Here is a 113631-nt window from a genome sequence, read left to right as displayed (position 1 = left end):
CGCTGGTGACCGAGATCCACGACGCGGAGAACGCCGAGACGCGGTTCGTGCTGGTGGGCCGGCCGGCCCGTCCGTCGGCCCCGACGGGCGCGGACAAGACGTCCGTGGTGCTGTGGCTGGGTGACGATCATCCTGGTGCCCTCCTCGAACTTCTTCAGGAATTCGCGGTGCGCGGGGTGAACCTGATGCTGATCCAGTCCCGGCCGACGGGGGCGGGGATCGGGAACTACTGCTTCGCCGTGGACGCCGAGGGACATATCTCGGACCGCCGCGTGGGCGAGGCGCTGATGGGGCTCAAGCGGATCTGCCCGAAGGTCCGATTCCTGGGCTCGTACCCGCGGGCGGGTGTCAGGCCCGAGGACGTGGCGGCGCTGCGGCGCGGTACGTCGGACGATGAGTTCACGGCGGCCTCCGACTGGTTGGCGAGGGCCCAGGACGGTCGGGCCTGAGCCCGATACTGGCCGATCTCCGCGACCGTCGTCGGCGGTCGTCCACAGGTACGAATAACTAGTTCTACTAGTCCTACCTGCGTACTTTTCTTTACCCACAGAGGTTATCCACAGGATTTCGCGCACCCCTGGGGACAAGTCGACATCGCGAACCGACACCCCTGCCGACCTCCCCTTTCCCGGCTTCTATCCGACATGGTCGACAAATCACCCCACTCCCTCTCGGTTGTCCACCCAAACGAGAAGAGCGCAGACGTTTGGTCGCGGAATTGCCGGATTCGCGTGCCACCGCACCCCGCTCACTCCTTTCACCCTCGACCCGCACCGGTGCGCGTAGTCCACAGAACTTCCGCACAGCCTGTGGATAACTGAGCCAACACGCGCGGCCCCATCCGGTGGGGCCGGGCGCGCAAGCGGGCACCGGTAGCCTGGTGGGGTGATTGACCTTCGTCTGCTCCGTGAGGACCCCGACCGTGTTCGCGCCTCCCAGCGCGCCCGTGGAGAGGACGTCGCGCTCGTCGACGCCCTGCTCTCCGCCGATGAACGGCGCAGGTCGTCCGGCGTCCGCTTCGACGAGCTCCGCTCCGAGCAGAAGGCGCTCGGCAAGCTGATCCCCAAGGCCACCCCCGAGGAGCGCGCCGAGCTCCTCCAGAAGGCCGAGCAGCTCAAGACGGACGTCAAGGCCGCCGAGGCCGAGCAGAACGAGGCCGACGAGACCGCCAAGCGCCTGCTCCTCCAGCTGGGGAACATCGTCCACAGCGACGTGCCCGTCGGCGGCGAGGAGGACTTCGTCGTCCTCGAGACGCACGGCACCATCCGCGACTTCGCCGCCGAGGGCTTCGAGCCCAAGGACCACCTGGAGCTCGGCGAGGCCCTCGGCGCCATCGACGTCGAGCGCGGCGCCAAGGTCTCCGGCTCGCGCTTCTACTACCTGACCGGCGTGGGCGCCCTCCTGGAGCTCGCCCTCGTCAACGCGGCGATCGCCCAGGCCACCGAGGCCGGCTTCATCCCGATGCTGACCCCGGCACTGGTCCGTCCGCGCGCCATGGAGGGCACCGGCTTCCTCGGCCAGGCCGCGGAGAACGTGTACCACCTGGAGAAGGACGACTACTACCTCGTCGGCACCTCCGAGGTCCCGCTCGCCGCGTACCACATGGACGAGATCATCGACGCCGACAAGCTGCCCCTGCGGTACGCCGGCTTCTCGCCCTGCTTCCGCCGCGAGGCCGGCACGTACGGCAAGGACACCCGCGGCATCTTCCGCGTCCACCAGTTCGACAAGGTCGAGATGTTCTCGTACGTCGCGCCCGAGGACGCGGAGAACGAGCACAAGCGGCTCCTGGAGTGGGAGAAGCAGTGGCTGACCTCCCTGGAGCTGCCGTTCCAGGTGATCGACGTCGCCACCGGTGACCTGGGCTCCTCCGCCTCCCGCAAGTTCGACTGCGAGGCGTGGATCCCGACCCAGGGCAAGTACCGCGAGCTGACCTCCGCCTCCAACTGCGACGGCTTCCAGGCCCGCCGCCTCTCCGTCCGCATGCGCGACGAGCAGAACGGCAAGAAGACGGTCCAGCCCCTGGCCACCCTGAACGGCACGCTGTGCGCCGTACCGCGCACGATCGTGGCGATCCTGGAGAACCACCAGCTGCCCGACGGTTCGGTCCGGGTGCCGGAGGTCCTGCGGCCGTACCTGGGCGGCCGCGAAGTCCTGGAGCCGATCGCCAAGTGACCTCCTTCCCCTACCGCCTGGTGGCGACGGACCTCGACGGCACGCTGCTGCGCCCCGACGAGACCATCTCCACCCGCACGCGTGAAGCGCTCGCCGCCGCGACCGAGGCGGGCGCCGTGCACATCGTCGTCACCGGCCGGGGGGCGCCCTGGACCCGGCACATCCTCGACGACCTCGGATACGAGGGCATCGCGGTGTGCGGGCAGGGCGCGCAGGTCTACCACGCGGGTGAGCACCGGCTGCTGACCTCACTCACCCTGGACCGGCAGCTCGCGGGGCTCGCCCTCTCCAAGATCGAGGCGGAGATCGGCCCGCTCGCGCTGGCCGCCAGCCGCGACGGCCTGGAGGGCGAGGTCCTGATGGGCCCCGGCTACCGGGTTCTCGAGGGCGCCCTGCCGTACGTTCCGTACGAGGACCCGGCCGAGCTGTGGGCGGCGCCGCTGACCAAGGTCTACATCCAGCACCCGGAGCTGAGCGACGACGAGCTGACGCGGGTCGCCCGCGAGACGGTCGGCGGGCTCGTGGACGTCGTCATGGCGGGCGAGGGTGTCGTCGAGATCCTGCCGCTCGGCCTGAGCAAGGCGACGGGCCTGTCCCTGGCCGCGCGCCGGCTCGGCGTGAAGGCCGCGGAGACGATCGCCTTCGGCGACATGCCGAACGACATCCCGATGTTCGCGTGGGCGGCTCACGGGGTGGCGATGGGCAACGCGCACGAGGAACTGCGCGCGGTGGCGGACGAGGTGACGGCGTCGAACGAGGACGACGGCATCGCGGTCGTCCTGGAGCGCCTGCTCGGCGCCTGAGCCGGCTCCGTACGAAGAGAAGGCCCGCTCCCTTACCCGGAGCGGGCCTTCGCGGTTCGCGGCCTCGCGCGTACCGGTACGTGGGCAGGTACACGTACACGCACAGGTGCGCGCGCTCGAAGCGGCCGCGTCGGGAGATCCCCCGTCTCCCCCGCACAACTAGTGTGCGCCGGAGCCGTGTTCGGGAGCGACTGGTTTTCCGCGGCCCGGGTTCCCGCGGGTCAGCGGGTAGCAGGCGAGGCCGATGGCCAGGGAGATCGCGTGCCCGAGGTCGGTGTACGTGTGCCCGGCGAGGAGCGGCACGAGGAAGAAGGCGACCGCTCCGACGAGGTAGAACCAGCGCCAGGGGCGGGGGATCCGGTAGGTCAGGATGCCCACGGAGGCGGCGAGTCCGTAGCTGACGCCGATGTCGACGACGTGCGCCATGCTGCGCGGCACGTCGTGGTCCTGGATGGCGTCGAGGACCACCTGCTGGCTGATGAGGGTGGCCGCGATGTGTGCGGTGGCCACGGTGAACAGCCATTTCGGTGTGCCGAGCCACCGTTCGACGGGGGCGTGGAAGAGCTCGAAGAGGACCGCGTACAGCAGCAGGTCGGTCGGGTTCTCGATCCAGAACGCGCTGCCGAGCAAGGCCCGGGCCGGGTGGTGCGCGAGTTGGTAGAGGTTGCTGCTGTTGCGGTGGAGGAAGTACGTCTCCAGAGCGTCGGGCGAGAGCGCGATGACGAGGCTGGTGATCGCGATGATCAGCAGCCAGACATGCGTACCGGGTGACGACCGCACCCACGACCTGATCGGTCGGGACGGTTCGCCACCCGGGGACGCATGGCTCTGAGGTTCCCCACCCGGAGAGATGTTGTTCGGCACGGACCGTGCCTATCACCCCGGGTGGGCCCGAATCGGGAGAAACCTCAGAAATTGATCATGTGTCCGGCGATGCCGTGGATCGCTTCCTTCACGGCCTCGCCCAGCGTCGGGTGCGCGTGGACGTTCCGCGCGACCTCGTGGACGGTGAGGTCCCACTGCTGGGCCAGGGTCAGCTCGGGCAGCAGCTCGGTGACGTCGGGGCCGATGAGGTGGGCACCGATGATCTCGCCGTGCGTGCCGTCGGCGATGATCTTGACGAAGCCGGTGGCGTCGCCGAGGCCGTGCGCCTTGCCGTTCGCCATGAAGGGGAACTTGGCGACCTTGACGTCGTACCCCTTCTCGCGGGCCTGCGCCTCGGTCCAGCCGAAGCTGGCGATCTGCGGCTGGCAGTAGGTCGCGCGCGGGATCATCGGGTAGTCGAGCTCCATCGTCTCGGCGTCCGCGATGGTCTCGGCGGCGATGACGCCCATGGCCTCGGCGGTGTGCGCGAGCATGAGCTTCGCGGTGACGTCGCCGATGGCGTAGATGTGCGGCACGGAGGTGCGGCAGCGGCCGTCGACGTCGATCGCGCCGCGCTCGGTGAGGGCGACACCGGCCGCCTCCAGGCCGTAGCCCGTGACGTTCGGGGCGAAGCCGATGGCCTGCAGGACCTTGTCGGCCTCCAGGACCTTCTGCGCGCCGTCCTTGCCGGTGACGGTGACGCGGACCTGCGGGCCGGTCTCGTCGATGGACTCGACGCGGGTGGAGGTCAGGACGTCGATGCCGAGCTTGCGGTACTGCTTCGCCAGCTCCTTCGACACCTCCTCGTCCTCCAGCGGGGCGATGCGGTCGAGGAACTCGACGATCGTGACCTTGGTGCCGTAGTTGTTCAGCACGTACGCGAACTCGATGCCGATCGCGCCGGCGCCGGCGATGACGATCGACTGCGGGGCGTTCTCGGCGAGGATCTGCTGCTCGTACGAGACGACGCGGTCGCTCAGCGCGGTGCCCGGGAGCAGGCGCGGGCTGGCGCCGGTCGCGATGATGCAGTTGTCGAAGGTGATCGTCTCCGAGGTGCCGTCGGACTTGGCGACCTGGAGGGTGTTCGCGTCGAGGAAGGTGCCCCGGCCGTCGAACTCGGTGATCCCGTTCTTCTTCATCAGGAAGTGGACGCCCTTGACGCGGCCGTCCGCGACCGTGCGGCTGCGCGCGAAGGCGTCGCCGTAGTCGAAGGTCACCGTGCCGTCGACCTTGATGCCGAAGGTCTTGGCCTCGTGGTTGAAGATGTGGGCGAGCTCGGCGTTGCGCAGCAGCGCCTTGGTGGGGATGCAGCCGACGTTCAGGCAGACACCGCCCCAGTACTTCTCCTCGACGACCGCGACCCGCTTGCCCAGCTGGGCGGCGCGGATGGCGGCGACGTAGCCGCCGGGGCCAGCTCCGAGTACGACGACGTCGAAGCGGTCTGACATGACTGACTCCCGAGGGTGGTGAGGGTGTTCGGTCCGCGTACGGCCCCACAGTAGTCCCGTGGTCCACCCACGGGTCAGTTGTAGGATGACCGGGCAACCGGGCGAATCGACTGGTCACAGGGTCACAGGGGTGGAGCGGCATGGCGGCGTTGAAGGCGGCGGGGCGGACCTCGCTGGTGGACTCGGTGGTGGAGCAGCTGCGCGGGCAACTCGCCGGCGGGGAGTGGGCGGTCGGGGACCGCATCCCGACCGAGCACGAGCTCGCCCAGGAGCTCGGGGTCGGCCGCAACACCGTGCGCGAGGCGATCCGGGTGCTCGTCCACGCCGGGCTCCTGGAGTCGAGGCAGGGCAACGGCACCTTCGTCCGGTCGACCGCGGACCCGGCGGCGGTGCTGCGCGGGGTGCGGCACGCGGGCGCGGTGGACGTCCTGGAGGTCCGGGTCGCCCTGGAGGCGGAGGCCGCCCGGCTCGCGGCCGCGCGCCGGGACGCCGACGACCTGGTGCGGCTGCGGGCGGCCCTGGCGACGCTGCGGGAGGAGGGCGACCGGGACGCGGACGCCGACCTCGCCTTCCACCTCGCGGTGGTGGGCGCGACGCGCAACGCGGCCTTCGTCGAGGTCTACCGCTTCTTCTCGGCCCAGGTGCACGAGGTGCTCGTGGAGGCGCTCGGCGACCGGGAGATGCCGCCGGTCGACATCGACGCCCACGAGGCGCTGGTGGCGGCGGTCGAGGCGGGCGACCCGGAGGCGGCGGAACGCCAGGCGCGGGAGCTGCTGCGGGTGCCCCTGGACACGATCGCCGCGCTGACGAACGGCCCGGAGGGGACCCGATGAGCGGCTCGATACGTACGCGTACGGGCACGAGCGCGGGTACGGGCAGGGGCACGGGAACGGGTACGGGTACGGGTACGAGTACGGGCGCGGGCGCGGCGATACCGGTCGGCGCGGCGCCGACCGTGCTGGTCGACGCCGAGGCCGACGTCCGACCCTCGGCCGAGGGCACGGCGGCCCGGCGGGCACTGCTCGCGCACCCGGTCGTGCTCCTGGTAGGGATCGTGCTGGCCTCGCTGAACATGCGGGCCGCGCTCGCGAGCGTGGCGCCGCTGGTGGGCGAGATCTCCGCGTCCCTGGGGCTGTCGGCGACGGCGAGCTCGCTCGTCACCTCGGTCCCGGTGCTGTTCCTGGGGCTCGGCGCGCTGGTCGCTCCCTGGCTGGGGCGCCGCTTCGGCGCCGAGCGGGTGCTGTTCGCCGCGCTGGTCCTGCTGTGCGTCGGCATCCTGGCGCGCGTGCTGCCGTCCTCGTACGCGCTGTACGTCGGCGGGGTCCTCGTCGGCACGGCGATCGCTCTGCTGAACGTCCTGATGCCGGGCCTGATCAAGCGTGACTTCCCGGACCGGGCCGCGGCGATGACCTCGGTCTACACGGGCGCGATGATCGCCGGCGCGACGGTCGCCGCGGCCGCCGCGGTACCGCTGGAGGAGGCCCTCGGCGGCTGGAGGGCGTCACTCGGCTTCTGGTCGGTGCTCGCCGGTGTGGCGGCCGTGGCCTGGCTGCCGCAGGTCCTGATCGCCCGGGGGCGCCTGGGGCACGAGGTGCGGGCCGTCCCGGCCGCGGGCACCCGGCGGGCGAACGTCTGGCGGTCGTCGCTGGCCTGGCAGGTGACCCTGTTCATGGCCTGCCAGTCGCTCTGGTCGTACGTCCTGATCGCCTGGATGCCGACGATCTTCACCGATCACGGGCTGAGCCGCTCCACGGCGGGGGTGATCTTCGCCTTCAACACGCTGACGCAGATCGTGGGCGCCTTCGCGGTGCCGGTCCTGGCCGGCCGGACGCGGACCCAGCGTCCGTTGATCGTGCTGGTCACGTCGCTGGTCGCGGCCGGTTACGCCGGTCTGCTGGTCGCGCCCGCCGAGGGCGCCTGGCTGTGGGCCGGGCTCCTCGGCGTCGGTCAGGGCGGTGCGCTCGGCCTCGCCCTGACCCTGATCGTGCTCCGCTCGGGGGACGCGCTGACCGCCTCCCGGCTGTCCGGGATGGCCCAGACGGTCGGCTATCTGGTCGCCGCCGTCGGCCCGCTGGCGGCCGGTGCCCTGCACCAGGCCACCGGCTCCTGGAGCCTGCCGATCTCGCTGGTCCTCGGCGTCTGCGCGGCCGCCCTCGCGGTGGGCCTCCTCGCGGCCCGGGACCGCACGGTCTGAGCGGGGCCCTGGGTCGGTCCCGGCCGGGACCGACCCAGGACCGGCCGGTCCTGGTGTCCTACTCCTCGCCCGCCAGGGTCAGCGTCCGCAGCTTGTGCCCGGCGAACCAGGTCGCCGCGGCCGTCACCGCCGCGAGCAGCACCACCGCGGTGGTGAGGCCCACCTCGGAGTCGATCAGGCCGTCTCCGGTGACCTTCTCCGCGAGGGCCAGCGCCCACTGCTGGACGCTCAGCGTCCGTGCGCCGGAGATCAGGGAGCCGAAGAGGGTCTCCCAGACCAGGGCGTAGACGAGGCCGATGACCACCGCGTGCCGGCTGACCGTGCCGAGCAGCAGGAACAGCGCGCTGTAGGCGATGGAGGCGACGAGCGCCGCGACCGTGTACGCGACGGCGACCTGCTGGCCGTTGCCGTTGAGGATGAACCCGGCGATGAGCGTCGGGAGGGCGGAGAAGACCATCGTGACGGCGATCGCGACGATCAGCTTGGTGAAGATGATCGTGGGCCGCTTCACCGGCTTGGAGAGCAGGTAGACGATCGAGCCGTCGTCGATCTCGGGGCCGATCGCGCCCGTCCCGGCGATGACGCCGATCAGGGGGACCATCGTGGCCAGCGCGAAGCCGCCCAGGACGTCGGCGGCGACCTGGTCGTCCGCGCCGTTGAAGCCGCGGACCGCTATCGCGATGAGGACCAGCAGCGCGGGCAGCACGAAGAGGATCATCGCCCGCCGGCGGCCGAGCAGGGCCCGGTAGGTGAGCCGGGCGACTGTGGGGTTGTACATCGGTCAGGCTCCTTTCAGGCCGCGACGAGGTACGAGAAGACCGATTCGAGGGACTCGTCCGAGGGCGAGACCGTCAGGAGGCGGATGCCCCGCTCCTTGGCGACCTTCGGCAGGAGCTCCGTGAACCGCCCGAAGTCGACCGCCTGGATCCGCAGTCCGCCCTCGACGTGGTCGACCTCGATGCCGGACGTGGACGGGTCGGCGATGAGCGCGGCGGCCAGGGCACGGTCGTCGCTGGAGCGGACGAGGTAGCGGTGCGGCCGGTCCGTCATGAGGCGGCGGATCTTGCGGAAGTCGCCGGAGGCGGCGTGGCGGCCGGCCACGATCACCTCGATGTGGGAGGCGAGCTGCTCGACCTCCTCCAGGATGTGCGAGGAGAAGAGGACGGTGCGGCCCTCCGCGCCCATGCGGCGCAGCAGGTCCATCAGCTGCATGCGCTGGCGCGGGTCCATGCCGTTGAACGGCTCGTCGAGGAGGAGGACGGACGGCTGGTGCACGAGGGCCGAGGCCATCTTCACGCGCTGCCGCATGCCCTTGCTGTACGTGGAGACCTTGCGGTCCTGCGCGTACTCCATCTCGACCGTGGCCAGGGCCTCCTGGGCCTCCTTCTCGCCGAGGCCCTGGAGCTCGGCGTTGGCCACGACGAACTCGCGGCCGGTGAGGAAGTCGTACATCGCCTCCCGCTCGGGGACGACACCGATCTGGCGGTAGACGGACTCGTTGCCCCAGATCTTCTGCCCGTCGAGCGTGACGCTGCCCGTGGAGGGGTCGAGGAAGCCTCCCATCATGTTGATGAGGGTGGACTTGCCCGCGCCGTTCGGGCCGAGGAGACCGGTGACGCCGGGGCCCACCGTCATCGTGATGTCGTTGACGGCGACGACGTTTCCGAACCAGCGGGAGACGTGGTCGATGTGCAGCGTGGTCACAGCCCGACCTTTCGGTAGCGGCGCATCAGGATGCCGTACGAGCCGGCGATGAGCGCGAGGACGACCACCAGGTAGATCACGCCGACTCCCGTGCCCGGGGCCCCCGTGCCGTCGGGGAAGAGGGAGGGCGCGCCGAGGAAGGCGGTCTGGACGCCGATGAAGAGGGTCATCGGGGAGAACAGGCCGAGCCACTGCATGGCTCCGGCGTTGTCCGTGGCGAGGGAGATGCCCATGAGGGTGGTGACCGCCCCGTACGAGACGGTGAGGACGCCGATCACGGCGGCGACGCCGAAGCCGCGGCGCGGGGTCAGTGCCGCCATGACGAGGCCTATGCCGCCGAAGAGCAGCGACAGCAGCGCCACGGAGACGAGGCCCTGGGCGAACATCTTGGTCTGCTCGGCGAAGTCCATCTTGGCGAGCATCGAGCCGATCCAGAGGATCAGCAGCGGCGCGGCGGTGAGGACGAAGAGCGCCGAGGCCATCGCGCCGTACTTGGCGAGGACGTAGTCCGCGCGCTCGATCGGGCGGGAGAAGTACAGCGGCACCGTCCGGAAGCGGAGGTCCCGGGAGACGGACTGGGGTGCCTGCGAGGCCAGGTAGATGCTGATGACGAGCTGGAGGATGACCGCGTACTCCGTGTACTCGATCGACAGCTTGGACTGCTTGGTGACGACGGCGACGGCGACGATGACCAGGGCCGGGATGCACATCACGGCGAAGAGGATCATCGGCAGCACCTTCGACTTGGCGCTGCGGCCGAGGCCGTAGGCGCCGCGGAGGGACTGCGAGAACAGCGAGCGGCGCGCGTAGGCCCGGCCGAGGCGGGGGCCGTCGTACGACCGGTAGCCGATGTTGTGGATCTGGGTGTCGGGGGTGGCCTGGTTCGGCTGGGGCGACTGGGTGCTCATCGGGTCGGCACCTCCTCCTGCCGCGGGGGCGTCTCGGGCCGGAAGACCTCGGCGATGTGGTGGCGGCGCTGCTCCATGCGGACGAGTCCGAGGCCGAGGCCGGCGACGGTGTCGCGCACGAGGTCGTACGTCTCCTCGCCGGAGGCCTCCAGGAGGAGGATGTGGCCGGCGCCGGGCAGCCCGTCCTCGACGCCGTCGTGGAGGGTGACTCCGGCGGCGGTGAGGGCCGAGCGGAGCGCCTCCGTGCCGTCGGGGTGCGTGTCGGAGTCGGTGACCTCGACGGCGAGCGTCGTGGTGGTCCGGGTGAAGTCGCTCGTGGAGCTGGAGCGGAGCAGTCGTCCGCCGTCGATGACGACGACGTGGTCGCAGGTGCGCTCCAGTTCGCCGAGGAGGTGCGAGGTGACGAGGACGGAGATGCCGAAGTCGGTCCAGACGCGGCGGATCAGTCCGAGCATCTCGTCGCGGCCGACCGGGTCGAGGCCGTTGGTCGGCTCGTCGAGGAGGACCAGCTTCGGGTCGTGGACGAGGGCCTGCGCGAGCTTCACCCGCTGCTTCATGCCCGTCGAGTAGCCGCCGATGGGGCGGTAGCGCTCCTCGTACAGGCCGACGTGACGGAGGGTGTCGGCGGTCCGCTCCCGGGCGGCGGTCGCGGGCAGGCCCGACATCCGCGCCATGTGGACGACGAACTCGGTGGCCGAGACGTCCGGGGGCAGGCAGTCGTGCTCCGGCATGTAGCCGACGCGCTCGCGGATCTCGGCGCCGGAGGTGCTGACGTCGAGGCCGAGCACCTCGGCGCGTCCCTCCGTGGCGGGGGCGAGGCCGAGCAGGATTTTGATCATGGTGGACTTGCCGGCTCCGTTGGCACCCACGAGGCCGGTCACACCAGGCCCGATGTCCAGGGAGAGCCGGTCAAGCGCGGTCACCCGGGGGAACCGCTTGCTGAGGCTTTCGGTCGCGATGACAGTCACGGGTACGACGGTAGTGGCGTGCGCCACAGCAGTCGTCAGACCAACGGCTCGATTCGTCTCCGACCAGAGGAGTACAAGCCGGTGGGGGCGTCGAGACGAAAGTCGTCGCGGGCGGGCGGGGACCCCGAGCTTTCCCCGAGTCCGCGTCCGACCCCTTGACTCAGCCGTCGGTCATTGTCACATTCATCGGTGTCAAGTTACGGACGCGTAGGGCGATCGGACGCTCACAGGAGACGGCGGTTGGCATGGCCTCAGCAGTGACAGGCGAACTCACCGCGGAGCTGCGGGGGTTCAGGGAAGTGCAGCGGCTCGCGTACGAGTGCGCGGAAGCCGTCGCGGCCCAGCTCAAGCCGGGCGTGACCGAGCGCGAGGCCGCCCGCATGCAGCGGGAGTGGCTGTACGAGCGAGGGGTGCGGGACTGGTTCCACCGGCCGTTCGCCTGGTTCGGGGACCGCACGGCCTTCGTCGACTTCAGGATCCCCCTCCAGTTCTTCCCGACCAACCGCCGCCTGGAGGCGGGGATGCCGTTCATCCTCGACATGGCACCGGTCTACAAGGGGCACACGGCCGACATCGGCTACAGCGGCTGCCTGGGCCTCAACCCGCTGCACGACAAGCTGCTCGCGGACCTCCGCGAGCACCGCGAACTGATCCTGCGCGAGGTGCGCGAGCGCCGTACGCTGCGCGAGATATACGAGGACGTGGACCGGCTCATGGTCCGCCAGGGATACGCGAACCGGCACCGGGCCTACCCCTTCGGCGTCATCGCCCACAAGATCGACCGGGTGAGGGAGCGCCGCTGGTCCCCGACGCTCTTCGGCTTCGGCAGCCAGGCGCTCAAGGGTCTGGCGAGCGACGCGCTGCACGGCCACCGGGACGGCTGGTCGCCGCTCTGGTCGCCGTACACGTTCTCCGACCACCCGCCCGTGCCGGGGATGTGGGCGGTCGAACCGCACCTCGGATTCCGGGGGACGGGCGCGAAGTTCGAGGAGATCCTGGTCGTCACCGACTCCCGGGACCCCGAGCAGAGCGCTTTCTGGCTGGACGACGATCTGCCGCACGTGCGGCGCTGGAACGAGGGAGCGGTCTGATGGCGGCAATCGCCGGACTGGGGAGCGCGCGGGAGCGCCGGGTCCGTACGGGCGGGATCGACCTGTGTGTCGTCGAGCTCGGCGACCCGGACCGGCCGACGGTGATGCTCGTGCACGGCTACCCGGACTCCAAGGAGGTCTGGTCGGAGGTCGCGACCCGGCTGGCCGAGGAGTTCCACGTGGTGCTGTACGACGTCCGGGGCCACGGCCGGTCGACGGCGCCGGCCCCGCTGCGCGGCGGCTTCACCCTGGAGAAGCTGACGGACGACTTCCTCGCGGTCGCCGACGCCGTCAGCCCGGACCGCCCGGTCCACCTCGTGGGCCACGACTGGGGTTCGGTGCAGTCCTGGGAGTTCGCGACCGTCGCCCGTACCGAGGGACGGATCGCGTCCTTCACCTCGATGTCGGGCCCGAGCCTCGACCACTTCGGGCACTGGATCAAGCAGCGGATGACCCGGCCCACCCCGCGCCGGGTCGGTCAGCTCCTCGGCCAGGGCGCCAAGTCCTGGTACGTGTACATGCTGCACACGCCCGTGCTGCCGGAGCTCGCCTGGCGCGGGCCGCTGGGCAAGCGCTGGCCGAAGCTCCTGGAGCGGGCCGAGAAGGTCCCGGCCGGCGACTACCCGACGCCGTCCCTGCCGAACGACGCGGCGCACGGCGCCTGGCTCTACCGGGACAACGTCCGCTCCCGGCTCGGCAGGCCGCGCCCCGACGCGTACGCGCACGTGCCCGTCCAGCTGATCACGCCGACCGGTGACGCCTTCCTCTCCGAGCGGCTCTACGACGACCTGGCCACCTGGGTGCCGGACCTGACGCGGCGCAGCCTGCCGGCCAAGCACTGGGTGCCGCGCACCCGGCCCGACCAGCTGTCCGCCTGGATCACCGAGTTCGTCCGGGCCAACGAGGACGCGTCGACCAAGGCGCCCAAGCCGGTGGCGACGACAGCCGCCAGAAGCCAGGTGAAGCCGGCGTACGCGGAGCGGTTCGGCGGGCAGCTGGTCCTGGTGACCGGCGCGGCCAGCGGCATCGGCCGGGCGACCGCCTTCGCCTTCGCCGAGGCCGGCGCCCGGGTCGTGGCCGTGGACCGGGACGTCGAGGGCGCGGCCAGGACGGCCGAGATGGCCCGTCTCATCGGCGCCCCGGACGCCTGGGGCGAGGCCGTCGACGTGGCGGACGAGCAGGCGATGGAGAAGCTGGCCGCGAAGGTGGCGAGCGAGTACGGCGTCGTCGACGTCCTGGTCAACAACGCGGGCATCGGGCTCAGCGGCTCCTTCTTCGAGACGACGAGCGAGGAGTGGAAGCGGGTCCTCGACGTCAATCTGTGGGGCGTGATCCACGGGTGCCGGATCTTCGGCGCGCAGATGACCGCGCGCGGCCAGGGCGGCCACATCGTGAACACCGCCTCGGCGGCGGCCTTCCAGCCCTCCCGGGCCCTGCCCGCGTACAGCACGTCGAAGGCGGCGGTGCTGATGCTCAGCGAGTGCCTGCGCGCCGAGCTGGCCGGCCAGGACATCGGCGTGTCCGCGATCTGCCCGGGCATCGTCAACACCAACATCACGGCGACCACGCGGTTCGCGGGCGTCGCGGACGAGGCGGAGGAGAAGAGGAGACAGCGCAAGGCCTCCCGGCTCTACGGCCTGCGGAACTACCCGCCGGAGAAGGTCGCGGACGCGATCCTCGACGCCGTCCTGCACGACCGCGCCGTGGTCCCGGTCACCCCCGAGGCGCGGGGCATCCACGCCCTGTCCCGGCTCAGCCCGGGCGTCCTGCGGGCCTTCGCCCGCTGGCAGCCGCCCGCGTAACCGGGTGCCCCCGGCCGCACGGGAGGGAACGGGAGGGGCCGGCGGTCGTACGATCCCTCCCAGGAGGGGCACCGCGGCGACGGGGTGCGGTGAGCGGTCGGTGGGAGCGGGTTTGTCCGAGCAGTCAGCACAGCCGGAGTACCGGATCGAGGACCTCGCGCATCACAGCGGGGCCACGGTCCGGACGATCCGCGCCTACCAGGACCGCGGTCTGCTGCCCCGACCCGAGCGGCGCGGCCGGTCGAACGTGTACGGGGACGCGCACCTCGCCCGGCTGCGGCAGATCGCGGACCTCCTCGACCGCGGCTACACCCTGGCCTCCATCAAGGAGCTCCTGGAGGCCTGGGACACCGGCCGGGGCCTCGGCGGAGTACTCGGCCTGGTCGCCGAGGTCCACGGCCCGTGGACGGACGAGGAGGCCGACCGGATCTCGCGCGCCGACCTGGACGCGCGCTTCGGCGGCACGCCGGACGAGGACGCCATCCGGGACGCCATCGAGCTCGGCGTACTGGAACGGCTCCCGGACCGGGAGGCGGAGGAGTACCTCGTACCGAGCCCGCAGGAGCTCGCCGTGGCCGTCGAGCTGTACGCGGCCGGGGTGCCGCTCGCCGCCATCACCGGGCACCTGCGGGAGCTGCGCGACCAGGTCGAGCACATCGCCTCGCGCTTCCTGGAGTTCACCACCGAGCACGTCTTCGCCCGCTACCTGGAGCACCGGCCGCCGACGGACGCGGACGCGGCCGAGGCGGCGACGATGGTGCGGCGGCTCCGGCCACTCGCCCAGCAGACGGTCGACGCCGAACTCGCCCGGGCCATGCGCCTCCTGGCGACCCGGCACCTCCAGATCCACCTGTCCCCCGAACCGCCGCCGTCCCGCGACGACGAGCCGCGGCCCATAGCGCTCCCGGCCGACACCGTCCGGGCGGTGCAGGAGCTCGTCGGCCCGGACGGCGTGGCGGCGTTCGTCGCGGCCGCCGCCGAACGCGAGCTGGGGAAAAGGACCTTGGACGCCCTTGCCGGGCGCCACTCCCCGCAAAAATGAGGTCGTTGTCCACAGAACAGCCAACTAGCCTGTGGATAAATCGCTTTGGCTGTGGACCAAACGCCGACGAACGGGGGAACTCATGGACGAACGACGCACGGTGAAGGTGTCGAAGTACCTGTCCAAGCACCTGCGTCACCAGCCCGAGCGGATCGGCCTCACCCTCGACGCGCACGGCTGGACCGAGATCGACACCCTCCTCCGTGCCGCCGCCGACCACGGCTTCCGGATCAGCCGCGAGGAGCTCGACCACGTCGTCGCGACCAACGACAAGAAGCGCTTCGCGATCGAGGGCACCCGCATCCGCGCGAGCCAGGGCCACACCGTGGAGGTGGACCTCGACCTGCCGGCCGCCGAACCTCCCGCGTACCTCTACCACGGCACGGTCGCGGACCGGCTGCCGGCGATCCGCGCGGAGGGGCTGCGCCCCATGACCCGCCACCACGTGCACCTCTCCCCCGACCGGGAGACCGCGACCCGCGTCGGGGCCCGGCGCGGCCGTCCGGTCGTCCTCGGCGTCGACGCGGGCGCCATGCACCGGGCCGGGCACGTCTTCCACGTCAGCGCCAACGGGGTCTGGCTCACCGACACCGTCCCGCCGGAGTTCCTCCGGCTGCCCTCCTGAGCCCGACGCGCCGTCCGGCGGCTCAGGCATGATCGTTGTCATGACGCACCCGCATCTGCCCACGACCGAATCCGCCGTCACCGCGATCCGCGAGATCGCCCGCGAGTTCAACCTGGAGATGACGGTCACCGACGACATCGGCGCGGACCGGACGTCCCGGCGCACCTCGTCCGACGCGTTCGCCGTCCTCGACCCCGACGGATCCCTGCCGCACGAGGCCTACGTCGAACTCGGCGGCTCGCCCGTGCTCACCGTCCTTCTCTACCCCGAGGACGACGCCAAGGTCACCGTGGACGGCATCGAGTTCGCGGACCTCCCGCGCGACACGGTCCCCGACTTCCTCCGCTCCGTCCTCGGCGGCCTCGCCCACGTGAAGGGCCGCTTCTTCCCGCCCGGCTGGTGGCTGGTCGTCCCGCTCCCCGGTGACAGGACCTACAAGGAGATGGTCACGGCCCTCACGCTCACCCCCTGGCTGAGCTCCTCGGTCCGCTGATCCGCGGATCCCGCCGTAGGCTCGGGACCATGAGCAACCTGCGCCTGAGCACCGTCATCCTGCCCATCGACCGCTGGCACGACGGCGGACGCGCGAAGTGGCAGCGCGCGGAGGAGCTGGGATTCCACACCGCGTACAGCTACGACCACCTCTCCTGGCGGACCTTCCGGGAGGGCCCCTGGTTCGGTGCCCTCCCCACGCTGACCGCCGCCGCCACGGCGACCGAGCGGATGCGCCTCGGCACCCTCGTCACCTCGCCGAACTTCCGGCACCCGGTGACCCTCGCCAAGGAGCTCATCTCGCTCGACGACGTCTCCGGCGGCCGGATCACCCTCGGCATCGGCGCCGGCGGCAACGGCTTCGACGCCACCGCGCTCGGCCAGGAGGCCTGGACGCCGAAGGAGCGCGCGGACCGCTTCGGCGAGTTCGTGCCGCTGCTCGACCGCCTGCTCACCGAGGGCGCGGTCACCGAACGCGGCACGTACTACACGGCGGAGGACGTCCGGAACGTCCCCGGCTGCGTCCAGCGCCCCCGCCTGCCCTTCGCCGTGGCCGCGACCGGCCCGCGCGGACTGCGCCTCGCCGCCCGTCACGGGCAGGCGTGGGTGACGACCGGCGACCCGAAGCTGTACGAGGAGGGCACCCCGGCGCAGTCCGTGGAGGCCCTGCGCGGCCAGATCGAGAAGCTCGGCAAGGCCTGCGCCGAGGCCGGCCGTGACGTGGCCGAACTCGACAAGATCCTGCTGACCGGCTTCACCCCGGACCGCAACGGCCCGCTGGCGTCGGTCGACGCCTTCGTCGACTTCGCCGGCACCCACCGCGACCTCGGCTTCACCGAGCTCGTCATCCACTGGCCGATCGCCGACTCCGTCTTCGCCACGGACCAGGCCGTCTTCGAGCGGATCGCGACCGAGGCCCTCACGCAGCTGGGCTGATCCCGCCGCCCGCGCCGCCTCCGGGAGGACCGGAGGCGGTCGCCAGGGCCACGGCCTCGGCCATGCCCTGGAGGACCTCCCCGATGAGGACCGGCTCGCGGGCCGCGCACTCCGCCTCGGCCTGCTCGCAGCTCCCGCACAGCGCCATCCGCAGGCTCCCGACCCAGCGGCCGTACGGCGCTCCGCAGGCCTCGCACTCCCCGGTCCGTCGGCCCGAGACCATCGTCCACCCCCTGGATTCGCCGCGAGCTCCCCGGGAATCCTTCCCCGGTCTCCGGATACCGAACGAGCGTCTTATCGCCGAATCCACCCACTCATCTGCGCACCTCCCCGCACGCACGTGCGCCCCGTGCGGAACAATGGGGCGGTGACCTCTCCCCTCTCCCCGCGCCCCTCCGCCCCCGCGACCCGGCTGATCGCCACCGATCTCGACGGGACGCTCCTGCGCGACGACAAGTCCGTCTCCGAGCGCACGATCGCCGCCCTCGCCGCGGCGGAGCGGGCCGGTATCGAGGTCTTCTTCGTCACCGGCCGCCCGGCACGCTGGATGGACGTCGTCAGCGACCACGTCCACGGCCACGGCCTGGCCATCTGCGCCAACGGCGCCGCCGTCGTCGACCTCCACCAGGGAGGCACCTTCCTGGAGGTCCGCCCGCTGGAGCGGCCCGTCGCCCTCGCCGTCGTCCAGGCCCTCCGCGCCGCCGTGCCCGGCACCTCCTTCGCGGTCGAGCTCACCACCGGCATCCACTACGAGCCGCACTACCCGCCGTTCCACCTCGACCCCGGCGCCACCGTCGCCACCGCCGAGAAGCTCCTCTTCGAGGAGGAGCCGGGCGCCGCCGCCCCGGTGATCAAGCTGCTCGCCCAGCACCCCGAGCTCGACCCCGACGACTTCCTGGCCCGCGCCCGGCAGGCCGCCGACGAGCTGGCCTCCTTCACCCGCTCCAGCCCGACCGCGCTCCTGGAGATCAGCGGTCTCGGCGTCTCCAAGGCCTCCACCCTCGCCCTGTGCTGCGCCCAGCGCGGGATCGCGCCCGAGGAGGTCGCCGCCTTCGGCGACATGCCCAACGACATCGAGATGCTCAGCTGGGCCGGCCGCTCGTACGCGATGGGCAACGCCCACCCGGACGTGATCGCCGCCGCCTCCGGCCGCACCGTCGGCAACAACGAGGACGGCGTGGCCGTGATCATCGAGGAGCTCGTCGCGGAAGCCCTCGCACAGGGCTGACGAGACCCCTAGAGCGGCGCCTCCCACACCACCGTCGTACCGCCGCCGTCCTCCCCGAGCCCCGGGCCGCACCAGCTCGCGCCGCCCAGCGACTCGGCCCGCCGCGCCAGGTTGCGCAGACCGCTGCGCCGCCCGCCCTCGGGGATGCCGACGCCGTCGTCCGCGACGGAGAGCCGGACCCCGGCCGAGCCGTCGGGCAGGGTGACCGTGGCGTCCAGGACCACCTCGATCCGGGTCGCCTCCGCGTGCCGGAAGGCGTTCGACAGGGCCTCCCGCAGGGCCGCGATGAGGTTCTTCCCGGTGAGCTCGCCGACCGCCGAGTCGATCACGCCGAGGAAGCGGTGCGCGGGCTTGAAGCCGAGCGGGACCGCCGCCATGTTGATCTCGCGCAGGACGCGGGTGCGCAGTCCTGACGGCGCCTCGGCGGGGCCCTGCTGGAGCGCGAAGATCGCCGTACGGATCTCCTGGATGGTCACGTCCAGCTCGTCCACGGCCTTGCCGACGCCCTCGCGCACGGCCGGCACGATCGACTTGCGCTGGGCGCTCTCCAGCATCATGCCGGTGGCGAAGAGCCGCTGGATGACGAGGTCGTGCAGGTCGCGGGCGATCCGGTCGCGGTCCTCGTACACCGCGAGCCGCTCCCGGTCCCGCTGGGCGTCCGCCATCATCAGGGCGAGCGCCGCCTGCGAGGCGAACTGCGTGGCGAGCGTCCGCTCCGCCTCCGTGAACGGGCGGGCGTCCCGCGCCCGGGGCATGGCGAGCGCGCCGAGCACCCGCCCGCCGCTCTGCAGCGGCAGCATCATGCTCGGGCCGTACGGGGAGGTCAGGCGGCTGATCATGCGCGGGTCGCTCGACGCGTCCGCCACGAAGACCGGTTCGCCGTTCAGGAGCTGCTCCACCACGGCGCTCTCGGGCGGGATCACCACACCGAGGGACTTGGTGGGGCGGGGCGAGGAGACGGCGACGATCTCCAGGCCGCCGTCCTCGGCGGGCAGCAGCACGATCCCGGCGTCCGCGTCGGCGAGCCGGCGGGCCTGCTCGGCGACGACCGACAGGGCGTCGTCCGCGTCGCCGCCGGAGAGCAGGGCCGTGGTGACGGCCACCGAGCCGTCGATCCACCGCTCCCGCTGCCGGGCGGCCTCGTAGAGCCGGGCGTTGCCGATGGCGATGCCGGCCTCGGTGGCGAGGACCCGGACCATGTGGACGTCGTAGTCGTTGAACTCTCCGCCGCCGCGCTTCTCGGCGAGGTAGAGGTTGCCGAAGATCTCGCCCTGGACCCGGATCGGAACGCCGAGGAAGCTCCGCATCGGCGGGTGTCCGGGCGGGAAACCGGCCGAGCGCGGGTCAGTGGACAGGTCGGCGAGACGAATGGTCTGCGGGTCGCGGATGAGCGCGCCGAGCAGCCCCGCGTGCCCGTCGGGAAGACGTCCGATCCGGCGGGCGACGTCCTCGCTGACGCCGTAGGTGACGAAGTCCGAGAGGCCGTCGCCCTCGTCGTCCACGACGCCGATGGCGGCGTAGCGGGCGTCGGCGAGTTCGGCGGCGGTCTCGCAGATCCGGTCGAGCGTGGAGTGGAGTTCGAGGCCGGTGCCGACCGAGCGCATGGCCTCCAGAAGCTGCGGCACGCGGGCCGTGAGCTCCGTGGACAGCCCCTGGAGGCTGCGGGTGGCCTGGGTGGCGGCTTCCAGGGGGTCCGAGGTGTCGGACACGGCGTCGGTCATGGGATGAGCCTAGTTAGTCCTATTTGGCGAGAAAAGTCGGCACCGGGGCGGCGCCGACCAACAGGTCGGTCTCCCGCTCCTGCTCCAGCATCCGGCGCAGCGGACCCTCGGTCTCCGCCAGCTCGGCGTACGGGCCGCGCTGCACGGTCCGGCCCCCGTCCAGGACGACGACCTCGTCGACGGCGTCGAGGCCGTGCAGCCGGTGGGTGATGAGGACGGTGGTACGCCCTTCCGTGGCCCGGAGCAGGTCGTCGGTGAGGGCGTCGGCGGTGGCCAGGTCGAGGTGTTCGGCGGGCTCGTCGAGGACGAGGACCGGGAAGTCCGCGAGGAGAGCACGGGCGAGCGCGAGGCGCTGCCGCTGGCCGCCGGAGAGCCGGGAGCCGTGCTCGCCCACGAGGGTGTCGAGCCCTACCGGGAGCCCGTCCACCCAGTCGAGGAGCCGGGCGCCGCGCAGGGCCTCGCGCAGCTCCTCGTCGCTCGCGCCGACCTTCGCGAGCCGCAGGTTCTCCCGTACGGAACTGTCGAAGAGGTGGGCGTCCTGGGCGCAGAGGCCGACGAACCGCCGTACGGCGTCGCCGTCGAGCTCCTGCGCGGGCACGCCGCCGATCCGGTAGGTGCCGTGCTCCGCGTCGAGGAAGCGCAGCAGGACCTGGGCGAGGGTGGTCTTCCCGGAGCCGGAGGCGCCGACGACGGCGATCCTGCGCCCGGCCTCCAGGGTGAGCCCGAAGTCGGCGAGTGCGGGCCGCTCCTGCCCCGCGTACCGGGCCGAGAGCCCGGCCAGCTCCAGCGGGAACGGGCTCGCGGGCGGCGTCGCCGGGTGGGCGGGCTCGTGTACGGGGACGGGGGCGTCCAGCACCTCGAAGACCCGCTCGGCGCTGTGCCGGACCCGCTGGCGGTACTGGACGGCGAGCGGAAGGCCCGTGACGGCCTCGAAGGCGGCGAGCGGGGTCAGGACGACCACGGCGAGGGCCACCCCGTCGAGCCGTCCGTCCCGTACGGCCGGGACGCCGACGAGCGCGGCGGCCGCGACCGTGAGGCCGCAGACCAGCGTGGAGAGCCCGGCGCCGACCGCCGTGGCGGCGGCCTGCCGGGAGGCGATGGAAGTGAGGTCACGGTCGGCCGTACGGGTACGGGCGAGCCGGCCCGGCAGCGCGCCCGCGACCGTCAGCTCGGCGCAGCCGCGCAGCAGGTCGGCCACGGAGGTCGCCAGGGTTCCACGCGCGGGTGCGAGCCGGCGCTCGGCCCGACGGGCGAGGGCGCCCCCGGCCATCGGTACGGCGATACCGGCGACGAGCAGGCCCACGGCGAGGACGGCCCCGGCCTCGGGCAGCAGCCAGGCGGTGAAGCCGACGGACGCGACGCCCACGACGAGCGCGGCTCCGGCGGGCAGCAGCCAGCGCAGCCAGTAGTCCTGGAGCGCGTCGACGTCCTGGACGAGACGGGAGAGGAGGTCGCCGCGCCGGGTGCGACGGAGCCCGGCGGGGGCGATCCGCTCCAGGCGCCGGAAGACGGAGACCCGGAGCTCGGCGAGCATCCTGAGCACGGCGTCGTGGGAGACGAGCCGCTCGGCGTACCGGAAGACGGCCCGGCCGATGCCGAAGGCGCGGGTGGCGGTGACGGCCATCATCAGATAGAGCACCGGCGGCTGTTCGGAGGCGCGGGAGATCAGCCAGCCGGAGACGGCCATGAGCCCGACGGCCGAGCCGAGGGCCAGGCTCCCGAGGAGCAGGGCCAGCGCCATGCGGCCCTTGAGCTCGCCGGCCATGCCGCGTACCCGTGCGAGCACCGAGGCCGGAACCTCCGGAGTCCGCTCGGCGGAGTGGGTGAGAGGAACCGCCTCGACGAGTTGCGTGCCCGGGATCGCATCCGCGGAGCTCGTCGAGGAGGAATGTTCCACGTGAAACACAGCGGAGGCGTCGCCGCCGAGCGTCACCACGCGGTCGGCGACCGCGAGGAGGGCCGGTCGGTGGACGACCAGGAGCACGGTCCGGCCCGCCGCGAGGCGTCGTACCGCGTCGACCACACCGGCTTCCGTCTCACCGTCGAGGGCCGCCGTCGGCTCGTCGAGCAGCAGCAGCGGCCGGTCGGCCAGGAACGCCCGGGCGAGCGCCAGGCGCTGCCGCTGGCCCGCCGAGAGCCCGGCACCGTCCTCGCCGAGCGGGGTGTCGAGCCCCTCGGGGAGTGCCGCGACGAAGCCGTCGGCCCCGGCGTCCCGCAGGGCCGCCCGTACCGCCTCGTCGGAGGCGTCCGGACGGGCCAGGCGGACGTTCTCGGCGACCGTTCCCGCGAAGAGGTAGGGGCGCTGGGGCACCCAGGCGATCCGGGACCGCCACGCCTCCAGGTCGAGCGTCGCGAGCTCCTGGCCCTCGCCGGCGGCGGATCCGCCGACCCGGACGGACCCGCCGTCCTCCGGCACCGCGAAGCCGAGGACCACGTCGAGGAGCGTCGACTTGCCGACCCCGCTCGGGCCGACCAGCGCGACCGTCTCCCCGGGCTCGACCGTCAGCGTCGCCGCGTCGAGCGCCGGTGCGGCACGCCCCGGGTACCGCACGGTGACCCCGTCGAGCTCCAGGCGTACGGAACCGGGCACCGCCCCCGTACCGCCGTCCCGGACCGGCTGCTCCAGGACCTCGAAGATCTCCTCGGCGGCGGCGAGCCCCTCGGCGGCCGCGTGGTACTGCGCCCCTACCTGCCGCAGCGGCAGGTAGGCCTCGGGCGCGAGGATCAGGATGACGAGACCGGTGTACAGGTCGAGTTCGCCGTGGACGAGCCGCATGCCGATGGTGACGGCGACGAGCGCGACCGAGAGGGTCGCGAGGAGTTCCAGCGCGAAGGAGGAGAGGAAGGCGATGCGCAGGGTCCGCATCGTCGCCTGCCGGTAGTCCGAGGTGATCGCGCGGATCGACTCGGCCTGGGCCTTCGCCCGGCCGAAGATCTTGAGCGTGGGGAGGCCGGCCACCACGTCCAGGAAGTGACCGGAGAGCCGGGAGAGCAGCTTCCACTGCCGGTCCATCCGTGCCTGGGTGTACCAGCCGATGAGGATCATGAAGACCGGGATGAGCGGCAGGGTCACGACGATGATCGCCGCCGAGACCCAGTCCTCGGTGACGATTCGGGCGAGGACCGCCACCGGGACAACCACCGCGAGCCCGAGCTGCGGGAGGTAGCGGGCGAAGTAGTCGTCGAGCGCGTCCACACCGCGCGTCGCGAGCGCGATCAGCGATCCGGCCTTCTGGCCGCTCAGCCAACCGGGCCCGAGCGTCGCCGCCCGCTGAAGCAGCCGGCCGCGGAGCTCGGACTTGACCGCCGCGCTCGCCCGGTGGGCGGCGAGCTCGGTCAGCCAGGAGACGAGCCCCCGCGCCACGGCGACTCCCGCGAGCAGCAGCAGAGGGGTGGTCAGATCGGAAACCGCGAGGCCCTTCTGAAAGGCCCCGACCACGATCTCGGCGATGAGCATCGCCTGGGCGATGACCAGCGCCGCTCCGGCCAGTCCGAGTGCGACCACCGCGGCAAGGAAGAAGCGGGTGGCACGGGCGTACCGGAGCAGACGCGGATCGATCGGTTTCACGTGAAACATGCCCCTCTGATGAGCACCGAAAGGTGAGTGCCGACTAGTGGGCGTCGGCGATGTGCTGCGTGCCGATGCGCTTCCGGAACACCCAGTAGGTCCAACTCTGGTAGAGCAGCACCAGCGGGGTGGCGATCGCCGCGCACCAGGTCATGATCTTCAGGGTGTAGGGGCTCGACGACGCGTTCGTCACGGTCAGACTCCACTCGGGGTTGAGCGAAGACGGCATGACGTTCGGGAAGAGCGCGAGGAAGAGCATCGCCACCGCGGCGGCGATGGTCACGCCGGAGAGTGCGAACGACCAGCCCTCGCGCCCGACCTTGATGGCACCGATCGCGCCGACCAGGGCCACCACGGCGACCAGCATCGCCGCGAGGCTCCAGCTGTCCCCCGTGTCGATCTGGGTCCAGATCAGGAAGCCGAGCGCGAGCACGGCCGTGACCAGACCCAGCTTGAGCGCCAGATCCCTGGCCCGGACCCGGATGTCACCGACCGTCTTGAGCGCGGCGAAGACCGTGCCGTGGAAGGTGAAGAGGGCGAGGGTGACCAGGCCGCCGAGGATCGCGTACGGGTTGAGCAGGTCCCAGAAGTTGCCGACGTACTCCATGTCGCCGTCGATCTTCACGCCCCGGACGATGTTGCCGAAGGCCACGCCCCAGAGGAACGCGGGGATCAGGGAGGTCCAGAAGATGGCCTGCTCCCAGTTGCGCTGCCAGTTCTCCTCGGGCCGCTTCGCCCGGTACTCGAAGGCCACACCCCGGACGATCAGGCAGACCAGGATGATGAGCAGCGGCAGGTAGAAGCCGGAGAAGAGCGTCGCGTACCACTCGGGGAACGCGGCGAAGGTCGCTCCGCCGGCCGTGAGCAGCCACACCTCGTTGCCGTCCCAGACGGGACCGATGGTGTTGATGAGGACCCGCTTCTCGACCCGGTCACGGGCGAGCAGCTTGGTGAGGATGCCGACCCCGAAGTCGAACCCTTCGAGGAAGAAGTAGCCGATCCAGAGGACGGCGATGAGTACGAACCAGACGTCGTGGAGTTCCATGCCTCGATCTCCTGAGCCTCAGTACGAGAAGGCCATGGGGCGGTCGGGGTCACGCGAGTCCCCGCCGATCTTGGTGGGCGGGTTGAGGTCGTCCTCGGTGAGTTCGGGCGGTCCCGCCTTCACGTACTTGACGAGGAGCTTCACCTCGATCACGGCGAGGACGGCGTAGAGGGCGGTGAAGATGATCATCGAGGTGAGCACCTCGCCCTGGGAGACACCGGGCGAGACCGCGTCACGGGTGCGCAGCACGCCGTAGACGACCCAGGGCTGACGGCCCATCTCGGTGAAGATCCAGCCCCAGGAGTTGGCGATGAGCGGGAAGAGCATGGTCCAGAGGGCGATGACCCAGTACCACTTGGTGAAGCGCGGGCTGAGCGCCTTGCTCTTGAACAGGACCAGGTTCGGCACCTCGTCCTCACCGGTCCGCATCCCCGGGGCCAGCATGAACTTCTTGCGGGTCAGCCAGAGGCCGAGCACGCCGACGGCGAGCGAGGCCATGCCGAAGCCGATCATCCAGCGGAATCCCCAGTACGCGACGGGGATGTTGGGCCGGTAGTCGCCGGGGCCGTACTTCTCCTGCTCGGCCTTGTTGACGTCGTTGATGCCGGGGACGTACGAGTCGAAGTCGCCGTTGGCGAGGAAGGACAGGAGGCCCGGAATCTCTATGGCCACCTTGTTGTGGCCCTCGTCGACGTCACCGTAGGCGAAGATCGAGAAGGGCGCGGGCGCCTCGCCGTCCCAGAGCGCCTCGGCGGCGGCCATCTTCATCGGCTGCTGCTTGAACATGACCTTGCCGAGCACGTCACCGCTGATCGCGGTGCCGAGGCCGGCGATGATCAGGGTGATCAGACCGACCCGCAGCGAGGTCCGCATGACCGGGATGTGCTTCTTGCGGGCCAGGTGGTAGGCGGAGATGCCGACCATGAACGCGCCTCCGACCAGGAAGGCGGCCGTCATGGTGTGGAAGAACTGGGTGACGGCGGTGTCCTGGGTGAGCACCTTCCAGAAGTCGGTGAGCTCCGCCCGGCCGCGCTCCTCGTTGATGCGGTACCCGACGGGGTGCTGCATCCAGGAGTTCGCCGCGAGGATGAAGTAGGCGGACAGGATCGTGCCGATCGAGACCATCCACATGCAGGCGAGGTGGATCTTCTTCGGCAGCTTGTCCCAGCCGAAGATCCACAGCCCGATGAAGGTGGACTCGAAGAAGAAGGCGATGAGCGCCTCGAAGGCGAGCGGGGCGCCGAAGATGTCGCCGACGAAGCGCGAGTAGTCGGACCAGTTCATGCCGAACTGGAACTCCTGCACGATGCCGGTGACGACACCCATGGCGATGTTGATCAGGAAGAGCTTGCCCCAGAACTTCGTCGCCCTGAGGTACTTCTCCTTCTCCGTCCGCACCCAGGCCGTCTGAAGGCCCGCGGTGAGAGCGGCGAGGGAGATCGTCAGGGGGACGAAGAGGAAGTGGTAGACGGTGGTGATGCCGAACTGCCAGCGCGCCAGAGTCTCTGGCGCCAGAGCGAGGTCCACGTCGTTTTCTCCTTACTCGCCGTGGTCACATCGGCAGTTTGCCCCTTTAATCCCACCGATTATGGGAGGAAGCAGGACACGCTTGTGAACGCGTTCACATTCACAAGCATTATGGCTCATACGAAATCCGTACCTTCAGTCGGGGTCCCCCTACCGCGGGTCACGGGTCCGGAAACGCCGACGGCCCCCACGAGCAGGGCTCGTGGGGGCCGTCACGCCGGATCAGACCTCCTTGCGGAAGCCCTCCGTCACCTTCAGGAAGAGGTCGTTGGCCTCGGTCTCACCGATCGTGACGCGCACGCCCTCGCCGGCGAACGGCCGCACGACGACTCCGTGCCGCTCGCACTCGGCCGCGAACTCCAGGGTCCGGTCGCCCAGCCGCAGCCAGACGAAGTTCGCCTGGGTGTCCGCCACGGTCCAGCCCTGGGCCACGAGCCCCGAACGGACCCGCTCGCGCTCGGCCACCAGCGAGCCGACCCGCCCGAGCAGCTCGTCCTCGGCGCGCAGCGAGGCCACGGCCGCGTCCTGCGCCAGCTGGCTCACGCCGAACGGCACCGCCGTCTTGCGCAGCGCCGCCGCCACCGGCTCGTGGGCGATGGCGAAGCCGACCCGCAGCCCCGCCAGGCCGTACGCCTTGGAGAAGGTGCGCAGCACGGCGACGTTCGGACGGTCGCGGTAGAGCTCGATGCCGTCCGGGATCTCGGTGTCGCGCACGAACTCGCGGTACGCCTCGTCGATCACGACCAGGATGTCGGAGGGCACCCGGTCGAGGAAGCGCTCCAGCTCGGCCCGGCGGACCGCGGTGCCCGTGGGGTTGTTGGGGTTGCAGACGAAGATCAGCCGGGTCCGCTCGGTGATCGCCTCGGCCATCGCGTCGAGGTCGTGCACCTCGCCGTCGGTCAGCGGCACCTGTACCGAGGTGGCCCCGCTGATCTGCGTGATGATCGGGTACGCCTCGAAGGAACGCCAGGCGTAGATGACCTCGTCGCCCGGGCCGGAGGTGGCCTGGATCAGCGACTGCGCGACACCGACCGAGCCCGTGCCCGTCGCCAGGTGTGAGACCGGCACGCCGAAGCGCTCGGCCAGCTCCTCCATGAGACCGGTGCAGGCCATGTCGGGGTAGCGGTTGAAGTTCGCGGCGGCGGCCAGCGCGCTGTCCATGACCCCCGGCAGCGGCGGGTAGGGGTTCTCGTTGGAGGACAGCTTGAAGGCCACGGGGCCGTCCGCGGCGGCCGGCTTGCCCGGCTTGTAGGTGGGAACGCCGTCCAGCTCGGCGCGCAGCCTGGGGCTGCCGGTGCTCTTCCCGCTGGTCTCGCTCACAGTGTGGCCTCCTCGACCGTCCGTACCGCCAATACTCCTCACCTTATGAGGATTCGCCCTCGCTGCGAATGGGCTGTGGACAACAGGAGGGACACGCTCTGGCTTCCGGCCGACCTCTCTCCGGGGAGGGGGAGCGCGCGATCGGGTGGCGTGCGCCGGTGGCGAGCGCCGTGGCGCGCATCCCCCGTAGAGGTGAGTTGAGACCTCTTCGAGACCTCGACCCATCGCCAGGCCGGGACCGTCCGACAACCCCAACTCATATGACGTAGCCCTTAACGACCTTTGTTTTCCTGGCCATTGGGCACTTTCGATCATGCAGAAACGTGCCTGTCAATGCTCGCATATGCGACCGCCCCGACCGCTCTCCGTCGCCCTACTATCGGCTCGCCATGACAGCAGCAGGGAAGCACCAGGTGAGCCGGGCACAGACCCGGGGAAGCCGGCAGGGCCGGGCGGGCATCCGGGACGTGGCCGCCGCCGCCGGGGTCTCCATCACGACTGTCTCCGACGCGCTCAACGGCAAGGGCCGACTCCCGGACGCCACGCGCCGACACGTACGCGAGGTCGCCGACCGGTTGGGCTACCGCCCATCCGCGGCGGCCCGCACGCTCCGTACGGGCAAGTCGGGACTGATCGGCCTGACCGTGACCACGTACGGGGATGAACCTTTCACCTTCACCGAATTCGCGTACTTCGCGGAGATGGCCAGAGCAGCCACATCGGCGGCGCTCGCCCGGGGCTACGCCCTGGTCATCCTCCCCGCCACCTCCCGCCATGACGTCTGGTCGAACGTCGCCCTCGACGGCACCGTCGTCATCGACCCCTCCGACCACGACCCGGTCGTCACCGAACTGGTCCGGCAGGGCCTCCCCGTCGTCTCCGACGGACGCCCCGCCGGCACCCTTCCGGTCACCGCCTGGGTCGACAACGACCACGAAGCCGCCGTCCTCGACCTGCTCGACCACCTCGCCGCCGCCGGCGCCCGCCGCATCGGCCTCCTCACCGGAACCACCACCGACACCTACACCCGCCTGTCCACCACCGCGTACCTCAACTGGTGCGAGCGGGTCGGGCAGGACCCCGTATACGAGGCCTATCCGGCGCACGATCCGTGCGCGGGCGCCGTCGCGGCCGACCGGCTGCTCGCCCGCCCGGACCGTCCCGACGCCGTCTACGGCCTCTTCGACCCCAACGGAACCGATCTCCTCGCGGCCGCGCGCCGCTACGGGCTGCGCGTCCCGGAGGATCTGCTGCTGGTCTGCTGCAGCGAGTCCACCGTGTACGCGACGACCGAACCGCCCATCACGACGCTCTCGCTCAAACCGCGCAGGATCGGCACCGCCGTCGTCCAGCTCCTCATCGACGCCATCGAGGGGATCGATACGGACGGCCCGGTCGAGCGGGTGATACCGACCGAACTCATCGTCCGCACCTCCTCACAGCGGCGCTCGCCGCGCACCACGGTCAGCCCGCCGCGCTCACCCGCGAAGGACTGACACGGCCCCATCCGACACCGCCGCCCCGCCCCCTGCCCGTGGGCCGGGGCGGCGAAACCGGTCGCCACACCGGCTTCAACCCTGGACTGGACCTTCTCAATTCGGGCGAAACAACCGGTGAACCCGGAGTGGACCCGGATTCACCACCCCTGGTGCGTCACACAGGAGGACCCTCATTCCTATGATGGGCGGACGACACCGCGGACCACCCCGACCAGGCCGGTCCGCGATGTGCAGGGCATCGCGACGGTGGTGGAGGGGTCCATGACTCAGGGGGCCGGGCAGGAGCCCGTGGTGCGCACGGCGACATTGCGCGACTTCCGCGTACCGCCGTACGCCCTGGTACCCGTACAGGGCCACGCCGTCGAGCCGCCCTCGGCGGAGCAGCCGCGCCCGGAGCCCGCGCCCGCTCCGGCAGACCCGACCCTCCTCCTGGGCCGCCGCCTCGCGCCCGTGGAGGACCACGGAGCGACCGCCCCGGTCCGGGACATCGGAACGACGCCCCCGGTCCAGGACACCAGCGTGCCCGCCCCGGTCCAGGACACCAGCGTGCCCGCCCCGGTCCAGGACACCAGCTCGACCGCCCCGGTCCAGGACATCGGAGCACCCGCCCCGGTCCCGGAGTCCGGAGCGACCGCGGCCGCCACCCCCGCCGTCTCCTCCATCGTCTCCGTCGCCACCGGCCACCACCCCGGCAACGGCTTCCCCCAGGGCGAGCCCCCCGCCGACTACACCCCGACCGAGCGCGACCTCCCGGTCATCCAGCGCGGCGACACCCTCCAGGTCCCGGTCACCCCCGACGCCGCCGCCACGCCCGAGCGCGCCTCCGCGCCGGCCGACGGCCCCGGTCCGCTGTACGTCGTCGGCGACGTCCACGGCTACCTCGACGAACTCCTGGCCGCCCTCCGCGCCCAGGGCCTCGTCGACGAGAACGGCGGCTGGGCCGCGGGCAACGCGCGCCTGTGGTTCCTCGGCGACTTCACCGACCGCGGCCCCGACGGCATCGGCGTCATCGACCTCGTCATGCGGCTCTCCGCCGAGGCCGCCGCCGCCGGCGGCTACTGCAAGGCCCTCATGGGCAACCACGAACTGCTGCTCATCGGCGCCAAGCGCTTCGCCGACACCCCGGTCAACTCCGGCGCGGGCACCGCCACCTTCCAGGCGGCCTGGCTGCTCAACGGCGGGCAGAAGCACGACATGGACCGGCTCCAGGACGTCCACCTCCAGTGGATGTCCCGGCTCGACGCCGTGGTCCTGGAGGACGACCACCTCCTCCTGCACTCCGACACCACCGCGTACCTCGAGTACGGCGAGAGCATCGAGGACGTCAACGAGACGGTCCACGAGATCCTCACCCGCAGCGACGCCGACGAGGTCTGGGACCTGTTCCGGAAGTTCACCAAGCGCTTCGCGTTCCGCGACGACGAGACCGGTCCGCCGGCCGTGCAGGAGCTCCTCTCCACCTACGGCGGCCACCGGATCGTGCACGGCCACAGCCCCATCCCGTACCTCCTCGGCCAGGTCGGCGGGGAGGAGGACGAGGGCGACGGCGGCCCCGTCGTCGACGGACCGCACGTGTACGCGGACGGGCTCGCCATCGCCATGGACGGCGGCGTGACCATGGCCGGAAAGCTGCTGGTCGTCCAACTCCCCCTGAACGACTGACGCATAACCCAGCGCATCCGGGGAAGGCGATTTCCGGAAACACCCTGTCAGCCCGTGGTGTCGCCGCAATACCATCGGACCATCCGTAGCAGGCTCTCCTCCGTTTCCGCCCGACCGGCCGTTCTCCGCGGCTGATCCGGGCCTGCGGAGCATCGGGGGATGCACATGAACGTGGCTCCGTACCTGCTGACCGAGGACCGCGCCGAGTACGAGCGTGTCCTCGACGACGCACTGAGCACCGCGCACACACGTCCGGAACTTGCCGGAGTCGGGACGCGGCTGACGACCGCACAGCTGCGCGCCATGGCCGTGAACGCGACAGCGCTCATCACCACCGCGGCGGCGAGCGAGTACGCCCACTTCATCAAGGTCCGCGAGGAGGGGCGCGTCGCCGTCGCCACCCGCGTCCCCGCCCGGCAGGAGGGCTCCGGGGCCGGGATCGTCGCGATCCTCACGGTGATGGTGCCCGTGCTCGCCGGGTCGGCCGCGGTCATCTTCCTGCTGGTCGGCGCGGTGCTGCGGGCCCTCGCGCCCGGGCTGCGGTTCGGCACGACCCTCCTGACGGCCGGCCTGGTCTTCGGCACGCTCGCCGCCGCGGGCCTGGTCTGCGCGGGTGCGGGGCTCCTGCTGACCGCGCTGCGGAACAGCCCGACCGCGACGGACACCACTCCCGCCGCCCCGGAGGACGAACTCGCGCGCGCCCGCGAGGCCTGGCGTCAAGCCCTGCTCGAACGGGGGTTCGTCCCGTTCTTCCGCGACGCCCTCGCGGCGACCGAACCACCGGCCCCGCGGGACCCGTAGGCCGCTCGGGCCGGTGCTCCGGTCCGTTTCCCGCACCGACGGGACCGGCGTGACACCGGCACCGGCACCGGCTCTGGTCTCCCACGCCAAGCGGGGGACCGGCCCCCCGACCGGTCCCCCGTTCCCCCGTCGGGCCGGTCAGTCGGCCAGCGGCAGGTAGACGCGGTTGCCGGAGGCCGCGAACTCCTTCGACTTCTCCGCCATCCCGGCCTCGATCTCCTGCTGCGTCCCCCCGTGCTCACGCCGGATGTCCTGGGAGATCCGCATCGAGCAGAACTTCGGCCCGCACATCGAGCAGAAGTGCGCCGTCTTCGCGGGCTCCGCCGGCAGCGTCTCGTCGTGGAACTCGCGGGCGGTGACCGGGTCGAGGGCCAGGTTGAACTGGTCCTCCCAGCGGAACTCGAACCGCGCGTCCGAGAGCGCGTCGTCCCACTCCTGTGCGCCCGGGTGGCCCTTGGCCAGGTCCGCGGCGTGGGCGGAGATCTTGTACGTGATGACGCCGGTCTTCACGTCGTCCTTGTTCGGCAGGCCCAGGTGCTCCTTGGGCGTGACGTAGCAGAGCATCGCCGTGCCCCACCAGGCGATCATCGCGGCGCCGATGCCCGAGGTGATGTGGTCGTACGCGGGCGCGACGTCCGTGGTCAGCGGGCCGAGCGTGTAGAACGGGGCCTCCTCGCAGATCTCCTGCTGGAGGTCGATGTTCTCCTTGATCTTGTGCATCGGGACGTGGCCCGGGCCCTCGATCATCGTCTGCACGTTGTGGCGCTTGGCGATCGTGTTCAGCTCGCCGAGGGTCTTCAGCTCCGCGAACTGCGCCTCGTCGTTGGCGTCGGCGATCGATCCGGGGCGCAGCCCGTCGCCGAGCGAGTACGTGACGTCGTACGCCGCGAGGATCTCGCAGAGCTCCTCGAAGTTCGTGTAGAGGAAGTTCTCCTTGTGGTGCGCGAGGCACCAGGCGGCCATGATCGAGCCGCCTCGCGAGACGATGCCGGTCTTGCGGCGCGCGGTGAGGGGCACGTACGGCAGGAGCACGCCGGCGTGGACCGTCATGTAGTCGACGCCCTGCTCGGCCTGCTCGATGACCGTGTCCTTGTAGATCTCCCAGGTCAGGTCCTCGGCCTTGCCGTCGACCTTCTCCAGCGCCTGGTAGAGCGGCACGGTGCCGATCGGCACGGGGGAGTTGCGCAGCACCCACTCGCGGGTCGTGTGGATGTTGCGGCCGGTGGACAGGTCCATGACCGTGTCGGCGCCCCACTTGGTCGCCCAGGTCATCTTCTCCACCTCCTCCTCGATGGAGGAGGTGACGGCCGAGTTGCCGATGTTGGCGTTGACCTTCACCAGGAACCGCTTGCCGATGATCATCGGCTCGATCTCCGGGTGGTTGACGTTCGCGGGGAGCACCGCGCGGCCCGCGGCGATCTCCTCCCGCACGACCTCGGGGGAGACGTTCTCGCGGATCGCGACGTACTCCATCTCCGGGGTGATCTCGCCCCGGCGGGCGTACGCGAGCTGGGTCACCGCCTGGCCGTCGCGGCCCCGGCGCGGCAGGCGTGGGCGGCCGGGGAAGACGGCGTCGAGGTTCTTGAGCCCGCCGCCGCGGGGCGAGGTGTGCTTGATGCCGTCGTCCTCGGGGCGGACCGGCCGGCCCGCGTACTCCTCGGTGTCGCCGCGCGCGATGATCCAGTTCTCGCGCAGCGGCGCGAGGCCCCGCCGCACGTCGGTGTCGACGGTGGGATCGGTGTACGGCCCCGACGTGTCGTAGAGCGTCACGTCCTTGCCGTTGGTGAGGTGCACCTGACGGACCGGCACCCGGATGTCGGGGCGGGAACCCTCGACGTACCCCTTGTGCCAGCCCGGCGTGCGCTCCTGCGGGCTGTTCTGGTCGGAGGCAGGCGTGCGTGCATCCTGAATGGTCATGAGACCGAATCTCCCTACGCCGGCATTACCCGGTAACAGGTTCGGCGGTCGGCGCAGCCTCCTCCCGTACGACGTACATCGGTACGCGCGTACGGTGATCAGCGCCCTCTCAGCCCGGTGCTCCGAGCTCCCGCGTGTGCAAAGGTGTCACCACGCTAGCGCCATCCCTGGCGTGCTGAACAGTGGGCCCTCGCCGTTCTTGCGATGATCGGTCGGTGACTTCCCCCCAGCAGACACCCGAGCCGCACGGCCACGACCATGCCCCCGGCACCTCGCACGGCCATGGTCACAGCCACAGTCACGGCCCCGCCGCCCCCGTCTCCCGGCATCTGCGCAAGGTCATCGCCGCGGTGCTGATCCCCTTCGCCACCGCCGTCGTGGTCGGGCTCGCGGTCCTGTGGCCAGGCGGCACCCCGGCGCACGAGCGCACGGGTGTCGGCTTCGACCGGCAGACCGAGCAGGGCACGGTGGTCTCCGTCGAGCAGGTCGACTGCAAGGACGTGAACGCCGCCCAGGTCCCGCCGACCGGCGACACCTCGACCGCGCAGGGCCGCGAGGCGGTCAACGCGCAGCAGGGGCAGTGCGAGAAGGCGACGATCGAGGTCACCAGCGGCCCCGACAAGGGGCGTACGTTCACCGAGATCGTGCAGCCAGACGCACCGCGCCAACTGCACGAGGGGCAGGGCGTGGTGGTGGCCTACGCCCCCGACGCACCCCACGACCTCCAGTACTCGGTGACGGACGTGAACCGGAAGGTGCCGATGGCACTGCTCGCGGGGATCTTCGCGCTGGCGGTGGTGGTCGTCGGCCGGATGCGGGGCGTCATGGCGCTCGTCGCCCTCGTGGTGAGCTTCCTGATCCTGACGTTCTTCATCCTGCCGGCGATCCTGGAGGGGTCGAACCCGCTGGTCGTGGCCGTGGTCGGATCGAGCGCGATCATGCTGATCGCGCTCTACATGTGCCACGGGCTCTCGGCGCGCACCTCGGTCGCCGTGCTCGGCACGCTGGTCTCGCTACTGCTGATCGGCCTGCTCGGTTCGCTCTTCATCGGCTGGGCCTCGCTCAGCGGCAACACCGACGACAACACCGGTCTGATCCACGGCCTGTACCCGGACATCGACATGTCCGGCCTGCTGCTCGCCAGCGTGATCATCGGCTCGCTGGGTGTCCTGGACGACGTGACCGTCACGCAGACCTCGGCGGTCTGGGAGCTGCACCAGGCCGATCCGCGCATGGGTCCGCGCGGTCTCTACCGGGCCGGGATCCGGATCGGCCGCGACCACATCGCCTCGGTGGTGAACACCCTGGTCCTCGCCTACGCGGGTGCCGCCCTGCCGCTGCTGCTGCTCTTCTCGATCGCGCAGAGCAGCATGGGCACGGTGGCCAACAGCGAGCTGGTCGCGGTGGAGATCGTCCGAACGCTGGTCGGTTCGATCGGACTGGTCGCCTCGGTGCCGGTCACCACCGCCCTCGCGGCGCTGGTGGTCTCCGCCGACCGGCCGGGACCCGATGGCGAGGGGAAGTCCCGGGTGGCAGTGGTACGGGGCGGTCGGCGGCGGCGCGCGAAGTAGGGACTTTCGGCAGGGGTCAGCCCGCGTTCTCCTCTGCCAGAATCCGGCCGAGTGCGGCTTCGAGGTTGTCCTCGAAGTCGCCGAGTGTCCTTTCCTGACCGAGCGGGACCAGCTTGTCCGTCCGGTCCAGGAACGCGACCAGCGGCGGCGCGCTGGCGCGGAAGAGGGCGCGGTCGGCACCCACCTGGAGGCGGATGGAGACGTCCGAGAGACCCTCCGGGTCCGTCGGCGCGATGTGCACGTCGCCGTCACCGCTCGGGCGGTTGATTCCGTCAAGCAGCAGTTCACGACCGAACGCCCAGGTCACGGGCGCGTCTCCGGGAAGGTGGAACGTCATCCGCACCGCGTAAGGATCCCGGGCCTCGTATCGCAGCTCGACAGGGATCTTGAAGCAGAGCTCCTCGGAGACGAGGAAGCTCATCAGGACCTCGGCCTGAACCGACTCTCGCATCATGTACCCCGCAGTAGATGAAGCTGTGTAAACACAGCTGCTGAAAGCTGTGACCGAAACGGCCAGGAATGATCCCCCGTGGCCCTCTTGACGCAATCGTGCTGTAAGCGCTAGCAGATCACAAGGAGTGATTTTTCAGATACTGATAGAGAACGCGAGCGAGCTGAAGAGCCTCCCGATCTCTGTACGTAGCCGCTCGACTGCCGGGAGCAACCGTTCTTCCTGGTGGAGGGGGAGGGAAATGGCCATTGCGGCCGCCGCGGAGCCCACGGTGATGGGGATGGCGGCGCAGACCGTGCCGAGCGCATATTCCTGACGCTCCACCAGGGGTTCCATACGGCCCAAATCGCCCAAACGGTCCAAAAGGACACGACGGTTACGCACCGTGTACGGAGTGATGGCTTCCACCGGGTGCCTGTCGAGGTGGTCTTGACGGCTTTTCAGATCGAGTTGACTCAGGAGGCATTGCCCGATCGCGTGGGCGTGCCCGGTCTCGCGGAAGTCGGCCCACTCGTCGACCGCGGGGGCCGAGGGAGTGTCGGCGACGGCGACGATCTCGATCTCGCCCTCGCGGTAGAGGGCGAAGTACACCGGCACACCGATCTCGTCCCGCCAGCGGGCAAGGGAGTCTTCGATCTTGATGCGACGATTCTGCACAGCTCCGCCGCCGGCCAGTCGGACGGCGGCGTCACCCAGGAGGAACACACCCTTCTCGCGGCGCAGATAGCCCTCGTGCGTCAGGGTGCGGAGCAGGTGGTACGTGGTGGGGAGCTGAAGGCCCGTCTCACGGGCGAGTTGTTTGGCCGGGGCGCCGTCCGCATGGGAGGACACGGCCTCCAGAAGTCTCAGCGCCCGCTGCACCGAACCGATCAGGGTAGGTGCAGCCGTGTGCGTAGCCGTGGCCAAAGGTCACCCCCAGGCGTGACGACGGGTGCGCCGCACCCGCCCGCGGGGGCCGCCCCCGCGCCCGCCGGGCCTGGGAAACCGCTGTTTCGACACGCGGTCTACGCCCGTAGTCCCCAACACGGCGGAGGGGTTCCACTCTAGTGGCAGGCTCGGAGGCCGTCCGGATTCCCGGCTTCCGTTCCCCCGGCCGGGCTAATGCCCGGCTTCGCCTTCTTACTGACAGGTAGTCAGGACTACCAGTCCTCGCGGGATCCGGACGATCCCTTGACCTTCTGCACGACGTAGATCAGTCCGCCGACGAGCGCCACGAAGAGCAGCACCTTGAACAGCACGCCGACCACGAAGGTCAGCACGCTGGTGATCAGTCCACCGAAGACCAGCAGGGCGAGGGCGGGTATGGCGACCCACTTCACCCACCAGGGCAGCCCCGCGAGCATCTCCTGTACGGCCATGGTCCCTACCTCGCTCTCGAAAGGTCCGTGCCGCGCACTCCGCGTCGGACACCCTCAAGGCTAGGTGGGAGACGGAGGCCTCGGGGGCTCCGCGCCCCCCGCTCTCCCCTGATCCGTCCCCTAGGGGACGGAGGGCCTCCGCCCCTGACTCCCCGGCTCAGCCCTCCGGCGGGGAGAAGACCACGAGGACCTTGAGGTCCTCGCTGATGTGGTGGAACTTGTGCGGCTCCCCGGCCGGCACGTACACCACGCTGCCGCGCGCCACCTGGGTCGTCTCCTCCCCGACGGTGATCGCCGCGCGCCCGCTCACCACGAAGTACACCTCATCCTGGGCATGCGGCTGCTGCGGGTCGAGGGCCCCCGCGTCCAACGCGTACAGGCCCACCGACATGTTCCGCTCCCGCAGGAACTGGAGATAGGCGCCCTGGTTCGCGGCGCGCTCCGCCTCGAGTTCATCCAGTCGGAATGCCTTCATCGCCCGTCAGCCCCTGCCCTTGGCCCGATCATGTCTGCCACGATCAGACACATGAAGAATTTCGTAGTCAAGACGCTCGCGAACGCGGGCGCCCTGGGAGTCGCCATCTGGCTGCTCCAGGACATCACTCTCACCGGTGAGAGCACCGCCAAGAAGGCCTGGACCCTCCTTCTCGTCGCCCTGGTCTTCGGGCTCGTGAACTTCTTGGTGAAGCCGATCGTCAAGCTCCTGACGCTGCCGCTCTTCATCCTGACACTCGGCCTGATCACCCTCGTGGTCAACGCCCTGATGCTCCTTCTGACCTCGTGGCTGGCCGAGCAGTTCGACCTCAGCTTCCACGTGGAGGGCTTCTGGACCGCCGTCCTCGGCGGCCTGATCATCTCCGTCGTCTCGTGGGCGCTGAACGTCCTGCTCCCCGACGGCGACTGAGTGGGGACCGTGACCTACCGCGTCTGCTTCGTCTGCACGGGCAACATCTGCCGCTCGCCGATGGCCGAGCACGTCTTCCGCCGCCGTGTGGAGGAGGCCGGCCTCGGCGGCGTGGTGGAGGTCGACAGCGCGGGGACCGGAGGCTGGCACGAGGGTGACGGCGCCGACCCGCGCACCGTCGCCGTCCTGGAGGAGAGCGGCTACACCTCGGCGCACTCCGCCCGGCAGTTCCGCGCCTCCTGGTTCCCCGCCCTCGACCTGGTGATCGCGCTCGACGAGGGACACGTACGAGAGCTCCGGGCACTCGCCCGAACGCCCGAGGAGGCGGCGAGGATACAGCTGCTGCGCTCCTACGACCCGGCCGCCGGGGACCGGCTCGACGTCCCCGACCCGTACTACGGGGGCCGCGAGGGCTTCGACGAGTGTCTGGAGATGGTCGAGGCGGCGAGCGAGGGTCTCCTCGCCGCCGTCCGCAGGGAACTGGAGGAGCGGACACCGTGATCGACAAGGAACTCGGGGACGGCACGCGCGCGGTACGGGCGGGGCTCCCCGAGCCCGTGAAGTACGAACCGACCCTGCCGGGCCCGGTCTTCGCCGCCCACTTCCATCTGCCGGGCGAGCCGACCGGCGGTTACGCGTACGGGCGGGACGAGAACCCGACCTGGACCCACCTGGAACGGGCCATCGGCGAACTGGAGGCGCCGGGGGAGGGGGACGTCGAGACTGTGGTCTTCGCCTCGGGCATGGCCGCGATCTCCGCCGTGCTGCTCTCCCAGCTGCGGGCCGGCGACGCGGTGGTGATGCCGACCGACGGCTACCAGGCCCTGCCGCTGCTCCACGAGCAGCTGAGGGCGTACGGCATCGAGGTCCGGACCGCGCCGACCGGCGGCGACGGCCAGCTCGCCGTCCTCGAAGGCGCCCGGCTGCTGTGGATCGAGAGCCCGTCCAACCCCGGGCTCGACGTCTGCGACATCCGCCGGCTGGTGCGGGAGGCCCATGCCGCCGGGGCGCTCGTCGCCGTCGACAACACCCTCTCCACCCCGCTCGGCCAGCGGCCCCTGGAGCTCGGCGCGGACTTCTCCGTCGCCAGCGACACCAAGGGCATGACGGGACACGGCGACATCCTGCTCGGGCACGTGACCTGCCGGGACCCCGCGCGGGCGGCGGAGGTACGGCGCTGGCGCAAGGTCGTCGGGGCGATCCCCGGCCCCATGGAGGCCTGGCTCGCCCACCGTTCCCTGGCCACCCTCCAGCTGCGGATCGACCGGCAGTGCTCCACCGCGCTCTCCCTCGCGCAGGCGCTCGCCGGGCGCGCGGACGTGGCCGGGCTGCGCTACCCGGGTCTTCCGGGCGACCCCTCGCACACGGTGGCCGCCCGGCAGATGCGGCGCTTCGGTCCGGTCGTCTCCTTCGAGCTGGCGGACCGGAAGCGGGCGGAGCGGTTCCTGGAGGAACTGCGGCTCGTGGACGACGCCACCAGCTTCGGTGGTGTGCGCTCCACGGCGGAGCGGCGCGGGCGCTGGGGCGGGGACGCGGTGGCGGAGGGGTTCATCCGTTTCTCGGTGGGTGCCGAGGATCCGGAGGACCTGATCGCCGACGTGCTGCGGGCTCTCGACGAGGCGTCGGCCGCCGGCTGAACGCCCCCGCGGAGCCGCCGCCGGAAAGCCCGTGCGTTTCAGGACACCGCGCACGGGCCATTTTCTTCCCATGAACGAACGGCCCGTGATCAAGCGCACCGCACGCGCCATCCTGCTCGACGGGGACGATCTCGTCCTCATCAAACGCACCAAGCCGGGGATGGATCCCTACTGGGTCACGCCCGGCGGCGGCGTCGAGCCCTCCGACACCACCGTCGTCGAAGCCCTCCACCGTGAGGTGCACGAGGAGCTCGGCGCCAAGATCGCCGACGTCGTGCCCTGCTTCGTCGACACCGTCGAGCACATCGTCGACGGCGGGGTCTCCGGAGTGAAGGTCCAGCACTTCTTCGTGTGCCGGCTCGACTCCATGGACCCGTCCCTGCGGCACGGCCCCGAGATGGACGAGCCGGTCGGCGAGTACGAGATCGTCCGGGTGCCGTTCACCCGGGTCGGGATCGCCGCCGTCCACCTCGTTCCGCTCTCCCTGCGGCACTACCTGGACGGCAACATCGAGGGGGTCCGCGCCATGCACGCGCCCGACCTGGGCTGATCGGGAACGGCCGGAGTGAGCTCGGCCAGGAAGTCGTGCCGGATGCGGTCCGAGGCGACCCCCGCCCCGCGCAGGGCGTCGACCCCGCGCCGGACCATGCCGAGCGGGCCCGAGAGGTAGGCGTCGCGCTCCTCCCAGGACCCGTATCGGCAGACGGCGTCCGGGAGGCGCCCCTGTTCCTCCGTGACGGGGTGGACGGAGAGCCAGGGGAAGGTCTTCTGGAGCCGCAGCATGGTGTCGATGTCGTAGAGGTCGTGTCCGCTGCGCGCCCCGTAGAAGACGTCGACGGGCCGCCGGTCCCCGTGCTCGGCCACGTCCTCGACCAGCGCCCTGATCGGCGCGATCCCGGTGCCGCCGCCCAGACAGAGCAGTCCGCTGTCGGTGGAGTGGTCGACCGTCATGGAGCCGGCCGGCGGACCGAGCCGCAGGAGGTCACCGGGCCGCGCCCGGTGGACGAGCGCGTTGGACACCCACCCCGCGGGGACCGCCTTCACATGGAGCGAGAGCAGCCCGTCGGGCCTGGGCGCCGAGGCGAAGGAGTAGTGCCGCCAGATCCGCGGCCACCAGGGGGTCTCCAGAGTCGTGTACTGCCCCGCCAGGAACGGGTACGGCTGGTCGGGCCGGAGCGTGACCACGGCGACGTTCGGGGTGCGCAGATCGTGGCTGACCACCTCGGCCTCCCACCAGGCGGGGGCCGACTGCTCGTTCTCCGCCGCCGCGTCGATCATGATCTGCGAGACGGTCGTGTACGTACGGACCCAGGCCGCCTCGGTCTCCTCGTCCCAGCTCCTGGTGGCGTACCGGGTGAGCGCGCCGATGAGGGCCTCGCCGACGGCCGGGTAGTGGGCGGCCGTGGTGCCGTACTTGCGGTGGCCCTTGCCGAGGTTGCGGAGGTACTCCGTGAGGACCGGGGCGTCGTCCAGGTGCTCGGCCGCCGTCAGGAGCGCCGTGAGGAGCCGGTCCCGCTGGGTGTCCATCGCCACAGGGAACATCTCGCGCAGCGCGGGATTCCTGACGAAGAGCAGTGCGTAGAAGTACGAGGTCACCTGGTCGGCGACGGGGCCTATCTCCGCCAGGGTGCGGCGGACCAGGACAGCGTCGTCGGAGGCCGCCGCGGATATTCGGGCCTCCGTCCCTTCCGTGGTCATGGTCGGAACATCCATCATCTTCTCGCCTCACACTGGGCGGCTTCCGTGATCGCAGCATGGCGCTTGCGGGTACCACCATGGACGAAAAGTGGCGTTCTCCGGCCGAAGAGTCGGTTTTCTGCTAGGGCGTGTCGTTTCACGTGAAACAAACCGGTGGACGGAGGATCTCTCCTTCGGAGAGCCTGAAGGACATGCCGACCTCCCCCACATCTGTCGCTCACCTACCCATCCGGCGCCTCACCACGGAGGACCTCCTCGCCTGCTCCGACCTGTCCGAGAACCGGGGGTGGCAGCGGGAGGAGCACAAGTGGGGCCACCTGCTGACCTCCGGAACCGGCTACGGCATCGACGACCCCTCCGGCACGGGTCTGGTCGCCTGCTGCGTGGTCACCTCGTACGGCCCCGGGCTCGCCGCGATCGGCATGGTGCTCGTCGCCGAGCGGCACCAGCGCCAGGGAGTCGGCCGGAGGCTGATGCGGCACGTCCTCGCGGACGCCGGCGACACCCCCCTCACGCTGTACGCCACCGCCAACGGGCAGCCCCTGTACGAGCAGCTGGGCTTCGTCGAGACGACCCGGTCCGACATGGTGTGCGGACGGTTCTCGTTCCGCACGCCCGCCCCGGCGGTCCCCGTCCGGCCCGCCACCGCGGACGACCTCCAGGCCGTCGTGCGCCTGGACCGGGAGATCTTCGGCCTCGACCGCACGCACCTCATCACGCGGCTGCCCGCGTTCGCTGACCACCTGCGGGTCGCGGAGGAAGACGGCGTGATCACGGGCTTCGCCGCGGCCTGGCCCAACATGGACACCCACGTCGTCGGACCGCTGATCGCCCGGGACACGGCCACGGCCCAGGCGCTGATCGCCTCCCTGGCCGTCGCGACGGACCGTCCGCTGCGCACGGACATCGACGTACGGCACACGGAGCTGCTGCGCTGGGTGAAGGAGAACGGCGTCGACTCGATCGCCACCACCTCGGTGATGGTCCGCTCCCTCCCCGACCTTCCCGGTGACTGGCGCAGGCGTTTCGCTCCCCTTACCGTCGCGGCCGGATGACCGTACGCTGCTGGGCATGAGCGATCTTGACATCCGCCCTGCCGCCGTCGAGGACCTTCCGGCGATCGTCGCGATGCTCGCGGACGACCCGCTGGGGGCCCAACGGGAATCCCCCGACGACCTCGCCCCGTACGTCACCGCCTTCGAGCGACTCGCGGGCGATCCCCACCAGCACGTCGTGGTGGCGGTCCGCGGGGAGAAGGTCGTCGGAACGCTCCAACTGACGGTGATCCCCGGCCTGTCCCGCCGCGGCACCACCCGCTCGATCATCGAAGGCGTCCGTATCCACGCCGACGAGCGCGGCAGCGGCCTCGGGACCCAGCTCATCGAGTGGGCCGTCGAGGAGTCCGGCCGTCAGGGATGCCGTCTGGTCCAGCTGACCTCCGACGTGACGCGCACCGACGCCCACCGCTTCTACGAGCGGCTCGGCTTCGAGGCCTCCCACGTCGGCTTCAAGAAGAACCTCTGAGAGGCGGCGGCAGGACGCCGACAGGCGCGCCGAGACGGAACCGACGCGCCTGTCGCCTGTTTCACGTGAAACAGGCGAGAGGTCAGAGACCGCGCCAACCGTCCTCGGACACCCCGCCCGGCACCGCGTCCCCGGGCTCGTACGGCTCCCGGGTGAACACGAAGGAACCCAGGTCGAGATGGCTCACGCTGCCGTCGGGCCGCCGCACCGCCCGGAGCGTCTCCCCCGCGTAGTACCCGTTGAGCCCGACCCAGCCGCCTTCGGGCAGCGCGCGGAACGAGGCCCGTCGCCCGGCTCCCCGCAGCGGCTCCATCACGACGGAGCGATCGGGACCGAGCCGCAGCCCGTACGCGTACGTGCCCCAGTACCAGGGCCCGGTCAGGGCAAGGAGTTCGGTGTCGACCTCGGCCGCCGGGAGGGGCCGCCAGGGCTCGGGGAAGCGCGGCTCGGCCTCCGCCACGATCCGTACGAGATCGGCCGCCACAGCCGCGGGCGCCGGCCCCGAGGTGGCGTTGGCGAGGGCGATCCCCGCGAGACCGTCCTCCACGCTCACCCACAGGCAGGCGACGAAGCCCGGCAGGGAGCCGGTGTGGCCGATCAGGGTCCGCCCGTCCCGGCGCAGCAGCTGAAGACCGAGGCCGTAGCTTCCCTCCCAGTCCCCCTCACCGGCGGGGGAGGCCGGAGCCCGCATCTCCGCCACGGAGGCCGCCGCGAGCACCCGCTCGTCGCCCGCCGCGAGGAAGGCGGCGAACCGGGCGAGGTCCGCCGCCGTCGACCAGAGCTGTCCGGCCGGCGCCATCAGCCCCAGATCCTCGGAGGGTTCGGCCAGCATCACATCGGCCCACGGGTGCACCGCGAAACCACCGGCGTGCGGCGCGACCGGTTCGAGCGTCGTACGGTCCATCCCCAGGGGTTCCAGGATCTCGCGCCGCAGCGCCTCCTCCCAGCTGACCCCGCGCACCGCCTCGACCAGCGAACCGAGCAGGGTGTAGCCGGGGTTGGAGTAGTGGAAACGGCGTCCGGCCGCCTGGAGCGAGGGGCTCTCGCCCAGGACGTCGGAGAGCTCCGGTCGCAGCGCGGCGGAGGACCGCTCCCACCACTGTCCGGGCGTCTCGGCCGCGAGTCCCCCGCTGTGGGCCAGGAGCTGAGTGATCGTCACCTCGCCGACACCCGTGCCCTTGAGGTGGCGCTCCAGCGGATCGTCGAGATCGAGGAGGCCCTCGTCCCTCAGCCGCATCACCAGAACGGCGGTGAACACCTTGGTGATCGAGCCGATCCGGTACTGGGTGTCGGCGTCGGGCGCGTGCCCGTCCACGCAGCTCCGCGAACCGCTCCACACCAGCGCCCCGTCACGGACCACCGCCCCCACGAACGAGGGCGCCCGCCCTTCGGACTGGGCGACCGCGACACGGTGCAGCAGGGCCCGCTCGGTACCGGGCAGCAATGCTTCGAAGGATGTCGTCATGAAACCCATCCAACGCGATGCCCGGTACGGACGGAACTTCCCGTCGCGGCCGATCAGGTCTGGGCCATGTCCACGAAGCGGGAGTAGTGGCCCTGGAAGGCCACGGTGATGGTGGCCGTCGGACCGTTACGGTGCTTGCCGACGATGATGTCCGCCTCGCCCGCGCGGGGGGACTCCTTCTCGTAGGCGTCCTCGCGGTGCAGCAGGATGACCATGTCGGCGTCCTGCTCGATGGAGCCGGACTCACGGAGGTCGGAGACCATCGGCTTCTTGTCGGTGCGCTGCTCGGGACCACGGTTCAGCTGCGAGAGCGCGATGACCGGCAGCTCCAGCTCCTTGGCGAGGAGCTTGAGGTTTCGCGACATGTCGGAGACCTCCTGCTGACGGCTCTCCTGCCGCTTCGAGCCACCGGACTGCATCAGCTGGAGGTAGTCGATGATCACGAGCTTGAGGCCGTTCCGCTGCTTGAGCCGACGGCACTTCGCGCGGATCTCCATCATCGACAGGTTCGGGGAGTCGTCGATGTAGAGCGGCGCCTGGGAGACGTCGGGCATGCGGCGGGCCAGGCGGGTCCAGTCCTCGTCGGTCATCGTGCCGGAGCGCATGTGGTGCAGCGCGACCCGGGCCTCCGCCGAGAGCAGACGCATCGCGATCTCGTTGCGCCCCATTTCGAGGGAGAAGATGACGCTGGGCAGGTTGTTCTTGATGGACGCGGCCCGGGCGAAGTCCAGCGCGAGCGTGGACTTACCCATGGCGGGTCGGGCCGCGATGATGATCATCTGACCGGGGTGGAGACCGTTGGTGAGCGAGTCGAGGTCGGAGAAGCCGGTCGGCACACCCGTCATCTCGCCGCTGCGGGAGCCGATCGCCTCGATCTCGTCGAGCGCGCCCTCCATGATGTCGCCGAGCGGCAGGTAGTCCTCGGTGGTGCGCTGCTCGGTGACCGCGTAGATCTCCGCCTGGGCCGAGTTCACGATCTCGTCGACGTCGCCGTCGGCCGCGTAGCCCATCTGCGTGATCTTGGTACCGGCCTCGACGAGACGGCGCAGGACGGCCCGCTCGTGGACGATCTCGGCGTAGTACGAGGCGTTGGCCGCGGTCGGGACCGACTGGACCAGCGTGTGGAGGTAGGGGGCGCCGCCGACCTTGGTGATCTCGCCGCGCTTGGTGAGCTCGGCGCCGACCGTGATGGGGTCGGCCGGCTCGCCCTTGGCGTAGAGGTCGAGGATCGCCGCGTACACGGTCTCGTGGGCGGGCTTGTAGAAGTCGTGGCCCTTGATGATCTCCACGACGTCGGCGATGGCGTCCTTGGAGAGCAGCATGCCGCCGAGGACGGACTGCTCGGCGTCGAGGTCCTGCGGGGGGACGCGCTCGAAGCCGTTCAGCCCGCCGCCGTCCCAGGGGCTGTCGCCACCGCGGTCGTCGTCGCGCCCGCGGCCCCGGCCGCGGCCCTCGCCTCGGGCACGGGTGGGCAGCCGGTCACTCGGTCCGCTGTCGGCCCAGGGGTCGTCCATGGGCTCGGGAACGCTCACCAAGCCACCTCCTCCCGTCCGCACCGCGGACCTCGCCATGCCACTCTTTCTTACGCCACGGTCTGCATCAACGAGTGGCTTTGCGACCGCTTCTGGCGAGTCGGGCTCCGACCACGGTAGGCCCGTCGGCAGCGTCAGCCAATCTGGTTATCCACAGGCCCTGTGGGTGAAGGGCCAGATGCTGTGGAGAACTCCCCGGAACCTGTGCACGGACCGGGGGACAGTCATGTGGACAAACTCATAGCACCCCCAGTGTCACCCATCTGAACTGCGCGTTTTCCATCCACGGGCTGTGGGGGAGAAAAACTTCTCCCCCTGGACCAAGATCAGAACAAACGGCCCACACCCGAAGCCCCACTCCCGTACGAAGTAACAGGTGCAAGTGCGTTGCATCTCTTACCTGTGGAAGATTAGATTGAGCCCATGACCCAGGCCCCCGCGACGTCCAAGGCCGTCCGCCGACAGCACGACCGCGAGATCGTCTCGCTCGCCCTGCCGGCCTTCGGCGCGCTCGTCGCCGAGCCCCTCTTCCTGATGGTCGACAGCGCCATCGTCGGTCACCTCGGCACCCCGCAACTCGCGGGTCTCGCCATCGCCGCCGCTCTGCTCTCCACCGCCGTCAGCGTCTTCGTCTTCCTCGCCTACGCCACCACGGCCGCCGTCGCCCGGCGCGTCGGCGCGGGCGACCTCCCAGCCGCCATCCGGCAGGGCATGGACGGCATCTGGCTGGCCCTCCTCCTCGGCGCCGCCGTCGTCGCGCTCACCCTGCCTACCGCCCCCTGGCTCGTCGACGTCTTCGGCGCCTCCGACACGGCCGCCCCCTACGCCGTCACCTACCTGCGGATCTCCAGCCTCGGCATACCCGCCATGCTGGTCGTCCTGGCCGCCACCGGCGTCCTGCGCGGCCTCCAGGACACCCGTACCCCGCTCTACGTCGCCATCGGCGGCTTCGCGGTCAACGGCGCCCTCAACCTCGGTCTCGTGTACGGAGCCGGGCTCGGGATCGCCGGCTCGGCCTGGGGCACGGTCATCGCCCAGTGCGGCATGGCCGTCGCCTACCTGGTCGTGGTCGTGCGCGGCGCCCGCCGCCACGGCGCCTCCCTGCGCCCCGACCCGGCCGGCATCCGCGCCTCCGCCCAGGCCGGAGTGCCCCTCCTGGTCCGTACGCTCTCGCTCCGCGCGGTCCTGATGATCGCGACCGCCGTCGCAGCCCGGATGGGAGACGCCGAGGTCGCCGCCCACCAGATCATCCTGTCCCTGTGGAGCCTCATGGCCTTCGCGCTCGACGCGATCGCCATCGCGGGACAGGCCATCATCGGCCGCTACCTCGGCGCGGACGACGCCCAGGGCGCACGCCAGGTCTGCCGTCGGATGGTCCAGTGGGGCGTGCTCTCCGGCGTCGCGCTCGGCGCGCTCCTCGTCGTCACCCGCCCGCTGTTCATCCCGCTCTTCACCAGCGACACGACCGTCCAGGACACCCTGCTCCCGGCGCTCCTGGTGGTCGCTCTCTCCCAGCCGATCTCCGGGGTCGTCTTCGTCCTCGACGGCGTCCTCATGGGCGCGGGCGACGGTCCCTACCTGGCCTGGGCCATGCTGCTGACCCTCGCCGTCTTCGCCCCGGTCGCCCTGCTCGTCCCGGTGCTCGGTGGCGGGCTGACGGCCCTGTGGGGGGCGATGACCCTGATGATGACGGTCCGCATGGCGACGCTCTGGCTGCGGGCACGCTCCGGCCGCTGGATCGTCACGGGCGCCACCCGCTGACGTACCCCTGTTTCACGTGGAACCGAGCGTTTCACGGAACCGAGCGTTTCACGTGAAACAGCGGAAGGGCCGCACCCCGAGGGGTACGGCCCTTCCTCACTGCTGAGCGCAGAGCGCCAGCGGCAGCGTTACGCGGCGACGATCTCGACGCCGAGCTTCGCGGCAACGTCGGCGTGCAGACGCACGGACACCTGGTGCGAGCCCAGGGTCTTGATCGGCGAGCCGAGCTCGACGCGACGCTTGTCGACGTCGGGGCCACCCGCGGTCTTGATCGCCGAGGCGATGTCGGCCGGGGTCACGGAGCCGAAGAGACGGCCGGCGTCGCCGGAGCGAACGGCCAGACGGACCTTCGTGCCCTCGAGCTGAGCCTTGATCTCGTTGGCCTGCTCGATGGTCGCGATCTCGTGGATCTTGCGGGCGCGGCGGATCTGCGCCACGTCCTTCTCGCCACCCTTGGTCCAGCGGATCGCGAAACCACGCGGGACCAGGTAGTTGCGAGCGTAGCCGTCCTTGACGTCGACGACGTCGCCGGCGGTGCCGAGGCCAGAGACCTCGTGGGTCAGGATGATCTTCATTTTTCGGTCACCCTTTCCTTATCGCGCGGTGGACGTGTAGGGCAGCAGCGCCATCTCACGGCTGTTCTTGACGGCCGTGGCGACGTCACGCTGGTGCTGCGTGCAGTTGCCGGTCACGCGGCGGGCACGGATCTTGCCGCGGTCGGAAATGAACTTCCGCAGCATGTTCGTGTCCTTGTAGTCCACGTACACGGTCTTGTCCTTGCAGAACGCGCAGACCTTCTTCTTAGGCTTGCGCACAGGCGGCTTCGCCATGGTGTTTCTCCTGTGTGATCAAGAAGTGGGAGTACGAGCTGCTTCGAGGGCGCAGGCCCTAGAAGGGAGGCTCGTCCGAGTAGCCGCCGCCGCCGGAGTTTCCACCCCAGCCGCCTCCGCCGCCCTGCTGCTGGCCGCCACCGGCCGGCGCGCTGGTCGCCCACGGGTCGTCGGCGGGAGCACCGCCGCCACCCTGCTGGCCACCACCGGAGTTTCCACCCCAGCTGCCGCCGCCCTGCTGGCCGCCACCGCCGCCGCCGTAACCGCCCTGGCCACCGCGACCCGTGGTCTTGGTGACCTTGGCCGTGGCGTTCTTGAGGCTGGGGCCGACTTCCTCGACATCCAGCTCGTAGACCGTGCGCTTGACGCCCTCACGGTCCTCGTAGGACCGCTGCTTCAGGCGACCCTGCACGACGACGCGCATGCCTCGCTGAAGCGACTCGGCGACGTTCTCCGCCGCCTGACGCCAGACCGAGCACGTGAGGAAGAGGCTCTCGCCGTCCTTCCACTCGTTGGTCTGACGGTCGAAGGTGCGGGGAGTGGACGCGATACGGAACTTCGCGACCGCCGCACCGGACGGGGTGAAGCGCAGCTCGGGGTCGTCGACAAGATTGCCGACGACCGTGATGACGGTCTCGCCTGCCATGGGGTACCTCTCGGCGGGATTGCTTCTGGCTGCTTCTGGCTACTCGAACCCGATGACCTCTGAGCTAGAAGCTCAGTGGGTCTCGGGGCGGAGGACCTTGGTCCGGAGGACCGACTCGTTCAGGTTCATCTGGCGGTCGAGCTCCTTGACGACCGCAGGCTCGGCCTGCAGGTCGATGACCGAGTAGATGCCCTCGGGCTTCTTCTTGATCTCGTACGAGAGACGACGACGGCCCCAGGTGTCGACCTTCTCGACCTTTCCGTTGCCCTCACGGACGACGGAGAGGAAGTTCTCGATCAGGGGGGCGACAGCGCGCTCCTCCAGATCGGGGTCGAGGATGACCATCACCTCGTAGTGACGCATGTGGAACCCACCTCCTTTGGACTCAGCGGCCACGGTCGTTCCGTGGCAGGAGGGTCGTGATGCGTGAGCGACGGCATCGGCAGCCCCCGAAGGGACCTAGGCAGACACCGGCGCAGCTGTACAGAGTACCCGCACATCGGCTTCCGGTTGAAATTCACCGCCGAGGGGACGCAATCTGTACACATCGGATGTCGGCGGCGCTACGATGCGCCGCCGTCCGGCAGCACGCCAGGAGGTGCCCCATGGCACAGGCAATGCGACCCGACCCCGGCCATTCCCTCTTCGCGACCGACGGCAAGCCCCATCCCCTCCAGGACACCCTGGTCGGCGTGACGCTCGTCCTCGGCGTCCTCTCCTTCGTCACCGCCCAGTTCGACAGCCTCCACCTGCTGAGTTCCTGGACGGGCCTGGTCGGCATCCTGACCGGCGCCTACGGGCAGTTCATCTCCGTCACGACACGCGAGCGCTTCGCCCTGATCGTCGGGCTCGGCCTGGCGGGTGTCGGCTTCTACCTCGGCATGGCTCACGGCGGCCTCTTCGGCGGCGTGATCAGCTGAGCGCGGCCCCCTCGGCCGCCTTCAGCGGCACGTCGGGGCACACGCACCCATTCGGGGCGCTCCCCGGTCACAGTAGGCTTCGGCGCGAGAGCCGGAGCCCCTGACCGATGGGGACACACCTGCCGAGGAGCGCCCCGCATGAGCCTGACCCTGAGGACCATCAGCCGTGAGCAGCATCTGGCATTCATCCAGAGCCAGCCCGCCGCGAGCCACTGCCAGGTCCCGGCGTGGGCTGATGTGAAGACCGAGTGGCGCTCGGAGAACCTCGGCTGGTTCGACAAGTCCGGCGAGCTCGTCGGCACCGGTCTCGTGCTCTACCGCCAGCTCCCGAAGATCAAGCGCTACCTGGCCTACCTGCCCGAGGGCCCGGTCATCAACTGGTACGCGCCCAACCTCGACGACTGGCTCCAGCCGATGCTGGCCCACCTCAAGCAGCAGGGCGCCTTCTCCGTGAAGATGGGCCCGCCGGTCGTCATCCGCCGCTGGGACTCGGCGGCCATCAAGGCCGGCATCCAGGACCCGGACGTCAAGCGCCTCAAGGACGTCGAGGCCACCCACATCGAGCCGCGCGCCTTCGAGGTCGCGGACCGGCTCCGCAAGATGGGCTGGCAGCAGGGCGAGGACGGCGGGGCCGGCTTCGGCGACGTCCAGCCGCGCTACGTCTTCCAGGTCCCGCTCGCGAACCGCTCGCTCGACGACGTCCTCAAGGGCTTCAACCAGCTGTGGCGCCGCAACATCAAGAAGGCCGAGAAGGCCGGTGTCGAGGTCGTCCAGGGCGGCTACGAGGACCTGGCCGAGTGGCAGCGGCTGTACGAGATCACGGCCGTCCGCGACCACTTCCGGCCCCGCCCGCTCTCGTACTTCCAGCGCATGTGGACCGTCCTCAACAGCGAGGACCCCAACCGCATGCGGCTCTACTTCGCGCGCCACAACGGCGTGAACCTGTCCGCCGCGACCATGCTCGTCGTCGGTGGCCACGTCTGGTACTCGTACGGCGCCTCCGACAACATCGGCCGCGAGGTCCGTCCCTCGAACGCCATGCAGTGGCGGATGCTGCGCGACGCCTACGCGATGGGCGCGACCGTCTACGACCTGCGCGGCATCTCGGACTCGCTCGACGAGACCGACCACCTCTTCGGACTCATCCAGTTCAAGGTGGGCACGGGCGGCGAGGCCGTGGAGTACGTCGGCGAGTGGGACTTCCCGCTGAACAAGCTGCTCCACAAGGCGCTCGACATCTACATGTCGCGCCGCTGACGGCTCCGCGGGCTCCGTACCCTCGTAGAGCTCCGTACTCTCGTACATATCTTTGATTCACCGCTGCCACCAGAAAGGTCCGGGCCGGCCATGGCGCTCTCCCTCTACGTCGACACCGCTCGCTGGCGCGCGCACCAGAAGAGCGTCCTCGACCAGTTCCCGGGCCTGATCCCGGTCTGCAAGGGCAACGGCTACGGCTTCGGGCACGAGCGCCTCGCCGAGGAGGTCACCCGGTTCGGCGCTGACATGCTGGCCGTCGGCACGACCTACGAGGCCGCGAAGATCAAGGACTGGTTCAGCGGCGACCTGCTGGTCCTCACCCCGTTCCGGCGGGGCGAGGAGCCGGTTCCGCTGCCGGACCGGGTCATCCGCTCCGTCTCCTCGGTCGACGGCGTCCACGCCCTGGTGGGCGCCCGGGTCGTCATCGAGTGCATGAGCTCGATGAAGCGGCACGGCGTCCACGAGGACGAGCTCCAGCAGCTGCACGCCGCCATCGAGGACGTACGCCTCGAAGGTTTCGCCCTCCACCTCCCGCTGGACCGCCCGGACGGCACCGACGCCGTCGAGGAGGTCATCGCCTGGATGGACCGGCTGCGCGCCGCCCGGCTGCCGCTGCACACCATGTTCGTGAGCCACCTGCGGGCCGAGGAGCAGGCCAGGCTCCAGCAGCAGTTCCCGCAGACCCGTTTCCGCGCCCGCATCGGCACCCGGCTCTGGCTGGGCGACCACGAGGCCACCGAGTACCGGGGTTCCGTGCTCGACGTGACCCGGGTCGCCAAGGGCGACCGGTTCGGCTACCGCCAGCAGAAGGCCGCCTCGGACGGCTGGCTGGTCGTCGTCGCCGGCGGCACCTCGCACGGCGTGGGCCTGGAGGCCCCCAAGGCGATGCACGGCGTCATGCCGCGCGCCAAGGGCGTCGCCCGGGCCGGCCTGGCCACGGTCAACCGGAACCTGTCGCCGTTCGTCTGGGCCGGCAAGCAGCGCTGGTTCGCCGAGCCGCCGCACATGCAGGTGTCGATCCTCTTCGTGCCCTCCGACGCGCAGGAGCCGCACGTCGGCGACGAACTGGTGGCGCACCTGCGTCACACGACGACGCAGTTCGACCGGCTCGTCGAGCGCTGAGCACACGAAGCGGCCCTGCCCGGTGGTCACCGGGCAGGGCCGCTTCGTGCTTCACGCGCCGGCGTCCCGTTCCTCGGGGACGCCCCACTCCACGCGGATCCCCTCCTCCGCCGGAGCGGCGTGCCGGGCCGGGTGCGCGGCCCTGCCCATGACGAAGACGTCCTCCGCCCCGTCCAGGACACCCCCCGAGGGGTCGTCCGAGCCGTCCTGCCTGACCGGGTCCTTCTCGGGCATGAGGACGTCGCGGACGACCATCACGCACAGGTACAGCGTGCCCAGCAGGTGCAGGACGATCGCGAACTGGTAGCCGTCGAGCGGCAGGCCCTGCTTGTTGCCGCTGTTCATGAAGGCCAGGTACATCCAGATGCCCAGGAAGTACATGACCTCGCAGGCCTGCCAGATCAGGAAGTCGCGCCAGCGCGGCCGGGCGAGCGCCGCGAGCGGCACGAGCCACAGGACATACTGCGGCGAGTAGACCTTGTTGGTGAGGACGAACGCGGCGACGATCAGGAAGGCCAGCTGGGCGAAGCGGGGCCTGCGGGGCGCGTGGAAGGCGAGGAAGCCGATGGCTCCGACCGCCGCCACCATGAGCAGCAGCGCGTACAGGTTGGCCTTCTCGGGCGGGATGGAGAGGCCAGTCCGCTGGCTGACGAGCAGCCAGACCGATCCGAAGTCGACGTTCCGGTCGCGGCTGAAGAGGTAGAACTGCTTCCAGCCCTCGGGGGCCAGGAGCATCACCGGCAGGTTCACGGCCAGCCACGCGCCCACCGCGCCGAGCACGGCCGTCCCGTACTCCCGCCACTTCCCCGCGCGCCAGCAGAGCAGCAGCAGCGGGACGAGCAGCAGTATCGGGTAGAACTTCGCGGCGGTGGCGAGGCCGAGCAGGATGCCGAAGCCGAGCGGCCGGCCGCGCGACCAGAGCAGGACGGCGGCGCCGGTCAGCGCGACGGCCAGTATGTCCCAGTTGATCGTGGCGGTGAGCGCCACCGAGGGCGCGAGGGCGACCAGGAGGCCGTCCCAGGGGCGCCGGCGGTGGGTCCGCGCCACACAGACCGCGAGGACGGCCGCGCAGATCATCAGCAGGCCCGCGTTGACCATCCAGAAGGCCTGCTCGCGCTGGTCCATGGTGCCGCCGCCGGGCGTCAGCCAGGCGGCCACCTGCATGAACAGGCCGGTCAGGACCGGGTACTCCAGAAACGGTATGTCGCCGCCCAGCCGGTCGAAGTACGGCACCAGGCCGTCGGCGAAGCCCCGCCCGGAGAAGAGGTGGGGGATGTCCGAGTAGCAGGCGTGGGTGTACTGCGAGGTGGTGCCGCGGAACCAGGCCCAGTTGTAGCAGGGCAGTTTCTGCACCATGCCGAGTGCGAACATCCCGATCGCCACGAGGGCAATGACCCGCACGGGAGTGAACTGGCTGCGTCCGGTCAGCGCCCGGCGGCCGAAGGGGCCGCCGATCAGCTCACTGCCGGAGGCGGCCACTTCGTCCCGGTGGGTGGGGACGACCACCGACGGGTTCCGCGGCCGGTCCTGCGGCGCGCGCGTCTTCTGGAGGCTCGGCATGGGGGACATCCTGCCGTACGTCCCCGGGAAAACGGCGAGGGCCGTCGCGTGCGATCCGTACGGAAGGTACGGACCGGACACGACGGCCCTCACGGGTGCGTCGGACGACCGGACGGACGGTCAGTCGAAGAGGGTCTCGCCCTCCGCCGTCTCGCCGCCGCCACCGCCGCCGCCGTTGCCCGGCTTGCCGGTGGTCGGGGTGCTCGTCGGGCCGGTGGTCGTCGCCGTCGGCGGCGGTTCGACCGTCGTCGTGGGCGGCGGGGTGGTCGTGGGACCGCCGGTGTTGCCGCCGTTCCCGCCGTTGCCTCCGTTGCCCCCGCCGTTGCCTCCGCCCGGGTAGTTGCAGTCCGTGTCCCAGACGCTGCAGGTCGTCTCGTCCGGCTTCGGAGTCTTCGTCGCCGGGGGAGTGGTCGTCGGCGGGGCCGTCGTGGTCGGCGCGCTCGTCGTATCCGTCGGCGACGGGGACTCGCTGGGCGTCTCCGATTCCGTCGGCGTCGGCGTCGGCTTCGGGCTGGTGGCGCCGCCGCCGAAGACCGGCTCGGCGTTCTCCAGCTTCTCGGGCTCGGGGAAGTCCACCTTCTCCATGCCCTCGACGGCCTCGGTCATGTAGTCGTTCCAGATCTCCGACGGGAACGACGAACCGTGGATGGTGTCGTGACCACCCGTGCCGTACATCTCCTCGAACTCACGGTTCTGCTTCGAGTCGTCGTCGTCGAAGCGGTACATGTCGATCGCGGTCGAGATCTGCGCGGTGTAGCCCACGAACCAGGCCGACTTGTTGCCGTCCGTCGTACCGGTCTTGCCGGCCACGTCACGGCCCGGGATCGCGGCGTGGCGGCCGGTGCCCTCCGGGTTGTCCACGACGTCCCGGAGGACGTCGGTGACGTTGCTGGCGATGGCCGTGGTGAACGCCTGCTTGCCCGCGCCCTTGTGCTCGTAGATGGTCCGACCCTCCTGGACCACCTTGGTCACCGAGAACGGGTCGTTCTGCGTGCCGTTGTTGGCGAAGGTCGCGTAGGCGCCGGCCATCCGGATCGCGCTCGGGCTGGAGATACCGAGGGAGAAGGAGGGCACCTCGCCCTTGACGAGCGAGCTCTCCTTCAGACCGGCGTCGACGGCGGCCTGGCGCACCTTGTCGATGCCGATGTCCATACCGAGCTGGACGTACGGAGAGTTGGCCGACTTGATCATGGCGCGACGAAGGGTCATGGGACCGTAGCTCGCGTCGCCGTCATTGGTCTGGAACCACTCCTCACCCTTCTCGTTCTTCCAGATGTCGCCCTTGTAGTCCCGGATCTTGAGCTTGTTCTTGCCGGAGTACTTGCTCTTGTCGGGGTCGACGATCGTGCGGGAGGACTCGTCCTGGACCGGACCGAGGTCCTTGTCGCGGACGCCGTACTGCATCGAGGCGGCCAGCACGAAGGGCTTGAAGGTCGAGCCGACCTGGGCACCGGTCTGGTCGGCGTTGTTGGTGAAGTGCTTCGTGGCGTCCTGGCCGCCGTAGAGCGCGAGGATCTCACCGGTCTTGGTGTCCACGGAGGCACCGCCGAACTGGACGTGGGTGTCCTGCTTCGGCCGCTTCTCCGGGTCGATGTTCTCGTCGTAGACCTTCTTGACCGAGGCGGCGAGCGCGTTGACCTTCTTCTTGTCGAAGGTGGTGTGGATCTCGTAGCCGCCGAGCTCCAGCTCCTTGGCGGTGACGCCTTCGGTGTTGCTGTTGAGGAAGTTGGCCTTGGCGGTGCTGACGAGGTAGCCGATCTGGCCGGTCAGCTGCGCGTCCTGCTTGCGCTTCTGCACCTTGGGGAGGGTCGTGTACTTGGCCCGCTCCTCAGCCGTGATCTTCTGGTCCTTGACCATCTCGTCGAGGATCCAGCTCCACCGCTTCGTGAGCCGGTCGAGGTTCTTGTCCGGCGTCGCCTCGGGGTCGATCTCGGGGTAGCCGGCGGGGTCGTAGTACGTGGCGCCCTTGAGGACCGAGGCGAGCACCGCCGACTCGCTGGCGTTGAGCTTGCTCGCGTCCTTGTCGAAGTACGAGCGGGCGGCAGCCTGAATGCCGTAGGCACCGCGACCGTAGTACGCGGTGTTCAGGTAGCTGGCCATGATGTCGCGCTTTTCCAGCTCGTTGCCGACCTTCATCGAGATGAAGAGCTCCTTCACCTTGCGGCTCAGGGTCTGCGACTGGTCGTTGAGAAGGCTGTTCTTCACGTACTGCTGGGTGATGGTCGAACCACCCTGGGTCTGGCCGCCCTTGGCCATGTTCCACACGGCGCGGCCGATACCCATCGGGTCGATGCCCGAGTCGTCCCAGAAGGTCTTGTTCTCGGCAGAGACCACGGCCTCCTGCATGACCTTCGGGATCTGTTCGATGCCGATGATCTGGCGGTTGGCGCCACTGCCGGTCGCGACCATGCGCGAGCCGTCACGCCAGTAGTAGATGTTGTTCTGCGAGACCGCGTCCGTGGCCTCCTCCGGGATGACCACCTGGGAGTACGCGAAGACCGCGCCGCCCATCAGGACACCGAGGAACGTCAGGAACGTGCCCGTCACGAGCCGCCACGACGGCACCCAGCGGCGCCAGCCGTACTTGTCGTGACGCGGGTAGTCGATGATCCGCTTCTTGCGGGGCGGCTGACCGCCGGGACCGCGTCCCGCACCGCCGCCGCGACCCCCGCCACCGCCGCCGCCACCGCGCCGTCCACCGCCGCCGGGGCCCGCGGGGCCGCCGGGGCCCGTCTCGGCACCCCGTCGTCTGCCGCCGCGCTGCGCGGCCCTGCGGGCCTCGGCGCGACCGCCGTACGGGCGGGGCTCCTCTCCGTAGGAAGAAGGCGGCCCGTACGAGGCCGCGGGGCCCTGACCGGCTTCCTGAACCGGGGCCGGCCTGTGGCCCATCGGCTGCTGGGCAGCGCGTCGTGCCGCCGCACGGCCACCGTACGGCGGCTCCTGCGGCGACATCTTGCGACGGTGCTCGCTCATCGAACGACTACTCCTCGGGCAGGCGCGTACGCCTGGAAGCGGCAGTTGAGTTCCGGTCCCCCCGAAATGCGCACGGACGGAGCCCATCGAGAGCCCCTCCGTACCGCAGCCGGTCACCCGCAGCACTGACGCCCCACGGCATCGCTTGGTTCCCGGAGGTCTGCATGCCGCACAGACTACGCACGGCCAAAACCCACGGAGCGCCGGAGTTCACCCCAAATCAGGCAAGTCGATCACTGTGAATTGACGATGTGATGCCGGTCACGGCGGTCCTCCTTGCCGCATAGGGGTGGTCGTTCTATCGTGCTGATGTATCGAGTCGATACATCAGCGCGGCATAAGAGCCCCATAAAGGCGGAGGAGGCGACGGATGAGCAGGCGCTCAGGAATTCTCGAGTTCGCCGTCCTCGGCCTGCTCCGCGAGGCTCCTATGCACGGGTACGAGCTGCGGAAGCGCCTCAACACCTCGCTGGGAGTCTTCCGGGCCTTCAGCTACGGAACGCTGTATCCCTGCCTCAAGACGCTGGTCGCCAACGGCTGGTTGATCGAGGAACCGGGCAGCGCCCCCGAGGAGGCCGTGGCCGCTTCACTCGCAGGACGCCGGGCCAAGATCGTCTACCGGTTGACGCCGGAAGGTAAGGATCACTTCGAGGAGCTCCTCTCCCACACGGGCCCCGACGCCTGGGAGGACGAGCACTTCGCCGCCCGCTTCGCCTTCTTCGGCCAGACCGAGCGCGAGGTGCGGATGAGGGTCCTGGAAGGCCGCCGCAGCCGGCTGGAGGAGCGTCTGGAGAAGATGCGCGCCTCCCTGGCCCGGACCCGGGAACGACTCGACGACTACACGCTTGAGCTGCAGCGCCACGGCATGGAGTCCGTGGAGCGCGAGGTGCGCTGGCTGAACGAGCTCATCGAGAGCGAGCGAGCGGGACGGGATCAGCGATCCGGCCCCGACGCCCCGGCTCAGCACGACAACGATTCTGGAGAAACGGGCGGCCTGCCCCGGCACGGGGGCAGTACCCGGCCGGATCCGTCCGAAGACACCGCCAAGTGAAGCCCTGCGCACAGCAGGACTTCCAACCTCACAACAGGGAGCAACCGGAATGGGTTCGGTTCGCGTAGCCATCGTCGGCGTGGGCAACTGCGCCGCCTCGCTGGTGCAGGGCGTCGAGTACTACAAGGACGCCGACCCGGCGACCAAGGTGCCCGGCCTGATGCACGTCCAGTTCGGCGACTACCACGTCGGTGACGTCGAGTTCGTCGCCGCCTTCGACGTCGACGCGAAGAAGGTCGGCCTCGACCTCTCCGACGCCATCGGCGCCAGCGAGAACAACACCATCAAGATCTGCGACGTCCCGAACGCGGGCGTCACGGTCCAGCGCGGTCACACGCTCGACGGTCTCGGCAAGTACTACCGCCAGACCATCGAGGAGTCCGCCGAGGAGCCGGTGGACGTCGTCCAGATCCTCAAGGACCGCCAGGTCGACGTTCTCGTCTGCTACCTGCCCGTCGGTTCCGAGGCCGCGGCGAAGTTCTACGCCCAGTGCGCCATCGACGCCAAGGTCGCGTTCGTCAACGCCCTTCCGGTCTTCATCGCCGGCACCAAGGAGTGGGCGGACAAGTTCACCGAGGCGGGCGTCCCGATCGTCGGCGACGACATCAAGTCGCAGGTCGGCGCCACCATCACGCACCGCGTGATGGCGAAGCTGTTCGAGGACCGCGGTGTCCGTCTTGAGCGCACCATGCAGCTCAACGTCGGCGGCAACATGGACTTCAAGAACATGCTCGAGCGTGAGCGCCTCGAGTCCAAGAAGATCTCGAAGACGCAGGCCGTCACCTCGCAGATCCCCGACCGCGAGCTGGGCGAGAAGAACGTCCACATCGGCCCGTCGGACTACGTGGCCTGGCTGGACGACCGCAAGTGGGCGTACGTCCGCCTCGAGGGCCGCGCCTTCGGCGACGTCCCGCTGAACCTCGAGTACAAGCTCGAGGTGTGGGACTCCCCGAACTCCGCGGGTGTCATCATCGACGCCCTGCGCGCCGCGAAGATCGCCAAGGACCGCGGCATCGGCGGCCCCATCCTCTCCGCGTCGAGCTACTTCATGAAGAGCCCGCCGGTCCAGTACTTCGACGACGAGGCCCTGGCCAACGTCGAGAAGTTCATCAAGGGCGAGGTCGAGCGCTAAGCACCCCGCGCTCCGCGCTTTTCACTGAGGGTCCCCGAGGCACTGCCCGGGGGCCCTCTGCGTATGTGAGTCTTGCTGCCATGTCCGTCGTACGTGATCTGCGCGTACTCCTGCGCCTCGGAGACTTCCGCCGCCTGCTCGCCGTCCGGCTGCTCTCGCAGAGCGCGGACGGCGTCTACCAGGTGGCCCTGGCCACGTACGTCGTCTTCTCGCCCGAGAAGCAGACCTCGCCCACCGCCATCGCCTCCGCCATGGCCGTACTCCTGCTCCCGTACTCGCTCGTCGGCCCCTTCGCGGGAGTCCTCCTCGACCGCTGGCAGCGGCGCCAGGTCTTCCTGTACGGGAACCTCCTGCGCGCCCTCCTCGCGAGCGGGACCGCGCTGCTCGTCGTCGCCTCCGTCCCCGACTGGCTCTTCTACGCCTCGGCGCTCTCCGTCACGGCGGTCAACCGTTTCGTGCTCGCCGGGCTCTCGGCCTCGCTCCCGCGCGTCGTCGACGAGGACCGGCTCGTCGTCGCGAACTCGCTCTCCCCCACCGCCGGCACCCTCGCCGCGACCGTCGGAGGAGGCCTGGCCTTCGGTGTGCGGCTGATCGCCGACGGCTCCGACGCGGCCGTGGTGGCCTTCGGCGCCGCCCTCTACCTCCTGGCCGCGCTCGCCTCCCTGCGTATCCCCCGAGCGCTCCTCGGCCCCGATCCCGAGCTCGTCCCGCAGCACCTCTCCTCGGCCCTGGCCTCGACGGCCCGGGGTCTCGCCGAAGGCCTGCGGCATCTCGCCGAGCGGCGGCCGGCCGCCAGGGCGCTGGCCGCCGTGACCCTGATGCGCTTCTGCTACGGCGCCCTGCTCGTCACCGTGCTCATGCTCTGCCGCTACACCTGGAGCTCGACCGAGTCCGAGGGGCTCGGACTCCTGGGGATCGCCGTCGCCGCGTCGGGAGCGGGATTCTTCGCCGCCGCCGTGCTCTCGCCCTGGGCGGTGCAGCGGCTCGGCCCCTTCGGCTGGATGACGGTGTGCGCGGGGCTCGCTGCCGTCCTGGAACCGACGCTCGGTCTCTTCTTCGACCCCACGCCGTTCCTCGTCGCCGCGTTCGTCCTCGGCCTCATCACCCAGGGCGCCAAGATCGCGACGGACACCGTGGTGCAGACGACCGTCGACGACGCCTACCGGGGACGGGTCTTCTCCCTCTACGACGTGCTGTTCAACGTCGCCTTCGTCGGAGCGGCGGGTGTCGCGGCGCTGATGCTGCCGCCGGACGGCCGCTCCCCGCTCCTCGTGCTCCTGGTGGCCGTGGTCTACGCGGCCATCGCGCTGGCGCTGCGCAAGGACCGCGCCCCGGACACAGAGGGCTGACGTTGCCACAGAGGGCTGACGTTTCACGTGAAACGTCAGCCCTCCTCTGTCGGGCGGCCGCTGTTTCACGTGAAACAGCGGGCGCCCGACTCAGTCGCGTGCGGCCCACCACTCCTTGAGCGCGGCGACCGCCTGGTCGTGCTCCATCGGCCCGTTCTCCAGACGGAGCTCCAGCAGGAACTTGTACGCCTGCCCGATGGCCGGGCCGGGTCCGATGCCGAGAAGCTCCTGGATCTGGTTGCCGTCCAGGTCGGGACGGATAGAGTCCAGCTCCTCCTGCTCCTGGAGCTGAGCGATCCGCACCTCCAGGCCGTCGTACGTCCGGGAGAGCGCCGTCGCCTTGCGCTTGTTGCGCGTGGTGCAGTCCGAGCGGGTCAGCTTGTGGAGACGTGAGAGCAGCGGACCCGCGTCGCGGACGTACCGGCGCACCGCCGAGTCGGTCCACTCGCCGTCCCCGTACCCGTGGAAGCGGAGGTGGAGCTCGACCAGCCGCGAGACGTCCTTGATCATCTCGTTGGAGTACTTGAGCGCCGTCATCCGCTTCTTGGTCATCTTCGCGCCCACCACCTCGTGGTGGTGGAAGGAGACACGGCCGTCCTTCTCGAAGCGGCGGGTGCGCGGCTTGCCGATGTCGTGGAGCAGGGCCGCGAGGCGCAGCACCAGGTCGGGGCCGTCTTCCTCCAGGGCGATCGCCTGGTCGAGCACGGTCAGCGAGTGCTCGTAGACGTCCTTGTGACGGTGGTGCTCGTCGCTCTCCAGGCGCAGCGCGGGCAGCTCGGGCAGCACGTGGTCGGCGAGACCCGTGTCCACGAGCAGGCCGAGGCCCTTGCGGGGGTGCGTCGAGACCAGGAGCTTGTTCAGCTCCTCCCTGACCCGCTCGGCGGAGACGATCTCGATCCGGCCGGACATCTCCTTCATCGCCGTGACGACCTCGGGGGCGACGTCGAAGTCCAGCTGGGCCGCGAAGCGCGCCGCGCGCATCATGCGCAGGGGGTCGTCCGAGAAGGAGTCCTCAGGGGTGCCGGGCGTGCGCAGGACCCGGGCGGCGAGGTCCTCGAGACCGCCGTACGGGTCGATGAACTCCTTCTCGGGAAGGGCCACGGCCATGGCGTTGACGGTGAAGTCACGCCGGACGAGGTCCTCCTCGATCGAGTCGCCGTAGGAGACCTCGGGCTTGCGCGAGTTCCGGTCGTACGCCTCGGAGCGGTAGGTGGTGACCTCGATCTCGAAGCGCTGGACCACGCCGTCGACGAGGGCGTCCTTCTGGCAGCCGACCGTCCCGAAGGCGATCCCGACCTCCCAGACGGCGTCCGCCCACGGACGGACGATCTTCAGGACGTCCTGGGGGCGGGCGTCGGTGGTGAAGTCCAGGTCGTTGCCGAGCCGGCCGAGCAGGGCATCCCGTACCGAGCCGCCGACCAGCGCGAGGCTGAAACCGGCCTCCTGGAAGCGGCGGGCGAGGTCGTCGGCGGCAGGGGACACGCGCAGCAGCTCGCTGACCGCGCGGCGCTGCACCTGGCTCAGTGCGGTCGGGGTGTCTTCGTTGGCGTTCGGCACAACAGAAAAGGGTACGTGCCCCGCTCCACCCCGGCGTCCCCGTTTTCCCGCGGACCGGGCCGCGAGCCCCATCGGCTGGAGCAGTCCCCGGCACTTGCCCCCAGCGTGCCTCGTTACCATGCCTGGACACAGCAACCGGGAACCATCGGCACCACTGGCACCACAGACAACGACGAGGACGGACAGCGCGTGGGCGAGGCGGCAGACATCCAGGGATCCGGTCCCTCATCCGCCCGCCGGTGGCTGCGGCGCACGATCACGATCGCCGTCGGCGCACCGCTCCTCGCAGGACTGCTCCAGGCCCCGGCCGCCTCACCGGCGGAGGCCGCCGAGGACGCCACCGGCTCGAAGACCGTCGATGTGTCCCTGGACACCCTCACGCCGACCGCCCCGGTGGAAGGCGACACCGTCACCGTCACGGGGACGGTGACCAACCGCGGCAAGAAGACCGTGACCGACGCCACCGTGGATCTGCGCGTCGGCCCGAGGATGACGAGTCGCAGCGAGATCGACCAGACCACCGAGCGCACCGGCTACCGCAGCGACAGCGACCCGCCGACCCTCGACGAGGGCCCCTCCGTCAAGATCGCGAAGCTCGGCGCCGGTCTCAGCGCGGACTTCACGCTCTCCGTCCCGGTCTCCAAGCTCGGCCTCGACGAGTCGGGCGTCTACCAGCTCGGCGTCTCGCTCACCGGCCGCACCACGGACCAGTACTACGAGCGTGTCCTCGGCATCGAGCGGACCTTCCTGCCGTACCAGCCGGAAGCCGCCGAGAAGAAGACCCAGCTCACCTACCTCTGGCCGCTGATCGCCTCGTCCCACGTGTCGGCCGAGACGGCCACGGACGACCAGCAGACCCCGGTCTTCGAGGACGACGACCTGGCCGCCGAGCTGCGCCCGGGCGGCCGCCTCGACCAGATGGTCTCGCTGGGCAAGGACCTCCCGGTCACCTGGGTCATCGACCCGGACCTCCTCGCCACCGTCGACGCCATGGCGAACGGCTACCGCGTCAAGGACGGCACCGCCGACACCCCGGGCAAGAACCAGGCGGTGGCCGAACGGTGGCTGGACTCGCTCCAGCAGGCCACCCAGGGGCGCAAGATCGTCGCCCTGCCGTTCGCCGACCCCGACCTCGCCTCCCTGGCCCACCGCGGCAAGGACGTCCCCGGCTCCCTCGCCCACCTCCAGTCGGCGACCGCCCTCGCGGGGATGACCGTCGAGACGGTCCTGCACACCCAGCCGTCGACCGACTTCTCCTGGCCCGCCGAGGGCGCCGTCGACCCCTCCATCGTGGCCGTCGCGACCTCGGCCGGCGCCAACAAGGTCATCGCCCGCAGCGACAGCGTCCGCGACGACCTCCCCTACACACCGACAGCGGCCCGTCCCCTCGGCAACGGCAGCACCACGGCCGTCGTGAGCGACGCGATCCTGTCCACCGCCTTCGAGGGCGACATGGTCCGCGCGGAGAACTCCACGCTCGCGGTCCAGGAGTTCCTCGCCCAGTCGCTGGCTATCACCCTGGAACAGCCGGAGCAGCAGCGGAGCATCGTCGTCGCCCCCCAGCGGGTGCCGACCGCCGCCCAGGCACAGACCATGGCGGCCGCTCTGCACGGCCTCTCCGGCAAGCGCTGGACCCAGCCGACCGACCTCGTCGCCGCGGCGGCCGCCAAGCCGGACCCGGACGCCTCCACCGCCGTGCCGAGCGGCTCGCGGTATCCGAAGGACCTCCGCGCCCAGGAGCTGCCCGTCCAGGCCTTCCGCGACATGAAGACCACCCGCGACGAGCTGGACGACTTCAAGGTCATCCTGACCCAGCCGGAACGGGTCGTGACGCCCTTCGGCAACGCGATCAACCGCGAGATGTCGACCTCCTGGCGCGGTCGCGCCCAGGCCGCCTCGATCTACCGGCACGACGTCCTGCGCTACCTCCAGAACCTCACCGAGGGCGTCCAGCTGGTCGACAAGTCGGACCTCACCCTCTCCGGCCGCAGCGCGACGATCCCCGTGACCGTCCAGAACAAGCTGCTCCAGGGCGTGGACGGGCTGGTGCTCCGCCTCACCTCCAGCAACAAGAACCGGCTCGAGGTGGACGACGAGCGGTACGCCGAGCTCCCCGTGAAGATCAGCGCGGGTCACAGCCAGTCGGTCAAGTTCCCCGCCTCGGCCAACGTCAACGGCCAGGTCCTGATGACGGCCCAGCTCTACACCGAGGACGGCACCCCCTACGGGCAGCCGATGACCTTCAACGTGAAGGTCTCCGAGATCACCGCCACGGTGATGCTCGTCATCGCCGGCGGTGTGCTGCTCCTCGTCCTCGCCGGAGTGCGGATGTACACCCAGCGCAAGCGGCTGGCCGCCAGGAACGCCGATGCCGATGCTGCCGACACGGCCGAAGGCGAGGAGGACGGCCCCGACACCGGCGGTCCGGAGGCCGACGGACCCGAGCAGCCGAGTGACCCGGCGCCGGACACCGGCTCGGAAAGCGGGGACCCGTCGGGCCCGAGTGAGAAAGTGGACCGTTGAGCGATGTCGTGGCCGGTCGGCCGGGGACGATGAGGTGGGGTAACCATGAACGCGCCGTACGACGGTGACCGCGGCCCGGGCACGGGCGGCACCACACCTTCCGGGGCAACGCCCTCGGCACCCGCCGACGCCGGCTACCCGCCGGTGCCACCGCCCGGGCCCCAGGACGCCGACGACCCGTACGGGCCGAACCCGTACGCCCAGGACGCCGCCGCGCCGAACCCGTACCAGCAGGACCCGTCCGCACAGGACCCCGCCGCGCCGAACCCGTACGTCCAGGACCCCTACGTCCAGGACGCGTACGCGCACGACCCGTACCGCGCGCGGGACCTGTCCGCGCAGGACCCGGTGACCGAGGCGCTCTACGACCGCGCCGCGCACCCGCCGCCCCCGCCCGGCACGTACCAGGACCCCCAGGCGCTGTACCAGCAGCCCGCCCCGCCCCGGCACGCCCCGGACCCCCGCGTCTGGGCGCAGACCCCGGCACCCGAGCCCGACGGCCCCTCGCGCCACCTGCCGTACGGCGACGACGCGCGCACGGTCCAGTTCACCGGCGTCGACGACCTGGTGACCCGGGCCGGCGAGGAGGAGCCCGAGCCGGACGCGTTCGCGCACCTCTACCGGGACCAGCAGGCGTCCGGCCAGGTGCCCCCTCCCGCCACGGAGCCGGATCCCATGCCCGCACCCGCCCCGAAGAAGTCCGGCCGCGCCTCCGGCCTGCTCAAGTCGAGCGCCGTGATGGCCGCGGGCACCCTGGTCTCCCGGCTCACCGGCTTCGTCCGCAGCCTGGTCATCACCGGCGCGCTCGGCGCGGCCCTGCTCGGCGACACCTTCACCATCGCCTACACCCTGCCGACGATGATCTACATCCTCACCGTCGGCGGCGGCCTCAACTCGGTCTTCGTCCCCCAGCTCGTCCGCGCGATGAAGAACGACGAGGACGGCGGCGAGGCCTACGCCAACCGCCTGCTGACCCTCGTCATGGTGGCCCTCGGCCTCATCGTGGCCCTGGCGGTCTTCGCGGCACCGGTGCTGATCCGGCTGATGTCGAACACCATCGCCGACGACGCCGCGGCCAACAGCGTGGCCGTGACCTTCGCCCGCTACTGCCTGCCCACGATCTTCTTCATGGGCGTGCACGTGGTGATGGGCCAGATCCTCAACGCCCGCGGCAAGTTCGGCGCGATGATGTGGACGCCGGTCCTCAACAACATCGTCATGATCGTCACGTTCGGCCTGTTCATCTGGGTCTACGGCACCTCCGCCGAGTCCCACATGGGCGTGGAGACCATCCCGGACGAGGGCATCCGCCTGCTCGGCATCGGCACCCTGCTCGGCCTCGTCGTCCAGGCCCTGGCGATGATCCCGTACCTGCGCGAGACCGGCTTCCGGTTCCGCCCCCGCTTCGACTGGAAGGGCCACGGGCTCGGCAAGACGGTCAAGCTGGCCAAGTGGACCGTGCTCTTCGTCCTCGCCAACCAGGCGGGCGTCCTGGTCGTCACCCAGCTCGCGACGGCCGCCGGTGAGGAGTCCGGCAAGAACGGCGCCGGCTTCCTCGCCTACTCCAACGCCCAGCTGATCTGGGGCATGCCGCAGGCCATCATCACCGTCTCCGTCATGGCCGCGCTGCTGCCCCGGATCTCCCGCGCCGCGCACGACAACGACCCCGGCGCCGTCCGCGACGACATCTCGCAGGGCCTGCGCAACTCGGCCGTCGCGATCGTCCCGGTCTCCTTCGCGTTCCTCGCCCTCGGCGTCCCCATGTGCACGCTGCTGTACGCCTCCAGCGGCGTCGAGGCCGCCCAGGGCATGGGCTTCATCCTCATGGCCTTCGGCCTCGGCCTGATCCCCTACTCCGTCCAGTACGTCGTCCTCCGCGGCTTCTACGCCTACGAGGACACCCGGACGCCCTTCTACAACACCGTCATCGTCGCCGCCGTGAACGCGGCGGCCTCGGCGCTCTGTTACTTCCTGCTGCCCGCGCAGTGGGCCGTGGTCGGCATGGCCGCCTCCTACGGCCTCGCCTACGCCGTCGGCGTCGGCATCGCCTGGCGCCGCCTGCGCAACCGCCTCGGCGGCGACCTCGACGGCACCCAGGTGATGCGGACCTACGCCCGGCTCTGCATGGCCTCCGTACCTGCCGCGATCGTCTCCGGCGCCGTCGGCTTCGCGATCCTCAAGCTCCTCGGCGAGGGCGCCCTCGGCTCGCTCGTCGCACTGCTCGTCGGCGGAGCGGTCCTCCTGGGCGTCTTCTTCGTCGCCGCCAAGCGCATGCGGATCGCGGAGTTGAACACCCTGGTCGGGATGGTGCGCGGACGCCTGGGACGCTGAATCGACAGCTCCGCGCAACCTTCTACGGGTACCGCGTGTCGTGCATAGCGTCGGACTGTGGGCACAATTGGCATGGCTGTGGGATCTGGGCGCAACGGATGGGGAGGCAGGACGACGGTGGCGGAACGTAGCACGACTGCCGTCGACGTGGCCGACAACAGCGGTGACGACCCGCTGACCGCCAAGGCGGACAAGGCCACGACCGACGGGGCGGCGGAAACGCGGAAGACGGCGGCGCCATCCGCCGATGCCGCAGAGGACAAGGCGGTCGCGCCCAAGGGCGGCGACCAGCCCTCCATCAAGGCACCCGAACTGCACAGCGGCCACAAGCTGGCCAGACGCTACCGCCTGGAGGAGTGCGTCACCCGTCTGGACGGCTTCAGCAGTTGGCGCGCCGTCGACGAGAAGCTGCGTCGCGCCGTCGGCGTGCACCTGCTCCCCGCCGACCACCCCCGCGCCCGTTCCGTCCTGGCCGCCGCCCGTTCCTCGGCGCTGCTCGGCGACCCCCGGTTCGTCCAAGTCCTCGACGCCGTCGAGGAGAACGACCTCGTCTACGTCGTGCACGAGTGGCTGCCCGACTCCACCGAGCTGACCGCGCTCCTCGCCACGGGCCCCCTGGAGGCCCACGACGCCTACCAGCTCGTCAGCCAGGTCTCCCAGGCCATGGCGGCCGCCCACCGCGAGGGCCTCGCGCACCTCAGGCTCACCCCGAGCGCCGTCCTGCGCAGCTCCACCGGCCAGTACCGCATCCGCGGCCTCGCCGTGAACGCCGCCCTGCGCGGCATCACGGCCGACCGCCCGCAGCGCACCGACACCGAGGCGATCGGCGCCCTCCTCTACGCGGCGCTCACCCAGCGCTGGCCGTACGAGACCGACGCCTACGGCCTCACCGGCCTCCCCAAGGGCCTCGGGCTCGTCCCGCCGGACCAGGTCCGCGCGGGCGTCCACCGCGGCCTCTCCGAGATCGCCATGCGCGCGCTCGCCAACGACGGGGCCACCGCCTCGCGCCAGGACCGGCCCTGCACCACCCCGGACGAGCTCGCCAAGGCCGTGGCGGCGATGCCCCGCGTCAAGCCGCCGGAGCCGACGTTCCCGACCCCGCCCGAGTACCAGCGCACGACGTACCAGCAGGGCACCTACGGCCGCCCCCAGCCGCGTCCGCCGGTCGCGCAGCCCGTGCCCGCCCCGCCGGCCCCGCTGGAGAGCCGCACGGGCAAAGCCCTGAAGTGGGCCGTCGGAGCCCTCCTCATCGTCGCGCTCGGCCTCGGCAGCTGGCAGATCGCGGACCGCCTCCTCGGCCCCAAGGGCACGTCGGAGACCCCGGTCACCTCCCCGACGGCCGACGAGAAGCCGGAGCCGCTCCAGCCGATCGCGATCGCGGACGCCTACGACTTCGACCCGCCGCCCGACGGCAACGGCGAGGAGACCCCCGCCGACGTGCCCAAGGCCTTCGACGGCGACCCCAGCACGTACTGGCAGACCCTGGAGTACCGGGGCTACTCGAAGTTCGGCAACATCAAGAGCGGTGTGGGCATCGTCCTCGACCTGGGCTCGGAGCAGGAGGTCGGCTCCGTCGACGTCTCCTTCCTCGGCCACACGTCCGTGGAACTGCGCACCGCGGCAGCCGGTACGTCTTCGCCCCCGTCCTCCCTGGACGCCTTCACCACCCAGGCGCAGGGTTCCGGGACCGAAGTCGCGCTCAAGCCCACCAAGCCCGTGACGACCCGCTACGTTCTGGTCTGGCTGACGGACCTGCCCGTCAGCGAGACCGGCGACTACCGCGGCAAGGTCAGCGAGATCAAGGTCATGGGCTGACGACCGTACGGGAGGGGGCTCACCGTTGAACGATCCGCGAGGCGAGGCCGCGAGCGACCAGGAACTCCTGGCGCGGCACGTCGCCGGGGACCCGGACGCCTTCGGTGAGCTCGTCCGACGGCACCGGGACCGGCTGTGGGCGGTGGCCCTGCGCACCCTGGGTGACCGCGAGGAGGCCGCTGACGCCCTCCAGGACGCCCTTCTGTCGGCCTTCCGGGCCGCCCATACCTTCCGGGGCCAGTCGGCCGTCACAACCTGGCTGCACCGGATCACGGTCAACGCCTGTCTCGACCGCGCCCGCAAGACCGCCAGCCGCCGCACCTCGCCGGTGGACGACACCGACCGCTTCGAGCAGCTCCTCGAACCGCACGAGTCGGCCGAGGCACCCGCCGAGCGCCAGGACCTCCACCGGCAGCTCCTCGCCGCGCTCGCCACCCTCGCCCCCGACCAGCGCACCGCGCTGATCCTCGTCGACATGCAGGGATACCCGGTCGCCGAAGCGGCACGTATCCTCGGCGTCCCCACCGGCACCGTGAAAAGCCGCTGTGCCCGGGGCCGCGCACGGCTGCTGCCGATGGTCACTCATCTGCGCGCCGACACAGTGGGTAACGAGGCCCTCGAAGGGGGAAGGAACCGGACGCCGGGGACATCCGTCCCAACGGTGCCGGGGCCGACGGAAACCGGACCGACAGATCCAGCTGCTGTGAAGGGCGGAGGTGGGCGCACGTGACTTCCACGACCGGCAAGACCGACACGACACAGCACCCGGACGTCTCGGAGATCTCCGACCTGACCGAGGGGCTCCTCCCACCGAGCCGCTCCGCCGCCGTACGGCTCCACCTGGACGGCTGTCCCCTCTGCGCGGACGTACGGGACTCCCTGGAGGAGATCCGGGGCCTCCTGGGCACGCTGCCCGGCCCGCCCCGCATGCCCGCCGACATCGCCGGCCGGATCGACGCCGCACTCGCCGCCGAAGCGCTCCTCCAGGCCACCGCCCCGGAGACCGGCGCCCCTGTTTCACGTGAAACAGAGGCCATCGACGCCGGGTCTCCCCGGCCTCCCGTCGTGGGACGCCCCGCCGGCCGTCCCACCGCCGCCACCGGCCCCGGGCGTCCCGGGAAGCCCCGTCGACGCCGCATCGCCGTGCTCTCCACGGTCGCCGCCGCCTTCGGCGCCCTCGTCCTCGGGACGAGCCTCTATCTCTCTCAGTCCGGCACCCCGAACTCCCTGAGCGACGCCAGCGCGAAGACCGTCGCCGGGGCCGCGGACGCGGGCGCGGGCGACTTCTCCGGAGCCCCGGTCGAGCAGCGCGTCCATGCCCTTCTCGCCACCGACAGCGGCACTGCCGCCGCGTCGGAGGTCGCCCCCGAATCGCTGAGCGCGCAGCAGGACACCGCCGCTCCTCGCCGCACCGCAGCCGCCGGTGCCGTTCCCGGCTGTGTCCTCGCCGGCACGGGGCGGACCGATGCCGTGCTCGCCCAGGAGCGCGGAGAGTACGAGGGAACACCCGCCTATCTGCTCGTCCTGGCGGACCCTTCGGACAGCAGCCAGGTGCAGGCCTTCGTCCTCGACGCCTCCTGCGCCGAGCGGCCCGCCGGCGACGCCGCCGGCCCGGCCGGCCTCCTGCTCAGCCAGACGTACCCCCGCTCCTGACGAGGCGCGCGGCACACTCGGGAATGCATGCCCCTTAGGATCCGTTGGGTGGGGTGAGAGCGACCGAGCAACCGCCCCCGTAGGCAGTGGCAAGTCTGCAGAGACGAGGAAGAAACCCGTGAGCGACGTCCGTAACGTGATCATCATCGGCTCCGGGCCCGCGGGTTACACCGCCGCGCTCTACACGGCGCGCGCGTCGCTGAACCCCCTGGTCTTCGAGGGTGCGGTCACCGCCGGTGGCGCGCTGATGAACACGACCGAGGTGGAGAACTTCCCCGGCTTCCGTGACGGCATCATGGGCCCGGACCTCATGGACAACATGCGGGCCCAGGCCGAGCGCTTCGGCGCCGAGCTCGTCCCCGACGACGTGGTCGCCGTGGACCTGACCGGCGACATCAAGACCGTCACCGACACCGCCGGCACCGTGCACCGCGCCAAGGCCGTCATCGTCACGACCGGCTCCCAGCACCGCAAGCTCGGCCTCCCCAACGAGGACGTGCTCTCCGGCCGCGGTGTCTCCTGGTGCGCCACCTGCGACGGGTTCTTCTTCAAGGACCAGGACATCGCCGTCGTCGGCGGCGGCGACACCGCGATCGAGGAGGCGACCTTCCTCTCGCGCTTCGCCAAGTCCGTCACGATCGTCCACCGCCGCGACACCCTGCGCGCCTCCAAGGCCATGCAGGAGCGCGCCTTCGCCGACCCGAAGATCTCCTTCGCCTGGGACAGCGAGGTCACCGCGATCCACGGCGACCAGAAGCTCAGCGGTCTGACCCTGCGCGACACGAAGACCGGTGAGACGCGCGAGCTGGCCGTGACCGGGCTCTTCATCGCCGTGGGCCACGACCCGCGCACCGAGCTCTTCAAGGGCCAGCTGGAGCTGGACGAGGAGGGTTACCTCAAGGTGGCCGCCCCGTCGACCCGCACCAACCTCACCGGTGTCTTCGGCGCGGGCGACGTCGTCGACCACACCTACCGCCAGGCCATCACGGCCGCCGGTACCGGCTGCTCCGCCGCGCTCGACGCCGAGCGCTTCCTGGCGGCCCTCGCCGACGCCGAGAAGCTGGCCCAGACCCCCGCGGTCTGACCCCCGTCTTTCCCTGCCCCACACCCCGCGAGAACAAGGAGGCCGCCGTGGCCCTGAAGAACGTGACCGACGCTTCCTTCGAAGAGGACGTCCTCAAGAGCGACAAGCCCGTCCTGGTGGACTTCTGGGCTGCCTGGTGCGGCCCGTGCCGTCAGATCGCCCCGTCGCTCGAGGCCATCGCCGCCGAGCACGGCGAGATCGAGGTCGTGAAGCTCAACATCGACGAGAACCCGGCCACGGCTGCCAAGTACGGCGTCATGTCCATCCCGACGCTCAACGTCTACCAGGGCGGCGAGGTCGTGAAGACCATCGTCGGTGCCAAGCCGAAGGCCGCGATCGTCCGCGACCTGGACCCGTTCCTCGCCCAGGGCTGACACACGGCTCCGTTTCACGTGAAACACGAGAACGGCCCGTCCCTTCAAGGGGCGGGCCGTTCTCGTGCACGGACACTCAGAGCGGTCGGAGCGCGGGCTCCTTCTGGACGGCGCCGAGCAGCCGGTCGAGGGCCATCTCCACGTCCTCCTTCCAGGAGAGCGTGGTCCGCAGCTCCAGCCGCATCCGGGGATAGGCGTGGTGCGGACGGACGGTCTTGAAGCCCACGGCCAGGAGGTGGTCGGCCGGCAGCACACAGGCCGGTTCCTTCCAGCGGGCGTCGCCGAACGCCTCGATCGCCTTGAAGCCCCGGCGCATCACGTCCTTGGCCACCGTCTGGACGGCCACCCGGCCCAGCCCCTGTCCCTGGTACGCGGGCATGATCCAGGCCGTCATCAGCTGCACGGCGTCCGCCGCCACAGGACTCGTCGGGAAGGACGTCGACCGCGGCACATACGCCGGAGGCGCGTACAGGACGTACCCGACGGGGATCTCGTCCACGTAGATGACCCGGCCGCACGATCCCCATTCGAGCAGGACGGCGGAGATCCAGGATTCCTTCTCCAGCTCCGGACGGCCCGCCTTCACCGCGGCGTCGCCGCTCACCGGGTCGAGCTCCCAGAAGACACAGGAGCGGCAGCGCCGGGGAAGTTCCTCAAGGTTGTCCAGCGTGAGCGGTACGAGCCGACGCCCCACGGCTTCTCCTCGCTTCCCTCGCCACCGAGAACGGATACGCCCTCCAGAATCGTAACCACCGGACGATCAGGGGGACACCGGTCCCAGCCAAAGGGCGGGCCGCGCTCCGGTGGAGATCCGGAGAACGACCCGCCCTGTGTGGCCGGGGTGGCGACAGAGCGTCAGCTCTGGTCGGCCTTGTGCTGGTCCATGACCCGTCCCTCACCGGGAGCCAGGGTCGAGAGGATGCGGTCCAGGTCGTCCATCGAGGCGAACTCGACGACGATCTTGCCCTTCTTCTGCCCCAGGTCGACCTTCACCCGGGTCTCGAAGCGGTCCGAGAGTCGGGTCGCGAGCTCCGAGAGAGCCGGCGAGACGCGTCCCCCGGCGCGGGGGCCCTTCGGCTTGACCGCGGCGGGCTCCTCGGAGGCCATGAGGCTCACGATCTCCTCGACCGTGCGGACCGAGAGGCCCTCGGCGACGATCCGGTACGCCAGCTGGTCCTGGGCCTCCGGGTCCTCGACGCCGAGCAGGGCGCGCGCGTGACCGGCGGAGAGGACACCGGCGGCGACCCTCCGCTGCACCGGCAGGGAGAGACGCAGCAGGCGCAGCGTGTTGGTGATCTGCGGGCGGGAGCGCCCGATCCGCTCCGCGAGCTGATCGTGGGTGCAGCCGAAGTCCTTGAGCAGCTGCTCGTAGGCGTGAGCCTCTTCGATCGCGTTCAGCTGGGCCCGGTGGAGGTTCTCCAGGAGGGCGTCGAGGAGCATCTTCTCGTCGTCGGTGTCCCGGACGATGGCCGGAATCCGTTCGAGGCCCGCCTTCGTGGAGGCCCTCAGCCGGCGCTCGCCCATGACGAGCTCGTACCGCTCGCCGTCCATCTTGCGCACGACGATGGGCTGGAGCAGGCCGACCTCCTTGATGGAGACGACAAGCTCCTCAAGGGCGTCCTCGTCGAAGACCTCACGCGGCTGGTGCCGGTTGGGAACGATGGCGTCGAGCGCCAGCTCCGTGAAGTAGGCGCCGGCCGGGGGCTCCGGCTGGGGCGTCGGCGCCGGTGCCGGCTCGTTCCATCCGGGAGCGGACTCCGGAGCCTGCGGGCTCTTCGGGAGCGTCGCCAGCTTCGCGGCGGCCACACCCCGCTCCGCCGGTCGTTCCTGTGGGGCGGAAGGAATCAGTGAACCCAGCCCACGTCCCAACCCCCTGCGTCGCTCACTCACTGGATCCCCTCCGACATGCTGTGCTGGTTGTTCTGGTACCCCCCAGGGGCGTGCCCCGCGGGAGTGTGCCCCGCGTGGGCGTGCTGCGGGTCGTAGTGCACGGCGGCACCCCGCAGGGCGATCTCACGGGCCGCTTCGAGGTACGACAGGGCACCGCTGGAGCCCGGGTCGTACGTGAGCACCGTCTGCCCGTAGCTCGGCGCCTCGGAGATGCGGACGGACCGCGGAATGCTGGTCCGGAGCACCTCCTCGGCGAAGTGTGTGCGCACCTCTTCGGCGACCTGCGAGGCGAGCCTCGTCCGGCCGTCATACATGGTGAGCAGGATGGTCGAGACGTGAAGTCCCGGGTTCAGGTGGCCCCGGACCAGTTCGACGTTCCGCAGGAGCTGGCCGAGGCCCTCCAGCGCGTAGTACTCGCACTGGATCGGGATCAGCACCTCGGCGCCCGCCACCATGGCGTTGACCGTGAGCAGGCCGAGCGACGGCGGGCAGTCGATCAGGATGTAGTCGAGCGGCTGCTCGTAGGCCTGGATGGCCCGCTGGAGGCGGCTCTCACGCGCCACCAGCGACACCAGCTCGATCTCCGCACCGGCGAGATCGATGGTGGCGGGGGCGCAGAAGAGGCCCTCGACGTCCTTGACCGGCTGCACCACCTCGGAGAGCGGCCTGCTGTCCACGAGGACGTCGTAGATCGAGGGGACCTCGGCGTGGTGGTCGATACCGAGCGCCGTGGAGGCGTTGCCCTGCGGGTCCAGGTCGATGACCAGGACCCGGGCCCCGTGCAGGGCCAGGGAGGCGGCGAGGTTGACGGTCGTGGTCGTCTTGCCCACGCCGCCCTTCTGGTTGGCAACCACCATCACCCGGGTCTGGGCCGGGCGGGGCAGCCCCTCGCCGGCACGACCCAGGGCCTCTACCGCCAGCTGGGCGGCTCGGCCGATGGGGGTGTCGTCCATCGGGGGCAGCGTTTCACGTGAAACATCCTCCCCCGCCGATTCGGTTCGGGGACCGGGGACCGGATCGGTCATCGGTCCCGCGATGTTGGCGTCGGACCGCATGGATGCACTCTCCTCGGCTTCAGGCTCGCGACGAGCAGAGCCTGTCATGCTTTCGGGGTCGTGAACCAGCGAGGTCGGTGCTTCTGTGGATGATTCCACTTCTGTGGACAAGTCCGTCACCCTCGCGAGTGGCTTCACGCGAGGCTGACGGTCCCGGGGCGTGGCAGCCGCCCGGCCGCGGCTGATGATCCCCTGGAGCAGGGAGCGACGTTTCACGTGAAACACCATGCCCCTGCCGCCGGGCCGCGGCCGTTCGACACTCCGATGGGGTACCTATGCGGCCCTCAGCGGCGCCGGCGGGTCTTGCTCGTCCGCGCGGCCTTGGCGCGCTTGGCGGCGAATCGAACGCCACCCGGGCTCTCTCCGACCTCCACACGGACGACCGTGGTCAGCGGATCGACGATCCCCTCGCCCACGTGCAGCACCGAGGTCTCCACCACGCCGAGCTTGGAGAGCGCGGCACGGGCGCCGTTGATCTCCTCCTCCGCGGTGTCGCCCTTGAGCGCCAGCATCTCGCCGTACGGCCGCAGCAGCGGCACGCCCCAGCTGGCCAGCCGGTCCAGGGGAGCCACCGCGCGGGCGGTCACCACGTGGACGGGGGTGATCTTCCCGAGCATCTCCTCCGCGCGGCCACGGACGACGGTCACGTGGTCGAGGCCAAGGAGCTCGACGACCTCCTGAAGGAAGTTCGTCCGGCGCAGCAGCGGCTCAAGCAGGGTGATCTTGAGGTCGGGGCGGCACAGCGCGAGCGGGATGCCGGGCAGCCCGGCGCCCGAGCCGACGTCGCAGACCGTGACGCCCTCGGGAACGACCTCAGAGAGGACCGCGCAGTTCAGAATGTGACGCTCCCACAGCCGCGGGACCTCACGCGGGCCGATCAGGCCGCGCTTCACACCCGCGTCCGCGAGGAGCTCCGCATACCGCACGGCCTCCGGGAAGTACTCACCGAAGACTGTCCGCGCCTGCTCCGGCGCCTCGGGGAGCTCCGCTGCCTCCGTCACGGGAACCGTCCTTCCGTACCGCAGGCATGTCCTGCGAGCGCACTGTGATGGCTGAACTATCAGGCTGACAAAGATCGGCCCCGCCTGCGAACAGACGGGGCCGACACTACGAGGAGGATCAGGCCGGGAGCACGACGACGAAGCGCTGCGGCTCCTCGCCCTCGGACTCGCTGCGCAGACCGGCGGCGGCGATCGCGTCGTGCACGACCTTGCGCTCGAACGGGGTCATCGGGTCGAGCTTCACCGGCTCACCAGACGACTTCACCTCGGCCGCGGCCTTGGCGCCCAGCTCGGCGAGCTCGGTGCGCTTCTGGGCGCGGAAGCCGGCGATGTCGAGCATGAGCCGGCTGCGGTCACCGGTCTCGCGGTGCACGGCGAGGCGGGTCAGCTCCTGGAGAGCCTCCAGGACCTCACCGTCGCGGCCCACGAGCTTCTGCAGGTCACGGCTGCTGGAGTCGCTGACGATGGAGACCGCGGCGCGGTCCGCCTCGACGTCCATGTCGATGTCGCCGTCGAGGTCGGCGATGTCGAGCAGACCCTCGAGGTAGTCGGCCGCGATCTCACCCTCCTGCTCCAGGCGGGTGAGGGTGTCGCCACCCTCGGCGGCGGCGGAGGTGATGCCTTCCGTCACGGATGGTCTCCTTCTTACTTCTTGGACGACGGGTGCTTGGGGCGCTGCGGGCCCTTGCGCTGGCGGTTGCCGCCGCTGGCGCGGCTGCGGCCGGATCCCTGGCCCTGCGTGCTGCCCTTGGCGGGGGTGTCCTGCTTCTTCTCCAGCGAGGTCTTCGGCTCGGCGTCCGAGACGGTCTCCTCGGTGGCCTCCGCCGACTCGTCGGCCTCGGTGGCCTCGGTGTCCTTGGACTGCGTCGTCGTGGCCTGACGCTGGGACTTGGTCTGGCGCTTGGGCTGCTGCCGCTTGGCGACACCGGCGGCCTCGGCCTCGGCCGCGATCGTGTCGCTCTTGATCACGGTGCCGTCGGCCTGGGCGGCGAAGCCGGCCTTGTTCAGGCCCGTGAAGAAGCGGCGCTCCTGCTCGTTGCGGTCGGAGCCCTTGGCGACGATGACCTTGACGATGTTCTTGCGGCGGCGGCCGCGGACCTCGCTGTGCGCGGTGATGTTCTTCAGCAGGCGCTGGAGGTACGCGTCCTGGGCCTTGCTGCCCGGCGTCGGGTTCTGGTTGATCACGTACATCTGCTGGCCCATGGTCCACACGTTGGTGGTAAGCCAGTAGACGAGGACACCGACGGGGAAGTTGATACCCATGACGGCGAAGATCACCGGGAAGATGTACATGAGCATCTTCTGCTGCTGCATGTACGGGGTCTTCACCGAGAGGTCGACGTTCTTCGTCATCAGCTGGCGCTGGGTGAAGAACTGCGAGGCCGACATCAGGATGATCATGATCGCGGTGACGATGCGGACCGAGGTGATGTCGGCGTCGAGCGCGGCGACCTCGGCGGCGGTGTCGGTGAACTTCGAGGCCAGCGGGGCACCGAAGATGTGCGCCTGACGGGCGCTGGCGAGCAGCGGCTCGTCGATCACGCCGATGGTCTTGCCCGAGGCGATGGCGGAGAGCACGTGGTACAGCGCGAAGAAGAACGGCGACTGCGCCAGGATGGGAAGGCACGAGGAGAGCGGGTTGGTGCCCGTCTCCTTGTACAGCTTCATCATCTCTTCGGACTGACGCTGCTTGTCGCTCTTGTAGCGCTCCTGGATCGCCTTCATCTTCGGCTGGAGCGCCTGCATGTTCCGCGTCGACTTGATCTGCTTGACGAACAGCGGGATCAGACAGATACGGATCAGCACCACGAGGGACACGATGGAGAGGCCCCAGGCCCACCCGGTGTCAGGGCCGAAGATCTTCCCGTACACCGTGTGGAACTGGACGATCACCCATGAGACAGGTGTGGTGATGAAGCTGAACAGACTGGCAATCGTGTCCACTAATCAGGCTCCTTGAGCATTGGGCGAGGTCTCTGCGGCCGGGCTCGTCTCGGCGGTGGACCCGCCCGTGTCGCCGCGCAGCGCGTTCCTCAGCATTTCGTGCCAGCGGGGGCGCTTGCGCGCGGGGACATGGTCCACACCGCCCGGCGACCACGGATTGCACCGCAGGATGCGCCAGGCGGTCAGGGCCGTGCCCTTGATCGCGCCATGTCGGTCGATGGCCGTGAATCCGTAGTGGGAACACGACGGGTAGTACCGGCAGACGGGACCCAGGAGAGGGCTGATCGTCCACTGGTACAGCTTGATGAGAGCCAGCAGCGGGTACTTCATCGCGCGCCCCCTCCCAGCAGCCGCTGGAAGGCGGCGTCCAGGTCTCGGGCCAGCTGTGCGTGGTCGGCGTCACCGGCTCCGGGCAACGCCCGTACGACCACCAGGCTACCGGGAGGCAGCTCGGCGAGTCGGTCGCGGAGAATGTGGCGCAAGCGACGCTTCACCTGGTTGCGCACCACCGCACCGCCCACGGCCTTGCTCACGACGAAACCCGCACGCGCCGGGGAAACGCTCTCCCCGGACGCGTGCGGGTCCGTTGCACCGCTGCGTAGGTGGACGACGAGGAGCGGGCGACCAGCCCGGCGACCTCGGCGTACCGCGGTTGCGAAGTCCTCGCGCCGCCTCAGCCGATTCTCGGTAGGCAGCACGTCATGACCTGTTTAAGTGGATCAGGCGGACAGGCTCGCGCGACCCTTGCCACGGCGGTTCGCCAGGATGGCGCGGCCGGCACGGGTACGCATGCGCAGGCGGAAGCCGTGGGTCTTCGCGCGACGACGGTTGTTCGGCTGGAAGGTGCGCTTGCTCACTCGGGGGCTCCAGAAATGATTCGGGTGGTGGCGGGACATCGCCTGGCTGTCACCGTGCGCCCACGAGTAGCTCGTAACGCCCGATTGCACCGCTTCGCGACCACAGATCGTGATCTTTGCCCATCGGAGGCAGGCGGCAGCAGCCATCGACAACTCGACCTGGTCACGGTACGCGCGGCTACGCCATCCGGTCAAACCGACCTGTCGCCATGGTCCATTATGCACAGGCTGTGGACAACAACTTGAACCGCGTCAGCCGCCCCGACTACCGTGGGGAGACTCCACAGTCTTTTCCGTTCTGTCCTTTCCTGTCCTTCCTCTCCCTCCTCACCTGATCCTCTGCGAGAAAGCGTGCTCCGTGGCTGACGTACCTGCCGATCTTGCCGCAGTGTGGCCACGCGTCCTCGAGCACCTCCTCGGCGAAGGCCAGCAAGGGATCGAGGCCAAGGACAAGCAGTGGATCGAGCGCTGCCAGCCGCTGGCCCTGGTGGCCGACACCGCTCTCCTCGCCGTGCCCAACGAGTGGGGGAAGCGCGTCCTCGAAGGCCGGCTGGCCCCGCTGATCAGCGAGACCCTGAGCCGCGAGTGCGGGCGTCCGATCCGGATCGCGATCACCGTCGACGACTCCGTCGGCGAGCCGACCCCGCCGGCGCCTCCCGCGCAGCAGCCCCGCTACGACGAGCGACCGGGGCCCGACGCGTACGAGAAGTACGAAGGGTACGGACACCGTCAGCTCCCCGAGGACACGCTGCCGACCGTGCGGCCGGCCTATCCGGAGTACCAGCAGCCGCAGCGGCCCGACCCGGGCTCCTGGCCGCGCACCCAGGAGGACCTGTCCTGGCAGCAGCCGCGCCTCGGCGGTTACCAGGAGCGCGCCCCGTACACCGGTCCCGAGCAGTCCCGGCAGCCCCGGTACGACGAGCCCGCGCGCGGGTACGAGCAGCCGCAGCGTCCCGAGCGGGCCGAGCTTCCCGACCCGCAGGGCCCCGGCGCCCGTCCCGGCCCCCGGCCGGGCGGCGGGCCGGTCCACGGCGGCGGTCACGTGCCGGGCGGTCCCGGTTCGGGTTCCGGTTCCTCCGGGCAGGGCGGTTCCGGGGCGCCGGGCGAGCAGCACGCGCGCCTGAACCCCAAGTACCTCTTCGACACCTTCGTCATCGGTTCCTCGAACCGGTTCGCGCACGCCGCCGCCGTCGCGGTGGCCGAGGCGCCGGCGAAGGCGTACAACCCGCTCTTCGTCTACGGGGAGTCGGGTCTCGGCAAGACCCACCTGCTGCACGCGATCGGGCACTACGCGCGGAGCCTCTACCCGGGCACGCGCGTGCGGTACGTGAGCTCGGAGGAGTTCACGAACGAGTTCATCAACTCGATCCGCGACGGCAAGGGCGACGCGTTCCGCAAGCGCTACCGCGACGTGGACATCCTGCTCGTCGACGACATCCAGTTCCTCGCGAGCAAGGAGTCGACGCAGGAGGAGTTCTTCCACACGTTCAACACGCTCCACAACGCGAACAAGCAGATCGTGCTCTCCTCGGACCGGCCGCCCAAGCAGCTGGTGACCCTGGAGGACCGGCTCCGCAACCGCTTCGAGTGGGGTCTCACCACCGACGTGCAGCCGCCGGAGCTGGAGACGCGCATCGCGATCCTCCGCAAGAAGGCGGTGCAGGAGCAGCTCAACGCCCCGCCGGAGGTGCTGGAGTTCATCGCCTCCCGGATCTCGCGGAACATCCGTGAGCTGGAGGGCGCGCTGATCCGGGTGACGGCGTTCGCGAGCCTCAACCGGCAGCCGGTGGACCTGGGGCTGACCGAGATCGTCCTCAAGGACCTGATCCCCGGCGGCGAGGACAGCTCGCCGGAGATCACCGCCCCGGCCATCATGGCGGCCACGGCCGACTACTTCGGGCTGACGGTGGAGGACCTCTGCGGATCCTCGCGGAGCCGCGTCCTGGTGACAGCCCGGCAGATCGCGATGTACCTGTGCCGTGAGCTGACGGACCTGTCACTGCCGAAGATCGGCGCGCAGTTCGGCGGCCGCGACCACACGACGGTGATGCACGCGGACCGGAAGATCCGTGCCCTGATGGCGGAGCGGCGCTCCATCTACAACCAGGTCACCGAGCTCACCAACCGCATCAAGAACGGCTGACACAGGGCCGATCAGGGCCTCCAGAGCCTCTGTAGGGCGCCTCGGGACACCTCCCGGGGCGCCCTTCGTCGTCCTCCCGGACGCCCTTCGTCGTGTTCCCGGGCCCCCTTCGTCGTACACAGCCCCACCGTGCACAGCTGTGTACGAGCGCGGGCTGTTCGATTACTCCGTTCCGGTGGCAGGTTCTCCACAGATTGGGGGATGATCTCCCGTCCACAGGGTGGGGACTACGAAGTTATCCGGAATGTGTCCACAGGCTGGCCTGGTGACAGTCCATCACCCCAGGTCAGGCCCCTGTGGAATTGTTGGCAAACGATCTCCACAGCCTGTGGATGAATCTTTCGTCCACAGGGCGTCTCGGAGGTTGTCCACCGGCTGCCCACAGGCGGGGGTCGGTTGCCCACAGCTTCTCCACACCGCTGTCCACTGTTCGGCAACGAAACACCCCCGCTCACCGGCCAGAGTGAAAGCGGTCACACCAAGGGAGACGTTTGGGCTGTGGGGAACCTGGGGAAAGCTGGGGACAGTGCTGGGGAGAACTCCCCATGGCCTGTGTATCGGGTGTGCAGAACTTTCGGGTGTCCACAGAACACCCCAGTTGTCCACGGGGTTCACCCACAGGGTCGGTGGACAAAAAACCGCACCTGACCTGCGAAAACGACGTTATCCACGGTTTCCACAGGCCCTACTACTACTCCCACATAGAGTTAGCCCGGAATTCGCTTCGAAGTGGGACGTGTGGACAACTCGCCTCCGGAGCTCCGACGCGCCCTCGTCGCGATTTGACCCAGGAGCAGCGACGAGTGTCGGCGGCGTACGTCAGACTGGTTCCCGCAGTCGACGAAGAGCCAGCAACAAGCAGGAGGCGGTTCCGGTGAAGATCCGGGTGGAGCGCGACGTACTCGCCGAGGCGGTGGCCTGGGTGGCCCGCAGCCTCCCGGCCCGTCCGCCGGCGCCCGTACTCGCGGGCCTTCTGCTGAAGGCCGAGGACGGCGCCCTGAGCTTCTCGAGCTTCGACTACGAGGTCTCGGCCCGCGTCTCCGTCGAGGCGGAGGTCGAGGAGGACGGCACCGTCCTCGTCTCGGGCCGTCTGCTCGCCGACATCTGCCGCGCCCTCCCCAACCGTCCGGTGGAGATCTCCACAGACGGTGTACGGGCGACCGTCGTCTGCGGCTCCTCCCGCTTCACCCTCCACACCCTGCCGGTGGAGGAGTACCCGGCGCTGCCGGAGATGCCCACCGCGACCGGCACGGTCCCCGGCGAGGTCTTCGCCTCCGCCGCCGCCCAGGTGGCCATCGCCGCCGGCCGTGACGACACGCTGCCCGTCCTCACCGGTGTGCGCATCGAGATCGAGGGCGACACGGTCACCCTGGCCTCCACCGACCGCTACCGCTTCGCGGTCCGCGAGTTCCTGTGGAAGCCGGAGTCCCCCGATGCGTCAGCCGTGGCCCTGGTGCCCGCCAAGACGCTCCTGGACACCGCCAAGGCGCTCACGAGCGGCGACACGGTCACCCTGGCGCTCTCGGGCTCCGGCAAGGGCGAGGGCCTCATCGGCTTCGAGGGTGCGGGCCGCCGCACCACCACCCGCCTCCTGGAAGGCGACCTGCCGAAGTACCGGACGCTCTTCCCGACCGAGTTCAACTCGGTCGCGGTGATCGAGACCGCGCCGTTCGTCGAGGCCGTCAAGCGCGTCGCCCTGGTCGCCGAGCGCAACACGCCGGTCCGCCTGAGCTTCGAGCAGGGCGTGCTGATCCTGGAGGCCGGCTCCAGCGACGACGCACAGGCTGTGGAAAGGGTCGACGCGCAGCTCGACGGCGACGACATCTCGATCGCCTTCAACCCGACCTTCCTCCTGGACGGCCTGAGCGCGATCGACTCCCCGGTCGCCCAGCTCTCCTTCACCACGTCCACGAAGCCCGCGCTCCTGAGCGGCAAGCCCGCGCTCGACGCGGAGGCGGACGAGGCGTACAAGTACCTGATCATGCCGGTGCGTCTGTCGGGCTGACGAGCGGAAACGGGGGCATCGCCTGAGCGGCTGACCCCACAGGTGTGCGGCGGGGGCCGGGCGTAGGCTCGGTCCCGGGTACACCGCACACGACGCTTAAGGAATCTCTGATGGAGCTCGGTCTCGTCGGTCTCGGCAAGATGGGCGGCAACATGCGCGAGCGCATTCGCCGCGCAGGCCACACCGTCATCGGATACGACCGCAACCCGGACCTCGCCGATGTCCACAGCCTCGAAGAGCTTGTGGGCAAGCTCAAGGGCCCGCGCGTCGTGTGGGTGATGGTCCCGGCCGGTGCCGCGACCCAGTCCACGATCGACGAGCTGGCCGACCTGCTCTCCCCCGGCGACATCGTCGTGGACGGCGGCAACTCCCGCTGGACCGACGACGAGAAGCACGCCGAGGAGCTCGCCGCCAAGGGCATCGGGTTCGTCGACTGCGGCGTCTCCGGCGGCGTCTGGGGCCTGGAGAACGGCTACGCGCTGATGTACGGCGGCTCCGCCGAGGACGTCGCGAAGGTCCAGCCGATCTTCGACGCCCTCAAGCCCGAGGGCGAGTTCGGCTCGGTCCACGCCGGCAAGGTCGGCGCCGGCCACTTCGCGAAGATGGTCCACAACGGCATCGAGTACGCCATGATGCAGGCCTACGCCGAGGGCTGGGAGCTCCTGGAGAAGGTCGACTCCGTCACGGACGTGCGCGAGGTCTTCCGCTCCTGGCAGGAGGGCACGGTCATCCGTTCCTGGCTGCTCGACCTCGCGGTGAACGCCCTCGACGAGGACGAGCACCTGGACGGTCTCCGCGGCTACGCCTCGGACTCCGGCGAGGGCCGGTGGACGGTCGAGGCCGCCATCGACAACGCCGTCCCGCTGCCGGCGATCACCGCCTCGCTGTTCGCGCGGTTCGCCTCCCGCCAGGACGACTCCCCGCAGATGAAGATGATCGCCGCGCTGCGCAACCAGTTCGGTGGCCACGCGGTCGAGACGAAGAAGTAATCCACAGGCTGTGCACCCCGCGGTGCACAGCCGCCGGGGGAAGAAGGTCGGCGCCCACCATGCACGTCACGCATCTCTCGCTGGCCGACTTCCGCTCGTACGCCCGGGTCGAGGTTCCGCTCGACCCGGGCGTCACCGCGTTCGTGGGGGCCAACGGCCAGGGGAAGACCAACCTCGTCGAGGCGGTCGGCTACCTCGCGACCCTCGGCAGCCACCGCGTCGCCTCCGACGCCCCGCTCGTACGGATGGGGGCCGAGCGCGCGATCATCCGCGCCGCCGTCACCCAGGGCGAACGCTCCCAGCTCGTCGAGCTCGAACTCAATCCGGGCCGCGCCAACCGCGCCCGTATCAACAGGTCCTCGCAGGTCAGACCGCGTGACGTGCTGGGGATCGTCCGGACCGTGCTCTTCGCGCCCGAGGACCTCGCCCTGGTGAAGGGCGACCCCGGCGAGCGCCGGCGCTTCCTCGACGAGCTGATCACGGCGCGCACGCCGCGCATGGCGGGCGTGCGCTCCGACTACGAGCGCGTGCTGAAGCAGCGCAACACGCTCCTGAAGTCCGCCGCCATGGCGCGGCGGCACGGCGGCCGGGGCATGGACCTGTCCACCCTCGACGTGTGGGACCAGCACCTCGCGCGCGCCGGAGCCGAGCTGCTCGCGCAGCGGCTCGACCTGATCCACACCCTCCAGCCGCTCGCCGACAAGGCGTACGAACAGCTCGCGCCGGGCGGCGGACCGCTGCTCCTGGAGTACAAGCCCTCCGCGCCGGGCCCCGGGCAGAGCCGCGAGGAGCTGTACGAGCAGCTGCTCGCCGCGCTCGGCGAGGTCCGCAAGCAGGAGGTCGAGCGAGGCGTCACGCTCGTCGGACCGCACCGCGACGACCTGCTGCTGCGCCTCGGCGACCTGCCGGCGAAGGGGTACGCGAGTCACGGGGAGTCCTGGTCGTACGCGCTCGCGCTGCGCCTGGCCTCGTACGACCTGCTCCGTTCCGAGGGCAACGAGCCCGTCCTCGTCCTCGACGACGTCTTCGCCGAGCTCGACGCGCGGCGCCGGGAGCGGCTCGCGGAGCTGGTCGCGGGCGGAGAGCAGGTGCTCGTCACGGCGGCTGTGGACGACGACGTGCCGGGGATCCTCGCGGGGACGCGGTACGCGGTGGCCGGAGGGACGGTGGAACGGGTATGAGCGGCGAAGGCGACGGCGGCAAGGCGCAGGAATCCCCACAGGCTGTGGACAAGCCCGCGGTTCCGGAGGCGTCCGGTGTGGATCTCGCCCGGGTCGCGCTGCGCGCGGCCAAGGAGGCGGCCCGGGCCAAGGGTGCGGCGGCGCAGCAGAAGAAGCAGGCGCGGCGCGGGGGCGGCTTGCGCTCCGGCGCGCGCGCCGACGGGCGCGACCCCATGGCGCTCGGTTCGGCGATCAACCGGCTGATCACCGAGCGCGGCTGGGAGACGCCGGCGGCGGTCGGCGGGGTGATGGGGCGGTGGCCCCAGATCGTCGGGGAGGACCTGGCGAAGCACTGCGTGCCGGTGAAGTTCGACGACGAGCCGGACGCGCGGGTGCTGACGGTGCAGTGCGACTCCACGGCGTGGGCGACGCAGCTGCGGCTGCTGGCGCCGCGGCTGGTGGCCCGGCTCAACGAGGATCTCGGGCACGGGACGGTACGGCTGATCAAGGTGCTGGGGCCGCAGGGGCCGCGGCGGGGGTACGGGCCGTTGCGGGCGCCGGGGTCTGTGGGGCCGGGCGACACGTACGGCTAGAGCGCGGGCGGCTTGGGCGCCGGGCGGTACGGGGGTGGGGCTGGTGTCTATGGGCGCCGGCCCCATGTGCGTTCTGGCGGTACGGGCCAGGCCCTATGGGTGGCGGGTCCAAGCAGAGGGCGCCGTGCGCGTGGGCGTGTGTCCACCCGCCCCCAAGCTCTCGACTTCGCTCGAGCAGGGGGGACCCCCGGCCCCGGCGGAACGCATGCCCACAACGCGGTGCGGAACGCATGCCCACAACGTGGCCAGTGTCCGGTGGCGGGTTTCTGGGTGGAGGGTTATGGGGCGAAGCGCTGGGTGGCCGTCAGGGGGCTCTGGGGGGCCTGTCTGGATATGGGGAGTCGTCTTGGTCCCGGCGAGGGCGGCACATGCGGACTCAGGGACCGCCAAACCCCCATGAGTGTCGGCGCTACCGGTAGACTGGAAGACAATCCCGCCACCCTGCGGAACATGTCGAACGACGCAGCCGCTCCCGTATGCCCGGAGAACGGCCTGTGCTGTGCCAGAAAGGGCGCTTCGTGGCCGATTCCGGCAACCCCAACGAGAACAACCAGTACACCGCCAGCAACATCCAGGTTCTTGAGGGCCTGGATGCCGTGCGCAAGCGCCCTGGCATGTACATCGGCTCGACCGGTGAGCGCGGTCTGCACCACATGGTGCAGGAGGTCGTCGACAACTCGGTCGACGAAGCCCTGGCCGGCCACGCCGACACCATCGACGTGACGATCCTCGCCGACGGCGGCGTCCGCGTCGTCGACAACGGCCGCGGCATCCCGGTCGGCATCGTCCCGTCCGAGGGCAAGCCGGCCGTCGAGGTCGTCCTGACCGTGCTGCACGCGGGCGGCAAGTTCGGCGGCGGCGGCTACGCGGTCTCCGGTGGTCTGCACGGCGTCGGCGTCTCGGTCGTGAACGCCCTGTCCACCAAGGTCTCCGTCGAGGTCAAGACCGACGGACACCGCTGGACCCAGGACTACAAGATGGGCGTCCCCACGGCGCCCCTCGCGAAGCACGAGGAGACCTCGGAGACCGGTACCTCGGTCACCTTCTGGTCCGACCCGGACATCTTCGAGACGACCGAGTACTCCTTCGAGACGCTCTCGCGCCGCTTCCAGGAGATGGCCTTCCTCAACAAGGGCCTGACCATCCAGCTCACCGACGAGCGGGAGTCCGCGAAGGCCACCGTCGGCGCCGACGACCCGGACGCCGAGGCGACCGCCGAGCCGGCCGCGCGCACGGTCAAGTACCACTACGAGGGCGGCATCGTCGACTTCGTGAAGTACCTGAACTCGCGCAAGGGCGAGCTCATCCACCCCACCGTCATCGACGTCGAGGCCGAGGACAAGGAGCGCCTCCTCTCGGTCGAGATCGCGATGCAGTGGAACTCCTCGTACAGCGAGGGCGTGTACTCGTTCGCGAACACGATCCACACGCACGAGGGCGGTACGCACGAGGAGGGCTTCCGCGCCGCGCTGACGACGCTCGTCAACAAGTACGCGCGCGACAAGAAGCTGCTCCGCGAGAAGGACGACAACCTCACGGGTGACGACATCCGCGAGGGTCTGACCGCGATCATCTCGGTCAAGCTCGGCGAGCCGCAGTTCGAGGGCCAGACGAAGACGAAGCTCGGCAACACCGAGGCGAAGACCTTCGTCCAGAAGGTCGTCTTCGAGCACCTGACGGACTGGTTCGACCGCAACCCCAACGAGGCCGCGGACATCATCCGCAAGGGCATCACCGCCGCCACCGCGCGCGTGGCCGCCCGCAAGGCCCGCGACCTCACCCGCCGCAAGGGCCTGCTGGAGTCGGCCTCCCTGCCGGGCAAGCTCTCCGACTGCCAGTCGAACGACCCCACCAAGTGCGAGATCTTCATCGTCGAGGGTGACTCCGCCGGCGGCTCGGCCAAGTCCGGCCGCAACCCGATGTACCAGGCCATCCTGCCGATCCGCGGCAAGATCCTGAACGTCGAGAAGGCCCGTATCGACAAGATCCTCCAGAACACCGAGGTCCAGGCGCTGATCTCCGCCTTCGGCACCGGTGTCCACGAGGACTTCGACATCGAGAAGCTCCGCTATCACAAGATCATCCTGATGGCGGACGCCGACGTCGACGGTCAGCACATCAACACCCTGCTCCTGACCTTCCTCTTCCGCTTCATGCGGCCGCTGGTCGAGGCCGGGCACGTCTACCTCTCCCGCCCGCCGCTCTACAAGATCAAGTGGGGCCGGGACGACTTCGAGTACGCGTACTCGGACCGCGAGCGGGACGCGCTCGTCGAGCTGGGCAAGCAGAACGGCAAGCGGATCAAGGAAGACTCGATCCAGCGCTTCAAGGGTCTCGGCGAGATGAACGCCGAGGAGCTGCGCGTCACCACCATGGACGTCGAGCACCGTGTCCTCGGCCAGGTCACCCTGGACGACGCGGCGCAGGCCGACGACCTGTTCTCGGTGCTGATGGGCGAGGACGTCGAGGCACGCCGCTCGTTCATCCAGCGCAACGCCAAGGACGTTCGCTTCCTCGACATCTGAGTCGGTCTCAGCTGACCGTACGAAAGGACTGACGACCAGCAATGGCCGACGAAAACACCCCTGGCACCACCGAAGAGCAGGAGCCCGTCCTCCGGATCGAGCCCGTCGGGCTCGAGACCGAGATGCAGCGCTCGTACCTCGACTACGCGATGTCCGTCATCGTGTCCCGCGCGCTCCCCGACGTACGGGACGGCCTGAAGCCCGTCCACCGGCGCGTGCTGTACGCGATGTACGACGGCGGCTACCGGCCCGAGAAGGGCTTCTACAAGTGCGCCCGCGTCGTCGGTGACGTCATGGGTACGTACCACCCGCACGGCGACTCCTCGATCTACGACGCGCTCGTCCGCCTCGCCCAGCCCTGGTCGATGCGCATGCCGCTCGTCGACTCCAACGGCAACTTCGGTTCCCCGGGCAACGACCCGGCCGCCGCCATGCGGTACACCGAGTGCAAGCTCATGACGCTGTCGATGGAGATGCTCCGGGACATCGACGAGGAGACCGTCGACTTCCAGGACAACTACGACGGCCGGAACCAGGAGCCGACGGTCCTGCCGTCGCGCTTCCCGAACCTGCTGATCAACGGCTCCGCCGGCATCGCCGTCGGCATGGCCACCAACATCCCGCCGCACAACCTCCGCGAGGTCGCGGACGGCGCGCAGTGGTACCTCGCCCACCCCGAGGCCTCGCACGAGGAGCTCCTCGACGCGCTCATCGAGCGCATCAAGGGCCCGGACTTCCCGACCGGCGCGCTCGTCGTCGGCCGCAAGGGCATCGAGGAGGCGTACCGCACCGGTCGCGGCTCCATCACGATGCGTGCGGTCGTCGAGGTCGAGGAGATCCAGAACCGCCAGTGTCTGGTGGTCACGGAGCTCCCGTACCAGACCAACCCGGACAACCTCGCGCAGAAGATCGCCGACCTCGTCAAGGACGGCAAGATCGGCGGCATCGCCGACGTCCGCGACGAGACCTCGTCCCGGACCGGCCAGCGCCTCGTCATCGTGCTCAAGCGCGACGCCGTCGCCAAGGTCGTCCTGAACAACCTCTACAAGCACACCGACCTCCAGACGAACTTCGGCGCGAACATGCTGGCGCTCGTCGACGGTGTGCCGCGCACGCTCTCCCTCGACGCGTTCATCCGCCACTGGGTGACGCACCAGATCGAGGTCATCGTGCGCCGGACCCGCTTCCGGCTCCGCAAGGCCGAGGAGCGCGCCCACATCCTGCGCGGTCTGCTCAAGGCCCTGGACGCGATCGACGAGGTCATCGCCCTCATCCGGCGCAGCGAGACCGTCGACGTCGCCCGCACCGGCCTGATGGGCCTGCTGACGATCGACGAGATCCAGGCCAACGCGATCCTGGAGATGCAGCTCCGTCGCCTCGCGGCCCTGGAGCGCCAGAAGATCATCGCCGAGCACGACGAGCTCCAGGCGAAGATCAACGAGTACAACGCGATCCTGGCCTCCCCCGAGCGCCAGCGCACGATCGTCAGCGAGGAGCTGGCCGCGCTCGTCGAGAAGTTCGGCGACGACCGCCGCTCCAAGCTGGTGCCCTTCGACGGTGACATGTCCATCGAGGACCTGATCGCCGAGGAGGACATCGTCGTCACCATCTCGCGCGGTGGCTACGTGAAGCGGACGAAGACCGAGGACTACCGCTCGCAGAAGCGCGGCGGCAAGGGCGTGCGCGGGACGAAGCTGAAGCAGGACGACATCGTCGACCACTTCTTCGTCTCCACCACCCACCACTGGCTGCTCTTCTTCACCAACAAGGGCCGGGTCTACCGGGCCAAGGCGTACGAGCTCCCCGACGCCGGCCGCGACGCCCGCGGCCAGCACGTGGCGAACCTCCTCGCCTTCCAGCCGGACGAGCAGATCGCCCAGATCCTCGCGATCCGCGACTACGACGCCGCGCCCTACCTGGTGCTCGCCACCAAGGCCGGCCTCGTGAAGAAGACCGCGCTGAAGGACTACGACTCGCCCCGCTCCGGCGGCGTCATCGCCATCAACCTGCGCGAGCGGGAGGACGGCAGCGACGACGAGCTGATCGGCGCCGAGCTGGTCTCCGCCGAGGACGACCTGCTCCTGGTCTCCCGGAAGGCGCAGTCCATCCGCTTCACGGCGACGGACGACGCGCTGCGCCCGATGGGCCGCGCGACCTCGGGCGTCAAGGGCATGAGTTTCCGCGAGGACGACGACCTGCTCTCGATGAATGTCGTCCGGCCCGGTACGTTCGTCTTCACCGCGACCGACGGCGGGTACGCCAAGCGCACCCCCGTCGACGAGTACCGCGTCCAGGGCCGTGGCGGCCTCGGTATCAAGGCCGCCAAGATCGTGGAGGACCGCGGCTCGCTCGTGGGCGCGCTGGTGGTCGAGGAGACCGACGAGATCCTCGCCATCACGCTGTCCGGCGGTGTGATTCGTACGCGAGTCAACGAAGTCAGGGAGACCGGCCGTGACACCATGGGCGTCCAGCTGATCAACCTGGGCAAGCGCGATGCCGTCGTCGGCATCGCACGGAACGCCGAGGCCGGCGGTGAGGACGAGGACGTCGACGCGGTCGACGCCGAGACCGACGCCGAGACCGGTGCCGAGGCAGTCGAGGCAGTCGAGGGCACGGAGCCCTCGGCCGGGGAGCACGAGGAGTAAGAGCGTGAGTGGAGCCACGGGCGCCGGATCGGCGGCTGCCGGAGCTTCTGCTGGTGCTGGAGCGAACGGCGCCCGTGGCCCCGCCACGGACTCCCAGGGGGTTGCGGTGACGGACAGTCGAGGGCAGCAGTCCTCGTACGACAACTACAGCGGGCCTCTGCCCGGCGAGCGTGCCCACACGCAGCAGCCGAGCGGCCCGTACCACCCGCCGCAGGCGTACGGCGCTTCGGCGTCGGGCGGCCAGACGGGTGGCCAGGCGGCCGGTCAGGCCGGCGGCCTGGCGGGCGGCACGCTGGGCGGCCAGGCGGGCGCGGGGGCCGTGCGCAGGCCGCGTACGGGCGCGCGTACGACGCCGCGCACCCGCAAGGCGCGCCTGCGGGTGGCCAAGGCCGATCCGTGGTCGGTGATGAAGGTGAGCTTCCTGCTCTCCATCGCGCTGGGCATCTGCACGGTCGTGGCCGCGGCGGTGCTGTGGATGGTCATGGACTCCATGGGCGTCTTCTCCACGGTCGGCGGCACGATCAGCGAGGCCACGGGCTCCAACGAGTCCAACGGCTTCGACCTGCAGTCCTTCCTCTCGCTGCCGCGGGTCCTCACGTTCACCTCGGTGATCGCGGTGATCGACGTGGTCCTGATGACCGCCCTGGCGACGCTCGGCGCGTTCATCTACAACCTGTCCGCCGGGTTCGTGGGCGGCGTGGAGCTGACGCTGGCCGAGGACGAGTAGTCCTCGTACGCGCCGCGTGGGGCCGGTCCTTCGGAACCGATTTTGGGACTGGCCCCCACGTGCGCTAATGTTCAGGAGTCAGCGCGCGGGACACACACCGCAAAGCGCGGCGGGGCTATAGCTCAGTTGGTTAGAGCGCATCCCTGATAAGGATGAGGCCACAGGTTCAAATCCTGTTAGCCCCACAGTTCAGATCGACCCGGATGATTCGTTCATCCGGGTCGATTTGTTTGTACGGGGTTTGAAGCGCCCATAGGTCACCGATCGGTATCGGTCGATGTGTAGAGTGGGCGTCAGAACGCCAGAAGTCCCCCTACGTCAATGAAAGACGAGGTCTCGCGGTGAAGAAGCTTCTCCTGGTCGCACTGGCCGCCATCGGCGGGCTCCTCGTGTACCGCCAGATCCAGGCGGACCGCGCCGAGCAGGACCTGTGGACGGAGGCGACCGACTCCGTGCCCGCAGGTTCGGGTGTCTGAGACGAAGACCGTCTGACGAAGACTGTCCGTGGGTGAAGCCCCGGCCGCGCGAGTGCGGGCCGGGGCTTCGCTTTGCCTGAGCAAAACGATCAGTTGCTTACGTGAAGTCGAGGGGTGGCGCGTGAGAAAGCGGTCCGGGATCGGGCGGAGAGCGGCGGCGCTGGCCGCCGCCGTCCTGGCGGTGGTGGCGGGCGGGCCGGCGCAGGCCCTGGCGGCCGGTGGCGGCCCCCTTCCCCCGTACGCCTTCGACGCCAGGGCCGAGCGGGTCAAGGGCGCCGCCTCCAGCGCCAACGCCACCCGGCTGCGGCCGGGGCAGGTCTACCGCGACACGCTCAAGAAGGACGGCAAGGTCTACTACCGCGTCGACCTCGACGACCGGCTCGACGCCTACGTCTCCGTCGTCGCCGTCCCGAAGCCCGGCGGCCTCGTCGCGTACGGCGACGGCGTCAAGGTGACCCTCCAGGACGGCAGCGGCACCGACTGCGGCTACCAGCAGACGCTGTTCTCCTCCTCCGAGTACCCGCGCCCCCTCGCCGCGTACGCCCGCCGGATCATCGACCCCGACGCGACGAGCTGCCAGAGCGCGGGCGCCTTCTACGTCCTCGTCGAGCGCACCTCCAAGCCCACGTCCAGCGCGGACGACTGGGAGCTGGAGATCCGGCACCTGACCGAGCCCCGCCTGAAGAAGGCCGGGCCGACCGAACTCCCCGAGGTGTGGCCCTCCGCCACGCCGGCGCCGCCCACCGGCGGTCCGCGGCCGCGCCAGGGCGGGGACGGCCTCGCCGACGCCGCCTCACTGCGCGAGGGCGAGTGGCGCTCCGACATCAGGCCCGGCCAGACCCTCTACTTCCGGGTGCCCGTCGACTGGGGCCAGCAGCTCTTCGCCACGGCGGAGCTCGGCAGCAGCGCGACCGGGGACGAGTACGTCGGCAACGCCCTCGCGATCTCCCTGGAGAACCCGGCGTTCGGCCACGTCGACGAGTACTCCGGCAGCTACTCCGGCAAGCCCTCGACGCTCGCCCTCGACCCGCTGCGGCCGGTCGCCCACGAGAACCGGACCTCGTACAACGACGCCACCAACGGCATGCGCTTCGCGGGCTGGTACTACCTGTCGGCGACGCTCAGCCCGGCGATCGCCAAGGAGTACGGGGACGCGGCCGTGCCCCTGACGCTCCGGGTCCGCGTCACGGGCGCGGCGAAGCCCGGTCCCGGGTACGACGGGGACCCCGGTCCCTTCGCGGTGACCGCCGGGGACAAGGACGCGGCGGAGAGCGGCGCGAGCGGGGCCGAGGGCGTGGCGGCCGAGGAGCGGAGCGGGACCATGCGGGCCGTCGCGGTCGCCGGGATCGGGACCGGGAGCGCGCTCCTGCTCGGCCTGGGCGCGTGGACGGCGCTCGCCCGGCGCCGGACGGCGTAGGAGGGCGTAGGAGGGCGAGGGAGGGGCGTGGAGGGCCTGTAGGGGCCTTCTGGGCCCCTGGGGGCCTTGCGGCACCCGGTTCAGGTGTCAGGTCTGGGAGAGCGCCCAGAAGCCGACCGCCAGGCAGACCAGTGCCAGCAGGAACACCGGGACCGCGACCTTCGGGGGCGGTCCCGGACGGCGTCCGGGGGCGGGCGCGGCGACGGGAGTCCGGGGGACCGGCTGAGCGGCCGGGTGGGCGGCCGGGTGGGCGGCCGGGTGAGGCGTGGGCTGCCCGTACGGGGCTCCCGCCGTGGGGGCCTGGGCGAAGGCCGTCGGGGTCGGTGCCGGTGCCGGCGACGGCGGGACTGTCGGCGTGAGCGGCGGGGGCAGGTGGAAGCTGCCCGTCTCGGACGCCGCGCGGGCCGGGGGATGCGTCGGCGGCTGCGGCGGTACGGGTACGGGCGCGGGCGCGGGTACGGGGACGGGGACGGGTGCGGGGGCCGCGTCCGTCGGGCCGAGCGGGCCCTGCGGGCCGAACCCGGCCGGGAGCGGGCCGATCTGGTCGACGATCGCGACCGGCGGCTCGTCCGGTCGCGGCCCGGGCACCAGCTCGGCCGCCGCGTGCAGCGCCTTGCGCGCCCCCGTGGCCGTACGGAAACGGGCCCCCGGGTCCGGCTGGAGGAGACCGGCCAGGACCTGCCACAGCGGCTCGGGGACGCTCTCCGGGGCGCTCGGGGTGCCGTGCGCGCGGAAGTGGTCGACGAGCGCCCGGGAGTCCGGGCTCCGGCCGTGGAGCAGGTACAGGCCGACCAGGCCGACGGCGAAGAGGTCGGCGGTGAAGTCGGGTTCGGCGCCCATGAGCTGCTCGGGCGCGAAGTAGCCGGGCGTGCCGACGACGTAGTCGGTCTCGGTGAGGCGGGGCTCGCCCTTGCGCATGGAGATGCCGAAGTCGGACAGGCGCAGGTGCGGCCGCCCGGTGCCGGTGACGTCGAGCAGGATGTTGGCCGGCTTGATGTCCCGGTGCACGACCCCCTCGGCGTGGACCGTGGCGAGACCGGACAGCAGCTGGTCGAGCAGGGCGCAGACGAGGTGCGGGGGCAGCGGCCCGTTGTCCCTGACGACGTGCGCCAGCGAGCCGCCGGCGACGAGGTCCATGGTGAAGAGGACCTTGTCGTCGTCGGCGGCCCAGCTGGCCGGGGCGAGGACGTGCGGATGGTCGATCCGCAGCGCCTGCTCGCGGACGAAGCGGAGCAGCGTGTGCGCGTCGCTCTGCTGGAGCACCTTGGCCGCCACGTACCGGCGTCGGCGGTGGTCCCAGGCGCGCCACACCGCGCCCGCCCCGCCCCGCCCGATCGGGTCGATCAGCTCGTACCGGCCGGCGAAGACCTCACCCATCGTGCTGCGCCCGCTCCCCGTTGCGTCTGCTGTGCCGCTGCGTCCGTCGCTGCGTCCGTCGTTGCGTCAGTTCTGGTGCGACTCGTAGTGGGCGACCGCGTCGGCGGTGCGCCCGGCGCCGTACACCCGGAGGAACTCTGCCAGTTCCGGGTGGGCCGGGGCGAGGGAGTCGGCGGCGTCGATGATGTCGCCGGCGGCGGACACGGAGCGCAGCAGCGACTGGATCTCGCGGACGACGCGGCGCACGGTCGGGGCGCCCGTCCCGGCGGCGGCCGGGGCGGTGCCGGTGAGGACGGAGCCGCCCTGGGACTTCTTCACCTCGTCCATGCGGGCGGTGGCCTCGGCGGCGCTGACGCTGCCGTCGGCGACCTGGACGGCGAGCTCCTGGAGGGCCTGGACGCGCTGGACGACGGCCGGGTTGCCGATCTTGGCGCGCTGGCCGCTCATCAGCTGGGAGAGCATGGGCGCGGAGAGCCCGAGCACGGCCGCGAGACGGGCCTGATTGAGCCCGAGATCGTCGATCAGGCGACGGAAGAGCGCCCCCAGCGGCTCCCCGTACCAACTGCGCTGAAGCTCTCTGGCTCTTGCCGTGGCTTCCTGCTGCGCTGCGTCCATTACTGCTTCTCCCCATCCCTTAGGTTCGCCACTGCGAACCTCGTGAGCATCTTACGGAGCGTGGTCGTGGACCGGGAGTCCCAATCCTTTTGCCGGACATGGGGGGAGACCCGGTACGCTGTTCTCGTTCCGGGGCCTTAGCTCAGTTGGTAGAGCGCTGTCTTTGCATGGCAGATGTCAGGGGTTCGACTCCCCTAGGCTCCACGGAAGAACACCCCTCTGACCTGCTTCGACGCGGTCAGGGGGGTGTTTTCGTACGGGGCTGGGCCGGGGTTACGGGGCGAGGGCGGCGATGCCCTCGCGGGCCAGGGCCTCCGCGGGGCGGTTGCCCAGGGCGACGGCGAGCGCGAGGGCCTCGTGGTGGAGGCGGAGGGCCTCCTCGGGGCGGCCCGCGAGACGGCAGGTCTCGGCGTAGCCGTCGAGGAAGTGGATCTTCCAGTGGGCCTCGAAGACCTCGTCGAGCAGGGCGAACGCCTCCTCGTGCGCGGCGAGGGCCTCCTCGTACCGGCCCATCCGGCGCAACGCGACCCCCCGGCAGTTCAGGCACCACGCCTGGTTGTGGAGGTGGCCGTCGGCGCGGGCCGCCGCGAGGGCGCGGTCCAGGTGGGCCACGGCCTCGTCGGGGTGCTCGCGGGAGACGGCCACACCCAGGGTGATCCGGGCCGTGAGGACGGGCGGCCAGGACGGGTCGGCGTGGGGGGCGGCCAGGATCTCCCGGGCCCGGTCGGCGGCCTCCTCGCGGTGGCCCAGCTGGAGCATGGCCCAGGCCTCCGACGCGGCGGCGTGGGCCGCTCCCGCCGGGCTTCCGGCCTTCTCGTACAGCGCCCCGGCCCGCCGGAACAGGTCGAGCGGCTCCTCTGTCCGGCCCTCGTCCCAGCTCAGGTAGCCGCGGCGCAGGGCGAGTTCGGCCTCGGCCTGGGGGTCGCCGGCCCTGGCCGCGTGGCGGCCGGCCTCCTCGTACTGCTCCGAAGCCTCCGCCATGCGGCCCGCGTTGTAGCGCGCGAAGCCCAGGTCGCTGTGGGCCTCGGCCAGCCGGAGCGGGTCGCCGAGCCGCTCGGCGGCGGCGAGGGAGCGCTCGAACAGGTGGTTGAGGTGCGAGGTGCCGCAGCGGCGGGCGAAGTAGGACCGGAGGAACCGGGGCAGTTCGTACACGTGGGTGTCGGCCCCGAGGGCGGCCGCCGTCTCGAAGGCGGCGATGAGGTTTCCGTACTCCGTGACGAGCCAGCCGATGGCGGCGTTCTTGTCCGCGAACACCGGGAGAGCGGTGGGGACTTGGCCAGCGGAGGCCGGTCGGCCGGGCCCCAGGAAGGGGATCGCGGTGTCCGCCGCGGCCGTCGCGTGGACGTAGTAGTCGAGGGCGCGGTGGAGGGCGCGCTCCCGCTCGGACGGCGCGTCCTGCTCGGCGCACGCCCGGCGTGCGTGCTGATGCACCAGGTCGTGGAGGCGGTAGCGGCCGGGCACCGGCTCCTGGACGAGGTGGGCGTCCACCAGGTCCTCCACCGCGTCCCTCGCCTCGTACAGCGGCAGGCCCGCGAGGGCCGCCGCGCCGTACGCGTCGAAGGACTCGCCCGGAAGGAGGCCGAGAAGACGGAACACGCGCGCGCGTGGATGGTCGAGCTGGCGTACGGACATGGCGAAGGCGGCGGCGAACTCGGCGGCGAAGGCGTTGCCCGAGGCGTCCCCGGGCCCGCCGCCACCGGTGGCGCCGCCCTCCGTCATGCGGTCCACGAGGACGCCCACCGTCCACCCCGGCCGGTGCCGCAGCCGGGCCGCCGCGAGCCGCAGGGCCAGCGGCAGCCGGCCGCACAGCCGCAGCACCTCCGCCGTGGCCTCCGGGTCGCGGCCCAGCCTGCCGTCGGGGCCCCCGGGGTCGCCGCTGGCCCGGGCGAGGAGCTCGGCGCTCTCCTCCGGGGTCAGGACGTCCAGGGAGACCGGCGGCACCTCGTCCAGGCCGACCAGGCGGTTGCGGCTGGTCACCAGGGCGACCGAGGGGCCGGCCCCCGGCAGCAGCGGACGGACCTGCTCGGCGTCGGCGGCGTTGTCGAGGACGACGACGACCCGCCGGCGCGCCAGCTCCGAGCGCCAGCAGGCGGCGAGCTCCTCGATGCCCTCCTGCGGGACCTTCTCGGAGGGGACGTCGAGCGCGGAGAGCAGCATCCGCAGCGCCGAGTCCGGGTCGACCGGCGGGCGGCCCTCCGTGAAACCGTGCAGGTCGACGTAGAGCTGGGCGTCCGGGAAGTCGGCGGCGAGCCGGTGCGCCGCGTGCACCGCGAGGCAGGTCTTGCCGACCCCCGCCATGCCGTCGACCGAGACCGCCCGGTGGCTCTCCACGGCCGCCAGGACGGCGGCGAGCCGCTCCTCGCGGCCCGTGAAGTCGGGCGCGTCCCGGGGCAGGTCGTTGCGGGGCAGCGGACGGATCTGGCGGCTGCTCTTCGGCGGAGCCGGGAGCGGGTTCGAGGCCCGGTCCCACAGGGGCCGCAGGGGGCGCGGATCGCGCTTGACCAGGCGGCACAGGGCGACCACCGCGGGCCAGGGCGGCACCGTCAGGCCGTTGAGGTAGCGGGAGAGGGACGAGGAGCTGAGTCCCGCGTCCCGCGCGAGAGCCCGTACGCCGAGCCCGGACAGTTCGTGGAGCAGGCGCAGCCGGGCGGCCAGCTCGTCCTTCGGGTCGGATGCGGTCTCGTACTCGTCCACTTGCGGGTCCCCCGTCGTCAGTGCGGTGTTCCGTCCCGTACGGGCCGAAATCCTCCGAGCCAATTCCTCGCTGGTCAAGGGCGGTTCACCTGTCCCACGGTGTCCCACGCGCGTGGCGGCGGCGAGCGGGACGGGCTGTCATGGAGTCACGCCCCGAGGGAACGGGGCGGCGAACCGGGGCAACCGGAAGAGGTGAGGAGCGGACATGCGATCCCGACTGCGCGACCCCGTCGACGTGCTGCCCGCCGCGGGCCGGCCGGCCAGGGAACTCCTGGACGCCGTGCGCTCCGGCGGCGTCGACGGGCGGACGCTCGAACTGGTCCGGCTGCGCGTCAGCCAGATCAACGGCTCCGCCGCCGGGGTCGAGGCCGCCGCGGGGGCTGCCCGCGCCGCCGGGGTGGGCGACGCGCCGCTGACCGCGGTCGCCGCCTGGCGGGACAGCCCGCACTTCACCCCGGCGCAGCGGGCGGCCCTGGGCCTCGCCGAGGCCGCGACGCGGCTCGCCGACCGGCCCGACGCGGTGAACGACCGGGTCTGGGACCGGGCCGCCACCCACTACGACGAGCAGGGGCTGGCCGCCCTGATCCTCCTGATCGGCGTCACCAACCTGTTCGACCGGCTGGACACCACGACGCGCCGGATCGCCGGCGCCGCCGACATCCGTCACTGAGAGAGGGACATCACCATGGCGAAGAACCAGACCACCGAGACGTTCACGGCCGACGAGCGCGCCGCGATGAAGGAGCACGCCAAGGAGCTGCGGGCGGCCGCCCGCCGGGCCGCGAGCGCCGAGAAGGCGGCGGCGGACGAGGCGGACGTCCTCGCGAAGATCGCCGAGATGCAGGAGTCGGACCGGGTCATCGCCGAGCGCCTGCACGCCATCGTCAAGGAGGCGGCCCCCGAGCTCGCGCCGAAGACCTGGTACGGGATGCCGGCGTACGCCAGGGACGGCAAGGTCCTCTGCTACTTCCAGAGCGCGCAGAAGTTCAACGCGCGGTACGCGACCTTCGGCTTCAACGACGTGGCGAACCTCGACGAGGACGCCCTGTGGCCGGTCGTCTTCGCCGTCAAGGAGCTGAACCCGCAGGTCGAGGCGCGGATCGCGGAGCTGGTGAAGCGGGCGGTGAGCTGAGGCCGTCCGACGGGCCGCCGGGGGTGGCCAATGATCCGGACGGGTGGTGTTCATCGGAAGAACTGCGCGGCGGCGGCGTCGCTCCGCGGAATCCCGGCTCGCGTCCACATCATGTGGAAAGTACGTAAAGCGCGCAAACCGAGATGAACCATCCGGGAACACCACGAAAGTGAGGGGTCATGGCCACCGCCAAGGTCAAGCAGTTCTGGACCGCCTTCGTCTCCGTCCTCTTCGCCCTGCTCGCCTCCGTCGGCCTGGCGAGCCCCGCCGCCGCCGCGGGCCGGCAGCCGGCCGTCCGGCAGCCGGAGGAGACGGCCGGGACCACCGCCGTCACCGCTGCCGCCGCCGTCGCCCCGCCCGTGAAGCAGCGCGCGGCCGCCCTCGTACCGGCCCAGCGGACGCATCACCTGCCGATCGCCGGTGACCGCTCCCTGCCGCCCACCATCAAGCAGCGCATCGGCGCCGAGGCGCACGGCTCCTCGCCCTCGGTCCGCCAGCGCCGCGCCGCCGGCGCGGCCGAGAGCGACCCGGCCGCGCTGACCGAGCTCGCCCTCGCCGCGACGGCGGCGTGAGTCAGCGGCGCTCGTCCGGCTCCACGGCGTCGGCCTCGGCGACCTCGGTGGCACCCCTGATGTCCTCGACATCGGTGACACCGGACGGATCGGACCCGATCCCGTTGTCCCGCACCGGCTCCGTCTCCCGTACCGAAGCGCCCGAACGGTCCTCCACCTCGGTGGGAGCGGGCGGCTCGACCAGCCAGTCGGGGTTGGCCTGCTTGTCCCACCACTTCCAGACGGCGAAAGCCCCGCCGGCCACCAGGCCGGTGATCGCGACACCCTTGGCGAGGCGCCCGGCACGGGCCCGCCGCTCATGCTTCTTCACGATCTTCTCGATGTCCTTCGGCGTCACCTGACCGCGCAGCGCGGCCCAGGCGGCGGTGGAACGCGACCCGGCCTCCTCCAGGACGGGACCGGTCGCGGCGACCGCGTGCTCGACACGCGGAACGGTGTAGTCGGTCGCCTGACGGGCGGCCGAGCGGGTCATGTCCACCGCGCGGTGCGCGGCGGCGTCGACCTTCGGCGGCACATGCGGTGCCACGTAGCACTTGTACTGCGCACGCGCCTGTACTCGGGCCTTCTTGGCGGCCCTCGAGACCTTCGGCGCGATGCGCACCCGCGCCTCGTGCGCGTAGTGCGTGGCCTGGTCCTTGGCCGATTCCGCGTACGGCGCCACCACTTCCGCGGCGTGCAGGACACTCTCCTTCGCCGAATCTGTGGCGGCGCGCACGCTGTCCATGCGGGTCACGGGATTCCTCCTCCTCGGTGGCGACGATACTGGTTTGTCACCTTTCCACCCTTTTCGAAATCATGCCCGTCGGACCAGGGTCCGGCATGCGGGGCGGGCATCCGGGGCATGTGGTCAGGGTTTCCGGAGCATGCGGGCGGGGTTTGCGGAGCATGCGGGCGGGGTTTGCGGAGCATGCGGGCGGGGTCCCCGGTCCATGCGAGGATCGGGACGCCAGAGACAGACGAGGCGTCACACGACGTGGACGGAAGGCGACCGTGGCCGAGCAGCTGTACGCGATCCTCAAGACCAGCCTGGGCGACATCGAGGTCCGGCTCATGCCGTTCCACGCGCCGAAGACGGTCCGCAACTTCGTCGAGCTCGCGAGCGGCGAGCGCGAGTGGACCGACCCGGCGACCGGCAAGGTCTCCTCGGACCCGCTCTACGACGGCACGGTCTTCCACCGGGTCATCAAGGACTTCATGATCCAGGGCGGCGACCCGCTCGGGAACGGCACGGGCGGCCCGGGTTACCAGTTCGCCGACGAGTTCCACCCCGAGCTCTTCTTCGACCGCCCCTACCTGCTGGCCATGGCCAACGCGGGCCCGGGCACCAACGGCTCCCAGTTCTTCGTCACCGTCGGCGCCGCGACCTGGCTCAACCGCAAGCACACGATCTTCGGCGAGGTCGTCTCCCCGGAGAGCCGCAAGGTCGTGGACGCCATCGCGGCCACCCCCGTCGACCCGGGCACCGACCGTCCGCTCCAGGACGTGGTGGTCGAGTCCGTGGTGATCGAGAAGCGTTGACGACGTCGATGGAACCGACGTCCGGTCTCGCGCGCTGCTACCGCCACCCGGAGACGGAGACCGGCGTCCGCTGCGCCCGCTGCGACAAGCCCATCTGCCCGCAGTGCATGGTCTCCGCCTCCGTCGGCTTCCAGTGCCCCGACTGCGTCCGAGGCGGCTCGGGCACGGGCCACGCCGCCGACGCCAACGTGCCGCGGACGCTCGCGGGGGGCAGGGTGGCGGCCGACGACCGGTTCGTCACCAAGCTCCTCATCGGGATCAACATCGCGGTCTACGGCCTGGTGCTGCTGCTCGGCGAGCGGTTCGTCGACGAGCTCGTGCTCATCGGCTACGCCTACAGCCCGGCGCTCGGCGAGGTCGTCGGCGTCGCCGACGGCGAGTGGTACCGGCTGCTGACGTCGACCGTCCTCCACCAGGAGGTCTGGCACATCCTCTTCAACGTGATGGGCCTGTGGGTGATCGGCGGGATCGTCGAACCCGAGCTCGGCCGGATCCGGTACGCGGCCCTGTGCCTGCTCTCCGGGCTCTCCGGCTCCGTGCTCGCCTATCTCGTCGCCCCGCAGAACCAGGCCTCGCTGGGCGCCTCCGGCGTGGTCTACGGCCTGATCGGCGCCTGGGTCGTGCTGGCCCGCCGCAAGCGGCACGACATGCGGCCCGTGGTCCTCTTCGTGGCGCTGTCGCTGCTCATGACGTTCACCCGTCCGGGGATCTCCTGGGAGGCGCACGTCGGCGGTCTCGTCGCCGGCGCCCTGGTGACGTACGCGCTGGTGAGTGCTCCGCGGGCGCGCAGGGACCTCGTGCAGTACGGCGCCTGTGGACTGCTGTTGCTGATCGACGTGGGGCTCGTCCTGGCCAGGTCTGCCGCGCTCACCTGAGCGCGGGGGCTTGTGGACGAGCTTTTCCACGAGCTTTCCCCAGAGTTATCCACAGTGCGTGGCGGATCGTCCCCGCTCTGTGGGGAAACGCGCAGCCCCTCGCCTCTGACCTGGTGTTTTGCCAGGGAGGCGAGGGGCGTTTTCGATATTCGAGACCGTGAGCGAGCTCATATATCGGTCATACCGGCGTCAATCCCGTGCGAGTTATCCACAGATCTTCGTAAGTTATCCAGTGCTGTGCACAACGCTGTGGATAAGTTCTGGGGAGAGCTTGACGAGGGGCCGGGACCGGCCCTACGGGCGGGCTACTTCCACTGTGTGGAGACGCCGAACCCCGCCGCGATGAAGCCGAAGCCCACCACGATGTTCCAGTTGCTGATCGACTTGATCGGCATCGACCCGTCGGTGACGTAGAAGACCACGATCCACACCAGCCCGATGGCGAAGAGCGCCAGCATCACGGGCGCCACCCAGCTGCTGTTCGTCAGCTTGATGTTGGTGGCCTGCTTGGCGGGCGGAGGCGTGAAGTCGGCCTTCTTGCGGATACGTGACTTCGGCACGAGGGACTCTCCTGTCGATGCGCTGCGTGACCGCGCAGGGAACTGTGGCTGGCGCCGGGATGTGACGCAAGAGGATGCAAGCGGAAACCTGCGTCCCCCGGGCGTCCGTTAGCGTAGTGGTTCCGCGGCACCGAAGGGGATCAGGGTACGTTGAGCAATTCCGCCGACATTCCCCCCGGGCCGGGCCGCACCAGCAGGTGGCGCCCCGTCCGGGTGCTCACGCTTGCCGTTTTCGCCCTCGCCGGACTGATCTTCGTGACCAGTTTCAACACCGCCAAGGGCACCAACATCCGCACGGACGCCTCGCTGCTGCGGCTCTCCGACCTCATCGAGGAACGCAGCCACAAGAACGCCGGCCTCGACGAGTCCACCGCCGCGCTCCGCTCCCAGGTCGACGGCCTCGCCGCCCGCGACGACGGTTCCACCCGCGCGGAGGACGAGAAACTCGCCTCCCTCGAAGCGACCGCCGGCACCTCCGAGGTCTCGGGCTCCGGCGTCACCGTCACCCTGAACGACGCCCCGCCGAACGCCCAGGCGGCCCCCGGCTACCCCGAGCCGCAGGCCAACGACCTCGTCATCCACCAGCAGGACCTCCAGGCCGTCGTCAACGCGCTCTGGGAGGGCGGCGCCACCGGCATCCGCGTCATGGACCAGCGGCTCATCTCCACCAGCGCCGTGCGCTGCGTCGGCAACACCCTGATCCTCCAGGGCCGCGTCTACTCGCCCCCGTACAAGATCACCGCCGTCGGCGACCGCGGGAAGCTGGAGGACGCCCTCGCGGAGTCCCCGGCCCTGCAGAACTACCAGCTGTACGTGAAGGCGTACGGGCTCGGCTGGAAAGTCGACGAGCACAAGGCGGTGACTCTTCCCGGCTACTCCGGCACAGTGGACCTCCACTACGCGAAGCCGGTGAGCTGACAGCTGGGGGAGGGGCGCGCGGTGGTCCTGCGTCTCGTCGTACGGAGCTTCAGCGAGCTCTGCCTGACCGTCGGCACCCTGATCGTCCTCTTCGTCGTCTACGTCCTGTACTGGACCGGCGTCCAGGCGCAGAGCGCGAGCGCCGACCAGATCGACTCGCTCCAGCGGGAGTGGACGACGTCCCCCGTCGAGGCCGCGCCGGCGCCCGCGCCCGCGGCGGCACCCGCGCCCGCGCCGACGGCCACCCGCAAGCCGCCTCCGCCCTCCCCGTACGCCCCCGGCAAGGGCATCGCCGTCATGTACGTCCCCCGGCTCGGCGCCGAGTGGAAGTGGCCCGTCCTCGAAGGCACGGGACCCGCCGTCCTCAAGAAGGGCCTCGGCCACTACGCGGGCACCGCCCGGCTCGGGGCGACCGGCAACTTCTCCGTCGCCGGGCACCGCAGGACGTACGGCGACCCCTTCAAGGACTTCCCCCGGCTCCGCCCCGGCGACGCGGTCGTCCTCACCGACGGGACGACCTGGTTCACGTACCGGATCGACCGCGGTCCGTACCGGACCGTCCCCGGTGACGTGGGCGTCGTCGCGCCCGTCCCCAAGCCGTTCAAGAAGAACGCGGCCGGCTTCACCAGCCCCGGCCGCTACCTCACCCTCACCACCTGCGACCCCGAGTGGGGCAGCAGCCACCGGCTCGTCGTCTGGGGCCACCTCGACGCCACCCAGCCCGTGACCGACGGTCGTCCACAGGCTTTGGGCAGCTGACCCCCCGCCGAGCCCCGGACCCGTACTCTGGTCCCCGTAACGAACGGAAGGGGCGGTGGCCGACGTCATGTACGGCTGGATCTGGCGGCATCTGCCGGGCAACGCGTGGGTACGGGCGCTGATCTCGATCGTGCTGGTCCTCGCGGTCGTGTACGTCCTCTTCCAGTACGTGTTCCCCTGGGCGGAGCCTCTGCTTCCGTTCAACGATGTGACGGTGGACGGCCAGTGAGCGCGCGAATTCTCGTCGTCGACAACTACGACAGCTTCGTCTTCAACCTCGTTCAGTACCTCTACCAGCTCGGCGCCGAGTGCGAAGTGCTCCGCAACGACGAGGTCGAGCTGAGCCACGCCCAGGACGGCTTCGACGGCGTCCTGCTCTCGCCGGGCCCCGGCGCCCCCGAGCAGGCCGGCGTCTGCATCGACATGGTCCGGCACTGCGCCGACACCGGCGTGCCCGTCTTCGGCGTCTGCCTCGGCATGCAGTCCATGGCCGTGGCCTACGGCGGGATCGTCGACCGCGCGCCCGAGCTGCTGCACGGCAAGACCTCGCCGGTCACGCACGAGGGCAAGGGCGTCTTCGCCGGCCTGCCCTCGCCGTTCACCGCGACCCGCTACCACTCGCTCGCCGCCGAGCCGGCCGCTCTCCCGGCCGAGCTCGAAGTCACGGCGATGACCGAGGACGGCATCATCATGGGGCTCCGCCACCGTGAGCTGCCCGTCGAAGGCGTGCAGTTCCACCCCGAGTCGGTCCTCACCGAGCACGGTCACCTGATGCTGGCCAACTGGCTGGAGCGGTGCGGCGACGAAGGGGCCGTCAGCCGGTCGGCCGGGCTCGCGCCGGTGGTGGGCAAGGCTCTCGCGTGACGACGGGCTCGCCCTGGTTCCGGGACGAGGGGGCCCCGGAGCACGAGCCGATACCCGTACCCGCGCCCGTACCGGTGGATCCGTACGGGCAGCAGTACCAGCCGTACCAGCAGCAGCAGTACGGCCAGGGGGAGTACGAGCAGCCGCAGTACGGGCAACAGCAGTACGGACAGCAGCAGTACGAGCAGTACAGCCCGTACGAGGCGGCTGGCCCCGGCCCCGGCCCCGTACCCCTACCCGTACAGGAAAACCCCTACGAGCCCGCCTACGCCTCCTACGAGCAGGAGGAGCCCCGGCGGCCCGTCGGGGACGAGACCGCCGTCCTGGAGGCCGTGGAGCCCCTTCCCGGGCCAGGGCGCGCCGAGCGGCGCCGCGCCGCCAAGGGCGGCGGCAGGGGCCGGGGCGCGGCTCCGGGCCCGGCGCCGCGGCCCGACGGCCCCCGCCCGCCGCTCTCCCGCGTCGAGGCGCGCCGGGCCGCCCGCGCCGCCAAGGACAGCGTCGGCGTCATCGCCAGCCGCTTCGTCGGCGAGCTGTTCATCACGCTCGGCGTCGTCATGCTCCTCTTCGTCACCTACCAGCTGTGGTGGACGAACGTCCTCGCCGGCCAGGAGACCGACCGGGCCAAGGAGCGGATCGCGGACACCTGGGCGAAGGAGGACGCCGCCGGCACCCCCACCGACGACAAGCCCGCCGCCTTCGAGCCCGGCGAGGGCTTCGCCATCATGTACATCCCCAAGCTGGACGTCGTCGTGCCCGTCGCCGAGGGCATCAGCAAGGCCAAGGTCCTCGACAAGGGCATGGTCGGCCACTACTCCGAGGGCGCGCTCAAGACGGCCATGCCCGCCGACAAGCAGGGCAACTTCGCCGTCGCCGGCCACCGCAACACCCACGGCGAACCGTTCCGGTACATCAACCAGCTGAAGCCCGGCGACCCGGTCGTCGTCGAGACGAAGGACGCGTACTACACGTACGAGATGACGAGCATCCTGCCGCAGACCGCGCCGTCCAACGTCTCCGTGATCCAGCCGGTCCCCAAGGGCTCGGGCTTCACCAAGCCGGGCCGGTACCTGACCCTGACCACGTGCACCCCCGAGTTCACCAGCACGTACCGCATGATCGTCTGGGGCAAGATGGTCGAGGAGCGCCCGCGGTCCAAGGGAAAGCCGGCCGCGCTCGTAGGCTGAGACCCCACTGAGCACGACACCGGACACCACACCGGGCACCACACCGAGCAGCACACCTCCGGACGGGACGACGGGACGACCTAGTGGCACGCGCGCGCAACCGGATCGCCGGGATCATCAGCGTCTTCGGCGAACTCCTCATCACGGCGGGCATCGTGCTCGGCCTCTTCGTCGTCTACTCGCTGTGGTGGACGAACGTCCTCGCCGACCGCGCCGCCGACAAGGACGGCGACAAGGTCCGCGACACCTGGGCCGCCGAGCAGACGCCCGGCGCGCTCGACACGAAGAACGGCATCGGCTTCCTCCACGTCCCCGCGATGGGCGACGACGAGGTCCTCGTCCAGAAGGGCACCACCAGCGACGTCCTCAACAACGGCGTCGCCGGCTACTACACCGAGCCCGTCAAGTCGGCCCTCCCGCAGGACAAGCAGGGCAACTTCACGCTCGCCGCGCACCGCGACGGCCACGGCGCCAAGTTCCACAACATCCACAAGCTCAAGACCGGTGACGCGATCGTCTTCGAGTCCAAGGACACCTGGTACGTCTACAAGGTCTACAAGACGCTGCCGGAGACGACGAAGTACAACGTCGACGTCCTCCAGCCCGTCCCCGAGGAGTCCGGCAAGACCAAGCCGGGCCGCTACATCACCCTGACGACCTGCACCCCGATGTACACCTCGGACTACCGGTACATCGTCTGGGGCGAACTGGAGCGCACGGAGAAGGTCGACCACGCCCGCACCCCGCCGGCCGAACTGCGCTGATCTCAGGCTGCTGTACGGGAAGGGCCCCGGCATCCGTGGGGATGCCGGGGCCCTTCCTGTGTGCGTGACGCGGTTGTGCGTGACGCGGGCGGATCAGCCGAAGAAGCCGCCGCCGCTCTCCCCGTTGTCGCCGTTGCCGTTGTTTCCGTTGTTGCCACCGGTCTGACCGCCCGGCTGGCCGTTGGGGTCGCCGGTGGTCTGGCCCGTGGTGCTCGGGTCGCCGCCACCGCCCACGGTCATGACCCTGACCGTCTCGCCCTGGTTGATCATCGAACCCGGACCCGGGTTCGTGGTGATCACCAGGGCGTCCTCCTTGTCGGAGCCTTCCTGGACGACGACCAGACCCAGGGCCATCAGGGTCGCCTTGACGTCCTTGAACTGCTTGGTCGCCAGGTCCGTGGGGATCTGGACCTGGGTGACCTGCGGGCCCTTGGAGACCTTCAGCGTGACCTGGGTGTCCTTCGGCTGGTCCGAGCCGCCCTCCGGAGTCATGCCGATGACCGTGCCCGCGGGCTGGTCGTTGTCCACGTCCTGCCGGGCGATGTTGGTGAACCCGACCGCGTTCAGCTGCTGCACGGCCTGGTCGTAGGTACGGCCCGTCTGGTCGGGAAGCTCCGACAGCTGCTGCTTGGCGACGGTGATCGTCACCTCGGAGTTCTTCTCGGCCTTGGTGCTGCCCTGCGGGTCCTGCTTCAGGACCGTGCCGGGGTCCTCCTCGGACTCCTCCTGCTCGACCTTGACCGTGAAGCCCTTGTCCTTGAGCTGCTTCTCGGCGCTCTCCTGGGACTTCTCGGTGACGTCCGGGACCTCTTCGAGCGGCGCGCCCTCGGAGACCCACACCTTGATGGTGCCGTTGGTGTCCATCTTCGCGGTGTTGTCCGCGACCGGGACCTGGCGGCAGATGGAGCCCTTCGGCTGGGCGCAGCGCTCGGCGCCGGCCTCGACCATCTTCACCTGGGCGTTCGCCGCGTACCCCTCGGCGGCCTTCACCGTCTGACCGACGAGCTGGGGCACGGTGACCTGCGCGGTCTTGTCGTCCTTGTCGAAGACGGCGACGGCGATGAAGATCGCGCCGATCAGGACGAGGACGCCCGCGAGAGCCAGCAGGATCGTCGAGGTGTTCGACTTCTTCTGGTTGCCGCGACGGCGGTCGGGACGGTCGTCGTACCCGTCGTTGTAGCCGTACCCGTCGTTCGGGTTGACCGGCGGCATCATCGAGGTCTGCGCGCCCGGGTCGGCCTGGCGCAGCGCGGTGGTCGGCTGGTCCTCCGGGTAGCCGTAGCCACCGCCGTAGCCGGGACCGCCCGCCATCCCCATGCCCATGCCCATCGCGGCCGCCGCGGCGACCGGCTGGCCGTCGAGGCAGGCCTCGATGTCCGCGCGCATCTCGTCGGCGGACTGGTAGCGGTAGTCGGGGTCCTTGACCAGGGCCTTGAGGACGATGGCGTCCATCGGCGGCGTGATCTCGGGGTCGAAGTTCGACGGCGGCTGCGGCTCCTCGCGGACGTGCTGGTACGCGACCGCGACCGGCGAGTCACCGATGAACGGCGGCCGGACGGTGAGGAGCTCGTACAGCAGGCAGCCGGTGGAGTACAGGTCGGAGCGGGCGTCGACCTGCTCGCCCTTGGCCTGCTCGGGGGAGAGGTACTGGGCCGTGCCGATGACCGCGGCGGTCTGCGTCATGGTCATGCCCGCGTCGCCCATGGCGCGCGCGATGCCGAAGTCCATGACCTTGACCTGGCCGGTGCGCGTCAGCATGACGTTCGCCGGCTTGATGTCACGGTGCACGATGCCGGCGCGGTGCGAGTACTCCAGCGCCTGGAGGATGCCGACCGTCATCTCGAGGGTGCGCTCGGGCAGCAGCTTGCGCCCGGAGTGCAGCAGCTCACGCAGGGTCGACCCGTCGACGTACTCCATCACGATGTACGGGATGGAGACCCCGTCGACGTAGTCCTCGCCGGTGTCGTAGACCGCGACGATCGCCGGATGGTTCAGCGAGGCGGCGGACTGTGCCTCACGGCGGAACCGGGCCTGGAAGGACGGGTCGCGGGCCAGGTCGGCCCGCAGCGTCTTCACGGCGACGGTGCGGCCGAGCCGGGTGTCCTGGGCGAGGTACACCTCGGCCATGCCACCGCGGCCGAGCACCGAGCCCAGCTCGTACCGGCCGCCGAGGCGACGCGGCTCTTCCATAGCTAATCCAGCCCTCTCCGTCTGTCCCGACCGCACCCATGGGTGGTCCGGCGGTGTGTGCTGTTCGCGCATACGCTACCGGCCCCGGACAGGCGTTCCGCCCGGGGCCGGTAGCTGATACCTGACCGGTACCTGGCGGGTACCCGGCTCGTACATGACTCCTGCGTGGTCGGGGATCAGCCCCGGCTCTTGATGACCGCCTTCATCACGGCCTTGGCGATCGGGGCGGCGAGACCGCCACCGCTGATGTCCTCACGGTCGGTGCCCGAGGAGTCCTCGACGATGACCGCGACGGCGACCGGGGAGCCCTCGGCGCTCTTCGCGTACGAGATGAACCACGCGTACGGGCGCTTGGCGTTCTTCTCGCCGTGCTGCGCCGTACCGGTCTTGCCGCCGACCTTCACGCCCCGCATGTTCAGGTCGGCGTTGCCGCCGGTGCCGTTCTCGACGACGTTCTCCATCATCTTCTGGAGCAGCTGCGCGTTGGCGGGGGAGACCGGCTGGCTCATCTCCTCCGGCTCGTTCTGCTTGATGACGTCGAGGTTCGGCGCGACCAGCTTGTCGACCATGTACGGCTTCATCAGCTTGCCGTCGTTGGCGATCGCCGCCGTGACCATCGCCATCTGGAGCGGGGTGGTCGCGGTGTTGAACTGGCCGATCGAGGAGAGCGCGTTGCCGCCGCGGTCGGACTTCTTGTCGTAGACGGAGGCGGCGGAGCGGACCGGGGTGAACTGCTCGGCGTTGAAGCCGAACTTCTCCGCCATCTCGACCATCTTGTCCCGGCCGACGTCGTCACCGAGCTTCGCGAAGACCGAGTTGCAGGAGATCCGCAGCGCCTCGTTGAGGCTGGCCTTCGCGCAGCCCCGGGCGTGGTTCACCATCTCCTTGGTGGAGAGGGGGATCTTCCAGCCCTCGGGGGTGTCGGTCGGCGCGTCGATGTCCGTGACCTTGCCGTTTTCGAGCGCGGCGGCGGCGGTGACGACCTTGAAGACGGAGCCGGGCGGGTAGATCTCGCGGATCGCGCGGTTGAGCTTCGGCTTGTTCTTGTCCTTCTCCAGCGCGACCCAGGCCTTCTCGTCCTTGCCGGAGTACCCGGCGAAGGAGGCGGGGTCGTACGAGGGGGTGGACGCGAGCGCGAGGATCTTGCCGGTCGACGGCTCGATGGCGACGACGGCACCGGTGTTGTTGCCGAGGCCCTCGTAGGCGGCCTTCTGGGCGGCGCTGTTGAGGGTGGTGACGACATCGCCACCCTTCTTCGTCTCACCGGTGAACATGGCCAGCGTGCGGTCGAAGAAGAGCCGGTCGTCGTTGCCGGTGAGGATGCCGTCCTCGATCTTCTCGATCTGGTTGGCGTCGTAGGCCTGCGAGGCGTAGCCCGTGACCGGGGCCCACATGGGGCCGTCGGTGTAGGTCCGCTTGAACTTGTAGGTGGGGTCCTGCGAGTCGACGGACCCGGTGATCGGCTTGCCGTCGGCGGTGGTGATGTTGCCGCGGGGGTTGGCGTACCGCTCGATCTGGACACGCTTGTTGCTCGCGTGGCTGTTCAGCTCGTCGGCGCGGACGAACTGGAGCCAGTTGTCCCGCATCAGCAGGGCGAGGACGAGCAGGCCGCAGAAGATCGCGACCCGGCGCAGCGGCTTGTTCACGGACGGACCACCTGGGTCATCTCGGCGTCGGGGGAAGGAGCGGGCGCGGGCGCCGGACGGCGCGCGGTGTCGCTGATCCGGATCAGGATGCCGATGAGAGCCCAGTTGGCGATCACGGAGGAACCGCCGTACGCGAGGAACGGCATGGTCATACCGGTGAGCGGGATGAGGCCCATGACGCCGCCGGCGACGACGAAGACCTGGAGCGCGAAGGCGCCGGAGAGGCCCATCGCGAGGAGCTTGCCGAAGGGGTCGCGGGCGGCGAGGGCGGTGCGGATACCGCGCTCGACGATCAGGCCGTAGATCAGCAGGAAGGCCATGACGCCGGCGAGACCCAGCTCCTCGCCGACGGTGGCGAAGATGAAGTCGGAGTTGGCGGCGAAGCCGATGAGGTCCGAGTTGCCCTGCCCGAGACCGGTGCCGAGGATGCCACCGGAGCCGAAGGACATCAGGACCTGCGTCATCTGGTCACACGCGGCGACGTCCTTCGCGCAGGCGAAGGGGTCGGCCCAGGCGTCCACACGGGCCTGGACGTGGCTCGCGAAGGAGGCCACGCCCACGGCGCCCGCGACGGACATGCCCAGACCCATGACGATCCAGCTGGTCCGCTCCGTCGCCACGTACAGCATGATCACGAACATGCCGAAGAAGAGCAGCGAGGTACCGAGGTCGTTCTCGAAGATCAGGATGAGGAGGCTGATCGCCCAGATCGTCAGGATCGGGCCGAGGTCACGGCCACGGGGCAGGTAGAGCCCCATGAAACGGCGGCTGGCCAGGGCCAGGGCGTCGCGTTTCACCATCAGATAGCCGGAGAAGAAGACCGCCAACACGATCTTCGCGAACTCGCCGGGCTGGATCGAGAAGCCCGCGACGTTGATCCAGATCTTGGCGCCGTAGACCGGGGTGCCAAGGCCGGGAACGAGCGGCAGAAGCAGCAGGACCAGAGCGACGGCCATGGAGATGTACGTGTAGCGCTGGAGGACCCGGTGGTCCTTCAGGAGCAGAAGCACGCCCACGAACATGGCAATGCCGATAGCCGAGTACAGCATCTGCTTCGGAGCGTCCGGGCTGAAGCTGCCGAAGTCCCGGATCGACTTCGCGATCAGCCGCGGCGACTGGTCGAGTCGCCAGATCAGCACCAGGCCCATACCGTTGAGCAGAGTGGCGAGCGGCAGCAGCAGCGGGTCCGCGTACGGGGCCCACTTGCGCACCACGAGGTGCGCGACGCCCGCGAGGAGCGTGAGGCCGAGGCCGTAACCGAGCATGCCGGCCGGGACCTTGCCGTCGATGGCCAGGCCCACGTTGAGGTACGCGAACACCGGGATGGCGACGGCGAACGCGAGCAGCGCCAGCTCGGTGTTGCGGCGGCTCGGTGCTTCGATCGCGCCGATGGTGGTCGTGTTGGTGACAACGCTCATGGTGGTGAAAGGCCCCCTACGGGTCTTACTGCTTGCCGCAGTTCGAGGCGAGCTTCTGCTCCTCCGCGGTGAGGGTGGGACCCGGGGACGGAGCGGCTGCGGTGGGCTTGGAGTCGGGGGTGGCGGTGCCTTCGGGCGTGCCTTCGGGCGTCTCGGCCGGGGGCTTGCTCGCCTGGTCCGCGGCCTTCTCGGCGGCGGCGTGACGCTGCTCGGTCTTCTTGCAGGCCGAGGCCTGCGTCGCGAGCTCGGAGAGCTTCGTCTCGGCCTTGCCGAGGCTGCCGCCCGCGATCGTGTCCTCGACCTGCTTCCGCTGGTAGGCGGGCAGGTACTTGAGTTCGATCTCGGGGTGGTCCTTCTCGACCTTCGACAGCGAGATCCACGCCAGGTCCTGGCTGATGCCCTGGTAGAGCGCCACGTGCTCGTCCTTGGCGCCCACGAAGTACTGCGTCTGCGTCCACCGCCAGGCGCCGTACAGACCGCCGCCGAGGACGGCGAGGCACAGGACGAGGAAGAAGGAGCGCTTCAGCCACTTGCGGCCGGTGCGGGGCTTCTCGAAGTCGTCGTCCGTGTACGACTCGTACGAGCCCTGCGGCGGCATGCCGCCGTAGCCGTACCCGTGGTCGTCGCCGCTGCCGGGCGGGCCGAAGCCGCCGGCGGGCGGCTGCTGCTGCGGGGCGGGGCGGCCGAGGCCGGAGGCGCGGCCGGCGGGGGTCTGCATCGCCCCGCCGTCGTTGAGCTGCGCCGCCTGGTTCTCGGCGACGGCGCCCACGATGACGGGGGTGTCGCTGAGGTGGCCGGCGAGGGTGTCGCCGCCGTCGACGTCGAGGACGTCGGCGACGATCACCGTGATGTTGTCGGGGCCGCCGCCGCGCAGCGCGAGCTGGATCAGCTCCTGCACGGTCTCCTGCGGGCCCTGGTAGCTGGCGAGGGTGTCCTCGAGGGTCTGGTGGGAGACCACGCCGGACAGGCCGTCGGAGCAGATCAGGTAGCGGTCGCCGGCGCGGACCTCGCGGATCGAGAGGTCGGGCTCGACGTGGTCGCCGCTGCCGAGCGCGCGCATGAGGAGCGAGCGCTGGGGGTGGGTGGTGGCCTCTTCCTCGGTGATCCGGCCCTCGTCGACGAGCCGCTGGACCCAGGTGTGGTCCTGGGTGATCTGGGTGAGGACACCGTCGCGGAGCAGGTACGCGCGGGAGTCGCCGACGTGCACGAGGCCGAGGCGCTGGCCCGTCCACAGCAGGGCGGTGAGCGTCGTGCCCATGCCCTCCAGCTGCGGGTCCTCCTCGACCATCATCCGGAGCTGGTCGTTGGCGCGCTGCACCGCCGTACCGAGCGAGGTGAGGATGTCGGAGCCGGGGACGTCGTCGTCGAGCGTGACGAGGGTGGAGATCACCTCGGAGGAGGCGACCTCACCGGCGGCCTGGCCGCCCATGCCGTCGGCGATGGCGAGGAGACGGGGGCCGGCGTAGCCGGAGTCCTCGTTGCCCTCGCGGATCATGCCCTTGTGGGAGCCCGCGGCGAAACGCAGGGACAGAGTCATGCGCACCTGCCCTGTCGACGCTGCATCGGGGTACAGCCGGTCTCGACCCACACTGCCCACCCTCCGGTCGCTCCGCTCATTGTCGTACTACTTCCGCAGCTCGATGACGGTCTTGCCGATGCGGATCGGCGCGCCCAGCGGAATCGGCGTGGCGGTGGTGAGG

Annotated in this window: 103 protein-coding genes, 2 tRNA genes and 1 riboswitch (2 of these 106 cut by a window edge); of the genes, 59 read left to right on the top strand and 46 right to left on the bottom strand. The window is 70.4% G+C overall.

The window, feature by feature from the left end:
- From pheA to ACFC0Z_RS20870, 3 genes are all read left to right on the top strand, one after another.
- A protein-coding gene (pheA, locus tag ACFC0Z_RS20880; RefSeq protein WP_376439904.1) for a prephenate dehydratase crosses the window boundary here: on the top strand, positions 1 to 449 show its final stretch. The gene continues 487 nt to the left of window position 1, outside the view; 449 of the gene's 936 nt are visible here — the last part of the coding sequence; the start codon falls outside the window, past its left edge; the stop codon is at positions 447 to 449.
- Between the two features lie 436 nt (positions 450 to 885).
- Entirely contained in the window at positions 886 to 2175 is a 1290-nt protein-coding gene (serS, locus tag ACFC0Z_RS20875) for a serine--tRNA ligase (protein ID WP_376439902.1), read from the top strand.
- On the top strand, positions 2172 to 2978 hold the full coding sequence (locus ACFC0Z_RS20870; RefSeq protein ID WP_376439899.1) for an HAD family hydrolase: 807 nt from the start codon (positions 2172 to 2174) through the stop codon (positions 2976 to 2978). The genes serS and ACFC0Z_RS20870 overlap by 4 nt, the downstream gene beginning before the upstream one ends.
- A gap of 159 nt (positions 2979 to 3137) precedes the next feature.
- Here the strand turns inward: ACFC0Z_RS20870 and ACFC0Z_RS20865 are convergent, their stop codons facing one another.
- Positions 3138 to 3758: a rhomboid-like protein gene (locus ACFC0Z_RS20865; protein WP_376439897.1), complete on the bottom strand. Its 621-nt coding sequence runs from the start codon at positions 3756 to 3758 to the stop codon at positions 3138 to 3140.
- Positions 3759 to 3886: 128 nt separating this feature from the next.
- The gene (lpdA, locus tag ACFC0Z_RS20860) at positions 3887 to 5290 is read right to left on the bottom strand and encodes a dihydrolipoyl dehydrogenase (protein WP_376439894.1); all 1404 of its coding nucleotides are present in this window, start codon (positions 5288 to 5290) and stop codon (positions 3887 to 3889) included.
- Positions 5291 to 5430: 140 nt separating this feature from the next.
- Between lpdA and ACFC0Z_RS20855 the strand changes: the two genes are divergently transcribed.
- Positions 5431 to 6123, top strand: coding sequence for a FadR/GntR family transcriptional regulator (locus ACFC0Z_RS20855; protein WP_376439892.1), 693 nt, complete (start codon positions 5431 to 5433; stop codon positions 6121 to 6123).
- The gene (locus ACFC0Z_RS20850; protein WP_376439889.1) at positions 6120 to 7484 is read left to right on the top strand and encodes a CynX/NimT family MFS transporter; all 1365 of its coding nucleotides are present in this window, start codon (positions 6120 to 6122) and stop codon (positions 7482 to 7484) included. Before ACFC0Z_RS20855 ends, ACFC0Z_RS20850 begins: the two co-directional genes overlap by 4 nt.
- A gap of 58 nt (positions 7485 to 7542) precedes the next feature.
- On the opposite strand, the gene ACFC0Z_RS20845 is transcribed toward ACFC0Z_RS20850, so the two are convergent.
- Genes ACFC0Z_RS20845 through ACFC0Z_RS20830 form a run of 4 tightly spaced genes read right to left on the bottom strand, consistent with a single transcriptional unit; the run spans position 7543 to position 11064 of the window.
- Positions 7543 to 8262, bottom strand: a complete 720-nt coding sequence (locus ACFC0Z_RS20845; RefSeq protein WP_376439886.1) for an ABC transporter permease — start codon at positions 8260 to 8262, stop codon at positions 7543 to 7545.
- A 14-nt stretch (positions 8263 to 8276) separates the two neighbouring features.
- Entirely contained in the window at positions 8277 to 9188 is a 912-nt protein-coding gene (locus tag ACFC0Z_RS20840; protein WP_376439883.1) for an ABC transporter ATP-binding protein, read from the bottom strand.
- Positions 9185 to 10096 (bottom strand): ABC transporter permease, encoded by a 912-nt coding sequence (locus ACFC0Z_RS20835; protein ID WP_376439880.1) that lies wholly within the window; start codon positions 10094 to 10096, stop codon positions 9185 to 9187. Before ACFC0Z_RS20835 ends, ACFC0Z_RS20840 begins: the two co-directional genes overlap by 4 nt.
- The gene (locus ACFC0Z_RS20830; RefSeq protein WP_376439878.1) at positions 10093 to 11064 is read right to left on the bottom strand and encodes an ABC transporter ATP-binding protein; all 972 of its coding nucleotides are present in this window, start codon (positions 11062 to 11064) and stop codon (positions 10093 to 10095) included. The genes ACFC0Z_RS20835 and ACFC0Z_RS20830 overlap by 4 nt, the downstream gene beginning before the upstream one ends.
- Before the next feature lie 245 nt (positions 11065 to 11309).
- Between ACFC0Z_RS20830 and ACFC0Z_RS20825 the strand changes: the two genes are divergently transcribed.
- The 6 genes from ACFC0Z_RS20825 (at position 11310) to ACFC0Z_RS20800 (ending at position 17052) form a co-directional block, all read left to right on the top strand.
- The gene (locus ACFC0Z_RS20825; RefSeq protein WP_376439875.1) at positions 11310 to 12155 is read left to right on the top strand and encodes a M24 family metallopeptidase; all 846 of its coding nucleotides are present in this window, start codon (positions 11310 to 11312) and stop codon (positions 12153 to 12155) included.
- Positions 12155 to 13957, top strand: a complete 1803-nt coding sequence (locus ACFC0Z_RS20820; RefSeq protein ID WP_376439872.1) for an SDR family oxidoreductase — start codon at positions 12155 to 12157, stop codon at positions 13955 to 13957. Before ACFC0Z_RS20825 ends, ACFC0Z_RS20820 begins: the two co-directional genes overlap by 1 nt.
- Before the next feature lie 112 nt (positions 13958 to 14069).
- Positions 14070 to 14999, top strand: a complete 930-nt coding sequence (locus ACFC0Z_RS20815; RefSeq protein WP_376439870.1) for a MerR family transcriptional regulator — start codon at positions 14070 to 14072, stop codon at positions 14997 to 14999.
- 82 nt (positions 15000 to 15081) lie between these two features.
- A complete protein-coding gene (locus tag ACFC0Z_RS20810) occupies positions 15082 to 15624 on the top strand; it encodes an RNA 2'-phosphotransferase (protein WP_376439867.1) in 543 nt (180 codons plus the stop codon).
- Between the two features lie 40 nt (positions 15625 to 15664).
- Complete coding sequence (locus ACFC0Z_RS20805; RefSeq protein ID WP_376439864.1) at positions 15665 to 16117, top strand: hypothetical protein; 453 nt, start codon at positions 15665 to 15667, stop codon at positions 16115 to 16117.
- 29 nt (positions 16118 to 16146) lie between these two features.
- Positions 16147 to 17052, top strand: a complete 906-nt coding sequence (locus ACFC0Z_RS20800; protein WP_376439862.1) for an LLM class flavin-dependent oxidoreductase — start codon at positions 16147 to 16149, stop codon at positions 17050 to 17052.
- Here the strand turns inward: ACFC0Z_RS20800 and ACFC0Z_RS20795 are convergent.
- A complete protein-coding gene (locus tag ACFC0Z_RS20795; protein ID WP_376439859.1) occupies positions 17036 to 17275 on the bottom strand; it encodes a hypothetical protein in 240 nt (79 codons plus the stop codon). The genes ACFC0Z_RS20800 and ACFC0Z_RS20795 overlap by 17 nt on opposite strands.
- 144 nt (positions 17276 to 17419) lie before the next feature.
- Here ACFC0Z_RS20795 and ACFC0Z_RS20790 point away from each other — a divergent pair, with 144 nt between their 5' ends.
- On the top strand, positions 17420 to 18280 hold the full coding sequence (locus ACFC0Z_RS20790; protein ID WP_376439857.1) for a Cof-type HAD-IIB family hydrolase: 861 nt from the start codon (positions 17420 to 17422) through the stop codon (positions 18278 to 18280).
- Between the two features lie 8 nt (positions 18281 to 18288).
- On the opposite strand, the gene ACFC0Z_RS20785 is transcribed toward ACFC0Z_RS20790, so the two are convergent.
- The 5 genes from ACFC0Z_RS20785 to hisC form a co-directional block, all read right to left on the bottom strand.
- The gene (locus tag ACFC0Z_RS20785; RefSeq protein ID WP_376439854.1) at positions 18289 to 20001 is read right to left on the bottom strand and encodes a GAF domain-containing protein; all 1713 of its coding nucleotides are present in this window, start codon (positions 19999 to 20001) and stop codon (positions 18289 to 18291) included.
- A gap of 19 nt (positions 20002 to 20020) precedes the next feature.
- Entirely contained in the window at positions 20021 to 23569 is a 3549-nt protein-coding gene (gene cydD / locus ACFC0Z_RS20780) for a thiol reductant ABC exporter subunit CydD (protein WP_376439851.1), read from the bottom strand.
- Positions 23570 to 23612: 43 nt separating this feature from the next.
- Complete coding sequence (gene cydB, locus ACFC0Z_RS20775) at positions 23613 to 24614, bottom strand: cytochrome d ubiquinol oxidase subunit II (protein ID WP_376439848.1); 1002 nt, start codon at positions 24612 to 24614, stop codon at positions 23613 to 23615.
- An 18-nt stretch (positions 24615 to 24632) separates the two neighbouring features.
- Positions 24633 to 26141 (bottom strand): cytochrome ubiquinol oxidase subunit I, encoded by a 1509-nt coding sequence (locus ACFC0Z_RS20770; protein WP_376439845.1) that lies wholly within the window; start codon positions 26139 to 26141, stop codon positions 24633 to 24635.
- Positions 26142 to 26363: 222 nt separating this feature from the next.
- Entirely contained in the window at positions 26364 to 27461 is a 1098-nt protein-coding gene (gene hisC, locus ACFC0Z_RS20765; protein ID WP_376439843.1) for a histidinol-phosphate transaminase, read from the bottom strand.
- Positions 27462 to 27850: 389 nt separating this feature from the next.
- Here hisC and ACFC0Z_RS20760 point away from each other — a divergent pair, with 389 nt between their 5' ends.
- The 3 genes from ACFC0Z_RS20760 (at position 27851) to ACFC0Z_RS20750 (ending at position 31423) form a co-directional block, all read left to right on the top strand.
- Complete coding sequence (locus ACFC0Z_RS20760; protein ID WP_376439841.1) at positions 27851 to 28957, top strand: LacI family DNA-binding transcriptional regulator; 1107 nt, start codon at positions 27851 to 27853, stop codon at positions 28955 to 28957.
- A 264-nt stretch (positions 28958 to 29221) separates the two neighbouring features.
- Positions 29222 to 30622 (top strand): metallophosphoesterase, encoded by a 1401-nt coding sequence (locus tag ACFC0Z_RS20755; RefSeq protein ID WP_376439839.1) that lies wholly within the window; start codon positions 29222 to 29224, stop codon positions 30620 to 30622.
- Positions 30623 to 30781: 159 nt separating this feature from the next.
- Positions 30782 to 31423, top strand: a complete 642-nt coding sequence (locus ACFC0Z_RS20750) for a hypothetical protein (protein ID WP_376439837.1) — start codon at positions 30782 to 30784, stop codon at positions 31421 to 31423.
- A gap of 138 nt (positions 31424 to 31561) precedes the next feature.
- Here ACFC0Z_RS20750 and thiC read toward each other — a convergent pair whose 3' ends face one another.
- Entirely contained in the window at positions 31562 to 33340 is a 1779-nt protein-coding gene (gene thiC, locus ACFC0Z_RS20745; RefSeq protein WP_376439834.1) for a phosphomethylpyrimidine synthase ThiC, read from the bottom strand.
- Positions 33335 to 33484, bottom strand: a riboswitch (TPP riboswitch). Its footprint overlaps the gene before it by 6 nt.
- Before the next feature lie 71 nt (positions 33485 to 33555).
- Here thiC and ACFC0Z_RS20740 point away from each other — a divergent pair.
- On the top strand, positions 33556 to 34911 hold the full coding sequence (locus tag ACFC0Z_RS20740) for a YibE/F family protein (protein ID WP_376439832.1): 1356 nt from the start codon (positions 33556 to 33558) through the stop codon (positions 34909 to 34911).
- A gap of 16 nt (positions 34912 to 34927) precedes the next feature.
- Here ACFC0Z_RS20740 and ACFC0Z_RS20735 read toward each other — a convergent pair whose 3' ends face one another.
- The 4 genes from ACFC0Z_RS20735 to ACFC0Z_RS20720 form a co-directional block, all read right to left on the bottom strand.
- Positions 34928 to 35362 (bottom strand): SsgA family sporulation/cell division regulator, encoded by a 435-nt coding sequence (locus ACFC0Z_RS20735; protein ID WP_360799133.1) that lies wholly within the window; start codon positions 35360 to 35362, stop codon positions 34928 to 34930.
- 135 nt (positions 35363 to 35497) lie between these two features.
- Positions 35498 to 36268 (bottom strand): IclR family transcriptional regulator, encoded by a 771-nt coding sequence (locus ACFC0Z_RS20730; protein WP_376439829.1) that lies wholly within the window; start codon positions 36266 to 36268, stop codon positions 35498 to 35500.
- A gap of 233 nt (positions 36269 to 36501) precedes the next feature.
- Positions 36502 to 36720 carry a DUF5326 family protein gene (locus tag ACFC0Z_RS20725; protein WP_376439827.1) on the bottom strand — a complete coding sequence of 73 codons (219 nt, stop codon included), beginning with the start codon at positions 36718 to 36720 and terminating at the stop codon, positions 36502 to 36504.
- A 157-nt stretch (positions 36721 to 36877) separates the two neighbouring features.
- Positions 36878 to 37195: a cupin domain-containing protein gene (locus ACFC0Z_RS20720; RefSeq protein WP_376439824.1), complete on the bottom strand. Its 318-nt coding sequence runs from the start codon at positions 37193 to 37195 to the stop codon at positions 36878 to 36880.
- A gap of 51 nt (positions 37196 to 37246) precedes the next feature.
- Here ACFC0Z_RS20720 and ACFC0Z_RS20715 point away from each other — a divergent pair, with 51 nt between their 5' ends.
- The 4 genes from ACFC0Z_RS20715 to ACFC0Z_RS20700 all read left to right on the top strand — a co-directional run bounded on the left by ACFC0Z_RS20715 (position 37247) and on the right by ACFC0Z_RS20700 (position 39811).
- The gene (locus ACFC0Z_RS20715) at positions 37247 to 37624 is read left to right on the top strand and encodes a phage holin family protein (protein ID WP_376439821.1); all 378 of its coding nucleotides are present in this window, start codon (positions 37247 to 37249) and stop codon (positions 37622 to 37624) included.
- A gap of 9 nt (positions 37625 to 37633) precedes the next feature.
- Positions 37634 to 38125, top strand: coding sequence for a low molecular weight protein-tyrosine-phosphatase (locus tag ACFC0Z_RS20710; RefSeq protein WP_376439818.1), 492 nt, complete (start codon positions 37634 to 37636; stop codon positions 38123 to 38125).
- On the top strand, positions 38122 to 39261 hold the full coding sequence (locus ACFC0Z_RS20705) for a cystathionine gamma-lyase (protein ID WP_376439815.1): 1140 nt from the start codon (positions 38122 to 38124) through the stop codon (positions 39259 to 39261). The genes ACFC0Z_RS20710 and ACFC0Z_RS20705 overlap by 4 nt, the downstream gene beginning before the upstream one ends.
- A 70-nt stretch (positions 39262 to 39331) precedes the next feature.
- A complete protein-coding gene (locus ACFC0Z_RS20700) occupies positions 39332 to 39811 on the top strand; it encodes an NUDIX domain-containing protein (RefSeq protein ID WP_376439813.1) in 480 nt (159 codons plus the stop codon).
- Here the strand turns inward: ACFC0Z_RS20700 and ACFC0Z_RS20695 are convergent.
- The gene (locus tag ACFC0Z_RS20695) at positions 39754 to 40959 is read right to left on the bottom strand and encodes a globin domain-containing protein (protein WP_376439811.1); all 1206 of its coding nucleotides are present in this window, start codon (positions 40957 to 40959) and stop codon (positions 39754 to 39756) included. The two genes, ACFC0Z_RS20700 and ACFC0Z_RS20695, sit on opposite strands and share 58 nt — an antisense overlap.
- Before the next feature lie 191 nt (positions 40960 to 41150).
- Here ACFC0Z_RS20695 and ACFC0Z_RS20690 point away from each other — a divergent pair, with 191 nt between their 5' ends.
- Together ACFC0Z_RS20690 and ACFC0Z_RS20685 are read left to right on the top strand one after the other, a co-directional pair.
- Entirely contained in the window at positions 41151 to 42014 is an 864-nt protein-coding gene (locus tag ACFC0Z_RS20690) for a GNAT family N-acetyltransferase (RefSeq protein WP_376439808.1), read from the top strand.
- 16 nt (positions 42015 to 42030) lie between these two features.
- Positions 42031 to 42483 (top strand): GNAT family N-acetyltransferase, encoded by a 453-nt coding sequence (locus ACFC0Z_RS20685; RefSeq protein WP_376439806.1) that lies wholly within the window; start codon positions 42031 to 42033, stop codon positions 42481 to 42483.
- A gap of 82 nt (positions 42484 to 42565) precedes the next feature.
- On the opposite strand, the gene ACFC0Z_RS20680 is transcribed toward ACFC0Z_RS20685, so the two are convergent.
- Positions 42566 to 43948 carry a serine hydrolase domain-containing protein gene (locus ACFC0Z_RS20680; RefSeq protein WP_376439804.1) on the bottom strand — a complete coding sequence of 461 codons (1383 nt, stop codon included), beginning with the start codon at positions 43946 to 43948 and terminating at the stop codon, positions 42566 to 42568.
- 53 nt (positions 43949 to 44001) lie between these two features.
- Complete coding sequence (gene dnaB / locus ACFC0Z_RS20675; RefSeq protein WP_376440318.1) at positions 44002 to 45462, bottom strand: replicative DNA helicase; 1461 nt, start codon at positions 45460 to 45462, stop codon at positions 44002 to 44004.
- A 441-nt stretch (positions 45463 to 45903) separates the two neighbouring features.
- Between dnaB and ACFC0Z_RS20670 the strand changes: the two genes are divergently transcribed.
- A complete protein-coding gene (locus tag ACFC0Z_RS20670) occupies positions 45904 to 47241 on the top strand; it encodes an MATE family efflux transporter (RefSeq protein WP_376439802.1) in 1338 nt (445 codons plus the stop codon).
- Positions 47242 to 47369: 128 nt separating this feature from the next.
- Here ACFC0Z_RS20670 and rplI read toward each other — a convergent pair whose 3' ends face one another.
- The 4 genes from rplI to rpsF form a co-directional block, all read right to left on the bottom strand.
- Positions 47370 to 47816 carry a 50S ribosomal protein L9 gene (gene rplI / locus ACFC0Z_RS20665; protein ID WP_024760420.1) on the bottom strand — a complete coding sequence of 149 codons (447 nt, stop codon included), beginning with the start codon at positions 47814 to 47816 and terminating at the stop codon, positions 47370 to 47372.
- 18 nt (positions 47817 to 47834) lie between these two features.
- Entirely contained in the window at positions 47835 to 48071 is a 237-nt protein-coding gene (gene rpsR / locus ACFC0Z_RS20660) for a 30S ribosomal protein S18 (RefSeq protein ID WP_003956534.1), read from the bottom strand.
- Positions 48072 to 48129: 58 nt separating this feature from the next.
- Complete coding sequence (locus tag ACFC0Z_RS20655) at positions 48130 to 48717, bottom strand: single-stranded DNA-binding protein (protein WP_360798227.1); 588 nt, start codon at positions 48715 to 48717, stop codon at positions 48130 to 48132.
- Between the two features lie 72 nt (positions 48718 to 48789).
- Positions 48790 to 49080, bottom strand: coding sequence for a 30S ribosomal protein S6 (gene rpsF, locus ACFC0Z_RS20650; protein WP_005482942.1), 291 nt, complete (start codon positions 49078 to 49080; stop codon positions 48790 to 48792).
- A 242-nt stretch (positions 49081 to 49322) separates the two neighbouring features.
- On the opposite strand from rpsF, the gene ACFC0Z_RS20645 reads away from it, so the two are divergent.
- From ACFC0Z_RS20645 to ACFC0Z_RS20635, 3 genes are all read left to right on the top strand, one after another.
- The gene (locus ACFC0Z_RS20645; RefSeq protein WP_376439799.1) at positions 49323 to 49637 is read left to right on the top strand and encodes a hypothetical protein; all 315 of its coding nucleotides are present in this window, start codon (positions 49323 to 49325) and stop codon (positions 49635 to 49637) included.
- Between the two features lie 138 nt (positions 49638 to 49775).
- Complete coding sequence (locus ACFC0Z_RS20640) at positions 49776 to 50894, top strand: lipid II:glycine glycyltransferase FemX (RefSeq protein WP_376439796.1); 1119 nt, start codon at positions 49776 to 49778, stop codon at positions 50892 to 50894.
- Positions 50895 to 50984: 90 nt separating this feature from the next.
- Complete coding sequence (locus ACFC0Z_RS20635; protein ID WP_376439794.1) at positions 50985 to 52016, top strand: alanine racemase; 1032 nt, start codon at positions 50985 to 50987, stop codon at positions 52014 to 52016.
- Between the two features lie 51 nt (positions 52017 to 52067).
- On the opposite strand, the gene ACFC0Z_RS20630 is transcribed toward ACFC0Z_RS20635, so the two are convergent.
- Positions 52068 to 53576, bottom strand: coding sequence for a glycosyltransferase family 87 protein (locus ACFC0Z_RS20630; protein ID WP_376439792.1), 1509 nt, complete (start codon positions 53574 to 53576; stop codon positions 52068 to 52070).
- Positions 53577 to 53696: 120 nt separating this feature from the next.
- On the bottom strand, positions 53697 to 56549 hold the full coding sequence (locus ACFC0Z_RS20625; protein WP_376439789.1) for a transglycosylase domain-containing protein: 2853 nt from the start codon (positions 56547 to 56549) through the stop codon (positions 53697 to 53699).
- A 370-nt stretch (positions 56550 to 56919) separates the two neighbouring features.
- Between ACFC0Z_RS20625 and ACFC0Z_RS20620 the strand changes: the two genes are divergently transcribed.
- From ACFC0Z_RS20620 to ACFC0Z_RS20610, 3 genes are all read left to right on the top strand, one after another.
- Complete coding sequence (locus tag ACFC0Z_RS20620; RefSeq protein WP_376439787.1) at positions 56920 to 57600, top strand: helix-turn-helix transcriptional regulator; 681 nt, start codon at positions 56920 to 56922, stop codon at positions 57598 to 57600.
- A gap of 49 nt (positions 57601 to 57649) precedes the next feature.
- Complete coding sequence (locus ACFC0Z_RS20615) at positions 57650 to 58732, top strand: inositol-3-phosphate synthase (protein WP_376439784.1); 1083 nt, start codon at positions 57650 to 57652, stop codon at positions 58730 to 58732.
- An 80-nt stretch (positions 58733 to 58812) separates the two neighbouring features.
- On the top strand, positions 58813 to 60081 hold the full coding sequence (locus ACFC0Z_RS20610; protein WP_376439782.1) for an MFS transporter: 1269 nt from the start codon (positions 58813 to 58815) through the stop codon (positions 60079 to 60081).
- 90 nt (positions 60082 to 60171) lie between these two features.
- Here the strand turns inward: ACFC0Z_RS20610 and ACFC0Z_RS20605 are convergent, their stop codons facing one another.
- Positions 60172 to 61638, bottom strand: a complete 1467-nt coding sequence (locus tag ACFC0Z_RS20605; RefSeq protein WP_376439779.1) for a CCA tRNA nucleotidyltransferase — start codon at positions 61636 to 61638, stop codon at positions 60172 to 60174.
- A 189-nt stretch (positions 61639 to 61827) separates the two neighbouring features.
- Between ACFC0Z_RS20605 and ACFC0Z_RS20600 the strand changes: the two genes are divergently transcribed.
- The 7 genes from ACFC0Z_RS20600 (at position 61828) to trxA (ending at position 71418) form a co-directional block, all read left to right on the top strand.
- Positions 61828 to 64161 carry a DUF6049 family protein gene (locus ACFC0Z_RS20600; protein ID WP_376439777.1) on the top strand — a complete coding sequence of 778 codons (2334 nt, stop codon included), beginning with the start codon at positions 61828 to 61830 and terminating at the stop codon, positions 64159 to 64161.
- 45 nt (positions 64162 to 64206) lie between these two features.
- A complete protein-coding gene (gene murJ, locus ACFC0Z_RS20595; protein WP_376439774.1) occupies positions 64207 to 66492 on the top strand; it encodes a murein biosynthesis integral membrane protein MurJ in 2286 nt (761 codons plus the stop codon).
- Between the two features lie 117 nt (positions 66493 to 66609).
- Entirely contained in the window at positions 66610 to 68307 is a 1698-nt protein-coding gene (locus ACFC0Z_RS20590; protein ID WP_376439772.1) for a protein kinase family protein, read from the top strand.
- 25 nt (positions 68308 to 68332) lie between these two features.
- Positions 68333 to 69037, top strand: a complete 705-nt coding sequence (sigM, locus tag ACFC0Z_RS20585) for an RNA polymerase sigma factor SigM (RefSeq protein ID WP_376439770.1) — start codon at positions 68333 to 68335, stop codon at positions 69035 to 69037.
- Positions 69034 to 69960: a hypothetical protein gene (locus ACFC0Z_RS20580; protein ID WP_376439767.1), complete on the top strand. Its 927-nt coding sequence runs from the start codon at positions 69034 to 69036 to the stop codon at positions 69958 to 69960. The genes sigM and ACFC0Z_RS20580 overlap by 4 nt, the downstream gene beginning before the upstream one ends.
- A gap of 118 nt (positions 69961 to 70078) precedes the next feature.
- Positions 70079 to 71044 carry a thioredoxin-disulfide reductase gene (gene trxB, locus ACFC0Z_RS20575; protein WP_376439765.1) on the top strand — a complete coding sequence of 322 codons (966 nt, stop codon included), beginning with the start codon at positions 70079 to 70081 and terminating at the stop codon, positions 71042 to 71044.
- Positions 71045 to 71091: 47 nt separating this feature from the next.
- The gene (gene trxA / locus ACFC0Z_RS20570; RefSeq protein WP_376439762.1) at positions 71092 to 71418 is read left to right on the top strand and encodes a thioredoxin; all 327 of its coding nucleotides are present in this window, start codon (positions 71092 to 71094) and stop codon (positions 71416 to 71418) included.
- A gap of 76 nt (positions 71419 to 71494) precedes the next feature.
- On the opposite strand, the gene ACFC0Z_RS20565 is transcribed toward trxA, so the two are convergent.
- The 9 genes from ACFC0Z_RS20565 to rpmH all read right to left on the bottom strand — a co-directional run bounded on the left by ACFC0Z_RS20565 (position 71495) and on the right by rpmH (position 78165).
- Complete coding sequence (locus tag ACFC0Z_RS20565; protein WP_376439760.1) at positions 71495 to 72112, bottom strand: GNAT family N-acetyltransferase; 618 nt, start codon at positions 72110 to 72112, stop codon at positions 71495 to 71497.
- A gap of 161 nt (positions 72113 to 72273) precedes the next feature.
- The gene (locus ACFC0Z_RS20560) at positions 72274 to 73308 is read right to left on the bottom strand and encodes a ParB/RepB/Spo0J family partition protein (RefSeq protein ID WP_376439758.1); all 1035 of its coding nucleotides are present in this window, start codon (positions 73306 to 73308) and stop codon (positions 72274 to 72276) included.
- Positions 73305 to 74411 (bottom strand): ParA family protein, encoded by a 1107-nt coding sequence (locus ACFC0Z_RS20555; protein WP_376439755.1) that lies wholly within the window; start codon positions 74409 to 74411, stop codon positions 73305 to 73307. The genes ACFC0Z_RS20560 and ACFC0Z_RS20555 overlap by 4 nt, the downstream gene beginning before the upstream one ends.
- A gap of 236 nt (positions 74412 to 74647) precedes the next feature.
- Positions 74648 to 75364 (bottom strand): 16S rRNA (guanine(527)-N(7))-methyltransferase RsmG, encoded by a 717-nt coding sequence (gene rsmG, locus ACFC0Z_RS20550; RefSeq protein WP_376439752.1) that lies wholly within the window; start codon positions 75362 to 75364, stop codon positions 74648 to 74650.
- A 118-nt stretch (positions 75365 to 75482) separates the two neighbouring features.
- Entirely contained in the window at positions 75483 to 75995 is a 513-nt protein-coding gene (locus ACFC0Z_RS20545) for a protein jag (RefSeq protein WP_376439750.1), read from the bottom strand.
- A 14-nt stretch (positions 75996 to 76009) separates the two neighbouring features.
- Positions 76010 to 77308 carry a membrane protein insertase YidC gene (gene yidC, locus ACFC0Z_RS20540; protein ID WP_376439747.1) on the bottom strand — a complete coding sequence of 433 codons (1299 nt, stop codon included), beginning with the start codon at positions 77306 to 77308 and terminating at the stop codon, positions 76010 to 76012.
- A 3-nt stretch (positions 77309 to 77311) separates the two neighbouring features.
- Positions 77312 to 77638 carry a membrane protein insertion efficiency factor YidD gene (yidD, locus tag ACFC0Z_RS20535; protein WP_147978793.1) on the bottom strand — a complete coding sequence of 109 codons (327 nt, stop codon included), beginning with the start codon at positions 77636 to 77638 and terminating at the stop codon, positions 77312 to 77314.
- On the bottom strand, positions 77635 to 78006 hold the full coding sequence (rnpA, locus tag ACFC0Z_RS20530) for a ribonuclease P protein component (RefSeq protein WP_376439745.1): 372 nt from the start codon (positions 78004 to 78006) through the stop codon (positions 77635 to 77637). Before rnpA ends, yidD begins: the two co-directional genes overlap by 4 nt.
- Positions 78007 to 78027: 21 nt before the next feature.
- The gene (gene rpmH / locus ACFC0Z_RS20525; RefSeq protein WP_006381191.1) at positions 78028 to 78165 is read right to left on the bottom strand and encodes a 50S ribosomal protein L34; all 138 of its coding nucleotides are present in this window, start codon (positions 78163 to 78165) and stop codon (positions 78028 to 78030) included.
- 358 nt (positions 78166 to 78523) lie between these two features.
- Between rpmH and dnaA the strand changes: the two genes are divergently transcribed.
- The 11 genes from dnaA to ACFC0Z_RS20470 all read left to right on the top strand — a co-directional run bounded on the left by dnaA (position 78524) and on the right by ACFC0Z_RS20470 (position 92845).
- On the top strand, positions 78524 to 80308 hold the full coding sequence (gene dnaA, locus ACFC0Z_RS20520; protein ID WP_376439742.1) for a chromosomal replication initiator protein DnaA: 1785 nt from the start codon (positions 78524 to 78526) through the stop codon (positions 80306 to 80308).
- 874 nt (positions 80309 to 81182) lie between these two features.
- Entirely contained in the window at positions 81183 to 82313 is a 1131-nt protein-coding gene (gene dnaN / locus ACFC0Z_RS20515; RefSeq protein WP_041130169.1) for a DNA polymerase III subunit beta, read from the top strand.
- Between the two features lie 110 nt (positions 82314 to 82423).
- On the top strand, positions 82424 to 83302 hold the full coding sequence (gene gnd, locus ACFC0Z_RS20510) for a phosphogluconate dehydrogenase (NAD(+)-dependent, decarboxylating) (RefSeq protein WP_360798279.1): 879 nt from the start codon (positions 82424 to 82426) through the stop codon (positions 83300 to 83302).
- Between the two features lie 59 nt (positions 83303 to 83361).
- Positions 83362 to 84483, top strand: a complete 1122-nt coding sequence (gene recF / locus ACFC0Z_RS20505; protein ID WP_376439739.1) for a DNA replication/repair protein RecF — start codon at positions 83362 to 83364, stop codon at positions 84481 to 84483.
- Entirely contained in the window at positions 84480 to 85055 is a 576-nt protein-coding gene (locus ACFC0Z_RS20500) for a DUF721 domain-containing protein (protein ID WP_376439736.1), read from the top strand. Before recF ends, ACFC0Z_RS20500 begins: the two co-directional genes overlap by 4 nt.
- A 494-nt stretch (positions 85056 to 85549) precedes the next feature.
- On the top strand, positions 85550 to 87580 hold the full coding sequence (gyrB, locus tag ACFC0Z_RS20495) for a DNA topoisomerase (ATP-hydrolyzing) subunit B (RefSeq protein WP_376439733.1): 2031 nt from the start codon (positions 85550 to 85552) through the stop codon (positions 87578 to 87580).
- Positions 87581 to 87621: 41 nt separating this feature from the next.
- Positions 87622 to 90225, top strand: coding sequence for a DNA gyrase subunit A (gyrA, locus tag ACFC0Z_RS20490; RefSeq protein WP_376439731.1), 2604 nt, complete (start codon positions 87622 to 87624; stop codon positions 90223 to 90225).
- Between the two features lie 106 nt (positions 90226 to 90331).
- Positions 90332 to 90952: a DUF3566 domain-containing protein gene (locus ACFC0Z_RS20485; RefSeq protein WP_376439729.1), complete on the top strand. Its 621-nt coding sequence runs from the start codon at positions 90332 to 90334 to the stop codon at positions 90950 to 90952.
- Between the two features lie 111 nt (positions 90953 to 91063).
- Positions 91064 to 91137: transfer RNA gene (locus tag ACFC0Z_RS20480), tRNA-Ile, on the top strand.
- Between the two features lie 156 nt (positions 91138 to 91293).
- On the top strand, positions 91294 to 91428 hold the full coding sequence (locus ACFC0Z_RS20475; RefSeq protein WP_003958712.1) for a DLW-39 family protein: 135 nt from the start codon (positions 91294 to 91296) through the stop codon (positions 91426 to 91428).
- A 121-nt stretch (positions 91429 to 91549) separates the two neighbouring features.
- Positions 91550 to 92845: a hypothetical protein gene (locus tag ACFC0Z_RS20470; protein ID WP_376439726.1), complete on the top strand. Its 1296-nt coding sequence runs from the start codon at positions 91550 to 91552 to the stop codon at positions 92843 to 92845.
- Between the two features lie 87 nt (positions 92846 to 92932).
- Here the strand turns inward: ACFC0Z_RS20470 and ACFC0Z_RS20465 are convergent, their stop codons facing one another.
- Together ACFC0Z_RS20465 and ACFC0Z_RS20460 are read right to left on the bottom strand one after the other, a co-directional pair.
- The gene (locus tag ACFC0Z_RS20465; protein ID WP_376439723.1) at positions 92933 to 94222 is read right to left on the bottom strand and encodes a serine/threonine-protein kinase; all 1290 of its coding nucleotides are present in this window, start codon (positions 94220 to 94222) and stop codon (positions 92933 to 92935) included.
- 66 nt (positions 94223 to 94288) lie between these two features.
- Positions 94289 to 94837 (bottom strand): DNA-binding protein, encoded by a 549-nt coding sequence (locus ACFC0Z_RS20460; protein WP_376439720.1) that lies wholly within the window; start codon positions 94835 to 94837, stop codon positions 94289 to 94291.
- 131 nt (positions 94838 to 94968) lie between these two features.
- Between ACFC0Z_RS20460 and ACFC0Z_RS20455 the strand changes: the two genes are divergently transcribed.
- A tRNA-Ala gene (locus ACFC0Z_RS20455) sits at positions 94969 to 95041 on the top strand.
- Positions 95042 to 95110: 69 nt separating this feature from the next.
- Here ACFC0Z_RS20455 and ACFC0Z_RS20450 read toward each other — a convergent pair.
- A complete protein-coding gene (locus ACFC0Z_RS20450) occupies positions 95111 to 97531 on the bottom strand; it encodes a tetratricopeptide repeat protein (protein ID WP_376439717.1) in 2421 nt (806 codons plus the stop codon).
- A 205-nt stretch (positions 97532 to 97736) separates the two neighbouring features.
- Here ACFC0Z_RS20450 and ACFC0Z_RS20445 point away from each other — a divergent pair, with 205 nt between their 5' ends.
- The 3 genes from ACFC0Z_RS20445 to ACFC0Z_RS20435 all read left to right on the top strand — a co-directional run bounded on the left by ACFC0Z_RS20445 (position 97737) and on the right by ACFC0Z_RS20435 (position 99235).
- Complete coding sequence (locus ACFC0Z_RS20445) at positions 97737 to 98201, top strand: carboxymuconolactone decarboxylase family protein (RefSeq protein ID WP_376439714.1); 465 nt, start codon at positions 97737 to 97739, stop codon at positions 98199 to 98201.
- 15 nt (positions 98202 to 98216) lie between these two features.
- Positions 98217 to 98663, top strand: a complete 447-nt coding sequence (locus tag ACFC0Z_RS20440; RefSeq protein ID WP_376439712.1) for an iron chaperone — start codon at positions 98217 to 98219, stop codon at positions 98661 to 98663.
- A 179-nt stretch (positions 98664 to 98842) separates the two neighbouring features.
- Positions 98843 to 99235, top strand: coding sequence for a DUF6344 domain-containing protein (locus ACFC0Z_RS20435; RefSeq protein ID WP_376439709.1), 393 nt, complete (start codon positions 98843 to 98845; stop codon positions 99233 to 99235).
- A 1-nt stretch (position 99236) separates the two neighbouring features.
- Here ACFC0Z_RS20435 and ACFC0Z_RS20430 read toward each other — a convergent pair whose 3' ends face one another.
- Positions 99237 to 99968 carry a DUF5324 family protein gene (locus ACFC0Z_RS20430; protein WP_376439707.1) on the bottom strand — a complete coding sequence of 244 codons (732 nt, stop codon included), beginning with the start codon at positions 99966 to 99968 and terminating at the stop codon, positions 99237 to 99239.
- A 257-nt stretch (positions 99969 to 100225) separates the two neighbouring features.
- Here ACFC0Z_RS20430 and ACFC0Z_RS20425 point away from each other — a divergent pair, with 257 nt between their 5' ends.
- Together ACFC0Z_RS20425 and ACFC0Z_RS20420 are read left to right on the top strand one after the other, a co-directional pair.
- Positions 100226 to 100753, top strand: a complete 528-nt coding sequence (locus tag ACFC0Z_RS20425; protein WP_376439705.1) for a peptidylprolyl isomerase — start codon at positions 100226 to 100228, stop codon at positions 100751 to 100753.
- Positions 100754 to 100761: 8 nt separating this feature from the next.
- Positions 100762 to 101628 carry a rhomboid family intramembrane serine protease gene (locus tag ACFC0Z_RS20420; protein ID WP_376439702.1) on the top strand — a complete coding sequence of 289 codons (867 nt, stop codon included), beginning with the start codon at positions 100762 to 100764 and terminating at the stop codon, positions 101626 to 101628.
- Between the two features lie 305 nt (positions 101629 to 101933).
- Here the strand turns inward: ACFC0Z_RS20420 and crgA are convergent, their stop codons facing one another.
- Positions 101934 to 102188: a cell division protein CrgA gene (gene crgA, locus ACFC0Z_RS20415; RefSeq protein WP_376439700.1), complete on the bottom strand. Its 255-nt coding sequence runs from the start codon at positions 102186 to 102188 to the stop codon at positions 101934 to 101936.
- A gap of 150 nt (positions 102189 to 102338) precedes the next feature.
- Between crgA and ACFC0Z_RS20410 the strand changes: the two genes are divergently transcribed.
- The 6 genes from ACFC0Z_RS20410 to ACFC0Z_RS20385 all read left to right on the top strand — a co-directional run bounded on the left by ACFC0Z_RS20410 (position 102339) and on the right by ACFC0Z_RS20385 (position 106677).
- Entirely contained in the window at positions 102339 to 103106 is a 768-nt protein-coding gene (locus tag ACFC0Z_RS20410; RefSeq protein ID WP_376439698.1) for a DUF881 domain-containing protein, read from the top strand.
- 21 nt (positions 103107 to 103127) lie between these two features.
- On the top strand, positions 103128 to 103865 hold the full coding sequence (locus ACFC0Z_RS20405) for a class E sortase (protein ID WP_376439695.1): 738 nt from the start codon (positions 103128 to 103130) through the stop codon (positions 103863 to 103865).
- Positions 103866 to 103920: 55 nt separating this feature from the next.
- Positions 103921 to 104094: a hypothetical protein gene (locus ACFC0Z_RS20400; RefSeq protein ID WP_376440339.1), complete on the top strand. Its 174-nt coding sequence runs from the start codon at positions 103921 to 103923 to the stop codon at positions 104092 to 104094.
- Entirely contained in the window at positions 104091 to 104729 is a 639-nt protein-coding gene (locus tag ACFC0Z_RS20395) for an aminodeoxychorismate/anthranilate synthase component II (RefSeq protein WP_376439692.1), read from the top strand. Before ACFC0Z_RS20400 ends, ACFC0Z_RS20395 begins: the two co-directional genes overlap by 4 nt.
- Positions 104726 to 105913, top strand: a complete 1188-nt coding sequence (locus ACFC0Z_RS20390) for a class E sortase (protein WP_376439689.1) — start codon at positions 104726 to 104728, stop codon at positions 105911 to 105913. The genes ACFC0Z_RS20395 and ACFC0Z_RS20390 overlap by 4 nt, the downstream gene beginning before the upstream one ends.
- An 83-nt stretch (positions 105914 to 105996) precedes the next feature.
- Positions 105997 to 106677: a class E sortase gene (locus tag ACFC0Z_RS20385; protein ID WP_376439686.1), complete on the top strand. Its 681-nt coding sequence runs from the start codon at positions 105997 to 105999 to the stop codon at positions 106675 to 106677.
- 93 nt (positions 106678 to 106770) lie between these two features.
- On the opposite strand, the gene pknB is transcribed toward ACFC0Z_RS20385, so the two are convergent.
- The 5 genes from pknB to ACFC0Z_RS20360 all read right to left on the bottom strand — a co-directional run.
- Positions 106771 to 108867, bottom strand: a complete 2097-nt coding sequence (gene pknB, locus ACFC0Z_RS20380; RefSeq protein ID WP_376439683.1) for a Stk1 family PASTA domain-containing Ser/Thr kinase — start codon at positions 108865 to 108867, stop codon at positions 106771 to 106773.
- A gap of 176 nt (positions 108868 to 109043) precedes the next feature.
- Positions 109044 to 110513, bottom strand: coding sequence for a peptidoglycan D,D-transpeptidase FtsI family protein (locus tag ACFC0Z_RS20375; protein WP_376439681.1), 1470 nt, complete (start codon positions 110511 to 110513; stop codon positions 109044 to 109046).
- Positions 110510 to 111931: an FtsW/RodA/SpoVE family cell cycle protein gene (locus ACFC0Z_RS20370; RefSeq protein WP_376439679.1), complete on the bottom strand. Its 1422-nt coding sequence runs from the start codon at positions 111929 to 111931 to the stop codon at positions 110510 to 110512. The genes ACFC0Z_RS20375 and ACFC0Z_RS20370 overlap by 4 nt, the downstream gene beginning before the upstream one ends.
- Before the next feature lie 25 nt (positions 111932 to 111956).
- Positions 111957 to 113468 carry a Stp1/IreP family PP2C-type Ser/Thr phosphatase gene (locus tag ACFC0Z_RS20365; protein WP_376439676.1) on the bottom strand — a complete coding sequence of 504 codons (1512 nt, stop codon included), beginning with the start codon at positions 113466 to 113468 and terminating at the stop codon, positions 111957 to 111959.
- A gap of 87 nt (positions 113469 to 113555) precedes the next feature.
- On the bottom strand, positions 113556 to 113631 hold the 3' end of the coding sequence (locus ACFC0Z_RS20360; protein WP_376439673.1) for an FHA domain-containing protein. 452 nt of this gene lie beyond the right edge of the window; only the last 76 of its 528 coding nucleotides appear in the window; its start codon lies off the right edge, out of view; the stop codon is at positions 113556 to 113558.

This window comes from Streptomyces sp. NPDC056144, assembly GCF_042264145.1.
Classification (GTDB): Bacteria; Actinomycetota; Actinomycetes; order Streptomycetales; family Streptomycetaceae; genus Streptomyces.
The sequence above is the reverse complement of the archived record's forward strand: the minus strand, read 5'-3'. Positions and strand labels throughout refer to the sequence as shown.

Excerpts from the sequence above, each read along its gene's own strand:
- ACFC0Z_RS20610 (WP_376439782.1), top strand. The coding sequence starts at position 58,813 with ATGTCCGTCGTACGTGATCTGCGCGTACTCCTGCGCCTCGGAGACTTC.
- ACFC0Z_RS20555 (WP_376439755.1), bottom strand. The coding sequence starts at position 74,411 with ATGACAGGCTCTGCTCGTCGCGAGCCTGAAGCCGAGGAGAGTGCATCC.
- ACFC0Z_RS20800 (WP_376439862.1), top strand. The coding sequence starts at position 16,147 with ATGAGCAACCTGCGCCTGAGCACCGTCATCCTGCCCATCGACCGCTGG.
- ACFC0Z_RS20760 (WP_376439841.1), top strand. The coding sequence starts at position 27,851 with ATGACAGCAGCAGGGAAGCACCAGGTGAGCCGGGCACAGACCCGGGGA.
- ACFC0Z_RS20845 (WP_376439886.1), bottom strand. The coding sequence starts at position 8,262 with ATGTACAACCCCACAGTCGCCCGGCTCACCTACCGGGCCCTGCTCGGC.
- ACFC0Z_RS20805 (WP_376439864.1), top strand. The coding sequence starts at position 15,665 with ATGACGCACCCGCATCTGCCCACGACCGAATCCGCCGTCACCGCGATC.
- ACFC0Z_RS20850 (WP_376439889.1), top strand. The coding sequence starts at position 6,120 with ATGAGCGGCTCGATACGTACGCGTACGGGCACGAGCGCGGGTACGGGC.
- ACFC0Z_RS20620 (WP_376439787.1), top strand. The coding sequence starts at position 56,920 with ATGAGCAGGCGCTCAGGAATTCTCGAGTTCGCCGTCCTCGGCCTGCTC.
- ACFC0Z_RS20725 (WP_376439827.1), bottom strand. The coding sequence starts at position 36,720 with ATGGCCGTACAGGAGATGCTCGCGGGGCTGCCCTGGTGGGTGAAGTGG.
- ACFC0Z_RS20615 (WP_376439784.1), top strand. The coding sequence starts at position 57,650 with ATGGGTTCGGTTCGCGTAGCCATCGTCGGCGTGGGCAACTGCGCCGCC.
- ACFC0Z_RS20420 (WP_376439702.1), top strand. The coding sequence starts at position 100,762 with ATGGAACCGACGTCCGGTCTCGCGCGCTGCTACCGCCACCCGGAGACG.
- ACFC0Z_RS20690 (WP_376439808.1), top strand. The coding sequence starts at position 41,151 with ATGCCGACCTCCCCCACATCTGTCGCTCACCTACCCATCCGGCGCCTC.
- ACFC0Z_RS20440 (WP_376439712.1), top strand. The coding sequence starts at position 98,217 with ATGGCGAAGAACCAGACCACCGAGACGTTCACGGCCGACGAGCGCGCC.
- pknB (WP_376439683.1), bottom strand. The coding sequence starts at position 108,867 with ATGGAAGAGCCGCGTCGCCTCGGCGGCCGGTACGAGCTGGGCTCGGTG.
- ACFC0Z_RS20630 (WP_376439792.1), bottom strand. The coding sequence starts at position 53,576 with ATGCCGAGCCTCCAGAAGACGCGCGCGCCGCAGGACCGGCCGCGGAAC.
- dnaB (WP_376440318.1), bottom strand. The coding sequence starts at position 45,462 with ATGGACGACCCCTGGGCCGACAGCGGACCGAGTGACCGGCTGCCCACC.
- ACFC0Z_RS20645 (WP_376439799.1), top strand. The coding sequence starts at position 49,323 with ATGGCACAGGCAATGCGACCCGACCCCGGCCATTCCCTCTTCGCGACC.
- ACFC0Z_RS20655 (WP_360798227.1), bottom strand. The coding sequence starts at position 48,717 with ATGGCAGGCGAGACCGTCATCACGGTCGTCGGCAATCTTGTCGACGAC.
- ACFC0Z_RS20370 (WP_376439679.1), bottom strand. The coding sequence starts at position 111,931 with ATGAGCGTTGTCACCAACACGACCACCATCGGCGCGATCGAAGCACCG.
- ACFC0Z_RS20465 (WP_376439723.1), bottom strand. The coding sequence starts at position 94,222 with ATGGGTGAGGTCTTCGCCGGCCGGTACGAGCTGATCGACCCGATCGGG.
- ACFC0Z_RS20785 (WP_376439854.1), bottom strand. The coding sequence starts at position 20,001 with ATGACCGACGCCGTGTCCGACACCTCGGACCCCCTGGAAGCCGCCACC.
- ACFC0Z_RS20680 (WP_376439804.1), bottom strand. The coding sequence starts at position 43,948 with ATGACGACATCCTTCGAAGCATTGCTGCCCGGTACCGAGCGGGCCCTG.
- ACFC0Z_RS20460 (WP_376439720.1), bottom strand. The coding sequence starts at position 94,837 with ATGGACGCAGCGCAGCAGGAAGCCACGGCAAGAGCCAGAGAGCTTCAG.
- ACFC0Z_RS20685 (WP_376439806.1), top strand. The coding sequence starts at position 42,031 with ATGAGCGATCTTGACATCCGCCCTGCCGCCGTCGAGGACCTTCCGGCG.
- ACFC0Z_RS20820 (WP_376439872.1), top strand. The coding sequence starts at position 12,155 with ATGGCGGCAATCGCCGGACTGGGGAGCGCGCGGGAGCGCCGGGTCCGT.
- lpdA (WP_376439894.1), bottom strand. The coding sequence starts at position 5,290 with ATGTCAGACCGCTTCGACGTCGTCGTACTCGGAGCTGGCCCCGGCGGC.
- ACFC0Z_RS20445 (WP_376439714.1), top strand. The coding sequence starts at position 97,737 with ATGCGATCCCGACTGCGCGACCCCGTCGACGTGCTGCCCGCCGCGGGC.
- ACFC0Z_RS20835 (WP_376439880.1), bottom strand. The coding sequence starts at position 10,096 with ATGAGCACCCAGTCGCCCCAGCCGAACCAGGCCACCCCCGACACCCAG.
- ACFC0Z_RS20720 (WP_376439824.1), bottom strand. The coding sequence starts at position 37,195 with ATGAAGGCATTCCGACTGGATGAACTCGAGGCGGAGCGCGCCGCGAAC.
- ACFC0Z_RS20365 (WP_376439676.1), bottom strand. The coding sequence starts at position 113,468 with ATGACTCTGTCCCTGCGTTTCGCCGCGGGCTCCCACAAGGGCATGATC.
- ACFC0Z_RS20855 (WP_376439892.1), top strand. The coding sequence starts at position 5,431 with ATGGCGGCGTTGAAGGCGGCGGGGCGGACCTCGCTGGTGGACTCGGTG.
- ACFC0Z_RS20825 (WP_376439875.1), top strand. The coding sequence starts at position 11,310 with ATGGCCTCAGCAGTGACAGGCGAACTCACCGCGGAGCTGCGGGGGTTC.
- ACFC0Z_RS20625 (WP_376439789.1), bottom strand. The coding sequence starts at position 56,549 with ATGAGCGAGCACCGTCGCAAGATGTCGCCGCAGGAGCCGCCGTACGGT.
- ACFC0Z_RS20640 (WP_376439796.1), top strand. The coding sequence starts at position 49,776 with ATGAGCCTGACCCTGAGGACCATCAGCCGTGAGCAGCATCTGGCATTC.
- yidD (WP_147978793.1), bottom strand. The coding sequence starts at position 77,638 with ATGAAGTACCCGCTGCTGGCTCTCATCAAGCTGTACCAGTGGACGATC.
- ACFC0Z_RS20755 (WP_376439839.1), top strand. The coding sequence starts at position 29,222 with ATGACTCAGGGGGCCGGGCAGGAGCCCGTGGTGCGCACGGCGACATTG.
- ACFC0Z_RS20700 (WP_376439813.1), top strand. The coding sequence starts at position 39,332 with ATGAACGAACGGCCCGTGATCAAGCGCACCGCACGCGCCATCCTGCTC.
- ACFC0Z_RS20750 (WP_376439837.1), top strand. The coding sequence starts at position 30,782 with ATGCACATGAACGTGGCTCCGTACCTGCTGACCGAGGACCGCGCCGAG.
- thiC (WP_376439834.1), bottom strand. The coding sequence starts at position 33,340 with ATGACCATTCAGGATGCACGCACGCCTGCCTCCGACCAGAACAGCCCG.
- ACFC0Z_RS20735 (WP_360799133.1), bottom strand. The coding sequence starts at position 35,362 with ATGCGAGAGTCGGTTCAGGCCGAGGTCCTGATGAGCTTCCTCGTCTCC.
- ACFC0Z_RS20500 (WP_376439736.1), top strand. The coding sequence starts at position 84,480 with ATGAGCGGCGAAGGCGACGGCGGCAAGGCGCAGGAATCCCCACAGGCT.
- rpsF (WP_005482942.1), bottom strand. The coding sequence starts at position 49,080 with ATGCGTCACTACGAGGTGATGGTCATCCTCGACCCCGATCTGGAGGAG.
- ACFC0Z_RS20715 (WP_376439821.1), top strand. The coding sequence starts at position 37,247 with ATGAAGAATTTCGTAGTCAAGACGCTCGCGAACGCGGGCGCCCTGGGA.
- ACFC0Z_RS20810 (WP_376439867.1), top strand. The coding sequence starts at position 15,082 with ATGGACGAACGACGCACGGTGAAGGTGTCGAAGTACCTGTCCAAGCAC.
- recF (WP_376439739.1), top strand. The coding sequence starts at position 83,362 with ATGCACGTCACGCATCTCTCGCTGGCCGACTTCCGCTCGTACGCCCGG.
- ACFC0Z_RS20435 (WP_376439709.1), top strand. The coding sequence starts at position 98,843 with ATGGCCACCGCCAAGGTCAAGCAGTTCTGGACCGCCTTCGTCTCCGTC.
- ACFC0Z_RS20795 (WP_376439859.1), bottom strand. The coding sequence starts at position 17,275 with ATGGTCTCGGGCCGACGGACCGGGGAGTGCGAGGCCTGCGGAGCGCCG.
- ACFC0Z_RS20695 (WP_376439811.1), bottom strand. The coding sequence starts at position 40,959 with ATGACCACGGAAGGGACGGAGGCCCGAATATCCGCGGCGGCCTCCGAC.
- ACFC0Z_RS20670 (WP_376439802.1), top strand. The coding sequence starts at position 45,904 with ATGACCCAGGCCCCCGCGACGTCCAAGGCCGTCCGCCGACAGCACGAC.
- rpsR (WP_003956534.1), bottom strand. The coding sequence starts at position 48,071 with ATGGCGAAGCCGCCTGTGCGCAAGCCTAAGAAGAAGGTCTGCGCGTTC.
- ACFC0Z_RS20635 (WP_376439794.1), top strand. The coding sequence starts at position 50,985 with ATGGCGCTCTCCCTCTACGTCGACACCGCTCGCTGGCGCGCGCACCAG.
- rplI (WP_024760420.1), bottom strand. The coding sequence starts at position 47,816 with ATGAAGATCATCCTGACCCACGAGGTCTCTGGCCTCGGCACCGCCGGC.
- gnd (WP_360798279.1), top strand. The coding sequence starts at position 82,424 with ATGGAGCTCGGTCTCGTCGGTCTCGGCAAGATGGGCGGCAACATGCGC.
- gyrA (WP_376439731.1), top strand. The coding sequence starts at position 87,622 with ATGGCCGACGAAAACACCCCTGGCACCACCGAAGAGCAGGAGCCCGTC.
- murJ (WP_376439774.1), top strand. The coding sequence starts at position 64,207 with ATGAACGCGCCGTACGACGGTGACCGCGGCCCGGGCACGGGCGGCACC.
- cydB (WP_376439848.1), bottom strand. The coding sequence starts at position 24,614 with ATGGAACTCCACGACGTCTGGTTCGTACTCATCGCCGTCCTCTGGATC.